Raw genomic sequence first — 113,311 nt, 5'->3', positions numbered from 1 at the left:
TGCACCCCACTTGCCCTTCCACTCCGGCTTGGCCAGGTCCAGCATGGACTTCGGCAGCTTGTCCTCGGAGATCTTGTTCTTGTCGTAGACCAGGACGGTGGAACGGGCGGCAATGCCGGTCCACTTGCCCGTGGACGGACGGAATTCTGCGGGGACCTGGGCGATGGTGGCCTTGTCCACGTCGGCGAAGAGTCCTGCGTTCTCCACCTGCGCCATTGCGGGGGAGTTTTCGGTGAGGAAGACGTCGGCCGGCGAAGCCGCGCCTTCCTGGATGATCTGGTTGGACATTTCGGTGTCCGAGCCCTGGCGGAGCGTCACCTTGATGCCGGTTTCGGTGGTGAACGCGTCCGCCCACTCCTTGGTGAGGCTTTCGTGCTGGGCATTGTAGACCGTGATCTCGCCCTTGGCGGGGTCAGCGGAGGGCGAGGCGGCGGGGGCCGTGTTGGAGCCGCAGGCCGACAGGCCAAGGGCTGCGGTGGCGGCGATCGCGATGCCGGCCAGGGCGTTGATGCGGATCTTCATGGGTGCTTCTTTCTGCAAAAAGTCAGGCGGGCGAGGCCCTGTGTGAGCTGGGGAAGTTAGGCATAGCTCACTCGAGAAACTGTAGGTTAGCCAAACCTAAGCAACCAAGCACGCGAGGGTTTAAGTGATGAGGATCACATCAATTACGACACTGTTGCCTGTCCTAATTGCCGTCTGCCCCCGGGTCCCCTTCGCTGCGCGGGGCCCTGGCTGCCGCTGCCACTCTTGCCGCTGACTCCAGTGCCATCCAGGCCTGGAGCTGGGTGGAAAGTTCGACGGCGGCGCCCGGCGGATAGGTCTCGCCCGCCGGCCGCCGTGGATCCGAAGAGAAGATAGGGCTGCCGGCCTGTGCGTGGCGGGCCAGCGGTTCGTCTGCCCCAACCGGCCGCCGGCCGGCCCAAAGGGCCCCTGCGGTGCCGGTGACCAGGCCGGCGGCAGTGGTCCGGACGTGCTGCGGCAGCCGCCGGTCGGTTGCGGCCTGGGCGAGGTAGCGCGTGAGGATGCCGGTGAAGAGCCCGCCGTCGCCGGTTCCGTCGCAGCGGAGGACCGTGCTGGTGGCGGAGCCGCTTGCGCCGCTTGTGCTTGTGCCGGCCGTGTCCGGGAGTGTCAGGTGCGCGGCCACGGCATACACCACGGTCGCCGCACGTTCCAGGTTGGAGGTGCCGCCCAGTTCCAGCAGGGCGCCGAGGACCGGCCCCTGGTTGTAGGTGTAAACCGCATCCTCCAGCACGGTCTCGCCGGTGCTGCGGATCCGGATGCCGTCCAGATAGAGTCCGCGGGTGCGGTCGAACAGCCGCGCATCCAGCCAGTCGAGCAGGGCCTGCGCCTTGGCGGGGCTGCCCGTGCGGGCGTAGTAGAGCGCCACCGGTGCCGTCGCCGGGGTGTTCTTGAAGTCCCGCTTGGTGCTCCAGAACGTGCCGCCGCCCAGGTCGTCCGTGGACGCCGAGTCGAACTGCAGGGTCAGGCTCTTGCGGATTTTCGCGTGCCGCCGGGGGCTGGGTCTGCGGCTCTCTTCGGCCAGCCGCTCCAGCCTGAGGGTGGACAATGCCAGCCAGGCCATGTCGTCGTAGTAATGGTTGACGTAGGTGAGGAAATTCCGCAGCCGGATGCCGGTGACCAGCCGCGAGGCGAGCTGCCCGGCACTGGGGCGGGCGGCGCCGTCGAACTTTTCCGGCGGCTGCCCCGCCCTGCCAAGTTCGCGAAAACCCGTGTCCACGAGGCAGTCCAGGTAGTGGGCCTGCCACCAGTAGTGCCACGGGCGGCGGAGGTTCCCGAAGCGGCCGGAGGGGCGCGCGGTGGCGGCGATGTGTGTCCCGGGCAGGAAGAACAGGCGCTGGCCGAATAGGTGCGTCACAGACCTTGCGGCCTGGTCGGCCCGCTCCGCCCAGGCGATGGCGGGCTGTTTGGCGGAAGGCTCGTAGGCGGTGTCCGGTGTGGCGTCAGCGTCTGGCTGGGTCATGGGGCCAGCCTAGCGAACGGCCGGGGGTGCACCGGCCGCAGGGTGCGCCCGCCGCGGGTTTCAGTTAACATTCACTAACTAACGTTCGCGGCGGCCGGAGACCCCGGATCCGCAGCGACCGGTTCCGCATCAAGGAGGATGTATGGAAATCGAGGGTTCCGTTGCGCTCATCACCGGCGGCGCGTCAGGTCTGGGCGCTGCCACCGCCCGGAGGCTGTTCGATGCCGGCGCTTCCGTGGTGCTCATGGACCTTGGTTCCTCGGCCGGCGCGGCCTATGCCGACGAGCTGAACGCGACCGGCCCCCGGAACCTGGCGGGCCGCACTTCAGGTGCCCCGAAGGCCGTCTTCGTTCCCGCGGACGTGACCAGCGAGGAGCAGGTGCAGGCCGCCGTCGACACCGCCGCCGGGCTCGGGCCGCTGCGCATCCTGGTGAACTGTGCCGGCGTCGCCACTCCGGGCAAGGTCCTCGGGCGCGAAGGTGTGCTGCCTCTGGCGACCTTCCAGCGCGTCATCCAGGTCAACCTGGTGGGGTCGTTCAACGTGGTCCGGCTGGCTGCTGCCGCGATGGCAACCACCAGGCCTGCCGCCACTGAACTCGGCGGAGAGGAGCGCGGCGTCATCATCAACACCGCCTCGGTGGCCGCGTTCGACGGGCAGATCGGCCAGCCTGCCTATGCCGCGTCCAAGGGCGGCGTGGCCGCCATGACGCTGCCGCTGGCCCGCGAACTCGCCCGATCGTTGATCCGGGTGGTCACGATTGCCCCCGGCATCTTCGAGACACCGATGATGGCCGGCCTGCCGCAGGAGGCGCAGGAGTCGCTGGGCAAGCAGGTGCCGCACCCGTCCCGCCTGGGCCGGCCCGCGGAGTACGCCAACCTCGCAGCGCACATTGTCGAGAACGCCATGCTCAATGGCGAAACCATCCGCCTCGACGGCGCCATCCGGATGGGGCCGAGGTGAGCGGGACTGAAGTGAGCAGGACTGAAGCGGGCGGGACCAACGTGGGCGGAACCGATGTGGGTGCCCCCGCGCAGGTGGGGCCCGCCGTCGACCTCCTGCCCACCGCCGATTTTTTCGCGTACGAATCACTGCTGAGCGCCTCCGAACAGCGCAAGCTGAACGAGCTCCGCGAGTTCCTGGCCGCCGAAATAGCGCCGCACGCCGGGGAGTGGTGGAACAAGGCTGAATTTCCGGCGCATATTCTCCCGAAGCTGGCCGCGCTGGAGTTGAGCACGCCGGCCCAGCGCGGTTACAGCCACCTTTTCGCCGGGCTGGTGATCGCGGAGATGACGCGGGTGGACACGTCGATCGCGACGTTTTTCCTGGTTCACCACGACCTCTTCGTCGAGTCGCTCTACCGGTTCGGCTCCGAGGATCAGCGCGGCCGGTACCTCGACGACGCCTCGAACCTCAGGACCACGGGCGCGTTTGCCCTGACCGAACCGGATCACGGCTCGGACGTGGCCGGCGGCATGGAGACGCGGGCGCGCCGGATATCCAGCCATACGGGGGAGGCCGACACCGCCGGGGACTGCTGGGTGCTGAACGGCGCCAAGCGGTGGATCGGCAACGGGACGTTCTGCGACTACATGCTGGTGTGGGCGCGGGATGAAGCCGGCGGTGCGGTACGCGGCTTCATTGTTGATGCCGGTCTGCCCGGCGTCAGCCGCAGCCGGATCGAGAACAAGATCGCGCTCCGCACGGTGCAGAACGCCGACATCGCGTTTGAGGACGTCCGGGTTGCCGAGGCCGACCGCTTTGCCGGCATCGGCAGTTTCGGGGACACCAACGAACTGCTCCGCGGTTCACGCATCATGGTCGCCTGGCAGGCGGTGGGGCAGCAGCTGGCGGCGTTCGACGTCGCCCGGCAGTACGCCGTCGAACGCCTGCAGTTCGGCCGCCCGCTGGCGAGGTTCCAGCTCATCCAGCAGCAGCTGGTGTCCATGCTGGGCAACGCCGTGGCGAGCATGGGCATGATGGCCCGGATCGCCCAGCTGCAGGAGCAGGATTCCCTGGAACATGGCGCCGGGATGGCGCAGGTGGCGCTGGCGAAGTCCTACACGTCCGCCAGGATGCGCGAAACCGTGGCGATGGGCAGGTCGATCCTAGGCGGGAACGGCATTGTCACGGATTACCGGATGGCCAAGATCTTTGCCGACGCCGAGGCCATCTACACCTACGAGGGCTCGTACGAGATCAACACACTGATCGTGGGCCGCGCTGTCACGGGGGTCTCCGCGATCACCTGACGGCCGGCACCGCCGTGAGCATAGCGCGAACGTACACTTGTGGCCCCGTTCAAAGCGTGAAATGGGGCCACAAGTGTACGTTCGCGCTCTTCGCACTCAGGAGTTCAGGAGGCCGGCTGCTTTTCGCCGGCCTCGATCCGGTAGTCCAGGCTGTTGTTCCGCACCGGCATGGGGCAGGTCCCGTAGGGCGTGAAGGCGCTGGGGTAGTTGATGGCGCGGTTGAAGTCCAGGACCACGGAGCCGTCCGGCCGGGGGCGCGCGGTGGACACCTTGCGCCACTCGTCCGTCTCGTTGCCGTTTGTCTCGTCGTGGAACGTGACGGTCAGGGCGCCGAGCTTCTCCTCCTCGGCCTGGAGCCGGTACTCGTGGTCCTTGCCGGGCAGCCGGAACACCAGTTCGCCGACGCTGCGGTGCACCCCGTCCACCAGGGGATTGGCCGTGGAAATGGGCACGTCCGCGGGCTCCGGATAGGCCTCGAATTTGGCGTCCACCACCAGGTCGGGCCGGTAACCGAAGGTGGGCACGCCGTCGAACCCCGTGAACACCGGTGACTCGGAATCCCGGGTGCGGATGGCGTATTTGTCGGCCCGCATCGCCAGCTCCACCACCACCTGCCGGCCGTCCGGGCCGCCGAACTGCACCCACATCAGCGACTCCTCATTCGCAAGCCGCGCAGTGACTGTCCCGTCCACCGGCTCCCCGGTCTCCACGAGCGTCAGCCCGTCCGACGCTGCAGCGGTGAGCGCCGCCGTCGTGCCGTCCGCTGACCACAGCCCGGGGACGAGGTCGACGGCGGCCGGCTGGCTTTCCAGCCATTGGAAGGACGTGAGGGTGAGCCAGCCGTGGTCGGCGGCGAGGGCGGTCTCGCGGCCTTTGCGGAAGCGGAGCCAGCGCTCCAGCTGGGCATCTGCTGCGGTGCTCATGTGTCCTCCAATATGTGTCCTTGCGCGGCCTCTGCGACAACCCCGCGTGGTGCCGATACATTCCGGCGTAGCCTTGATGAAGGGGCCCGATCCGGGTGGCCGTGTCCCGGTTGCATCCCTAATACAGCGAGCGGATGCTGGGTTCAAGGGCGCGACAGCATCTGAGACATATTCCCCGGCTGCGGCCTGCTGCGGGTAACATCCCATAGGAACAGTAATCCGGCTCACAGTATCCAGCGCAGTGTACGGGCCAAAGTCGAACACTCGAAAGATAGTTTCCATGGCTGACACTGCAATGAATTCCGAAACAGATCTCGCCGCCGAACTCCGCGCGGATGTACGCCGCGTCTCCACCCTGCTGGGCGAATCCCTGGTCCGGCAGCACGGGCCCGAGCTCCTCGACCTGGTGGAGCAGGTCCGCCTCCTGACGAAGGAATCCAAGGAGGCCGCCCGGGGCGGCGCGGACGCCACCGGCCCGTGGAGCGCGCACGACGTCGTTGCCCAGGTCCGCGAGCTGCTCGCCTCCCTGCCGCTTGAGCAGGCGACCGACCTGGTCCGCGCCTTCGCCTTCTACTTCCACCTTGCCAACGCCGCCGAGCAGGTCCACCGGGTCCGCGGCCTGCGCACCCGGCAGGAGAAGGACGGCTGGCTGGCCAAGGCCGTTGAGGACATCGCAGGCCAGGCCGGCCCGGCGGTGCTGCAGGAAGTGGTCAACGAACTGGATGTTCGCCCGATCTTCACCGCGCACCCCACCGAGGCGTCACGCCGTTCGGTGCTGGACAAGATCCGCAAGCTCTCCGACGTGCTGGCCCAGCCCACCGAGGAAGGCACCAGCGCCCGGCGCCGGCAGGACCGCCAGCTGTCCGAAATGATCGACCAGATGTGGCAGACGGACGAGCTGCGCCAGGTCCGGCCCACGCCCGTGGATGAGGCCCGCAACGCCATCTACTACCTCAACAGCATCCTGACGGACGCGCTGCCGGAGATGCTCACGGATTTCTCGGAGCTCCTCGGTGAGCACGGGGTTGCCCTGCCGGCCAAGAACGCGCCCATCCGGTTCGGCTCATGGATCGGCGGCGACCGCGACGGCAACCCGAACGTCACCGCGGCCGTGACCCACGACATCCTGCAGCTCCAGAACCAGAACGCGGTGCGGATCAGCATCGCCATGATCGACGAGCTCATCTCCGTCCTGTCCAACTCGACCGCGCTCGCCGGTGCCGACCAGGCGCTCCTGGACTCCATCGACGCAGACCTCGCGAAACTGCCCGGACTGGACCGCCGCATCCTGGAACTCAACGCCCAGGAGCCCTACCGGCTGAAGCTGACCTGCATCAAGGCCAAGCTCATCAACACCGGAAAGCGGGTCGCCGCCGGATCCAAGCACGAGGCGGGGCGGGACTACACCTCCACCGAGGAACTCATCGGCGAACTCGAGCTGCTGGAACTGTCCCTGCGCAACCACTCGGCGTCCCTCGCGGCGGATGGCGCGCTGGCACGTGTCCGCCGGGCCATCGCCTCCTTCGGCCTGCATCTGGCCACTCTCGACATCCGTGAGCATGCCGACCACCACCATGACGCCGTCGGGCAGCTCATGGACCGCCTTGGCGGGCCTGGGATCCGGTATGCCGAGCTGACCCGGGACGAGCGCCTCGAGGTCCTGAGCGCGGAGCTTGCCTCCCGCCGTCCGCTGTCCGGCCACCCGATCAGGCTCGACGGCGCTGCTGACGGCACGTACGACGTCTTCCGGGAGATCCGCCGCGCCCTGCGCACGTACGGTCCGGACGTCATCGAGACCTACATCATTTCCATGACCCGCGGCGCCGACGACGTCCTGGCTGCCGCTGTGCTGGCACGCGAGGCCGGCCTGGTCAGCCTGTTCGGCGACGCCCCGTACGCCAAGATCGGTTTTGCGCCGCTGCTGGAAACCGTCGAGGAACTGCGTGCGTCCGCGGAGATTGTTGACCGGCTGCTGTCCGACTCCTCCTACCGCGAGCTGGTCCGGCTGCGCGGGGACGTCCAGGAAGTCATGCTCGGCTACTCGGACTCCAACAAGGAATCCGGCGTGATGACCAGCCAGTGGGAAATCCACAAGACCCAGCGCAAGCTGCGCGACATCGCCACCAAGCACGGGGTCCGGGTGCGCCTGTTCCACGGCCGCGGCGGTTCCGTGGGCCGCGGCGGCGGGCCCACCTACGACGCCATCATGGCGCAGCCGAACGGTGTCCTCGAGGGTGAAATCAAGTTCACCGAACAGGGCGAGGTCATCTCGGACAAGTACTCCCTGCCGGAGCTGGCCCGGGAAAACCTGGAGCTTTCGCTCGCCGCCGTGCTGCAGGGCTCTGCGCTGCACCGCACGCCGCGCACTTCGGACGACCAGCGCGAGCGCTTCGGCCATGTCATGGAGACCATCTCCGACGCCGCCTTTGCCCGCTACCGCAGCCTCATCGACCACCCGGACCTGCCGGCATACTTCCTGGCCTCGACGCCGGTGGAGCAGCTCGGCTCTCTCAACATCGGCTCACGCCCGTCCAAGCGGCCGGACTCAGGTGCGGGGCTGGGCGGCCTGCGCGCCATTCCGTGGGTGTTCGGCTGGACGCAGTCGCGGCAGATCGTGCCGGGCTGGTTCGGCGTGGGGTCCGGGCTGAAGGCGGCACGCGAAGCCGGCAACTCCGCCCAGCTCGTGGAGATGATGCAGGGCTGGCATTTCTTCCGCTCGGTGCTGTCCAACGTGGAAATGACCCTCGCCAAGACGGACATGGAGATCGCGGGCTATTACGTAGACACCCTGGTCCCGGAGGAGCTGCACCACCTCTTCCGTGCCATCCGCGACGAATACGAGCTCACCGTCTCCGAGATCCAGAACCTCACCGGCGAGAACATGCTCCTGGACGCCCAGCCCACGCTGAAGCGCTCACTGGAAATCCGCGACCAGTACCTCGACCCGATCAGCTACCTGCAGGTGGAACTGCTCCGCCGCGTGCGGGCCGAGGGTGCCGGCATGTCCAAGGGCGAGATCGACGAGCGCCTCCAACGGGCCATGCTGATCACCGTCAACGGTGTGGCAGCAGGCCTCCGCAACACCGGGTAGCCCGGACGCGTCCTCACGTTTGGTCGGGTTTTCCCGGACGCGTCCTCACTCAACGGCCTGTCCCGCAGCCGGCTGCAACTGTGGGGCACCCTGTGCCGGAGTAACCGGCGGCTCCGGCTGCCCCGCAGTCGTGACCACCGGGAGGGCCTGGACCGGGGTCATCTCCGCCGGAGTCGGCGGCTGCGGGACGACCGGCAGCGGCGCGGCCGGCACGGATTCGGCGGGCACGGCCACGGACAGCACCCCGTGGCGGACCAGCAGCGGAAGCGGCTCCAGATGCAGGCCCTTGTCGTCCAGGCACACCCCGGCGCGGTGCAGATCGAAGTGGCCGCGGCAGGTGGGGCAGCAGAGGACTGCGCCGCGACCCGGTTCGGCCGATGGCCGCTGCAGCGTAGCCCCCGTCATGGAGCCTGTGCACCGCGGGCAATAATCGTGACACGCGAAGATGTCCTGGCCCAGGCGGCACGCCAGCACCGGGTATCCGCGGACCAGGAAGCCCGCCACCTCGCCCGGTTCGAGCCCCGCGATTTCCGGTACAGGTTCCCAGGTGCCGCCCGGCATGTCGTGCCACGATGCCACCGGCGTCCCTGCCGACGGAGTGTTCTCCCGAATCACCAGCGAGTCCACCGAAATGGGCCCGGAAGGTCCTGCCGGTTTTTCTCCTTCGACGACGTCGATGGCTGTGATTTCCGGTGCCGCTTCTCCAATGGCCCCCTCTACAGCGGACCTGAGTGAGGCAGTCGAAGCGAGTCCCTCCTGGCTGATGAACAGCTTCAGTCGCACCACGCCGTCCGGGCTGATGCCTTCCAACTCCACGTCACCGCCGTGTGTGCCAAGGTAGGGCCGCATGCTGTCCAGTGCGCCGGCAACCCGTGCCTCCAAGGAATGGGGATGCAGGCCGTGGACCAGCAGAAGGTCCGATACCAGTTCGTCAGCTGCCAGCGCATCCAGCGTGGCGTCGTCGAGCTTTCCTTGGTTCTGCAGGATTTGCATGATGCGCCGAAGCGCAGTGCCATAGCGCTCCGTCACCTGCCGGACCAGGTCCTCCTCTTCGTTGCCGGATATCACTCCCTTAACGCCACCGGCACTGAGGAGCGCGCCAACCTGGTCGCTGTTCGGCAGCGGCCGGTCTTCACCGAGCATGGCCTACACCCCCGTCGGAGTGGGGCAGGACGGATGGCCTGAACTGAATCCGGGACTGATCCCGGGCAAGTGGGTGAGGGCTTCTTCCGCCTTTTGGGCAGTTTCAGTAGGCATCATTGCCTCTTTCGTCCCTGTGGGGGCTGGTGTGCTTCTGTCGTCATCCGGCCACCTTGCCGGATGGTTGTGTGCTGCGTCCCCCCAGATATGAATGCGGATGCCGGCCTCGTTGTCGTGCCGCCTGTCTTGGCCACTGTTCTATAGTGCCTCCAGGGGGACACAGACTGGCAGAAGGCTGGACGGCATTGAACAGCCGCTCGCTTGCCGGGTCAGGAACGGCGTCAGCGAGGCACGGGTGACAGAGAGATCATGCATGGTCACGCCCCTTTGCTGCCAAGATAGGCCCGCCTCAAACAAAACGCAACAGCCCGGGTAGCGGCCCGCCGCGTCCAGCGCGAACGTACAGTTAAGGCCCTTGCGGAGCCGCATTTTGGGGCCTTAACTGCCCGTTCGCGCTGGGTCATTTGCGCCCGGCACTAGGGTGGGAGGATGCCGTCCTTCCAGACCAGACTCAAGATCACCGGGCTTAGGCCGGGCAACCCTCCCGAGGCCGTGATGGACACCGCTGTCAAGGCTTTGGGGTCGCGGCACCATGTGGAGTCACACCAGCTGGAACTGGCCGGCGGCGTGCCGCAGCTGAACCTGCGGTTCCTCGTGGAGCCCACCGAATACAACGGTGAGAACAGCACAGCCCGGGAATCGGCAGCTGTGATGCGCGACGCCGTCGAACGCGTTGCGCTGACAGGCTCGCTTTCGGTGCTCCGCCGCAGCCGCGGCCGCTGGGCCCCCGTTTAGTGCCTATGCCCCCTGCCCGGAAGGGCCGTCAGGCTCGTCGACGGGGGAGCGGTCGCCGCGCCGGCGCGTGACGATCAGTCCAACGACGGCGCCGATCACCAGGCCAACCGCCACGCCGATCAGTGAACTCGCCCAGAAGGGCAGCCGTGTGGCGGAGCCCGTGAAGTAGCCGAGGCCCACGAGCCAGGTCGCCCACAGCAGCGCCCCCAGTCCGGCGCACAGGCTGAAGCCCTGGGTGGAGACGTCTGCGATGCCGGCGGCCGCGGAGGTCGCGAGCCGGCCTCCGGGGATGAACCTGGCGCCGATGATGGTGCCGTAGGTGGAGGAACGGCCCGCTTTGGCGATGGCATCGTGGATGCCGTGGTGGACTTTGCGGCCCCACCTCCAGCGGTCCAGGATATGGCTCAGTCGGCGCTTGAACAGCTGGAAGACCACCACGTCGCCAAGCCAGGACGCGGTGGCGGATAGGACGCCCACCAGGAACAGGTTTGCCCGTCCTTCGGCAGAGAGGGCACCGCCGGTGATCAGGACCATCTCGGACGGGATGGGCGGAAAAATGGCATCGCCGAGCACGGCCGGAATGATCCAGAAATAGATCGCGGTGCTCCAGGTGTCCGGGTTGCCGAAGTCCATCTGCACAAGGTACCGCACCCGGAACGGCGACGCGCCGGGAAATCCGTGCGCCGGTGTACCCCTACGTTTGGCCTGGTGGCAGTGCCAGACTGGCTGCATGCGTATAGAGATCGTTGAGGGCGACATCACCGGACGTCCCGTGGACGCGGTGGTGAATGCAGCCAATTCCTCCCTGCTGGGCGGCGGTGGCGTGGACGGCGCGATCCACCGGGCAGCGGGGCCGGAACTGCTGGCGGCCTGCCGCGAGCTGAGAGCGACGACGCTCCAGCACGGGCTGCCGGTTGGCGCTGCCGTGGCCACCCCCGGGTTCGGGCTGCAGGCGCGATGGGTCATCCACACCGTCGGACCCAACCGGCACGCGGGGCAGACCAATCCGGCACTGCTTGCGTCCTGCTTCAGCGAGAGCCTGCGAATCGCCGAGGACCTGGGCGTGCGCTCGCTGGCCTTCCCTGCGGTGAGTGCCGGGGTCTACGGCTGGGACGCCCGGCAGGTGGCGCAGATAGCCCTCGACGCCGTCCGGTCCCATGCTGCCCGCACTGGTGTAGGCGGCGTGGAACTGGTGGAGTTCGTGCTCTTCAGCCCGGAAACCGTGGCGGTCTTCCGGAGTGTCTTTGAAGGTGCTTCCGAGTAACCGATCCGGCTAGCGGACCTCGCTCAGCTGGAGGCGGCTGCGGTACTCCACCGGCTTCTTTGAAATGGGGTCCACGAACCGGATGCCCCGTGCCAGCAGCTGGAGGGGCTTGGTGTAGTCGTCCGGCGCCTTGTCCAGGAGCTCGGGGTAGAACGCGTCGTTCAGGATGCCCAGGCCCAGCGAGGCCATGTGCACGCGCAGCTGGTGGGTTTTCCCCGAATGCGGCTCGAGCCGGTAAAGCCCAAGGCGTCCGGCGGCGACGCTGCCAGGGTGGGTGCCGCCGTCGAACGTCCGGAGCAGGTCGATGCGCGTCTCCGCATTCGGTTCGCCGTCGATGACCTCCGCCAGCAGGTAGCTCCGCGACTTCGTCATCCGGTTGCGGACCACTACCGGGAAGTCGACGGCAGGGTGCCCGGCCGCCGGCTCGGCGGCCGAGACGCACTCATATTCCTTCTGGACCTGGCGCTTCTCGAAGAGCACCTGGTATTTGCCGCGGGTCCCGGGGTTCGTTGAGAGCAGGAGGATGCCCGCCGTCATGCGGTCCAGGCGGTGCATGGGGATCAGGTCCGGAAGATCCAGCTGGTTCCGCAGGCGCACCAGCGCCGATTCCTGGATGTACGTGCCGCCGGGGGTGGTGGGCAAAAAATGCGGCTTGTCCACGACGAGGATGTGCTCGTCCTGGTGCAGGATGTTCAGCTCCACGGGCAGCCGGGTTTCCGGCGGCAGCGTGCGGTAGTACCAGATGAAGGTGTGGTCCTCGAGCTTTGTGCCGCGGTGCAGGGGGATCCCGCCCTCGCCGACGATCTCGCCGGCGTCGAACCGGTCCTCGATGCCCTGCGGGTCGATGTGCCCCCAGCGGTGCATCATGTAGTCCATCGCGGTGTCCCAGGGCCCCTCGTCCGGAAGGCGCAGGCGGGTCGCGTTTACGCCGTCGCGCACGGGAAGAGGGGATTGCATCACCGGTCCATTCTACGTTGGGCCCGACCTGCCCTCGTCCTGTCGCCGTCCCCGCACTTGGCGCCGTCCCTGCCCCGTCCGCCGTCGAAACCGCTGGAAAACTGCCGCCCCGCCGGAACTCTACGGCGGCCCCGCACTGTTCCCGCGATCTCGCCGGCACGGACGAGAAAAAAGTTCTTGACAAAAAAATTCGTCGGTACGGATACTTGGACCATGCTGGACATCGAAGTGATCGAGGACCCGGCGGCGGCTGAGGCCTCGCTGGATCCCATCCGGACCCGGATCCTCCAGGAGTTGGCGGAGCCGGGCTCGGCAACGCAGCTTGCGGCGAAGGTGGGCCTGCCCCGGCAGAAGGTGAACTACCACCTCAAGGCGCTGGAGCGGCACGGCCTCGTCGAACTGGTCGAGGAACGCCGCAAGGGCAACGTCACCGAGCGCGTGCTGCGGGCGACGGCGGCGTCCTACCTCATTTCCCCGGTGGCCCTGCAGGCGGTGGCACCGGATCCGCGCCGTTTTGCGGACCGTTTCTCGGCCTTCTGGCTGCTGGCGCTCGCCGGCCGCATAGTCCAGGAAATGGGGAAGCTCATCACCGGAGCTGCCGCCGCACGGCAGAAACTCGCCACCTTCGCCATCGACGGCGAGATCACCTTCCGCACCGCCGCGGACCGCGCTGCATTCGCCGAAGACCTCGGCGTGGCGGTCACCCGGCTCGTGGACAAGTACCACCACGGCGGCGCCGGCGGACGGAAGCACCGGCTCGTCGTCGCACTCCACCCCGCACTCAAGCCGCAAAACACAGACCCAACCAACGCCATCACAGCTAAGGAGCAGGACAATGACTGACGACCGGAACTTCGAGATCGTTTTCGACACCGAGCTGCCCGGTACGCCGGAGCGGGTCTGGGAAGCCGTCACCAAGGGCACCCCGGGCTGGATGTTCCCCACGGACCAGTGGCCGGACGTGAAGACGGTGGAGGAGTATCCGCACCACCTCGTGTCCCGCATGGACGGCCCGGACGGCTGGTTCAACCAGCTCGAGCATGTCCTGGAACCGCTCGACGGCGGCCGGGCCAGGCTCCACTACGTCCACAGCGGCATCTTCGCGGACAACTGGGACCAGCAGTACGACGGCGCCAGCAAGCACACGGAGTTCTACCTGCACACCCTGGGCCAGTATCTGCAGCACTTCGACGGCCGGCCTGTGGTCTTCACCGATGTCCAGGCGCCTGCCGAATCGCAGACGCCTGACGGTTTCGTGCAGCTCAAGAAGGCACTCGGCGTGGACAGCGTATCGCAAGGCGACAGTTTCGATGTGGAGGTCGACGGCGTCGGACGGCTTACGGGGCAGGTGGACTTCTCCAACGAGAACTTCCTGGGTCTGCGCACCGGGGACGCGCTTTACCGGTTCTTTGGCCGGAACGCTTTCGGGGCGTCGGTGGGCATGACCGTCCACGACTTCAGCGGCAGCGGCGATTCCGAAACGACTGCCGGTGCCTGGGGCGCGTTCCTGGGGAAGGTCTACGGGTAGTCCGTCCGGATTCCTGCGACGCGCAATCTGACCGATGACGCGCAAATCGCCTGGCGATACCTGAATTCCCGCGTCGCCAGGGGAAATGCGCGTCGTGGGAGCGAACTCGTGTCGCGGGGTCGGATGTGCATCAGGCTATGGCGGCGGCCGGCGAATCCCTGAGGGTCCGGCGCAGCTGCGGGGCGGCGTCGAGCCTGTCCTGGGCTGCCCGCAGGGCGAGGACGGCTGTCTCAAGCTGGTCCGGCGGCAGGGTGAACGGAATGCGGAGGTAGTTTTCAAACACCCCGCCCACACCGAAGCGCGGGCCGGCGGCAAGGCGAATGCCGAGTTCCGGGGCGATGACGGTCAAGGCCGTGCTGTGCGGTGACGGCAGCCGGCACCAGGCGGCCAGCCCGCCGTCGGGCCTTTCCGCCTCCCACCGCGGCAGGTGGAGCTTAAGCAGCTCCAGCAGCGCGGAACGGTTCTCCCGGAGCGCCGCCAGGCGGGCCGGAAGGGGATCGGCCAGGTTCCGCACCAGGTGGGCCGCCGCAAGCTGCTCCACCACGGGGCCGCCCAGGTCCATCGTTGACCGCACGGCCGCGAACCGCTGAATCAGGCTCTCCGAGGCACGGATCCAGCCCGTGCGCATGCCCGCCCAGTGGGACTTGCTCAGCGACCCGATGGACACCACGGCCGGGCTGAAGGAAGCCAGCGGGGCCGTTGTGCCGCCGTCGAGGTTCACTGCACGGAGTGTCTCGTCCACCACCAGGACAGTGCCTGCCGCCGCGGCGGCGCGGACCAGGCGGAGGCGCTGGGCGTCGGGCATCAGCCGGCCGGTGGGGTTGTGGAAATCCGGGACCGTGTAGGCCATCCGGGGCCGCTGCTGCATCAGGGCGGCTTCGGTCGAGTCCAGGTCCCAGCCCCGCTCCGGCGCAGGCGGAAGGGGCACCGGCACCATTCGGCAGCCGGTGGCGCGGATGGCGTCCAGTGCGTTCGGGTACGTCGGCTGTTCCACGAGGACCTTGTCCTGCTTTCCGACGAGCGCCCGCAGCACAATGTTGAGCGCATGCTGCGCGCCGGACGTCACCATGATCTGCCCGGCCGTGGTGGGTACGCCGGCGTCGGCATAGTGGCCGGCAATCGCCTCCCGAAGGGCAGGCACCCCCAGGGCGTCGTATCCGAAGCCGGGCAGTAGGGCGGGCAATTCAGTGAGGGCGGCGGCGAAGGCCTGGTGGACCGCTTCGCCGCTGGCGGGGAGCGACGCGTACGCGAGGTCGATGACGCCGTCGGGAACGGCCAGGCCCGGCGCGCCGGACAGGGCCGCCCGCGAGTCCCGCTCCTGTCCGGCCGTGTAGGCCGTCCGCGGCAGGCACGTGCGGCCGCGTGTGCCCTGGCCGCTGCTCATGAATCCCTGTTCGCGCAGGCTGGCATACGCGGCGGTCACCGTGGTGCGGCTGACGGCGAGGGTGGCGGACAGGGTCCGTTCGCTGGGCAGGGCGGTGCCCAGCGGGATGCGTCCGTCCAGTACCAAAAGACGCACGACGTCGGCCAGCTCGCGGTAGGCGGGGGCGCTGCCCCTTTGCCACTGGCCCAGGAGACGGGCGAGGGCGGTGGGCGTGAGGGATCCGGACATGAGGCCAGTATTTCAAACTGGCCATGGAAAACAAGGCCAGTTTTCCCGGAGGATGGTTCAATGATGATCCGCAGACTTATACAGCTCTTCACCGGCCTCGCCATGTACGGCATTTCTCTGGCCCTGTTCATCCGGGCGGGGCTTGGGCTGGACCCCTGGGACGTGTTCCACCAGGGGGTTGCCGGCAAGACCGGCCTGAGCATTGGCGCCGTGGTCATCATCGTCAGCTTCCTGGTGCTCCTGCTGTGGATCCCGCTGCGCCAGCGGCCGGGCTTCGGTACTCTCTGCAATGCCATCCTGGTGGGCGTCTTTGCCGACGTCGGGCTTGCCCTGATCCCCGCGTTCTCCCACCTTGGAGCCCAGATCGCGCTGCTCGGCGGCGCTGTGATGCTCAATGGCATCGCCTCCGCGTGCTACATCGGTGCCCGCTTTGGCCCCGGGGCCCGCGATGGGCTGATGACAGGCCTGGCCCGGCGCACCGGCTGGTCCGTGCGCCTGTCCCGGACACTGATCGAAGTGGTGGTGCTCGCCGCCGGCTGGCTCCTTGGCGGCTCGGTCGGCGTGGGAACCGTGGTTTACGCGCTGGCGATCGGGCCGCTGGTCCAGCTGCTGCTGCCGTACTTCATGGTCCCTGCCCGGATCCCTGCCACCAGCGGAGGCGCCGGAGAAGCGGCCGGTTCAGCCTCCGGGGACCGCGAGGGCGAATCCGAGGCGCCGGTGGCCGCCTCCTGACGCGCATCTTCGTGTCCGGCGTCCGGGCTGTCAGGCTTCGGGGGCACCCAGCAGCGGCTGGCACTTGGGGCAGAAGTAGATGTCGCGTTCCTCGGTGACTGCCCCCGCTGCACCTGCCCCTGCAACACCGCCCCGGGTGCTGTTACCGGGCCTGCTGCTGTCAGGCGCGCTTTTGCCCAGCACGCCGTGGCGGATGGGGGTCCGGCAGCGCAGGCACGGCTGGTGCTCGCGCCGGTACACCCAGTATCCCGGCCGGCCGGCTGCCCGGCCCACCGGGGTTCCGCGGGCGTTGAGCAGGGTTGTCCGGCGGCCCGGCCCCAGGTTTGCCTCCAGGAGCTGCTTGGCGTCGGCAAACATGCTGGGCCAGTCCTTCACTGCGGCAACGGGCGACGCCGGGTGGATGCCGGCCAGGAAGCACACCTCGCAGCGGTAGATGTTCCCGATGCCCGCGAGGTTGCTCTGGTCCAGCAGCGCCACCCCGACCGGCACGTCGGGTTTCGCCGCCACGCGGCGCTCGGCCTCGGCCGGGTCCCAGTCCGGGCCTAGCAGGTCGGGGCCGAGGAACCCGACTGCCTTGTCCTCCTCGCTGGTCTTGATCACCTCAAGCAGGCCCAGGGAAAACCCGACGGCGTCGGCTGCGGCCGTGCGGAGCACGCACCGGGCCGTGAATCCCGGCTTCCGCCACCTGCCGCCCGGCGGGTAGATCTGCCAGCTGCCCTCCATTTTCAGGTGTGAGTGGATGGTCAGCCGTTCCTGGGCCGGGCCCACCAGCCGCATGAGCAGGTGCTTGCCGCGGGGGAGCACCTCCTCCATGGTCCAGCCGGCAAGGTTCAGCGTGGCGAAGCGGGGCACCCGGAAGTCGGACGCAAGAACTTTCTGGCCGGCGAGGGCAGCGTGCAGCTGGCTGGCGGCGCGCCAGACGGAGTCGCCCTCAGGCACGGATCCTCAGCCCCTTCGGCGTGGAATAGGCGCCGGCGGCGGTCAGCGCCGACGCGGCGGGGGTGTCCAGGATGTCATGGCCGTTGACTTTTTCCATGACGAGCTTGTCCACGGCGCCCCGTTTCACGACGTCCACGAGGGCACCGGCCGCGGCGGCGAGGACGGATTCGTCTTCCGTGAAGACCAGCAGCGTCTTGCCGCCGCGTTCGACGTACAGCACCAGTGCGCCGTCGACCAGCACCACCAGAGCACCGGCCTTCCGCCCCGGACGGTGGCCCGTACCGGCGTCGGCCTCGGTGGCGGGCCATGCCAGGGCGGCGCCGTAGGGGTTGGCCGGATCTGTTGCCGCCAGAGCCAGTGCCACCGGTTCCGGCTTGGCCAGCTGGGCGTCCTCTGTGTAGGAGCGCAGCCGGTCGACGGTCGCCGGCACTGCGAACTGGGCGGCACCCAGATGCTCGATGAAGTAACCCCGCCGGCACCGTCCGGCCTCCTCCAGCCGGGCCAGGACCTTGTACATGAGGCCGAATCCGCCCAGGATGTTCTCGGCCATGACGGATCCGCGGGTGACCACGCCGTACCTGTCCAGCAGCAGCTCCGCGGTGGCGCGGGCGTGGATGGTCGGATCGAGCTCGGGCGTCGGGAGCGCGGACCAGCGCCCCGCGGCAAGGGGCGGGGTGGGCACTGCGCCGCTGCCTGACCCGTAACGTCCGCCGGACAGGCCCGGCGAACCGAGCAGGCCCGTGCCATGGGACCGTCCGAGCCGGCTGAGGCGCGGCGCCCTGGCCCGGGGGGCCCGCGCCACCTGCCGGTGGGCTGTGTGGCCGCCGGCGATGAGGGCCCGGACCGGGGCGAACGTGTCCCCGGTGACCCGGCCGGCCCAGGCCAGGTCCCAGATCGCGGACACGACGTCCTGGTCGCCCAGCACCGCGTCCATGCCGCCGGCAATGTCCGTCAGCTGCCGGAAAAAGTAGCCGCCGCCGTTGGCCTGCAGGTGGTCCAGCAGCCGCCGCTGGGCATCACCCGGTTCAAAGTCAGGGGCCGGGTTCAGTGTCAGTTCCACCGAATCCGCCAGGTGCAGGCTGATCCAGCCGTCGTTGCCCGGAAGTGAGCCGGCCCCCGACCAGAGGACTTCCCCGGCGGCCATGAGCTCGTCCAGCATGGCGGGCTGGTAGTTGGACACCCTGCTGGCGAGCACCAGGGACTCCCAGGCGGAGGCCGGTATGGGCACGCCGGAGAGCTGGTCCACGGCGGTGACGATCCCGTCGAGTCCGCGCAGCGCCGGCTGACCCCGCCCGGCGCCGGGAGTGCGGACATGCTGCCAGGCCGGCAGGAACCTGCCATAGGCGGTGATGTCCACGGGCTCCACCTCGGCCCGCAGCGCGGCGAGCGAGCGGCGGCGGAGCTTGCGGAGCACTTCGGCGTCGCACCATTCGCTGCCGGCCATGGCCACTGATGCTGACGCGACGGCCGAGGCAGCGGCCGCTTCCGTGACGGGATCAAGACCTAAGCCGGAATCCCCGCTCGTGGCCGCGGAGCCTTCATCGGCTCCTGGCTCTGCGGCGGGGGATTCCGCATGGGGGCGGAACTCACCCTCCACCACGCGCCCGTCGGCCGCCAGCCGCTTGAGGGCAGTTCCGACGACGGCGGCACCAAGTCCCAGCCTGGCGGCGGCTTCGGTGGCGGTAAATGGGCCATGGGTGCGCGCATAGCGCGAGACGAGGTCGCCCAGCGGGTCTGCCACCGGCTCGATGAAGGCCAGGGGGACACCCATGGGCAGCGGCACGCCGATGGCGTCGCGCAGCCTGGCCGCGTCTTCCACCGCGGCAAAGCGTTCGACGCCGGCGATGGTCACCTTGATCGCCCGGTTCGCCCGCTGAAGGGCGGCGAGGTGGGCGGCGGCCTCGGTCATGGTGGCTTGGGACGGCGGGGTCTCGGCTTCGGCGGGCGAGGTGTCAGCAGGCTCAACCAGCGTCTCGTCGGCTTCGGCAGGCGGCGCACCGGATTCGACAGGCACAGCCAGCCGGTCTTCGGCTTCGGCCGGCGGGGCCAGCCTGGCAGCGACCTCGCCGGGGTCCAGGGGGCCGAGCAGCCGGAGCAGATCGGCCACGCCTTCGAGGCCGCGGACTTTCCGGTCGGGGGCAAGTCGCTGCAGCTCGCGTTCGGTGGCGTCGATGACCCGGGCGTCCAGGAGTTCGCGCAGTTCCACCCGGCCCAGGAGCTCATTCAGCAGCGTGGAGTCGAGCGCCAGCGCGGCCGCCCGGCGTTCGGCGAGGGGGGAGTCGCCCTCGTAGAGGAACTGCGCCACGTAGCCGAAGAGCAGGGACTTGGCGAACGGGGACGGTTGCTGGGTGGTGGTCTGGACAATCCTGAGCTCACGCCGTTCAACCGACGCGGCAATGTCCTTTAGGGCAGGGAGGTCGTACACATCCTGCAGGCATTCGCGGACGGTTTCCAGGACGATCGGGAATGACGGGTACTTCCGGGCGACGTCCAGCAGCTGCGCGGACCGCTGGCGCTGCTGCCACAGCGGCTGCCGCTTGCCGGGCGTTTGCCGCGGCAGCAGCAGGGCCCGCGCCGCGCACTCGCGGAAGCGGGACGCGAACAGGGCGCTGCCGCCGACTTCGGCCGTGACAATCTGCTCCAGCTCCTCGGGATCAAACAGGAACAGCTCGGCCCCGGGAGGCTCGTCCTCCATCATGGGCACCCGGAGCACGATGCCGTCGTCCGCGGCCATGGCCGACCCGTCCAGCCCGTAGCGCTGGTTCAGCCGCTGGCCCACGGCAAGGGCCCAGGGCGCATGGACCGGCATGCCGAACGGGCTGTGCAGGATGACCCGCCAGTCGCCGAGTTCGTCGTGGAAGCGTTCCACCACGAGGGTGGTGTCGCTGGGAACCACCTCGGTGGCCTGCTTCTGCTCGGACAGGTACTGCAGGAGGTTGTTGGCGGCGAAGTCGTCAAGTCCGCTGGCCCGGCAGCGTTCGGTGGCAGGGCCGACGTCGGACGCTGAGAGTTCGCGGACGAACGCGCCAAGGGCGCGGCCGAGGTCCACGGGACGTCCCAGCGAATCACCCTTCCAGAAAGGCAGCTTGCCGGGCTGGCCGAAGGCCGGCGAGACGAGCACGCGGTCGTGCGTGATGTCCTCGATCTTCCAGCTGGTGGCGCCGAGGGCGAAGATGTCGCCGACGCGGGATTCGTAGACCATCTCCTCGTCGAGCTCACCGACGCGCCGGCCGCCCTTGGCCGGGGCCGTGCCGGAACCCTTGCCGTCACCCCCTCCTGCAGGTGAGGCTGACCCTTCCGTCTCCGTGCCGATGATGTAGACGCCGAACAGCCCGCGGTCCGGGATGGTGCCGCCGGAGGTGACGGCCAGCCGCTGGGAGCCGGGCCTGCCCTCGATGGTTCCGGCGTTGCGGTCCCAGACGATCCGGGGGCGGAGCTCGGCGAATTCGTCCGAGGGGTAACGCCCGGCCAGCAGGTCCAGCGTAGCCTCGAAGGCCGACCGGGGGAGCGTGGCGAAGGGGGCGGAGCGGCGGACAGTGGAAAACCATTCCTCAACGTCGATGCTGCCGAGCGCGGTAGCGGCAACTGTCTGCTGGGCCAGGATGTCCAACGGGTTGGCGGGCACGCTCAGGCGCTCGATCTTGCCGTCCAGCATGCGCTCAACGGTGATGGCGGTGTGCACGAGGTCCGCCCGGTGCTTCGGGAAAAGGTAGCCCTGGGAAATCTCGCCCACCTGGTGCCCGGCGCGGCCCACCCGCTGCAGGCCGCTGGCGACCGAGGGCGGGGACTCGACCTGCACTACGAGGTCCACGGCGCCCATGTCGATTCCAAGTTCCAGCGAGGACGTGGCCACGACGCAGCGGAGCCTGCCGGACTTGAGGTCGTCCTCGATCAGGGCACGCTGGTCCTTGGAGACGGAGCCGTGGTGGGCGCGGGCCAGCAGGGGTTCGGCCCCCGCGGTGCTGCCGGCCTGCGCCATCATGTGCGCAGGGGTGGCTGTCGACGCCGGAACGCTTCCCGGCACGGACGGAGCGGGATCGTCCCAGCCCCCGCCGACCGTCAGGAGCTGGCGTTCCGCGTGGATCTCGTTGAGCCGGGCGGTCAGGCGTTCAGCCAGCCGGCGCGAGTTGGCGAAGACGATGGTGGACTGGTTGGCCAGCACCAGGTCCACGATCTTTTCCTCCACGTGCGGCCAGATAGAGGCCTGCGGCTGCAGGCCGGAGGCAGGCCCGGAATCGAAGGCGCCGGCGGCGCCCTGGAGATCAGACATGTCCTCCACCGGGACTGACACCGTGAGATCCCAGTTCTTCCGGGAGGGCGGCGCCACGATCTCCACGGGTGCCGAACCGGCCAAAAACTGTGCCACGAGTTCCCGCGGTTCCACGGTGGCCGAGAGCCCGATCCGCTGGGCCGGGGCCGGCAGCAAGGCGTCCAGCCGCTCGAGCGAGACGGCCAGGTGCGCTCCGCGCTTGGTCCCGGCCACGGCATGGACCTCGTCCACGATGACCGTGTCCACCTCGCTGAGCGTTTCCCGCGCCCTGGAGGTGAGCATCAGGAAGAGGGACTCGGGCGTGGTGATCAGGATGTCCGGTGGGTTGCTGAGCAGCGCGCGGCGGTCCGAGGCGGGGGTATCGCCGGAGCGGACTCCGACGGTGATCAGCGGCGCGGGGAGGTCCAGCCGTTTGGCGGTCTGCGTGATGCCGATCAGGGGAGACCGGAGGTTGCGTTCGACGTCCACGCCAAGCGCCTTGAGCGGGGAGATGTACAGTACGCGGGTTTTCCGCTTGGGCTTCCGTGCCCGTGACGGCTTGGCCTTGGCCCCGGCTGGGGGTTCTTCGAGGCCCGGCAGCACCTCAGCCCCGGGTGAAGCCTGCGGTGCGGGGGCGGGTGCAGCCGGCCCGGATACCAGGAGCCGGTCCAGTGCCCAGAGGAACGCCGCGAGGGTTTTGCCTGAGCCGGTGGGTGCGACCACCAGGGCATGGGAGCCGGAGGAGATGGCGTTCCACGCGCCCTGCTGGGCGGGCGTGGGTTCGGAGAACGCACCGAGGAACCACTCCCGGGTGGGCCGGCTGAACTGGCCCATCGGGTTCCCTGATGGCGTGCCGGCGGACTCCTGTGACTGCATGCCGGCGGGCTCCTGCGACTGCATGCCTCCATCATGCCTCACGGCACTGACAGCCATGCCTGCATCAGGCACGCATGCCTTACTCAGCGGCGGGGAGGTCCCGGGTGGCTGGCCCCTCCAGCACGTGCCCGGTGCTGGTGAACCGGGAGCCATGCAGCGGACAGTCCCAGGACTTTTCGTTGTCGTTCCAGTGCAGGATTCCGCCCAGATGGGTGCACACTGCGGACAGGCTGCACGTGGTTCCGTCAACTGTGGAGGTGGCGACGGGCCTGCGTCCGCGCATCGCCACGGTGCCCGTGCCCTCTGCCGGTGCGGTGCCGTCCGACGGCGGCAGCTTTTGCACCCTGCCCCAGTCCCTTGCCAGCGTGGCGGCTACTCCGGCGTTGAGTGTAACGGCTGAGGCCGCGCCCGGAGGTGAAGTGACCCTGCGGTGGATGGTGTTGGCCCATGGCAGCTGGCCGCCCAGGATATCCGCAGTGATGCCCAGGGATGCGGCCACCGCGTTGGTCATGCCCCACTTGTTGTAGCCGGTGCCGAAGAAGATGCGTCCGCGGCCGCGGGGAAGCTTGCCGAAGAATGGCATGAGGTTGGTGGCCTGGTAGTCCTGCGCGGACCAGGTGTGGGTGACAGTGGCGCCGGGGAAGTGCTGCTGTGCCCATGACAGCACATTTTCCAGGTGTGCCTGCTCTGAACGCGCCTTGCCCACCGGGTGCCCGTTGCCGCCCACCAGCAGGAGATGCCGGCCGTCCGCCGGATAGTCCCGGATGGACCGCACGGGCTGCTCCACGGAAATGTACATGCCCTCGGGCGGCGTCGCGTTGCCGGCGAGCTCCAGTGCTGCGGCGTAGGAACGGTTTGGCTTCAGTTTGGCGAAGTAGAGGCCGCGGTTCAGGATGGGCGTACCGGTGGCCAGCACCACCGAGTCGGCCTGGACCGATCCCTGGCCCGCGTGGACTGTGGACGGCCCCGCCCCGGTGACGTTCCGCACCCTGACGCCGGTAACAATGCGGCCGCCGTGGCTCCGGACGTCCTCGGCAAGCGCGGTGAGCACGTCCATGGGGTTGATCTGGGCCTGGCCGGGAAGGCGCACGGCTCCCCGGATGGGAAACGGCAGCCCAGCGTCCCGGACGTAGTCCACCTCCAGATCGGCAGCGAGGGCGGCGGTGAGCTCCGCGCGGACCGCCTCCGTTCCCTGCTGCGTGGCGGCGTAGGTGTACGCGTCGCGCGTCTGGAACGGCACGCCGCGCTGCTCCAGGTACCGCAGCAGCCAGGCATGTCCCTCGCGGTTGCCGGCCACGTAAGCGTCCACCACCTTCTGCGGGTATTGCTGCCGCAGGGATGAGAGCACCGTGCCCTGCAGCAGGGTGACCTTCGCTGTTGTGTTGCCGGTGGTCACAGCGCCCAGGCCGCGTGCCTCCAGGACAAGAACGTTCTGTCCCGAGCGGGCCAGCAGCAGCGCCGTGACCAGGCCGGTCAGGCCGGCGCCGACCACCACGGTGTCGCAGGACTCGCCGGGGGTGAACTGGTCGCTGGTGAAGGTGTCGGTGCGGTCCAACCAGAGTGACGTCACGTGTCTCAACCTGCCTTTGGCCTGCGTCTTTGCCGCGGGGCGTTCCCGCGGCAGGCCCCGCGCTGCCAGCGGGATCCCGACGTAATCGTAAGTGTACTTACGAAGTTGGGGCCGGAATAGGGCCAGGCCAGGGCAGGTTGCCCGGCACAGCCGTGGCCTTAGCGTGCCTGGAAAGCGCCGATGCTCAGGAGCTCAATGGAGGCATTGCTGCAGGCATCCGACGGCCGGGCCACGAACAGCGACGCCGTGTCCTCCGGCGGATAGATCCGGAACCCGGCGGCCGCGGTCTTGGTGCAGTCCGGGTAGTTGCCCGCCTGCGTGTAGCGGAGCACCGCGGTGCCGGACTTCCCCGGAGCCAGCAGCACATCCTGGACTGCCACCGAGGTGTCGCGCCGCGCGGGGGCCCCGATCGGCTGCCCGTCCGGTCCGCTGGTCAGAGACACACCCGCGAAGCCCTTCAGGCGGCAGGACGCCTTGCCTGTGTTGGTGAGGATCAGTTCCATATAGACACTGCCGGCGGCGCCGCCGCCTGTGGCATCAGTGGTGGCTTTCAGTCCTGAGGCCTTGCACAGCTGGGTGCCGGCGGCGGTGGACTGCGGTGCCGCTGAGCCAGGAGCCGGCGCAGCCGGCTGCGACTGGGCAGGCGAAGAAGGGGACGACGGCGGGGCGGACGTTTCGGGGGCGGCCTGCGTGCTCGGGGTGGCTGAGCCGGTTGCCGGTTCAGTTGTCCCCTGCGTGGCGGGCTGGCTTGGTCCGCATGCGGTGAGCAGCAGCGCCAGTGCGGCAGCCGCCGTCGTGCCTGTCAGTCCTTTGTTGCCCTTATTCGTTCGCAGAAGCGTCATGGCTCTAACATTGCGGGCGTTACCGCCCGAGTCAACGAAGGCACGGCGCCAAACTGATTTGATGTCCGGATCGTGACATGCCCGCCGGAATCCCGGCCGTTCCGCACAAAGCGTTCCGCACTGACAATGATGCAACGATAAACCAATTTGGTAGTGCAAATTGGCCACTTTTCGGGAAAAAGTTGCGTTGATCTGCAGTTTTCGGTGTGCCAAAATGATCCTGATCTCGCTTGTCCGCACCTTGCAGGAATTGAAAGGCCGGCAAGGAAGTAACGCTCAGAGTCCGGCCGCGGTCCATTATCAGCCCCGTGGCCAGCAGTGTCCCCCGGCAAGGGGACGCGCAGGGTTGAAGGGGAGACAGCTCCGCACTCGTCCGCGGCAACGCCGCCGCGGGCGTTCCTGAAGAGGCGCATCAGTCATTGGCTTCCGGCAAGGCCGCCGAAGCTGATAACGATGGGGGCTGCCGTTATGACCGGTTGGCTTGTCCGCTGGAGTCTTAAGTTTCGTTTGATTGTTTTAGCCGCCGCGGCCGGCATCCTGGGGTACGGATTCACAGCCCTGCCCTCAATGCCAGTGGATAACCTTCCGGAATTCTCTCCGCCACATGTGGAAATCCAGACCGAGGCGCTGGGTCTGTCTGCCATTGAAGTCGAGCAGCTCATCACCTCTCCCATGGAGAAAGACCTGCTGAACGGGGTGGCCTGGCTCGACGAAATCCGTTCAAAGTCGGTGCCCGGCCTGTCAACCATCGAGATGGTTTTCGAGCCGGGCACCGATATCCTGCGGGCACGGCAGCTCGTTGCGGAACGCCTGACCCAGGCGCACGCTTTGCCCAACGTCTCCTCTCCTCCTGTGCTCATGCAGCCGCTCTCCTCCACAAGCCGCGTCATGATGGTGCAAATGAGCTCCGGGACCGTGTCCCCGATCGACATGTCCGTTCTGGCACGCTGGGACATTAAGCCGGCGCTGATGGGTGTCCCGGGCGTGGCTAACGTCTCCATCTACGGCCATCGCGAACAGCAGCTGCAGGTCCAGGTGGATCCGAAGCAGCTCCGCGCGAAGAACGTCACCCTCAAACAGGTGGTCGAAACCGCCGGCAACGCGGTCTGGGTGTCCCCGCTCAGCTTCCTGGAAGCCTCCACTCCGGGCACTGGCGGCTTCCTCGAATCCGCCAACCAGCGCATCGGCATCCAGCATGTGCTGCCGATCCGGACGCCGGCAGACCTTGGCAGGGTCAGCGTCGAAGGCGCAGCCGACAAGACGCTCACGCTGGCCGACGTCACCACGCTGAGCGAAGACCACCAGCCCCTGATCGGTGATGCTGTCACCGGCACATCGCCCGGCTTGCTGCTGGTCATCGAAAAGTTTCCGAACACGAGTGTTGCGGATGTGACACGGGGTATTGAGGCGGTGCTGGACGGTCTGCGTCCAGGTCTTTCCGGCATCACCATGGACTCCACCGTCTTCCGCCCGGCTTCATTCATTGAGTCCGCTGTTGGCAGCCTGGGCCTGGGCCTGCTGGTCAGCCTTCTCATGGTCACCGCGCTGATCGGCCTCGTGTTCCGCTCCTGGCGGTATGCCCTGTTGGCCCTGGTCTCCATTTCCGTGGCGGCCACGGCTGCGGCGCTGGTGCTGCAGTTCCAGGGAGCCGTTATGAACGTCATGGCGTTCGCGGGCCTGGTCCTTGCCCTCGTGGTTGTCATCGGCGATGTCATCATCGATCTCCACAGCTTCCGGCGGGAATTGGCCGATGAGCGGGTGTCGCGTGACGTCCTGCTCGCCCACGGGCTGCAGCGGTCCCGCATAGCTGTCCTGTTCGCCGGCCTCGCAGCCCTGCTGGCACTGGCACCGGCACTGTTTGTTCCCGGTGTTGAGGGGGCGTTCCTGAAGCCACTGGTGCTGTCCTACCTGCTGGCGACGGCGGTGGCGATGCTTATCGCCCTGACGGTCACTCCGGCCCTTGCGAGCCTGCTGGTGCGGGGCCACCACAGGCCTCCGCGGCGCACCCTGCCGCTGGTCCGCAGGGCCAGGCTCGGCTACGAGCGCTCGGCGCGGGCCTTCACGGGAACCGTTGCCACAGTGTTCGCCCTTACCGCGGCGGCGTTGGCTGTCACGGCACTTGTGATGATCCCGGGCACAACGAAGGACCTGCCGGTTGTGGCCGCTGTTCCTGACCGGACCCTGCTCATTGAATGGGAAGCCGCGGCAAGCACCGGGGCCGACGTGATGAACAGGGTTATGACTAACGCCAGCGAAGAGCTCAGCGGAATCCGCGGAGTTTCCTCCGTAGACGGCCATGTGGGACGTGCCGTTACCTCCGATTCTTCCTCCGACGTCAATGCCGGAGAGCTCTGGGTGACCATCGAGGACGGCATTAACATGAACCGCGTGCGCTGGGAGGTATGGGAAATCGTCGGGGGGTACCCGGGCCTGACGGCGACGGTGACCACCTACCCGGAGAAGCAGGTTGCGGCCGCCAGCGCGGTCGACAACCGCCAGTTCCGGGTGCGCGTATACGGCGCCGATCTGGATGTCCTCCGCCAGAAAGCTGACGAAGTCCGCGAGATCCTTGCCGGTACGCAGGGCGTGGTGGAGCCGCACGTGGACGTCACCGTAGAGCAGCCAGTTGCGGAAATCGAAGTCGACCTGGCGGCAGCGCAGAAGCAGGGCATCAAGCCCGGCGACGTCAGACGGGCGGCCGCCACCGTCCTGCAGGGCATCGAGGTGGGGTACCTGTTCGAGCAGCAAAAGGTCTTCCAGGTGGTCGTCAAGGGCACGGAAGCCACCCGCAGCAGCCTGACCAGCGTGGCCGACATGATGGTGGACAAGCCGGAGGGCGGGCAGGTGCGGCTGGGTGACGTGGCCAAGGTCTCGCTCCGCCCGAACCAGTCCGCGATCCACCACGACAACACCTCCAGGCGCCTGGACATCGTAGCGGACATCCAGGGCCGCAGCCTTGGCGACGTCAGCCGGGACGTCGAGGCGGCCATTCAGGGAATGCAGTTCCCGGTGGGGTACCACGCGGAGATTCCGTCCCAGTACGCCGAACGGCAGGCCGCGAGTGCGTTTATCTTGTGGCTCGCCCTGGTGGCGGCAGCCGGCATCCTGGTCCTGCTGCTGACGGTCCTCGGTAACTGGCGGCTCGCGGGGCTGGTCTTCCTGCTGCTTCCGGTTGCGCTGTCCGGCGGCATCCTGGCCGCTGAGCTGAGCGGCGGTTTCGGGTCCGTTTACGTGCTGGTGGCCTTGGCGGCGGTGCTCGCCGTGGCGATCCGGGACGTGGTCATGCTGATGGGTACCTACCAGTCGCTGCAGTCCCGTACTCCGGACGGGTCGCCGGCCCACCTCATGCGGAAGGCGGCCGGGGAACGGCTTCTGCCGACTGTACTGACCACAGTGATTACCGGGCTGGCGCTGGTTCCGCTGGTGCTCCTGGGTGGTCCGGTAGGCGCCGGAATGCTCCTTCCGCTGGCACTGGTTGTGTGGGGCGGGCTCATTACCTCGGCCCTGCTGACCCTCTTTGTTCTGCCGATCCTCTTCCTCCGGATCGGTCCGGGCAACAACACGGACTGGGGGAGTTCGTCTATGGTCCCGGCCACGCGCCAGACCGTGACGAAGGCATAGTCCCTGCTCTTGCTGCCCTTCGCCCTAATGTGTCGCCTGTCAGCGAAAAGATCTGCAACCATTCAGGCGCGTGCCGCCGCTCCGCCATAGACTGCTGGCGTAAGTCACCACCCCCAGATTGAGGAGTAGCGATGAACTACAGCGGAAGCCAGTATGAGAAGGCCGTGACGGCGGGGGAACTTGACCGCAGCCACATCGGCCAGACAGTGAGCTTTCAGCCGAACGATTTCACTGTGGTGTTCGGCAAGATCGCGGGAATCGCCCGCACTGACGCCCAGGTGTACCTGACCTTGGACGGGGTTGGCGGCGGCACGCACCTGAAGGATGAGTACGACCTGCCTGTGACGCATGAGGTGTACGTGCAGCTGGATCCGCTGAGCACCGCCGGGAAGACCATCTCGGATGCGGAACGGGTCATCAAGGAGAAGCTGGACGAGATCAGGAAGAACCTTCTGGACCGGGATCAGAAGTCCGGCACTGATCAGAAGTCCGGTTCAGAGCTGTAGTCCGGCTCCGGCTAACAGCCTTAGTCGAAGAGCCCCGCTGCACGTGTGCAGCGGGGCTCTTCTAGGCAACCGCTCCGCATATGGGGGAATACGGAGTGTTCCTGTCAAAACTAATGGACAGCTTGCTTAGGTTTCAAATCGGCGTCACTTTTTCCCAAGCCCCCGGCGGTACTATCCCCTCTACCGTCGCTGTAACGGGTCTCCACGATCTACGGCGTCGGTAGGCGGCCCGCTCTGCGAACCGGGGAATGAGCGGGCCGCCGCCCCTGGACAACACAGCCTGGCGTGACATGCAGGATCCCGGCTTTAGTCCCCGCCCGGCCGGTGGCGCCTCGCCGTCAATCGGAGCGTCCAGCGGACTATGAGCGTTACCGCGACAATCACGCCGACGGCGACGACCACCATCACCAGCAACAACATCACGTGCCAGCCTTCGATCCGCATATCTCCCCCAAATTCCGCAGCTTCGTGCTCTGACTCTACCGTCGCTGTAGGAGCTGACCGGCGGTGCTTCGGTCTCCCGCTATGTCCGTCCGATTGACCGCGGAGCCCCCAGGTGGCTAGGTTATCGATATTCGTTATTAACGGAATTCGATAATTGGGGGACCGATGAAACTGAAACGAACGTCCGCTGAGACCGGGCAAAAGAGGATTGTGTCGAGAGCTGACGCGGTCGCCCTGATGATTGCCTCCGCCTCCGCGGCACTCCTGACAACCGCAGCGACAGTGTCCGGCATTGTCGCCCTGTTTACGGGGCCGGTGACGCTGGTGCTCCCGGTCGCCACCTCCCATCAAGTGGCCAGGGGCCTTGCACTGGAAGCCACGGGCCATTTCACGTCAGTGGAGGCAACCATCCCGGTTCTGCCTTCCGGGCCTGCGGCAAGCCTGGCATGGGCCGGCGGGCTGAACCAGGTAGGCGTCCTGGCAGTCCTGGCACTGCTGTTCCTGCTTGCCTACCGGCTCCAGAGCCGGATCCTCTTCACGGCGAAGTCCGCCCATCTGGTCGGGGCAGCCGGGGTCATTCTTGCCCTTGCAGGTACCGTTGGCCAGGTGCTCGATGGGGTCGGCCGGAGCCGGCTTGCGGAAATGATCGGCGCCAATGCGCGCACCGCAGGGGAGGCCCAGGTGTTCTCGGCGGAGTTCAATATAGGGCCGCTGATGCTCGGCATGGTCCTGCTCCTGGTTGCGGGAGTCTTCGAATACGGCCGCCGGCTGCAGAAAGACACTGAAGGGCTGGTCTGATGCCTGCAGATGACTCCTCCGACATCCACTGCCGGCTCGACGAACTCTTGGAAGCCCGAGGCATGACACTCACGGAGCTGAGCAGGCAGGTCGGAGTGAGTCTGGTGAACCTGTCCGTACTCAAGAATGACCGGGCAAAGGCGATCCGTTTCTCTACCCTGACAGCGATCTGCGACGTCCTTGACTGCCAGGTGGGGGACCTTCTCGTGACCACCCGCTCCAAGACGTGACAGAACGGCAACCTTCGCCACAGCCGGCCCGTGGGATGCTTGGCCCATGAAGAGGCTGCACGGGATCGCGCTCGTCCTGATCCTCGCGTCCGGAACGGCAGGTTGCGCTACCCCCGGCGTCTGTCCGGCGATCGGCTGGAGCAACTCAGTCACAGTGATCCTGGACGGACGGGTCGACGCCGTGGCCGAGGTGCAGTTGTGTGCGGACGGGAAGTGTTCAATCAGGCCGCAGCCGACGACGGCCCCGAAGGTTACTGTCACCCCCAGTGCAGAAGCCGTGCCCGGCCGGGCAATCCCCGTTGCCCCTGCAACACGGGGAACGCCCGTCGGCGGAACCGAATACAGCCCGTACTTCGGCCGGAAAGTCGATGACCGCACCTGGCAGTTCAGCGCGCCTATGCGCGCCCCGAAGCGAGCCACAGTGCGGGCCCTGGATGCCGGGGGAGAGGTGCTCGCCCAGCGGGACGTGGAGCTGACATGGACGCGCGTTGGCGGCAGCGAACAGTGCGGCGGTCCCGCGACGGCAGGACCCGTCTCCCTGTCCCTTCCGTAACGCCCTAATGCAGGCAAAGCAAAAGACCCCGGGTTCCCTCTTTGGGAGGGAGCCGGGGTCTTGCTACGTGGCGGTGACGGTGGGATTTGAACCCACGTTGGCTGTTACACCAAACAACATTTCGAGTGTTGCACCTTCGGCCGCTCGGACACGTCACCAACCTGAATAGGGTACCGGAGCAAGGCCCGCATCCCCAAAACGGCATGCTATTCCCCCGCGCCACAGGCCTCAGCGGCAGGCGCGCCGGGACACATCTTCCCGGAAATCGGGGCCGGGCACTAGATTCGTAAGCAAGATGACTAACCAGCAGCAGAACGAAGCAACCGCATATTGGACCGTGGGCCCCGGCCGGGGTGAACTGCGCAGCGAGGCGCTGCACGTCCCCGGCCCGGAGGAGGCGCTGGTGCGCTCGCTGTATTCGGGCATCAGCAAGGGCACCGAACTTGTGGTCCACCACGCCGCCGTCCCGCCCTGCATCGCCGAGGAGATGCGCGCCCCGCACCAGGAAGGCTCCTTCCCGGCACCGGTGAAGTTCGGCTACCTGTCCGTGGGCGTCGTGGAGCAGGGCCCGGCGGACTGGGTGGGGCAAACGGTCTTCTGCCTGCATCCGCACCAGGACCGTTATGTGGTTCCGGTTTCCTCGCTCACCCGCGTTCCCGACGGCGTTCCTCCCCGCCGCGCCGTCCTCACCGGCACTGTGGAAACGGCCGTGAACGCGCTCTGGGAGGCAGGCCCCAGGCTGGGCGACCGTGTCGCCGTGATCGGCGCCGGGCTCGTGGGCGGCATGGTGGCCACACTGCTGCGGACGTTCCCCCTCGCGCGGCTTCAGCTGGTGGACCTGGACCCAGCCCGAAAGGACCTCGCCGACGCCTTGGGCGTGGACTTCGCGCACCCGGACAACGCCCTGCCGGACTGCGACATCGTGTTTCACTGCTCCGCGTCCCAAGGCGGGCTGGAACGCAGCCTGCAACTGGTGGGGGACGAAGGCGACATCATCGAAATGTCCTGGTACGCCGACCGGAAAATCACCATTCCGCTCGGCGAGGACTTCCATGCCCGCAGGCTCTCCATCCGTGCCAGCCAGGTCGGAGCCGTGGCACGCGCCCGCCGGCACCGGCGGACCAACGCCGACCGCCTGGAACTCGCTGTGTCCCTGCTGACGGACCCGGTGTTTGATGCCTTCCTCACGGGCGCCTCCGCCTTCGCCGAACTGCCGGGCGTGGTCCAGGACCTGGCCGACGGCCGGCTCGAAGCGCTCTGCCACGTGATCGAGTATCCGGCCGCCGATAAGCCCTCCATTCAAGACCAGATCCCAACGACCGAAAACGTGAGGTAACCATTGTTCAGCCTGACCGTACGCCGCCACTTCATGATCGCCCACAGCCTTCCCCGCGAAGCCTTCGGGCCCGCCCAGGGCCTGCACGGGGCAACCTTCGTGGCGGAGGTGACGTTCCGCCGTCGTACCCTCAACGATGACGCGATTGTGCTGGACATCGGCGCCGCCGGCGGGATGATCGAGGAGGTGCTGGCCGGGCTCAACTACCGCAACCTGGACGAGCACCCGGACTTCGCCGGGAAGCTGAGCACCACGGAGGCGCTGGCGCAGTACATTGCCGACGCCGCCGCGGAGCGCCTTCGGGAGGACGCAGACGGCCGTGAACTGGCCGGCATCGAGGTCACCCTGCGGGAAAACCCCGACGCCTGGGCTACCTACTCCCTCGAGTTCGGCCCCCGCTGAGGCCGCCATGCCGCCCACACCGCCGGCCATCCGGCTCCTGGTTCCCGCCAACATCCGCCACAACTCAGGCGGCAATGTTTACAACGCCGCGCTGGCGGAGGGCCTGGAGCAACTGGGAACCGAGGTAACCATCCAGCCGGTCAGCGGCGACTGGCCGGTGGCCAGCAAGGAAGAACGACGGCGGCTGGCCGGCTTGCTCACGTCCGGAACCGCGGCGCCCGCCGGGACCATCACGATCGTGGACGGCCTGGTGGCCTCCGGCGCCCCCGAAGCGATGGAGGCCGCCGCCGCCGGCGGCCAGGCGCCGTGGGTCCTGATGCACATGCCCCTGGATGACCACCCGGACCTCGAAGCCCGCTCGCTTCGGGCGGCGGCGGGCGTGATCTGCACCAGCGGTTCGGCCGCAGCCGAGATCACCCGGCGGCACGGCCTGTCCGGGGTCCGCGCCGCGCTGCCCGGAACCGAACGCGGCCCGCTGGCCCACGGTTCCGAGCCGCCGCACCTGCTGGCCGTGGCGGCTCTGCTGCCCAACAAGGACCAGCTGATACTCCTCGCCGCCTTGGCCCGGCTCAAGGACCTGGACTGGACCGCTGCCCTCGTCGGCTCGGCCACGGCGGACCCGGACTATGCCCGCCAGGTCGCAGCGGCGGTCGACCGGCACGGGCTGGGCGGCCGGGTGCAGCTCCCGGGCGAACTGACCGGCGATGCCCTCGAGCAGCAGTGGCTCGCCGCGGACCTGAGCCTGCTGGTTTCCAGGGTGGAGGCCTTCGGCATGGCCGTCACCGAGTCCATAGCCCGCGGGGTGCCCGTCATCGTCCGTGCCGGCACCGGGGCAGTGGAGGCGCTGGGCCAGGGGGCAGAACCGCAGCCAGGCCACGGGAATGGGGCGGAGCCCGCCCTGCCAGGTGCCGCCGTCGAACTGGGCAGTGCTCCGGCAGGTCCGGACACCACAGGCGGCGAAGCCAGCGAATCTGCCGAGGGGAACCCGGAACCGCTGGCCGCCCTGCTGCGCAGCTGGCTCACGGATCCCTCGGTGCGTGCCGAATGGCGCCGGCGGGCGTTGGCCGGCAGGGAACTCCTGCCCGGCTGGGATGCCACCGCACGGCGCGTGCTCGGCTATGTGGCGCCGGAAGCGGCGCCGGGCAGCCATTCCTCGCACCGGCCTGCTGATGGAGAATGAGGCCATGGCTACCCACGTTGTGCCCGCCCGCCCGCTGGAAACCGCGGCAACCCTCACTCCGGAACTGCTCCGCCCCTGGGCCTGGCACCGGCAGGGGCTGGACGGGTCACTCGAAGGCCGCTCCTCGCAGGAGGTGCTCGCCACCGCCGGCTGGGCCAGGTCAGTGGGCGGCGCCAATCCGTACCTGACGCTCTTCGCCCGCGCCGGAATCCGCCGCGGGCAGGTGGACCGTGACGTCCGCGAGCTCAAGATCCATGAGCTGCCCACCGCCCGCGGCTGCACCTACGTGCTGGGCCGGGAGGACTTCGACTGGGCGCTGAGCCTGGGCAAGAACGCTGAGGAGGCCTTCCGGGTGCTGGCCAGGCTCGGCGTGGACCGCGGCGAGATCACGCTGCTGGAGGAACAGATCCTCCACGTCCTCGCCGAAGCAGACGGTCCGCTGGACCCGCGGCAGCTCAAGGAGGAGCTCGGGGAGTCGGTGCGGAACCTGGGCGAGGAAGGCAAGAAAAAAGGTGCCGCCACGACGCTGCCCACCGCGCTGGGGCTGCTGCAGGCCGACGGCCGGATCCGCCGTGTTCCGCTCAACGGGCGGTTGGACCAGCAGCGCTACGCGTACACGCCGTGGGGCCTGCCGCCAAGCCGGCTCGGTCCCGAAGGTGCCCGCGAGGAACTGATGCGGCGCTACCTTGGTTGGACGGGCGGCGCCACCGTCAAGCAAACCCAGTGGTTCACCGGCTTCACCCTCACCGACAGCAAGGCGGCGCTCGCCGCCGTCGGAGCAGTGGAGGTTCCCACCGCCGCCGGCGACGTGCTCTGGATGCTGCCGGCCGACGTCGAACGCCTGGCGGACTTCAGCCCGCCGGAAGGGGAGCAGATTCAGCTGCTGGCCGGCACCGATTCGCTGGTGCTGCACCGGCGGAACGCGGCGGACCTGTTTGCCGGGGAGGACCGGGATCGGAAGCTCCTGAACGCCACCTTGGCGCTGCAGGCTGACCTGCCGGACCACCCCATCTTTGACCGGGGTAGGATCATCGGACTGTGGCAGTACGATCCGGGCAGGGAGAGGATCGCAGCCTGGCTCTTTGCCGGCAGGACGCCAGCCGTCGAACAGCGCATCGCCGAGGTTGAGGCATGGATCCGGGAGGACCTGGGCGACTTCCGCTCCTTCAGCCTGGATTCGCCGGCGTCGCGGCAGGCGCGGATCGACGCACTGGACGCCGCCGCCGGATAGCTGGCCCGGCGGGTCAGCTATCCGAGTGCCGAGCTGCCGGTGCGGTGCGTTGCGAAGAACTCCCGCAGGAGGCCGCCGCATTCCTCCTCCTGCACGCCGGCATAGACCTCCACCCAGTGGTTCAGGCGGCGCTCGCGCAGAATGTCGAACACGGAGCCCGCAGCCCCCGCCTTCTCGTCCCAGGCTCCGAACACCACGCGGTGGATCCTGGCCAGGACAATAGCCCCGGCGCACATGGCACACGGTTCCAGCGTCACCACCAGCGTGCAGTCCTCCAGCCGCCAGCCGTCGCCGCTGCTGCCATTGCGGGCAGCGCTTTGGCGCAGCCTCGCGGCGGCCTCCCGGATGGCCACCACCTCGGCATGCGCGGTGGGGTCGCCAAGGGCCTCGCGCTCATTGCGGCCGGTACCCAGGACAGTCCCGTCCGGACCGATGACGACGGCGCCGATCGGGACGTCCTCCGTGGCCAGGGCCCGCCGGGCTTCGTTGAGGGCAAGGCCCATCCATTCCAGGTGTTGCGGATCTGCGGAGGCCATGGGTCAATGATAGTTTCGAAGGGTACTTAGCATTGGACAACGCAAGCGCCGGGAGTAGTGATGAAGTCCCTGACTGAGAGGTACGGCAGGTGGCTCGGGCCCTACGCGGCCCTGTGGATCACCCTGATCGTCGGCGGTGTCCTGGTGGTTGCCCTGACGCTGCTCAGCGCCGAGGTATACAACAGCGTGGTGGACCAGGACGGCGTCTCGGGACTGGACAAACCCGCCCTCGAACTGGCCAAGGAATACCGGAACCCCGGACTCGATTCAGCCGTCACAGCCTTTACGAACGTCGGCGGCGGCGTCGGCATGCCCATCGTGGCGAGCATCCTCGTGGCATGGCTGATCTATGCCAGCCGCAGCTGGCGCCCGCTCATCCTGGTGGGCGGCGCGGCGGCAGTTTCCGTCACTGCCACCAGCGTGGGCAAGACGCTGATGGGCCGCATGCGCCCCGACCACGTTGACGCCGTCCCGCCGTTCGAGTTCTCGCCGTCGTTCCCCAGCGGGCACACGCTGAACACCACCGTGGTGATCGGCATCATCGTGTACCTGGTGTGCCTGCAGTTCCGGAAGACCTCGGCCCGGACGTGGGTGATCATCGCTGGCGCGGTGTTCATCATCGCCATGGGACTGAGCCGGGTGTTCCTGGGCCACCACTGGCTGACGGATGTGATGGCCGCCTGGCTGATCGGGGCCGCCTGGATGGGCGTCGTGATCCTGGCCCACCGGCTGTTCCATGTCATCCGACGTCGGGAACATGCCGGCCCCGCACCCACGTTCGAGCATCCGGCCCATATCAAGGGCAGCAAGGCCGACCGGGAGGAGCGCCTGCAGGGCACTCCCGATGCCGGGGGAGAGGCAGGCGCCAGGGGCGGGGAACCAGGCCCCGGGTGATAGTTTTGACCAATGCGCACACTCGTCGTGGACCATCCCCTGGTCGCCCACAAGCTCACCGTCCTGCGGGATAAGAACACCCCGTCGCCGGTCTTCCGCCAGCTCACCGAGGAACTGGTGACGCTCCTGGCCTATGAGGCCACACGTGATGTCCGCACCCAGCCGGTCACCATCGAAACGCCGGTTGCCACCACAGTCGGCACCGCGTTCACCAAGCCGACCCCGCTGGTGGTGCCCATCCTGCGCGCCGGGCTGGGCATGCTCGAAGGAATGACCAAGCTGGTCCCCACAGCCGAAGTGGGTTTCCTGGGCATGGCCCGCGACGAGGAAACCCTGGACATCATCACCTACGCGGAGCGCCTGCCGGACGACCTTTCGGGGCGCCAGATCTTCGTCCTCGACCCCATGCTCGCCACCGGCGGCACGCTGCGCGAGGCCATCAAGTTCCTGTTCAAGCGCGGTGCCGCCGAGGTCACCTGCATCTGCCTGCTGGCCGCCCCGGAGGGCCTGGCCAAGCTGGAGGAGGAACTCAAGGACGCCAACGTCACGATCGTCCTTGCCTCCATCGACGAGAAGCTGAACGAGAAGGCCTACATTGTGCCGGGCCTGGGCGACGCCGGTGACCGCCTTTACGGCATCGCCGGTTAGGCCCGCCCGCGCGGACCCGGAGTTAACACCTCCCGCACAGCTCTTCCGGCGCGCCGGGCGCCCCGGCTAGCCTGTGCAGCATGGACTGGAAACTTGAACTCGTCTTCGTCCCGGTGTCCGATGTGGACCGCGCCAAGGACTTCTACGTCAACAAGGTCGGCTTCAACGCCGACTACGACGAGCGGCCCATGGACGGCATCCGCTTCGTCCAGCTGACCCCGCCCGGTTCGGGCTGCTCGATTGCGATCGGGGAGGGTCTCAACGATGCTCCTCCGGGGACAGCGCCCAGCCTTCAGCTCGTGGTGAGCGACATCAATGCCGCGCACGACCAGCTCAAGGCGAACGGGGTGGATGTCAGCGACGTGGACATCCAGGACTGGGGCCACTTTGTTTACTTTGCCGATCCCGACGGGAACAAGTGGGCGGTGCAGTACATCCCCCACCGGCCGAACGGCTGAGTCACAAACGGCACGCTGCGATCCGGATGAGGCAGGATGGAAGCCATGAGCCTTCCCGCCGAGTCCGCCACCATCACGCTGACAGCCCGCGCGGTCCTGTTCGACATGGACGGCACCCTCGTGGATTCCACGGCCATCGTGGAGCGCGTGTGGACAGAGTTCGCCGGCCGCTACGGCCTTGATATCGCCGAAATCCTCCGCACATCCCACGGCGTCCAGGCTTTGGATACCGTCCGCCGCTTCGCTCCGGAGGGCGCCGACATCCACGCCCTGGCCGCCGAACTGGGCCAGATGGAGCTGACGGAAACCGACGGCATCATCGCCATTCCGGGTGCTTTACGGCTGCTCGAGTCCCTGCCGGCCGACGCCGTGGCACTGGTGACGTCGGCGTCCCGCGACCTCGCCACCGTCCGGATGGCGGCGGCCGGGGTGGAGCTGCCGGCAGCGATGGTCACCGCCGAGGACGTGTCCCGCGGCAAGCCGCACCCCGAGGGCTACCTGCTCGGCGCGTCCCTGCTGGGGGCTTCGCCGTCGGAGGCGGTGGTGTTCGAGGATGCCCCCGCCGGCATCGCCGCAGGAGTGGCCGCCGGCATCCGGACCGTTGGCGTTGGTCCGAACACCGGCGTCCTTCCCGACGGGGTGCTGCACATTCCGGACTACACCGCCGTCACCGCTTTGGTGGAAGCCGGCGAGGACGGGCGCCGGGTCATCTCCCTGCAGCTGTAGCCCTATTTGGTCAGCTTGTAGACGGTGGAGTTGCCGACCGTCTGAGCCTCGAAGTTGGCTGCGACCCAGGTGGCCACCTCGGAGTTTCCGCTGCGTCCGCCGCCTCCGCCCATTCCGCCGCCGGAAATGAAGTACCCGATCTCACCGTTGGCCACCATCTCCTGGAACTGCGCGAGCGTGGGATAGGGGTCCCCGCCGTTCCAGCCGCCCAGGGCAATCACGCTGCTACCGGAGGCGAGTTCCAGGCTGGCTGCCTGGCTTGCGCCGGAAACAATTCCGGACCATTTGGCGGTGCTTGCCTTCAGCAGCGCGGTGAGTTCGGAGTTCGCCGTGCCGGCGCCGTCGGAACCCATTGCGCCGCCGGGACCCATGGCACCGCCGCCGGGACCCATGGCGCCGGGAGCCATGCCGCCCTCGGGACCCGTTAGTCCGCCAAAGTTGCGTCCGCTTTGGCCCCCCGGTCCGCCCATCGCGGATGCGGCGGGGCCTGACGTCGGAATCGATCCGGAGTGGGGCTGGCCTGCCGTGGCAAAGGTCCACGCAGCGCTGCCCAGGGCGCCGGCCAGCAGCGAAACCACCACGACAATTGCCGTCGCCGTTTTACGGAGCCGGGCCGGAATGGCCTGGAACGAGTCGAGCCGGAACAGCAGCGCGACGGCAGCCAGCACGCCCAGAATCACCACGGCCACCTTGAGCCACGGCAGCCAGCCGGCGTCGCGTCCCAGAAGCACCGCGGACCAGACCGCGGCGGCCATGACCGTGACCGCCAGGGTAATGCGGGCGGGAAAATAGGCCCGGCCGCGCCACAGTTCCACGGAACCGATGCCCACCAGCGCGGCAATCGCCGGAGCCAGCGCCACAGCATAGTACGGGTGGACGGTGCCGCTCATGAAGCTCAGGATGCCGGCGGTCACCAGCAGCCAGCCGCCCCAGAGGACCAGGGCTGCGCGGGTACGGGAGGTGCGTGCCTCACGGCGGGTGAACCACAGGCCGGCACCGAGCAGGATCAGGGCCGACGGAAGCAGCCAGGACACCTCGCCGCCGAAGCTGGTCCCGAACATGCGGGTGATCCCCGCGGCACCACCGAAGCCGACATTTCCGCCCATGCCGCCACCGCCGGGAATCCCGCCTCCGCCGGGCATCCCGCCGCCCATGCCGCCTCCGGAGCCGATGATGCGGCCCAGGCCGTTGTAGCCGAAGGTCAGCTCCAGGAAGCTGTTGGTCTCGGACCCCGCCATGTAGGGCCGGTCGGACGCGGGCGTGAGCTGGAACAGTGCGATGTAGCTGCCAGCCACGAGCACAATGCCGCCTGCCGCCGCGAGCAGGTGCAGGAAACGCCGGCCGATGCTGGTGGGGGCAGCCCAGAGATACGCCAGGGCGAGGCCGGGAACGATCAGGAAGCCCTGGAGCATCTTGGTCAGGAAGGCCAGGCCGATCACTGCCCCGGCCGCGGCGAGCCATTTCCAGCCTGCCTGTTCGATGGCGCGGGTGGTCAGGTAGGCGGCCAGCACCAGGCAGAGGGTGAGCAGAGCGTCGGGGTTGTTGAACCGGAACATCAGCGCGGCCACGGGGGTCAGCGCCAGGGCGCCGCCGGCGAGCAGTCCGGCCGCCGGGCCGGATATGCGCTTGACGGTGAGGTAAAGGAGTCCGACGGCGGCCACACCCATAAGTGCCTGCGGCACCAGCATGCTCAGCGGCGAGAACCCGAAGATCCTGCCCACAAGGGCAGGAACCCACAGCGCCGCCGGCGGTTTGTCCACGGTGATCGCGTTGCCGGCGTCGAGGGAACCGAACAGCAGCGCCGTCCAGTCCTTCGTGCCCGCCTGGATGGCTGCGGCGTAGAACGAGTTGGCGTATCCCGTGGCTTCGAGGTTCCACAGGTACAGGATGGCGGTGAACGCCAGCAGTGCTGCCGCCGAGGGGCGGATCCAGCCGGGCTGGTTTCCCCGCAGGAACCGGGATGCCCTGCCGGTCCGGCGGGTTCGCTCCTGGACGGTCCGGCGGGGAACCTCGGGCGCGGCCGGGCTCTGTACCGCCGGGGCCATCGGCTCGTTTGCTGTCTGGTTTGGGGGAGTGGCGGTGGGGCTCATGACTGGGTCATTTCTGTGGTCGGGAGCGATGACTGCGGAAGGGATGCCTCGGAAACGGCAGGAGCTGCGGGAGCGTTGGTGGCGGAGGTGGCAGGAGCTGCGGGAGCGTTCGGAGGGGTCGGCCGGCGTCGGAAAACCCACAGCCGGAACAGCAGGAACTTCAGTGCAGTGGCCGCGAGGTTCGCGGCGGTGACGGTCGCCAGCTCAAGCCAGCGGTCCGGCGTCGTGCCTCCCGGCAGGGCGCCGCTGTGGACCAGGGCGAGCGCGCCGGAAGTGAGGGCCAGACCGATCCCGAAAACCAGCAGCCCCTCAAAGTGGTGACGGGCAACCTCGCTGTTGCCGGTGACGCCGAACGTGAAGCGCCGGTTCGCTGCGGTGTTGGCCACCGCCGTGGTGAGCAGCGTCAGCAGGTTGGCGAGCTGCGGGTCCATCAGGTTGCGGCAAAGGTAGAAGAGGACCAGGTAGGCGACGGTGGAGGCGACGCCAATGGCGCCGAACCGGACCAGCTGGCCGAACAGGCTCCCACCGGGGCTCTGTTCCTGGCTACGGGAAGCTGCCGGGAAGGGGCCGCGGGCCAGGGCTGCGCGGAGTTCGCCGACGGGGATGCGGCCGGTGACCATGTCCTTGCTGAGCCGGGCCATGCCGCGGACATCGGCGAGCGCCGTCTGGACGATGTCCACGCTGGAGTTGGGGTCGTCGGTCCAGTCCACCGGCACTTCATGGACGCGGAGGCCGCACCGTTCGGCGAGGACCAGGAGTTCGGTGTCGAAGAACCAGGCAGTGTCCACGGTGTGCGGGAGGATCTGCTGGGCGATGTCGGCGCGGATGGCCTTGAAACCGCACTGCGCATCGCTGAAGCGGGCACCCATCAGCGACTGGAGCAGGAAGTTGTAGCTGCGTGAGATAAATTCGCGTTTCGGCCCGCGGACCACCCGGGAGTTGCGGGTCAGTCGCGTGCCGATGGCCAGGTCCGAGTGGCCGGAGATCAGCGGTGCCAGGAGGGGGCCCAGCGCGGCAAGGTCGGTGGAGAGATCCACGTCCATGTAGGCCAGGACAGGTGACGGCGACGCGAGCCAGACTCTTCGCAGCGCGTTGCCGCGGCCCTTCTCCTCAAGGTGCACCACGTTGACCTCACGGAGTTCCCGGGCCACCCGCTCGGCAGTCTTGAGCGTTCCGTCGGTGCTCGCGTTGTCCGCAACCGTGATGCGGAAGGAGTGCGGGAACGCGCCGCTCAGATAAGCGTGCAGCCGGCGCAGGCATTCCTCCAGGTCGCGTTCCTCGTTGTAGACCGGTATGGTCACGTCCAGGACCGGTGCCGCGCTGGAGGTGTCGATGGGCTGCCGCCGCGGGTGGGGCTGGGTTCCGTAGGCCTGGTCGGTGATGGTCATGCATCAACAGTGGAGGCCGCTGTTATGAGGGCTTTAGGGCGAAGCTGTGCAGGGGCTGTGGAAGAGTTCCTGCACGATTCTCTGCACGAGGGCGGCCGCAGTTCTGCACCGCTTTGCCGGCCGCGGGGGAGCCGAAGACAGCGCAAAAGGGCCCCGGATCCTGGCGGATCCGGGGCCCTGGGCAACCATGCCGGTCACCCTAAAGCGGTGCAGAATTGTTCGCCGTCAGCCGGGCTGGCCGCGGGAACCGGTCAGTACCAGTTGTTGGCGAGGTGGAAGTTCAGCGCACCGCACGGGGAGCCGTAGCGCTCCTTGATGTAGCCAAGTCCCCAGTTGATCTGGGTGCGGTAGTTGGTGCGGTAGTCCGCGCCGGAGCTCGCCATCTTCTCGGCAGGCAGCGACTGCACGATGCCATAGGCGCCGCTGCTGGGGTTGGTGGCCGTGGTGCGCCATTCCGATTCCTTGGTCCAGAGCCGCTTCAGGCACTGCATCTGGTCCGCGGACCAGCCGTAGGAGCCGAGCTTGCTGGCGGCGTAGGCCTGCGCACCGGCGGGATCATTCACGGGAGCAGGGGCAGCAGCCTTGGCCTTCGCCTTGGCGGCAGCAGCCTTGGCAGCGGCGGCCTTTGCCTGGGCAGCAGCAGCCTGGGCAGCAGCAGCCTTGGCGGCAGCGGCATTCCTGGCAGCGGCAGCCTTGGCGGCGGCCGTTTTGGCGGCAGCGGCCTTCGCCGCGGCAGTCTTAGCAGCGGCAGTCTTAGCAGCGGCAGCCTTGGCGGCTGCAGCCTTAGCGGCGGCAGCCTTCGTAGCCTCGGTGGCCTTGGGGGCGGACTGCGGCGTGACGGACGCCGCGGACGGGGCCGGCAGGGCGGAGATGAGCGTCTTGTCGAAGCTCAGCGTCTGGCCGGCGTCGGCGGTGGCAGACGTCCCGGCGGCGGTGGGCGTTACCTGGTCAGCCGCCTGCCCTGCGGCGCCGACGCCCACGAGCACGGCGGCGGCAGTGGTCAGGACGGCAGCCCGGCGCCCGAAAGACGGAAGGCTTGCGGCGAAGCGGCCGAAGGCAGTGGTGGGACGGGCCGGTTCTGCACGGTGCCGGGAAACGCCGGTTCGTGACGTCGTGTGGCCAGACTCGTGCGAGGCGCGTTCAGGGCGCGCCTGATCCTTAAATTCAGACATGGTGGATTGCCTCTCAACACCTGCGGAGTTAGCTGTCGGGTTCGGATGAGGTCATCCGGCCGCACGGAAACTACACGTGTCGGCTTCACCCCAAGGGCTGATGCGGAAAGCCCGGGACTCTGGTTCCCCCGCCTCTGCCTGAAATAGCGGAATCCGGGAAGCGGCAGAGCTGGGCGTCAATCCGGACATGCGGCTCAAGTGGCGGCCGCACTCTATCGACCGTACAGGAGCCTTTTGATTAAGTCACATTTAGATAACGGACATCACGACGCCGGCGCGGCGCCTTGCGCGGGCAGTCGGACAGCGAATTCGGTCCGCCCTGGCCGGGATGTCACCTCCACCGTTCCGCCGTGTGCCTCGACGATGGACTGCACGATGGACAGGCCCAGGCCGCTGGTTCCCTCGGCCGAGGCCACGCCCGCTTCACCCTGCAGGACATCCGGTTTTCCCTGTGAATCCGGGGCATGCAGGGGTGCTCCCGCGCTGGCGGCGCCGGCGCCGGAACGGCTCGCCGTCGCCGATGCCGGAGCCAGGACCGGCTGCCCCGGCGTCGCACGTGATGCGTCTGCGCGGGCGAAGCGCGCGAAGACCCGGTCCACGAATTCCGGCGGGATGCCGGCGCCGTCATCCGTGACTGAAATCACAGCAGAGCCGTCGGCTGACCGCATCACGCCGGTGGTCACCGTGGTGCCGGGCGGGGTGTGCTTGCGTGCGTTGGAGAGCAGGTTGACCAGCACCTGGTGGAGCTGTGAGGCGTCGCCCCGGACCGATATGGGTTCCTCCGGAAGTTCGAGATGCCACGCCCGGTCCGGTGCCATGACTTTTTCGTCGCTGACGGTCTCAATCACGAGCTGCGTGAGGTCAACGTCCCCGAGTTTGAGCGGCTGGCCTTCATCGAGGCGGGCCAGCAGCAGGAGGTCCTCCACCAGGGCGGTCATGCGTTCCGACTGGCTCTGCACGCGGGCAAGCGAACGCTGGCCGTCCGGGGTGAAGTTTTCCGTCATGCGCATCAGCTCCGTGTAGCCGCGGATGGCCGTGAGCGGTGTGCGGAGCTCGTGGGAGGCGTCCGCCACGAACTGCCGCACCTTCATCTCGCTTTCCTGCCGCGCCTCCAGCGCGCTGGAGACGTTGTCCAGCATCAGGTTCAGGGCATGCCCCACGCTGCCCACTTCGGTTCCGGGATGGGCGTTCGACGGCGGCACGCGGACAGCGAGTGCCACCTCACCGGCGTCCAGCGGCAGGCGGGACACCTGGGTGGCCACCTCGGAGAGCTGCTCCAGCGGCTTCATGGTGCGCCGGATGAGCACCGTTCCGGCCAGGCCGATCAGCACGAGGCCGCCCAGCGACACGATGGTGATGGTCCAGACCAGCGACGTCAGCGTGTTCTGCTTGTCTGCCAGCGGGAGTCCGGTCACCATGACGTCGCCGTAGGGAGTCTGGGCGGCCACCAGGCGATATGTGCCCGAGGACAGAGTGCGTTCGACCGGCACGCCGTCGCGGCGGAGATTCAGAAGGGTCTGGTTGTCTGCAGCGGACAGCGACGCTCGGGTGGAATCTGTGGCGATGAATCCGCTGCCGCTGACGGTGCCGTTGGCGATCCTGGCGGTGAGCGTTCCGATCCGCTGGCCCCGCGCGTCCAACGGGTCAGGACGTGTACCCGGGTTGCCCAGCGGTGGCCGGCCAAATTCACTGGACCGCCGCGCGGCGTCCGTGAGCTGCTTGTCCAGCTGCTGAGTCAGGAAGGAGTCCATCGAGGCGTAGCTGAACAGGCCGACCGCACCGCAAATCGCCACCAGGAGCGCCATGGCCACCAGGACCAGACGGGTACGCAAATGCCAGGTGCCTGGTTTCAGCCAGCTTCGGCGCTGGGTGCGGGAGGCCCCGGAAAGGTTTGCCACAGCCTACTCTGCCGGCTTGATGACGTAGCCCGCACCGCGGACCGTGTGGATCATGGGCGGATGCACGGCATCAACCTTCTTGCGCAGGTAGGAGATGTACAGTTCCACGATGTTGGCCTGGCCGCCGAAGTCGTAGTTCCATACCCGGTCAAGGATCTGCGCCTTGCTGACCACGCGCTTGGGGTTCTCCATGAGGTAGCGCAGCAGCTCAAACTGGGTGGCTGTCAGTTGCAGCTCGTCGCCGGCGCGGGTGACTTCGCGGGTGTCGAGGTTCAGGACGAGGTCGCCCACCACGAGTTCAGCGGAATCCATGGCGGCGACACCGGAGCGCTGGACCAGGCGGTGCAGGCGGAGCAGGACTTCCTCCATGCTGAACGGCTTGGTGACATAGTCGTCGCCGCCCGCAGCCAGGCCCACGATGCGGTCCTGTACCGCGTCCTTGGCGGTGAGGAAGAGGGCCGGGACCTCCGGCGCGAAGGCGCGGATCCTGCCCAGGAGTTCGACGCCGTCGAACCCGGGAAGCATCACGTCCAGCACCAGCACGTCAGGGCGGAATTCCTTGGCGAGTTTCACAGCTTCGGGACCGTCGGCGGCTACCGCGACCGACCAGCCGGCCATGCGCAGGCCCATGCTCATGAGCTCGGAAAGGCTTGGCTCGTCGTCGACCACCAGGGCACGGATGGGGGAGCCGTCCGGGTGCGTCAGTTGGGGAAGGTTGTTGGTCATGGAGTGCGAAGTGGCCATGTGACAACTCTCCGTTCTGGTGTTTAGCCCGCGCTTTGGCAATCCTGTGCGCCGGCTGTGAATCCCAGCGTAGCGAGCTGAATGGCGCCGTGTACGCACCATGCTGCAGCTGACCACCCCGGAAGGTAGGGCAGCGGCCAGGGGAACCGGGCTGCCGGCATCGTCCTTGCGGATTTGACCACCAACCCCATCCGCGCCTCAGCGGATATACCCCGCATCAACCACGTCATAGCTGGACAATCGGGGAATCATGGCTGCGGGTTTCCGGCATTTCGAATGTCATTGAATATTCATCGCGTATTCATGAAAAAATCGAACACGATTCTGTAGGCGCAGCTTTCCGACCGTTTGTTCAGGAAAATGAATCAAGAAAATGCCCGCTGAGAAAACTGTGATTTACCACACAAAGGCGCCGTTTGTCTCAGTATGCGGACAGTTCCGTCCATTGTTACTTGCAAGTTTTCATTGTTACGTTGCACACTTTCAAATGTGAACAAGAACTCAACAGCACCTGCAGTCGCAGAATATTGGCCCAGCACACCCGCTGCTGCCGACATGCGCTGTTGTCGAATGCACGCCTAACTTTCACCACCCCATCGAAGTTTTTAGGCATTCGCCCCCAGCCCAGCGTAGGGCGCCCCTCCCCAGACATTGCGGGGATCCAAGCATTCGAGCCGCGATGACGGCCATTCACATTGAGGTAAGCAAACATGTCAGTTGCATCCGGATACGTCCACATCTCAGTCCGTAACGCCAACAAGGCAGGCCAGGCGCCGGGCCTGCGCCAGGGATTCGGCGCCCGCCCCGCCTTTGCTCAGGGCAGCCAGGCAAACAGCATTCCCGCCGCGCCGGGTTACGCACCGCAGGGCTACAACCCGAACTCGTACGGACAGCTCCGCGCCGTGCAGGCTGACGAAGCCGCACCGCTGACCGCGCCCACTCCGTTGGTGGCCCCTGCCGCCGCTGCGCCTGTCCGTCCTGTTCCCAACGAAAACGTAGCCCGCGGGTTCGTCCTGTACATGGGAATTGACGAGGAAACCGCGGCTGCCGCCGGCACCTCGATCGCCAAGCTTGCCCAGGAGATCCGGGCCTACGCCCAGTCCCTGGTTACCGGTGCCGAGAGCTACGCCGCCGTTGCTGTGGCGCCGGCCAGTGCGCCCGGTTCCGCGCTCGACGTCGTCCGTTCCACCTTCGGTGACCCCACCGTCAATGCCCGGCAGCGCACGGAAACCGCCCGCGTGCAGCCGGCCCAGGATCCGCGTCCCTCGGGCGTGCTGATCGACCTCGCCCGCCGCGAGGTCCACCTCGACGGCGAGTCCCTGAACCTGACGTTCAAGGAATTCGAACTGCTCAACTACCTCGTGGAGAACGGCACCCGTACCGTGGGCCGCGACGAACTGCTCGAGGGCCTGTGGCGGAACGCCGAGGAAGTGCCGAACGAGCGCACCATCGACGTCCACATCCGCCGGCTCCGCTCCAAGCTCGGCCGCCTCGCCAACACGGTTCGCACCGTCCGCGGCCAGGGCTACCGCTTCTATGAGCACCCCGAGGTTGTTGTCTGGGCCGCTCCGGAGTACTCGATCTAGCCTCCTCCGCCGCTTTGCGTGGCTGGTCCGGGTGGCGTACTGGCCTTCCGCGGCTGATAGTAGGGTGAGTCCATGAGTGCTCACCATAAGAAGCGGCTGGTTCTCATGCGCCACGCCAAAGCCGACTGGCCGGGCGGGGTGGCGGACCACGAGCGTCCCCTGGAGGAGCGCGGCCACCGCGAGGCCCCGCTTGCCGGCAAGTGGCTGCTCAAGCACAACATCGTCCCGGACTTCATCCTGTGCTCCAGTGCGCTGCGGACACGGCAGACCTGCACCTGGGTATGCAGCGAGCTTGGCGAGAAGGCCCCGACGCCGAAGCTTGAGGACGGGCTCTACGCCGCCTCTGCGCTGCGCATGCTGGCTGTCATCAACCATGTGCCGGACACCGTGACCACGCTGATGGTGATCTCCCACATGCCCGGCGTGCAGGACCTGGCCATGCATCTGGCATCCCGGGATTCGAACCACGACGCCTACATGGACGCCGCCACGCGCTTTCCCACCAGCGGACTGACCGTGCTGGAGACGGAGAAGCCCTGGGCTGAACTCGATGGCCAGGACGCCAAGCTCACCCACTTCAAGGTCCCGCGCGCCCACTAGCGGCACCCCCGCGCGGACACTTGCCCGGGCGAGTAAGCTTGTCCCCAGCGTCGTCTAGTGGGGAAGAGCCGCCATGCCGAATTCTGTAGCCGCCCGCTGGCGGGCCGGTGCCCGGCGGTTCACTGCCGCCGTCGTCGTTCTTCTGCTGCTTTCCGCGGGCGCACAGCCGGCCACGGCGGCACCCTCCGGTGAGGTCCTGTCCACGCAGGTGGTTTCGAACCCCAGCCACGAGTGGGTCCTGGTCAACAAGTCACGCCCGCTAAACCCGAGGCAGTTCGCGCCGGCGGACCTCGTCAGCTGGAATGGCACCGGCCACCTGCTGCGGCGCCAGGTCGCAGCTGCCCTGAGCCAACTGTCCACCGGGGCACGCACCGCCGGACATTCCCTGGAACTCCTCAGCGGTTACCGCTCCTACGCCACCCAGAGCAGCCTGTACAACTCCTATGTGCAGATGTACGGGCAGGCCTATGCCGACCAGATCTCTGCCAGGCCCGGCTACAGCGAACACCAGACCGGGTTGGCGGCGGACATCGGCAACGCAGGCGGCGGCTGCGGCCTCACGGCCTGCTTCGGGACCACGCCGGGCGGGCGCTGGGTGGCGGCGAATGCCCACCGCTACGGCTTCATTGTGCGCTACCCGCAGGGTTACTCCGGCACCACCGGCTACACCTACGAGCCATGGCACCTGAGATTCGTCGGTGTTCCGCTGGCCACTGACATGAAGAGCCGCGGCATCCCCACCATGGAGCACTACTTTTCAGCCCGACCCACCGTCAGGAGCGGGGCCGACGTGCTCGCCGCGGATTCCGCCGGCGTGCTGTGGTCCTATCCGGCCACTGGCCGGGGCGGGTTCGGCACAGCCGTCCGGATCGGAGCCGGCTGGTCGGACCTGAAGGCCGGCTTTGTCGCCGACTGGAATGCCGACGGCGTGAACGACATTGTGGCCCAGTGGAAGACCGGAAGCCTGTCTGTATACCGCGGCAAGCTCTCCGGCGGCTTCCTCAGCCCCGTCCGCGTGGGCGCTACGGGATGGCAGTCCATGAACGTCACCGTGGGCAAATGGCAGAGCGCCAACCGGTACCCGGGCGTGGTGGCTACGGCAGCCGATGGCGCCGTGTACTACTACCCGAACACCAGCGGCGGCGCGCTCAGCACGGCGCTGCGGATCGGGCAGGGATTCCAGGGCATGAAGCTGGCCATGGCGGACTTCGACAATGACCGCCGGCAGGACCTGCTGGTCACCAGGGGGTCCGGTGAGCTCCTGCTCTACAGGTCCGACGGCGCAGGAAAGTTCGTCACGGAACCCCGCCGCCGGGTGGGGGCGGGCTGGGGTGCCGTGGTCCAGTCCCATGCATCGTTCGGGTTCCAGGGGTCCGGAACGCGCGGGCTCACTGCGAAGACCACCGACGGTCGCCTCTTTTACTACGGCCTGGGCAACAACCAGTTCACCGGCTCCTGGCCCGTCGGGCTGGGCTGGCAGTCGTTCAACATCTTCCGGTAGCCGGTAGCCGGTAGCCGGTAGCCGGTAACCCACGACGCCGGGTGGTCGCCGTTTCGGGGCGCGCCCAGTCAGCGGCGGCGCCCCCCATCAGCGGCGGGGCGTCCTTGCGTCGGATCGCTGGGTGGGTGTGCGCGGGGCGGGCGTGCGCTGGGCGGGTTGCCTGGCACTTGCCGGAAGCCTCACCGCCGGACGCGACGGTGCCTGCGCCGGTGTTTGGGTCGCCCGGGCGGACGCAGCCGGTTTCCTGGTCGACCGGGCCGGGACTGGGCTCCCGGGCTTGGCCGTCCCTCCGCTCCGGGAACTGGCCTTGCCATTTGGCCTGGCCGCGGCGGAAGGCCTCACCGCGCCCGAAGCTCCTCCGCGTTCCTGCTGGCGCCGCCGGCGCGACGGCCAAACCGCTGCGCTGAACAGCACCAGCAGGGTCAGCGCCGCTGAAGCCGCCGCCAGGTAAAAGTAGATGTCGGAATCCCTGCTTGTTACAGCCTGGCCGAGGGCGGCTGCGTCCTCGTTGAAGGCCAGTCCCCACATGCGCAGGAAGGCTATGCTGCAGCCGACGAACAGGCTGGTCCCGGCCCCGCCCGCCAGCAGGGCAAGGTAGCGGCGCCTGGCGAAGGCTTCGGCCACGGACGCCACATACCCCACCGCCACGGCACCGAGGAATGCAACGAGCACCGCCTCCTCCAGGGTCATGGCGGTCAGCACCAGCAGTCCCGCTGCCGCGGCAAACGCGCCGATGGCTGTCTTACCGCTGTTACCCATGTGGCCCATGGGACTAATCATCCCTGAGGTTTGGATCCCCTCAGCGCGTCGCCGCGCATGATTGTCATGATGACTGCAACGCTTTGGTCACGGAGCATCAGAGGCCATACTTCTCGAGCAGCCGCAGCCAGACCTCGCTGACGGTGGGGTAGGAGGGCACTGCATGCCAGAGGCGGTTCAGCGGAACCTCCCCGACGACGGCGATTGTCGCGGCATGCAGGAGCTCGGCGACGTCTGGCCCGGCAAAGGTTGCGCCGAGAATCACCTTGCGGTCCTCGTCAACCACGAGCTGCGCCCAGCCTGCATAGTTCTCCGCGTGCAGGGAGGAACCCGCCACTTCGATGGGCAACTCCACGGACGACGCGTTGTAGCCATCCTTGCGGGCCTGCTCCAGCGACCGGCCGACGTTGGCCAGCTCGGGATCGGTGAACACCACGTTGGGAATGGCGTGTTCGTCGGCTGTCTGCGCATAGCGGCTCCACGGCGCGGGTTCACGCCGAAGCTCGCCCTTGGCCCGGGCTGCAATGGCAGCACCCGTGGCCCGGGCCTCGTACTTGCCCTGGTGGGTCAGCAGCACTTTGCCGGCGGCGTCCCCCACCGCATACAGCCAGGGAGTCTCTCCGTTGCCCGATGCGTCCGCCACCAGGCCGGTGCTGTCCGTGCGGATGGCCAGGGGCTTGCCGTTCCCGGCGGACAGCCCAACGCTCTCCAGGCCCAGCCCTTCCAGCGCGGGCCGCCGGCCCGTGGACACCAGCAGCTTGTCCACCGTCACGGTGTCGCCGCCGTCGAGCGTGAGCGTCAGGGAACCGTCGGAGTTCCGCCGGACGCTCCGGGTCCTGGTGTCGAGCCGGAGGTCCACTCCGTCGGCCCGCAGGCCCGCGGCCACCAGTTCGGCGGCTTCGGCGGGGAAGTTGCGCAGGAGGCCGCTGCGGGCCACCAGTGTGACCGTGGACCCGAGGCGGGCAAAGGCCTGGCCAAGCTCCGTCCCGGCAACGCCGCCGCCCAGCACGCCCAGCCTTTCGGGAACCTCTTTTGCCGAGGTCGCCTCCCGTGTACCCCAGTAGTCAACCTCGGACAGGCCTTCGATGGGTGGCTGGTTGGGTGTGGAACCGTTGGCAAGTACGACGGCGTGACGCGCCGTGAGCGCGTAGTCGTCACCGTCCAGCCCGGCTACTTTTACCGCCCGCTCGCCGGTGAGCTGTGCCCGGCCCCGGATCAGCTCGATCCCTGCGCCCTCCACCCATTCCACCTGGCTGGCATCCTGCCAGTGGGAAGTGAAGGAGTCGCGCCGCTTGAGGACGGCAGCCGCGTCGAGCGTCCCCGTCACGGCTTCGCTGGCGCCGGGAACTGCCTGGGCCCCGTGGAGTGCGGTGCCCGGGCGCAGCAGCGCCTTGGACGGCATGCAGGCCCAGTATGAACATTCGCCGCCCACCAGTTCGGCCTCCACGAGGACCGCTGTCAGGCCTCCCTGCACCACGCGGTCCGCGGCGTTCTCGCCCGCGGCGCCGGCGCCAATCACAATGACATCGAATTCCCGTTCAACAAGACGTGGCATGGCAACAGACTACGCCCGCCATTGCCGCGGATTTCGGCCCGCGGTGCCGTAACAATGAAGCGGGCCGTTCTGCGGACATGGGACATCCGTTACGGTGAGGAAAAGTACGGCCAGTGCAAAGGAGCCCTCCCATGCAGCCCTCCAACGTGGTTCCGCCCGCCCGCTTCAGTGCCCAGGCCCGCCTGCGGGCCCTGCAATCGGACATCATGGAGCTGATCCTGGAGCGTGAGCTGGAGCCCGGAGACGCCCTTCCCACCGAAAACGAGCTGTGCCTTGCCCTCGGCGTCGGCCGGAACACCCTGCGGGAGTCGCTGAAGGTCCTGCAGGCGCTGGGAGTGATAGAAATCCGCCACGGCTTTGGAATGTTCGTCGCCCCCAGCAATTTCGAGTCCCTCGCAGACGGGCTGATTTTCCGCGGGCGGCTCTCGCTGCGGCACCACGGACTGGAGGCGAAGCAGCTCGTGGACGTCCGGCAGGCGCTGGAGGCGGGTCTCATCGGCAGCGCAATGGATGAAATGACGGCGGAACAACTGGCCGCGGTCGAGGAGTGCGTGATCCGCATGGAGCAGAGTGCCGCCGCGGGGGACGCCTTTGTGGAAGCAGATGCCGAGTTCCACCGCCGGCTCTTCGAACCCCTTAACAATGAGCTCCTACTGAACCTCCTGGGCGTCTTCTGGAAGGTGTACCGGAACATCTACACCGAGGTCGGGCCCGGCGTCGAGGACCTGCCCGCGCTCGCGGCGCTCCACCGGAGCATCTTCTCGGCAGTGGCGGCCGGGGACAAAGCCGGGGCAGCCCGCGAGCTGGCCCGGCACTTCGAGGGGTTCCGCCAGCGGATACGTGAGGCGGTCGGCGAATAGGCGGCTGCGCCGGCCGAGGGCGAACAAGCAGCTAATGCCCTCAAATCCTGGATTTGCGGCCATTAGCTGCTTGTTCGCGCTCTATGGTCCGCGCTTAACGCAGAAGGTCCGCACCGGTTTCCCGGTGCGGACCTTCTATTTGTGCGCCCAAAGGGATTCGAACCCCTGACCTTCTGTTCCGTAGACAGACGCTCTATCCAGCTGAGCTATGGGCGCATCTTCCGGTTCTCAGTGAGCTTTTCTCGCTCACCCCCGAACCTCGAATAACTTTACGGGAGAACGGCCGCAGTTCCAAATCGAGAACCGTGTAATTTAGCCAACTAGACCGGTCTATGTGACCTTCATCACTAATTTCAACTTTTCTAAATTCAAAAACCGCGAGTTTCCGCGGAATTTGTCTCGAGCAAGCCGGGAGGTCCGATGTCTGACAGGGAATTGGTCCAGATCATCAGAAATAGCATTTAGCACACACCACCGAACCCGAGGAAGGGAACCGCAATGGCCCACTTGGCGCGACTGCCGCTGCTTGAGAAAGCACCCACTACCCATGCTGGCCTGCTGGCGTGGGTTGAAGAGGTCGCTGGGCTGACCCAGCCGGACCGCATTCACTGGGTTGACGGCTCTGAGGAAGAAAACACCCGCCTCACCGATGAACTCGTCGCTGCCGGCACGCTGAAGCGGCTGAACCAGGACCTGTTCCCCAACTCCTTCGCCGCCTTCTCGGATCCGGCCGACGTGGCCCGCGTCGAAGAGCAGACGTTCATCTGCTCTGAAAACAAGCACGACGCAGGCTTTACCAACAACTGGATGGCCCCGGCGGAGATGAAGGAGAAGCTGCGCGGGCTGTTCTCCGGCTCCATGCGCGGCCGGACCATGTACGTCATCCCGTTCGTGATGGGCCACCTCGACGCCGAGGACCCCAAGTTCGGTGTCGAGATCACCGACTCCGCCTACGTGGTTGCCTCGATGCGCATCATGGCCCGCATCGGTACGGACGTCCTGAACAAGATCACCGAGACCAACGCCTTCTTCGTGCCGGCCCTGCACTCCCTGGGTGCTCCGCTGGAGCCCGGCCAGGCGGACGTTTCCTGGCCCTGCAACCCGGACAAGTGGATTGTGCACTTCCCCGAAGAGCGCTCCATCTGGTCCTTCGGTTCGGGCTACGGCGGAAACGCGCTGCTCGGCAAGAAGTGCTACGCCCTGCGCATCGCCTCGGTCATGGCCCACGACGAGGGCTGGCTTGCTGAGCACATGCTCATCCTCAAGCTGACCTCGCCGGAAAACAAGACCTACTACGTCTCGGCAGCCTTTCCCTCCGCCTGCGGCAAGACCAACCTTGCCCTCCTCGACCCCACCATCGATGGCTGGAAGGTGGAGACCCTGGGTGACGACATCACCTGGATGCGGTTCGGCAAGGAAGGCGAGCTCCGTGCCGTCAACCCCGAGGCCGGCCTCTTCGGCGTGGCACCCGGTACCGGCTGGGGCACCAACCCCAACGCCATGCGCGCCATCGCCAAGGGCAACAGCATCTTCACCAACGTTGCGCTGACCGACGACGGCGGCGTCTGGTGGGAGGGCATGACGGAGGAAACCCCGGCACACCTCACCGACTGGCAGGGCAATTCCTGGACGCCCGAGTCCGGCAAGCCCGCGGCCCACCCGAACTCCCGCTTCTGCACGCCGATCGACCAGATCGACATGCTGGCCGAGGAGTACCACAGCCCGAACGGTGTGGAGCTGTCCGCCATCCTGTTCGGCGGCCGTCGCAAGACCACGATCCCGCTGGTCACCGAGGCCCGCGACTGGACCAACGGCATTTTCATGGGCTCCACCCTGTCGTCCGAGACCACCGCTGCTGCGGCCGGTGCCGTCGGCGTGGTTCGCCGCGACCCCATGGCCATGCTGCCGTTCATCGGCTACGACGCCGGCGACTACCTGAACCACTGGGTCAACCTCTCGGCCAAGGCCAACCCGGAGCGCCTGCCCAAGATCTTCCTGGTCAACTGGTTCCGACGCACGGCTGAGGGCGGCTTCGCCTGGCCGGGCTTCGGCGACAACGCCCGTGTCCTGAAGTGGGCCATCGAGCGCCTCGAAGGAAAGGCCGACGCCGTGGAGACTCCGATCGGTTTCGTCCCGACCGGCGACTCCATCGACCTCACCGGGCTGGACATGACCCCCGCGCAGGTGGAGGAAGCGGTCCACGTCGACCCCGACGAGTGGAAGACCGAGCTCGCCTCGATCGAGGAGTGGTACTCCAACTTCGGTGATTCCCTGCCGGCAGCGCTCCAGCAGGAGCTGGAAGGCCTGAAGGCCCGCCTGGCCTAGTCCCCACTGCCTCCCCAATCTCGCAAGCTCGATTGGGGCCCCTCGGCAGTGTGGGCCCAGCCTACGACGGCGGCCCCGCACCTTTTCGAAAGGTGCGGGGCCGCCGTCGTCCCTTAAGGAGTTCTGACTAGGAGGCCAGCCAGATGTCCGGGCCGAAGACCTCGTAGTGGATTTTCGTGGCCGGGATGCCGGCGTTGATGGCCTCGTTGCGGATGTTCTTCATGAACGGCAGCGGACCGCAGAGGTACAGCGAGGCGTTGGCCGGAAGGTCCACCTCGCGCAGGGACATGAAACCGGCCTTGGACCCGGCTTCCGGCTGCTCGAGCCAGAGGTGCAGATCGGCGCCGTCGAGCCGTTCGACGTCGTTGGTCATCTGGGAGCGCAGCGCCCAGCTGTCCAGGGTGCTTTCGGCGTGCAGGACCAGGACCTGGCGGTCCGAGCCGGTCTCGGCGAGGGAGCGCAGAATGGACGCGGTGGGGGTGCAGCCGATGCCGGCCGAGGCGAGGATCACCGGGCCGTCGCCGTCCTTGAGGGTAATTTCGCCGTAGGGGTTGGAGATCTCGATGATGTCGCCGACCTCCACGCTGTTGTGGAGCACGGGGGAGACCTCGCCGCCGTCGTCCAGCTTGGCGGTGAAGCTGCGGCTGGTGCCGGCGCCGCCGGAGAGGGAATACTGGCGCACCTGGCGAAGGCCGTCCGGCAAGGTGACCTTCACGCTGACGTACTGGCCGGGAAGCGCTTCGGTGACGGGCGTGTCATCGGCCGGTTCCAGGGTGAAGGTCATGGAGCCGGTGCCGGCGGGGGCCTTGGCGGCGACCTTCCACGGGGTCCACATCTTGCCGTTGGCCTGGGCGGCGTAGAGGCCCTTTTCCAGCTTGATCAGCGCGTCTGCCATGAGCCAGTAGACCTCGGTCCAGGCTTCGGCGATCTCAGGGGTGATGACCTCTGCCAGATCCTCGGCGATGGCGGCGAAGAGGTGTTCGTAAACCACTTGGTACTGCGGCTCGGTGATGCCGAGGGAAGCGTGGCGGTGGGCGATCCGGGACAGCACTGTCTCCGGCAGGGTGCCCGGGTTGTTTACAAGGTGGCTGGCAAAGGCGGCGATGCTCCCTGCCAGGGCCTGCTGCTGGGTGCCGTTGCGCTGGTTTGAACGGCTGAACAGCCCGTCCAGAAGTTCCGGGTGCGCGGCGAAGAGGCGGGCATAAAACTTGGGGGTGATTTCGCCGATTCGTGAGCCGACCAGGGGAAGGGTGGCTTCGATGACAGGGCGGGCTTTGTCCGAGAGCATTGACACTCCTGAGCTAGTGGTCCGGGGTCTTTGGCCGGACCGGAACTGGCTGATACTTGCATTTGAAATACGAGTTTCTGCTGGTTCTTTTCTACACCCTGTAGAAGTGTTTTTACAAATGTGGCCGGTTGCGTCCGGAGCGGAGCGGGGTGTCCGGGGGGGGGGCTGCCGGGATATCGTGTGCGGCGCTTAGGCGCCGGGGCGCAACCCGATCGCCTCAAAAACCGGCGTCATCTGACGTGAGGTGGGCAGATCAGCCACCACGACGTCGTCGAGCTCGCGGTAAAAAGCCTCGCGCGCCCTGGCGATGGCGCCCCGGAGCCGGCATTCACTGATGAGGGGGCAGCTGCCGGCGGGGCCGATGCACTCGGCGGCGTCCTCCCGGGTGTCCAGTTGGCGCAGGACTTGGCCCACCGTCACGCGGCGGCCGGCTGCGCTGAGACGGGAGCCACCGTTGCGGCCGCGCTCAACGTCGATCAGCCCCAGCATGCGCAGCTTCGCGACGGCCTTGCTGACGTGGTTGTAGGGGGTTCCGACCGCGTCCGCGACGTTCTGGGTGGTCAGCAAACCGCCCTCGGGGGCGGCAGCGAGCACCATCAGGGCGCGCAGGCTGACGTCCGCGAAGGCGTTGATTTTCATGCTTCTAGCTTAAGGGCCTGTGCAAATCGCCCGGTTGCCGCTTTAGTCGGCCCAAATCACCGGCTCGTTGGCGTCGGCCGCAACGTCGCCGAACTCCCACTCGCCGGCGTTCTCGGGCGGCGAGTAGGGCAGGACTGCTGCGAACACCGCGCCGTCCCGGTGCTCGGTGGCCACATGGATGGCGTCCGTGTCCTCCTCGACCAGGGTGATGTCGCAGACAATGGCTGCTGCGCGGAACTCGTCCCGGTGCTGGCGCAACAGTTCGGTGATGTCGCGGATCATCCCGTCGGCGTCGAACCCGGCGTCGCCGCCGGCCTCCGGATCTGCCGGCGAGACAGCCACAAGGCGGACGTCGCCGTCGTTCTCCACCACGAGGGCAAACGGCAGGAACCCGCCGCTGCGCTCGAGCTGCTCCTGGGCCGCCGCCAGTCCGGTGCCCATGAGGTTCTCCAGATCCGTGGCCGTGGCGTCCGGCACGGAGGCCCGCCAGGATGGCTGGGCCGGAGTGGAATCAGGCGCTGCCATGGTCTGCCCTAGCTGCGGACCAGGGCCAGCACACGGTCGCGGACGCGCTCCATGGTGGCGCGGTCCGTGGCTTCGGCGTTCAGCCGCAGGAACGGTTCGGTGTTGGAGGGGCGCAGATTGAACCAGAAGCTGCCGTCGGTGGCCGTGAAGGTGCTGCCGTCCAGGTGGTCGACGGCCACGTCCTCGGCCTCGAAATCCGCGCGGACACGCTCCACTGCGCCGGCCTTGTCCTCGATTTCGGAGTTGATCTCGCCGGAGGAAACGTACGGTTCATACTCCCGGCCGAGCTCGGAAAGCGGGCCGTCCTGTTCACCGAGGGCGGCCAGCACGTGCATGGCGGCAAGCATGCCGGTGTCTGCGTTCCAGAAGTCGCGGAAATAGAAGTGGGCGGAGTGTTCGCCGCCGAAGATGGCGCCCTCCTCGGCCATGACGGCCTTGATGAAGGAGTGGCCCACGCGGGTGCGCACTGCCCGTCCGCCGTCTTCGGCGATGAGTTCCGGCACGGCGCGGGAGGTCAGGAGGTTGTGGATGATGGTGGGCTGGGCCTCGCCCTGTGCCTTGGCACGGGCGATTTCCCGGCGGGCCACCATGCCGGTGATGGCCGACGGCGACACAGCGTCGCCTTTTTCGTCGATGACGAAGCAGCGGTCGGCGTCGCCGTCGAACGCCAGGCCGATGTCCGCGCCGTGTTCGACGACGGCGGCCTGCAGGTCACGCAGGTTTTCCGGCTCCAGGGGGTTGGCGGGGTGGTTCGGGAAGGAGCCGTCGAGTTCGAAGTAGAGCGGAACGATCTCGAAGGGCAGTTTCGGCAGCAGCGTGTCGCCCAGGACTGCCGGCGTGGTCAGCCCGGCCATGCCGTTGCCGGCGTCCACCACGACCTTGAGGGGGCGCGAGCCGGAGAGGTCAACGAGCGTGCGCAGGTACTCGGCGTAGTCCTTCAGCACGTCGCGGACGCCGATCTGACCCTGCGTTTCGGCGGCGGGGATCGAGCCGGTGTTCAGGTACTGCTCGGCGAGTGCCTGGATTTCCTTGAGGCCCGTTTCGGAGGAGATGGGGACGGCGCCGGCCTTGGCCATCTTGATGCCGTTGTATTCGGCGGGGTTGTGGCTTGCGGTGAACGTGGCGCCCGCGGCGTTCAGGGCTCCGCACGCGTAGTACAGCTCGTCCGTGGAGATCAGGTCCAGCAGTTGGACATTGGCTCCGCGGGTGGCGGCGCCGGTGGCGAACGCCTTGCTGAATTCGGGGGACGAGGGGCGCATGTCACCGCCGACCAGGACTGTCTGGCCCTCCAGGCCAAGCACGTCAACGAACGCTGCGCCTACGGCTTCGACGATTTCAGCGGTGATGGATTCACCGACGATGCCACGGACGTCATACGCCTTGAACGAGGCCGAAAGGTCATAAGTACGGGTCTGGTCGCTAGTCACGGCACTTATCTTACGGGCAAGCCTGCGGCAGGCCCGTGAAGGGCAAGTCACAGAAGTGTGCGCCGGCCGTTGTCCACATAGCCGGTGCCCGGGGTTTGGCGTGTCAGAGGCGGCTGGGATACTGAATCAATGGCAAATAACCAGCACGCCCCGGTCCTTTCCACTGCCACCGGCCCCTCTGGTGCCGGAAGCGAACGTGGAACAGCCACTGGTACCCGGAGCCAGGCTCTTTCGGTGCTGCGCGAGCTGGTCGGCCGGGCGGATGCCGACTTCCATGACGGCCAGTTTGAGGCCATCGAGGCGCTGGTCGACGGCGGCCGCCGGACGCTCGTGGTGCAGCGGACCGGCTGGGGAAAGTCAGCCGTTTACTTCGTGGCGTCCCTGCTGCTCCGGCGGCGCGGGGCCGGGCCCACGCTGATCGTTTCGCCGCTGCTGGCCCTGATGCGCGACCAGGTGGCAGCTGCGGCCCGGGCCGGTGTCCGGGCCGTGGCCATCAACTCCGCCAACCAGCTCGAGTGGGACGCGGTGCGGGAGCAGCTTGCAGCCGATCAGGTGGATGTTCTGCTGGTCTCCCCTGAGCGGCTCACCAACCCCTCCTTCCGGGAAAACCAGCTGCCCGAACTCATCCGGCGAACGGGACTGCTGGTTATCGACGAGGCCCACTGCATCTCGGACTGGGGCCACGACTTCCGGCCGGACTACCGCCGCATCGCGGACCTCATCGCCCAGCTGCCGGATACCGTGCCTGTACTGGCCACCACAGCCACTGCCAACTCCCGCGTGGTCCACGACATCGAGGAACAGCTCGGCGACGGCGTGCTGACCATCCGCGGCGCATTGGGCCGGGAGTCGCTGCGGCTCGGAGTCCTGGCGCTGCCGGACTCCCGCGAGCGTCTCGGCTGGCTGCTCACGCACCTGGGAGACCTGCAGGGCAGCGGGATCATCTACACCCTGACGGTTTCCGCCGCCGAAGACACTGCCCGGCTTCTCGCGGAGGCCGGCCATGAGGTGCTGGCATACACGGGACGCACCGACCCCGCGGACCGGGAGCGGGCGGAGCAGCTTCTCAAGGACAACCAGGTCAAGGCGCTCGTGGCCACGTCCGCGCTCGGGATGGGCTTCGACAAGCCGGATCTCGGTTTCGTGGTCCACCTCGGCGCCCCGTCCTCCCCGGTTGCCTACTACCAGCAGGTGGGCAGGGCCGGCCGTGGCGCCGCCAACGCCGATGTCCTGCTCCTGCCCGGGTCCGAGGACCGCGAAATCTGGCAGTACTTTGCCACAGCGTCCATGCCCTCCGAGGAGAAGGCCACCGCCGTGCTGACCGCGCTGGCGGAAGCAGGTTCGGCTGTGTCCACCGTGGCTCTGGAGGCCCGGGTGGACCTGCGCCGGACGCCGCTGGAGCTCCTGCTGAAGGTGCTCGCTGTGGACGGCGCGGTGGAACGGGTAGGCGGCGGCTGGCGGTCCACCGGCATGCCGTGGACCTACGACGCCGAACGGTACCAGCGGATCGCGGAAGCCCGGGTGGACGAGCAGGACTCCATGGTCATCTACCAGGACACGTCCGGATGCCGGATGGAGTACATCACCTCCGTCCTCGACGACGAGACCGCAGCTGCCTGCGGCCGCTGCGACAACTGCGCCGGCCGGTGGTTCCCGGCCGACGTCGCCGCCACGGCGACGGAGACGGCCGGGCAGACCCTGAGCCGGGCCGGCATCGTCCTGGAGTCCCGGCTGCAGTGGCCCAGCGGGATGGACCGCCTCGGCGTGCCGGTGAAGGGCAAGATCAAACCTGACGAGAACACAGCGGACGGCCGGGTCTTCGCCAGGCTGACGGATTTGGGCTGGGGCGGCGCGCTGAGGGAACTTTTCGCGGCCGGGGCTGCGGACCGGCCCGTCGATCCCGGCATGCTCCAGGCCTGTGTCCAGGTTCTGCGCGAATGGGGAGCCGGTGACTCCCGGATTCCGGGCTGGAGCGGCGCAGGCAGGCCGGCGGCCATTGTCAGCATGCCCTCCCGCAGCAGGCCCGAACTTGTGGACTCCCTCGCGCGGGGCATCTCGCAGATCGGCCGAATCCCGTATCTCGGTCAGCTGCAGCTCGAACACGGCGGGCCCACTGGCGGCCGCGGCGGCAACAGCGCCTACCGGCTGGCCGGGGTGTGGGACCGGCTCGTGGTGGGGGAGGCGCTGGCTGCCGAGCTCGCCGGACTGGGCGGCGGCAGCGTGATGCTTATCGATGACCTCGTGGACAGCCGGTGGACCGTCACCGTGGCAGGGCGCGCGCTCAGGCGGGCCGGGGCGGGCGCGGTGCTTCCGCTGGCGCTGGCCCAGGCCGGCTGACCTCGGCCCCTGCGTCGCGGTGCAGCAGGAGGCTGTCGACGGTGCTGAGGAGCATCAGCACCGCAATCGAGAGGAAGGCGCCACGGTAGGCGGCCACTCCGCCGCCGTCCGGTCCTGCTGACAGGATGCCCAGGCCGGACAGGAGCAGGGAATCCGACTCGAAGAGGCGCAGCAGGAGGGCGCCAACCGCGATGCCGGCCCCGGTGGCCAGCTGGACAACCGTGGCCGATACGGCGTTGGCGGACGTTAGCTGCCCGGGCAGGATATCGGCGTACTGGACCGAGGCGTAGGCGGAGAATCCGATGGAGCGGAACGCCCCGCTGCACACGAGCAGTGCGAATACCAGAGGCTCGGGTGTTTCCCGGGACAGCATCGCGCAGAGGACGAAGGTCGCAGCTGAGGCCAGGGACGCGAACACCAGCACCGGCTTGAACCCAAAGCGCCTGATAAGCGGCGTCGTGGCCGGTTTGATGCCGATGTTGCCGATAAACACGGCGGCCACCATGATGCCGGCATGCAGCGGGCTCCAGCCGAAGCCGTTCTGGAACATGAGCGGGAGCAGGAACGGCACGGCGCTGATGGTCAGCCGGTAGATGAAGCCGCCCGAGTTGGTGGCCCGGAAGGTGCGGGTGCCGAACACCGTCAGGTCGAACAGCGGGTGGGCTGCGCGGCGCATCCAAAGAACCGCTGCCGCAAGGGCGAGAACGCCGGCGAGGATGATCGGCCAGGTCAAGGAGCCGCCGAGATGGCCGCTGGCCAGTTCGAGGCCGGCCACCAAAGCGCCCACGCCGGCCGTCGTGAGGGCAAGCCCCAGCCAGTCCAGCCGGCGGTTCCGGTCCCCGGGAACTGCCGGAACCAGGCGCAGCGCGGCCAGGAGGGCTGCGGCGCCCAGCGGCAGGTTGATCAGGAAGATCCAGTGCCAGGACAGATAGGTGGTCAGTGCGCCGCCCACAAGTGGCGCCAGGACGGGAGCAAGCAGGCCAGGCCAGACGAGATAGGCAGTAGCCCGCAGCAGGTCCGACTTCGGCGTCCCGCGAAGCACCAGCAGGGTACCCACCGGCACCATCATGGCCCCGCCCAGGCCCTGCAGGACCCGGCTGACGGTCAGTATCGTGAGATCCTGGCTGGCCGCGCACAGCAGTGACGCCAGGGTAAAGACGGCGATGGCCAGGCAAAAAATCCGCCGCGCTCCCAGGCGCTCCGCCAGCCAGCCGCTCAGCGGGATGCCCATGGCCACCGTCATCAGGTACGCGGTCATGGTGATGTTGACGCTGGCCGACGCCACCCCGAAGTCCGCGGCGATGCTGGGGATGGCGGTGGTCAGCACCGTCCCGTCCAGGAATTCCATGAAGAACGTGGCCGCCACGAGCAGGGCCAGCCTGGGGCTCCAGGCCTGGTTGGCGGATAGTTTGTCCATACAATCATCCTGCCAGCGGAAGCGGTCCATCGCCTCGGGTGTCCGGCACGCGGACGGAGGCTGTGGCGGGGTGCGCGGAAGGACGGCTTGTGCGAAAGGACGGCTTGTGCGGAAGGATGGCGTCCGGTCTGTGCAGAAGAATCGGCGCCGGGAACGCAAAAGGCCCCGGTCGGAGGACCGGGGCCAAACGCGGAGACGGGGGGATTTGAACCCCCGGTCGAGTTTAACCCCGACCCTTCATTAGCAGTGAAGTCCATTCGGCCGCTCTGGCACGTCTCCAATTGCTATTACTAGCCCACCAAGGATACGCAGAACCGGGCAGTCAGTGCAAAACGGCCGGGTCGGCGGGTCAGGCCGTCCCTTCCGCCAGCGCCTTCCAGAGGAAATGCTGGCTCCTGCCCTGGAGCGCGGCGGCCTGCCGGTTGTCCGAGGCGCCGGCGTGCCCGCCCTCGAGCGCTTCGTGGAACCAGACGTTGGGGATGCCCATGGCCAGCATGCGCGCGGCCATCTTCCGGGCCTGAACCGGCCCCACCCGGTCATCGGAGGTGGCGGTCCAGATGAAGGTCTCCGGATACTCCACGCCGTCCTTCAGCTGGTGGTACGGGGAGAAGGTCTTCATGAACTCCCAGTGCTCGGGCACGTCGGGGTCGCCGTACTCGGCAATCCATGAATGGCCCGCCGAGAGCTTTGTGTACCGGCGCATGTCCAGCAGGGGCACCCCGCAGGACACAGCCCCGAACAGCTCGGGGTACCGGGTCAGCATGTTGCCCACGAGCAGCCCGCCGTTGGAGCCGCCGACGCAGCCGAGCCGCTCCCTGCTGGTGACGCCCCGTGAGATCAGGTCCCGGGCCACCGCGGCAAAGTCCTCATAGGCGCGGTGCCGCTTTTCCTGCAGCGCTGCCCGGTGCCACGAGGGGCCGTATTCCCCGCCACCGCGGATGTTGGCCACGACGTACACCCCGCCCCGGCTGTGTCCCTCCGCGCCGCCGTCGCCCTGCACCGCTGCCGTGCGCCGCTCCAGCCACGCCCGGCCGATGGTGCCGCTGTAGGACGGTGTGCGGGAGACCTCGAAGCCCCCGTAGCCCGAAAGCTGGGTCGGGTTCTGCCCGTCCAGCACCAGACCGCGCGCCGCCACCTGGAAGTACGGCACTTTCGTGCCGTCCGCGGAGACGGCAAAGTGCTGCTCCACCTCGTAGTCCGCTTCATTGAAGAACGACGGCGATGCCTTCACTACCGCATGGCTGCTCACCACGCCTGCCGCGGCAGTCCCGGCGGACTCCCCGTCTGCAAGAGAGTCACCGGAAGCACCGTCAGCAGCAGCGTCAGCCGCCCGGGACAGCGTCCCGCGGGTCAGGGTGCTTGGCGTTGTGAAGCCGGTGGCCACGAGCCAGAAGTCGTCCCCGGACCCGCCGTCGGCCTCATCCTCGTCGTCCACGGCGAAGGCGTTGACGTCGTGCAGCGGCGGGCAGGCGTCCAGCAGCGAAGACCGCCAGGAATCGGCAGGATCGAGCACGCGGATTTCCGAGGACACGTCCTTCAGCAGGTTCAGCAGGAGGAAGTTCCGGGTCCAGCTCCAGGACTGCAGCGAGGTGTGGGCGTCCGGGGCGAAGAGAACCCTGAGCTCGCGGCCGCCCCCGAGATACGCCTGGAAATCAGCAGCAAGCAGGGAACCGGCCGCGTACGTTGTGCCGTTCACGGTCCAGTCACGCTGTGGCCGGAACAGCAGCCATTCCCTGTGCGCGCCGGTGTTAACGTCGGTGGGCACGTCCACCGGCACCCAGTCGCCGTCCTGCAGCACGGAGGTGCGGCGGTTGAAGAAGTCGATCCAGTCCACCGCGAACGTCCGTTCGAAGCCGGGCGTGGAGTCATGGGCCACGATCGCCATCATGTGGTCCTCGGGGATCTCGAAGATGCGCGGCGCATCCACCAGGGCCTGGCCGCGGTGGAGCCGCACGGCGGTCCGGGCGTACGACGACGCCGTGCGCGGCAGATCCCCGGCGGTGCTGGCGACCAGCAGCGTGTCCGCATCGAGCCACGAGACGTTCCCCTTCGCCGTCGGGAGGTCAAAGCCTCCCGCGGCGGGATCAACGAAAGCCCGGGTCTCGACGTCGAACTCCCGGTAGCGGTTGGCGTCACCGCCGTCGGGGGAGAGCGCCACCATCGCGCGCCGGTACGGCTGCCCGGGCTCGGGCCGGAGCAGGTTGGCCCCGTGGAAGACCCACTCCACGCCGTCGGCGGCGGCCAGGGCATCAACATCGAGCAGCACCTCCCACTCCGGGGCATCGCTGCGGTAGCTGTCCCAGCTGGTCCGGCGCCACAGGCCCTTCGGGTTTTGCCGGTCCTTCCAGAAGTTGTAGTACCACTCGCCGTGCTTGCTCACCATGGCGATCTTGTCCGTCGAGTCCAGGACCTCGAGGATTTCGCCCTCCAGCCGGGCATACTCGGCGTCCTCCAGCAAGTCCTCCGTGCGGGCATTCTGCTCGCGCACCCAGGCCAGCTGTTCCTCGCCGTAGATGTCCTCCAGCCAGATGTTCTCGTCGGTCGGCGTGGGTGCGGTCCCGGCGGGGGCCGCACCGGACGCGGGGGCAGAATCAGCTGCAGTGGTGGTCATGCGCCCATCCAAACAACATCCCCGCTCAGCTAGCAAGTCACATGCCGATACTCTGGAAGGCGTGGTTATTTCGCAGAGCATCCGGACGGCGCTGATTGGCGCCGGTCCGCGGGGCACCAGTGTGCTGGAGCGGCTGCTCGCCAACTGGTCCGCCGCCCCCGCCGGAGCCCGCCTGCACATTGACCTGATTGATCCGTTTCCCGCCGGCCCGGGGCACGTTTGGCAGCCGGGGCAGTCACGCCTCTACCTGATGAACACGCAGTCGTTCTACCCCACGCTGGTTCCCGAGGACCCGGGGCTGGCTGCGCCCATCGCCGGCACCACCTTCGACCGCTGGCGGACAGCCCAGCAGCACAACCCGCTGCCGGAGCTCACCGACGACGAGCGGGCAGAGCTCGCCGTGCTGGGGTCCGGTGACTTTCCCAGCCGCGCCATCTATGGCCGCTACCTTCGGTCCACGTTCGAGGAACTGCTCGCCGCCCTGCCGGACGGCGTCACCATCGACGTGCACCGGGCCACGGCCACCGCCGCGCGGCGGCGGCAGGACGGAAGGTTCGACGTCGAACTGGACACCGGCGAAGTGAACGACGGCGCGACCCTCACCGTCGATTCCGTGGTCCTCGCGCTGGGACACCTCGCGTCCCGCCTCAGTCCGGAGCAGCGCGAACTGCAGGCAGCCGCCACCCAGTTCGGCCTGCGGTATCTGCCCCCGGCCGTTCCGGCCGACGTGGACTGGGGCGTGATCCCCGCGCAGGAGCCGGTCCTGGTCCGCGGGATGGGCCTGAACTTCTTCGACGTGATGGGCCAGCTCACGGAAGGCCGCGGCGGAAAATTCGTGGAGTCCGGGGATGGCCTCGAATACCTGCCCTCGGGGCAGGAGCCCTTCATTTTGGCCGCATCGCGGCGGGGAACACCGTACCGGTCCAAGGCCAACCTCGCTGGCTACTATCCGGCGTCGGTTAGGCTCCGCTACTTCACCGGGAAGGCCATCAGGAGGTTCGCCGCGGCGGGGATTGTTCCGGCCTTCGACCTCGACCTCTGGCCGCTGCTGCACCGGGACGCACTCTGGACCTACTACAGCACGCTGGTGCGCTCGCAGCCGGACGCCGTGCAGGACCATGACGCGTTCCTCAAGGAGCTGGACGAGGCACTGCACCCGCACGCCCACACGACGGGCCGGTGGGAGGAAGACTTCAACGCCGTCGTCGGCCGCCATGTCCACCCGGGCAGCCGGCTGGACCTGCGCGGCCTTGCCGCCCCGCTGTCCGGGCGGAGCTTTGCCTCGCGCGCCGAGCTGGATGCCGCCGTCGTGGATTACCTCGACGACGACGCGCGGCGCTCAGCGCTCGGCGAGGACGACCCCGTCAAGATGGCCATCGGCGCGCTGCACCGCGGCCGCGCCGTGCTGAAAACCGTGGTGGCCGACGGCGGGATCACCGATGAGTCGTGGGTCGCCGGGCTGCGGGGCTGGTTTGAGTCCCTCGTGGAAGGCCTGGCCAGCGGTCCTCCGGCGCTGCGTGCCGAGCAGCTGGCGGCTTTGGCGCGCGCCGGAATTGTCAGCTTCGTGGGCCCGGACCCCAAGTTTGGCGTGGACCGCGGAAAGCGAACCTTTACCGCCGCTTCGCCGTGGGTCCGGGGCGGTGCCGCCCAGGCACGCACGCTGGTGGAGGCGCTGGCGCCGGCCAACCGCGTGGCCCTCAACGAGTCGCCGCTGCTGGAACAGCTCCTCGCCGACGGGATCGTGCGGCCGCGGACCATGATGACCGTGGAAGGCACGCCGGTGCAGGCCTCCGGGCTCGACGTCCGCCCGCACCCCTACCGCCCGGTGGCAGCGAACGGCGAGGTCAACGACAGGCTGTACGTGCTGGGGCTTCAGCTCTCGGCCTCCCAGTGGGGAACGGCCATCGCCGCCGAGGCAGTCCAGAACGCGGGTCCCGTGTACCCGAGCGGCCAGCGCACCCTGCGCGACGCCGACGAGATCGCCCGCGCCATCCTCGGCCTGCCCCAGAACCCTTCCTCACCTCCTGCCGCTTGATCCCCAACGCGTCCTCAATCAGCCCAAAAAAATGCCGGCCGGCGGCTTCCCGGGGAAGCTGCCGGCCGGCATCTGCGATCGGTTACAGGGCGCCCTGTCCGCCAGTCCCGGCGTCGGCCGCGTTGCCCTGGCCCGTGTCGGCGATGAGCTTGAACCTTGCCCCGGTGGGGTCCGTCAGGGTGGCCAGCCGGCCGAAGGGGGTGTCATCCGGACCGTCGACGAGGGTCGCACCCAGGCTGACGGCCTTATCGATCGAGGCGTCTGCGTCCTCGACGGCGAAATAGACCACCCAGTTGGAGGGGACCCCGGCGGGAAGGTCGGAGGTGGCGTCGTAGATCCCTGCTTTGGCGTCCCGGCCGGACCCCAGCGTGGTGTAGTGGAATTCTGGGGTGTCGCTCATGACGTCGGTGTTCCAGCCGAACACGTCCTGATAGAACTTCACCGCGGCGGCGTAATCGTTGGTGTGGAGTTCGTGCCAGGCCGCCGCTCCGGGTTCGGCAACAAGGTCAAAGCCGCGCATCTCCTGCGGCTGCCAGGCGCCGACGGCGGCTCCGGAGGCGTCACCCAGGATGGCCATCTTGCCCTGTTCGGGAACGTCCATCGGTTCCATGTGGACCTGGCCGCCGCTGGCCGTGGCCGCCGCGGCTGTGGCGGCGACGTCGTCGGTGCGCAAGTATACGGACCAGGTATCAGGCATGGCTGCCTGGTCCTCCATCTTCTGCATGATGCCGGCGACGTTCTTGCCGTTTTTGGTGGCGGTGATGTACCCGCCGTACTTTTCCTGGTCACCGGTCTGGAAATCCCAGCCGAACAGTTCGCCATAGAACTGCTTTGCCTGGTTGCTGTCGGTGGTCATGAGGTCGATCCAGCAGGGTGCGCCGGGCGTGATTTCAGGTGTGGGCATAGTGTGCTCCTGGTGTGCTTTGCGGGAAGTCACCGCAGGTCATGGAGGTACTACGGACAGAGCCGAGACTATGCCGGGGGTGTGACAGTTTCAATGGGGGCAGGGCCTTCAATAAGGGGCAGGGCCCAAAACCGTCAGCGCTGCTCCGAGTAGGAAGTACCCGGCTCCTGGTCGTCGTCGGCCTCGACCCACTCGGTGAAGTCCTTCAGCGACATGCACCAGTAGTAGTCCGAATACCTCAGGCCCTGCTTCTCGGCCTTGCCCATGACCTCGACCCCCACATGCAACGGTGGATGCGGAAACTCCGTCCCACGATCGAGGGAAAGAGCGGTGCTGGTTACAGTGAACGCCTTCGGGCCCTTGCTGCGCATGAGTGGCGCGTACTCGAATTTTGCCGGGCAGGTACTCGGATTACCTGATTTTCGGGCCCACCGTCCGCACCCCTACCTGCCGCCGGTCAGGGCCACCACTTACCAGGGTAAAAAGGCCCTGCCGGCCCACGCAAAAGGCCGGCCGAACCAACCCTTCGGTTGGCCCGGACGGCCTTCTAATTGGCCGTCGCAGTGCTTTCTGCACGGCGGCGGTCCCTGCGCGGAAGGTAAGAGATTCGAACTCTTGGTACGGGGTTACCGCACACTGGTTTTCAAGACCAGCTCCTTCGGCCGCTCGGACAACCTTCCCTAACTAGTAGTGTTTCATAGGCAGTTGGCTCCAACAAAAACCGCCGCGTGGCAGTTGTTGCCGCTGCACAGTATTTTTGGGGCAGGAATCAGCTAGAAATCGGGAGTTCGCCATGAAAGCCGTCTTTATCTCGGAGCCCGGCGGGCCGGAAGTGCTGGAAATCCGCGAGGTGCCGGCTCCCGAGCCGGGCCAGGGCGAGGTCCTTATCGACGTTGTGGCGGCCGGCCTGAACCGCGCCGATGTCCAGCAGCGGAGGGGCTACTACCCGCCACCGCCGGGTGCCTCGGAGATCCCCGGCCTGGAGGTTTCCGGCAGGATCGCGGGTTTCGGGCCCGGCGTCACCAAGCCGTTTTCCATCGGGGACAAGGTGGTGGCGCTGCTGGCCGGCGGCGGCTATGCGCAGCAGGTCGCTGTGCCCTCGGAACAGGTTCTGAGGATCCCCGACGGCGTGGACCTGGTCACCGCTGCCGCCCTGCCTGAGGTGGCGGCCACCGTGTACTCGAACCTGGTCATGACCGCGCAGCTGCAGCCGGGGGAGACGGTCCTGATCCACGGTGCCACCGGAGGAATCGGCACCATGGCAATCCAGTTGGCCAAGGCCCTGGGCGCCACCGTGGCCACCACTGCGGGCACCGACGAAAAAGTCAGCACCGCCAAGGCATTCCTGGGTGCCGACATCGCCATCAACTATGCGGAGGAAGACTTCGCCGAGAGCCTCCGCGCCCAAAACGGGGGCAAGGGTGCCGACGTCATCCTGGACGTCGTGGGCGCCAAGTACCTGCAGAAGAACGTTGACGCACTGGCGGATTACGGCCGGCTCGTCGTCATCGGGCTGCAGGGCGGTGCCAAGGGGGAACTGGACCTAGGACAGCTGCTGCGCAAGCGTGCTGCCGTGGTGGCCACAGCGCTCCGCCCCCGCCCCGCTGCCGAAAAGGGCGTCATCATGACGGCGGTCAGGGACTCCGTGTGGCCCCTCGTCGCTGACGGGCGCATCCACCCGTTGGTGGCCAAGACCTTCCCGCTGGATCAGGCAAGGGCGGCGCACAGGTACTTCGACTCCGGCGAGCACGTGGGCAAGGTCCTGCTGGTGATGTGAGAGCCTGATGTCCATCCGCCATAGCCTCCTCGCCCTCCTGCAGGACCAGCCGCGTTACGGCTACCAACTCAGGGTCGAATTCGAAGACCGCACCGGATCCGCCTGGCCGCTGAACATCGGGCAGGTCTATACCACCCTGGACCGGCTGGAACGCGACGGCCTGGTCAGCAACGACGGCGGCGACGGCGAAGGCCACGTCGTCTACAGCATCACCGAAGCAGGTAAGGCGGAGGTGCAGGGCTGGTTTGAGGCGCCGGTGGAGCGCAGCAACCCGCCCCGGAACGAACTCGCCATCAAGCTGGCGCTCGCCGTCACCCTTCCGGGGGTGGACGTGGCAGCCATTATCCAGGCCCAGCGTGGAGCGTCCATGCGCGCTTTGCAGGACTACACGAAGTCCCGGCGGGACACCGCCGCAAACCAGCGGGCCGCTGATACGGCCTGGCTGCTGGTGCTGGATTCGCTGGTCTTCCAGACGGAGGCCGAGATCCGCTGGCTGGACCTCTGCGAGGCCAGGATGCTGCAGCTTGCGCAGGCCTCCGGGCCGCTCTGACATCCGGCAAGGACGGGCCCGGGCCGTCCGCTCACCGCGGCACCGGGACCGTTCGGCGATTCCTGCTGTAGGGCGCCCTGAATGGCCAAGCCTATTGTCCTACCCGCTGGTAGGGTGCCGGTGGCACACTCTGTGCCAGCTGGGACTCTCAAGGAGGAGACATGGGCACCACGCCTGAGGACGGGACCCGAACAGCGGCCGAGGACCCCAATCCCGCCGCCGACGCAGCGCTGCCGCCGGCGTCCGTTGATGATGCGGTCCGCGACGCGGAGGAGCGCCGATGGACCCCTGCAAAAATTGCCACCTGGGTGGCCATCGCCCTGCTGGGCGGCGTGGCCTGGTTCATGCTTGCCCTGATCAGGGGCGAAACCGTCAACGCCATCTGGTTCGTGTTTGCCTCGGTGTGCACCTATCTGATCGGCTACCGCTTCTATTCCAAGGTCATCGAGCGGTATCTGCTCAAGCCGGATGACCGCCGCGCCACGCCGGCAGAGTACAAGGCCGACGGCAAGGACTTTGTCCGGACGGACCGCAACGTCCTCTTCGGGCACCACTTCGCGGCCATTGCCGGGGCTGGCCCTCTCGTGGGCCCCGTCATCGCCGCCCAGATGGGGTACCTCCCCGGCACTATCTGGATCATCATCGGCGTTGTCCTGGCCGGCGCCGTCCAGGACTACATGGTCATGTTCTTCTCCATGCGCCGCGGCGGCCGTTCCCTCGGCCAGATGGCACGTGAGGAACTCGGCGTCATCGGCGGTACGGCCGCTCTCATCGCCACCCTGCTCATCATGGTGATCATCGTCGCGATCCTGGCGCTCGTCGTCGTCAACGCGCTGGGGGAGAGCCCCTGGGGCGTCTTCTCGGTAGGCATGACCATCCCGATCGCCCTGTTCATGGGCGTGTACCTGCGGTACCTGCGGCCGGGCAAGGTCATGGAGGTTTCGATCATCGGCTTCGTGCTGCTGATGGCTGCCATCATCGGCGGCGGCGCCGTGGCCGGCACCGAGTGGGGCGCCGCGTTCTTCCACCTGGACAAGGTCACCATCGCCTGGGGCCTGATCATCTACGGCTTCATCGCCGCCATCCTTCCGGTGTGGCTCCTGCTCGCACCGCGTGACTACCTTTCGACGTTCATGAAGATCGGCGTGATCGTGATGCTGGCCGTGGCCATCATCGTCGTGCGCCCCGAAATCGCCGTTCCCGCCTTCAGCGAGTTCGCGGGCCGCGAGAACGGGCCTGTCTTCTCCGGAGCACTGTTCCCGTTCCTGTTCGTCACCATCGCCTGCGGCGCGCTGTCCGGCTTCCACGCCCTGATCTCCTCCGGCACCACGCCCAAGCTCATCGAGAAGGAGCGGCAGACCCGCTTCATCGGCTACGGCGGCATGCTGATGGAGTCCTTCGTGGCCATCATGGCGCTCGTCGCAGCGATTTCCATCGACCGCGGCATCTACTTCGCCATGAATGCTCCCGCGGCGCTCACCGGAGGAACGGTGGAGACGGCGGCCCAGTGGGTCAACAGCCTCGGCCTGGCCGGCGTCAACATCACCCCTGACGTCCTGGCCCAGACAGCCGCAAACGTCGGCGAGGAGAGCATCGTCTCGCGTTCCGGCGGTGCGCCCACACTGGCGGTCGGCCTCGCCCACATCATGCAGCAGTTCATCGGCGGGCCCGGCATGATGGCCTTCTGGTACCACTTCGCCATCATGTTTGAGGCTCTGTTCATCCTCACAGCGGTCGACGCCGGAACGCGCGTTGCGCGGTTCATGCTGCAGGATTCGATCGGCAACTTTGCCCCCAGGTTCAAGGAAGCCTCCTGGCGGCCGGGCGCGTGGCTGTGCACAGCCGTCATGGTGGGCGCCTGGGGAGCCGTGCTGCTGATGGGCGTCACCGACCCGCTGGGCGGAATCAACACCCTGTTCCCGCTGTTCGGCATCGCCAACCAGCTGCTGGCCGCGATCGCCCTGGCGGTGTGCATGGCCATCGCCGCGAAGCGCGGCACGTTCAGGTACTTGTGGATTGTCGCCGTGCCGCTGGCCTTTACGGCGGTCGTCACCATCACGGCGAGCATCCACAAGATTTTCTCGTCCGTCCCGGCGGTGGGGTATTTCGCCAACAACGCCGCCTTCAGCAAGGCACTGGCTGAGGGGAAGACGTCCTTCGGCACGGCCAAGACCACGGCGGCCATGGAAGCCGTGGTCCGCAACACCATGATCCAGGGCTGGCTGTCCGTCATCTTCGTCGTCCTGAGCATCATCGTGATCGTCACGGCGGTGGCCGCCACCGTGAAGGCCTTCAGGAACACCGCGGCCGGCGTCCCCAACGTCAATAACGAGGACCGGCCGCACCCGTCGCGGGTATACGCACCCGCCGGGCTGGTTCCCTCCCCGGCCGAGCGCGAGCTCATGGCGGAGTGGAACAAGCTTCCCGCGGACCTGCGCACCGAACGGGCAGGCCACCACTGATGAGCTCCGGACCGGCCGGGCTGCTGCATCCGGTGGCAGGAGCCTTCCGCGGCATTGCCTGGTACCTGCAAGGGGTCATGGGTGCCGACGCCTACCGGAAGTACCTGGAGCACCATGCGGCGGCAGGCCACAGCACGCCTCCCATGGACGAGCGGACGTTCTGGCGGGACAGGACGGACCGCCAGGACACCAACCCGCAGGGCAGGTGCTGCTGACCGCGGCAGTCCCCGGACTGGCCATCCGCAGGATCGTGCCGGTGATTGCCGGCGCCTACCGCGCTGGCAGCCACGGGCAACCTCTTTGACGAAGATCCGGCCATTGCGCCGTCGGGGGATCTAACCCCCGACGGCGCCCGGAACGTCCCGGCCGGCCACTCGGTTCTCCTGTGGCTGGCTGATCTTTACGGCGGCTGCGGTTTCGCTAAGGACGAAGGCGAAATCCTGGTCAAGGAGCTTCATTGACGGACTCCGCGTTCCGGGCGCGTGAGAGTATGAACGCATGAGCGATCCCGAAGACACTCAACGCATCCAGACGGCGGATCCGCAGGCCGCCGTGCAGCCCGGCCAGCCGGGCAGGCAGCCCGCGTCGGAACCAGACGGGCAGCAGGCAGCAAAGCCTGCTGTGGCGGCGGAGGACGAGGAGCCGGTGGAAGGTACCACCCTGGACGCTGGCGCCGCTGACGGTCCGGTCGAAGCCGAAAAGCCCAAAGCCGCCAACCTGCAGGACCTTGTGGATGAACCCGCCAAGGTGATGCGGATCGGCACCATGATCCGGCAACTGCTGGAAGAGGTGAAGTCGGCGCCCTTGGATGACGCTGCCCGGGGCCGTCTGGCGGAAATCCATGAGCGCTCCATCAAGGAGCTTGAAGACGGGCTGGCGCCGGAACTGGTGCAGGAGCTGGAACGGATCAGCCTGCCTTTCCCGGACAACGCCACGCCCTCTGACGCCGAACTGCGGATCGCCCAGGCCCAGCTGGTGGGCTGGCTGGAAGGCCTGTTCCATGGCATCCAGACCGCCATTGCCGCCCAGCACGCAGCCCGGGAACACACCCTGGCCCAGATGCAGCTCCGGCAGCTGCCGCCCGGCACCGTCATCGCGCCCGGCGTCGTTATCGGTGAAAACGGCGAACCGCAGCGCGCCAGGGCGCCCCAGCCCGGTGCCGACCCGCTCCACCCGGGCCGGAAGGAAGACTCCGACCACGGCCCCGGCCAGTACCTGTAGGCCTCTTTGGGATTTTTCACGGCCGCCCGGCAGGGGCGGAAAGACGACGCAGAACTGGGCAAGGGCCTTTGGCGCCGCGCCCATGACCGGTTCCACCGCGGCCTGGACCGGTACCATCAGGTGCTTGAGGGCGTGGAGGACGAACAGCTGTACGCGGAGCTGGTCGAGATAGCCAACCAGCTGGCCGGCCTCTCCGGCCGGGTCAGGGAGATCTGCGTCGAGGCGCAGCGGCGCTCGCCCAGCGACGGCCTGGATATTCCGCACTCCCTGTCCGGCGTCCACCGTGCGCTGTCCAAGGCCGGCAATTCGCTGGCTGCCACCGCCGAGGCGGCCGCGATGCTCCGGCTTGCCGTGGGGCCGGTACCCGTTGGTGCGGCCTCCGTCTGGCGCCGTGCGGAAAGTGTGTTTGAGCAGGTGGCCGACGCCGAGCGGAAACTTTCCGAGTCCTGACACCGTGCGTTTAGCACGCCGCGGAAATATTCCCGGAGGCGGTCCGTTACGCGGCTAGCTTAGCTTCACCATATTCGGCGGGCTTCAAGTTCTGTTGTTGGCAGGATGGAGACATGACTTCTTCACCAACACTGACTTTCAATGACGGCAACACCATTCCCCAGCTGGGCTACGGGGTCTGGCAGGTTGAAGACGACGTGGCCGAGAAGGTTGTCTTCCAGGCGTTCCAGGCCGGGTTCCGCCACATCGATACCGCCATGATCTACGGCAACGAATCCGGTGTGGGCCGGGCGATCGCGAGCTCCGGGCTGTCGCCGGAGGAAATCTTCATCACCACCAAGCTGTGGAACTCCGACCAGGGTTACGACTCAACGCTTGCCGCGTTCGAGGAGTCCCTGGAGCGCCTGGGCCTTGAAACCCTGGACCTGTACCTGATCCACTGGCTCCAGCCCAAGCAGGACAAGTACGTGGACACGTGGAAGGCTCTGATCGAGCTTCAGAAGCGCGGCAAGGTCAAGTCCATCGGCGTCTCCAACTTCACCATCGAAGGCCTGCAGCGGATCATCGATGAAACCGGCGTGGTTCCCGCCATCAACCAGGTGGAACTGCACCCGTACTTCAACCAGTCGGAACTGCGCGAGTTCAATGCCTCCCGGGGCATCCTGACCCAGGCATGGTCTCCGCTGGGCCAGGGCGGCGAGCTGCTGGAGGATCCGGTTATTGCGGGTATCGCGCAGAAGCACGGCGCCACCCCGGCACAGGTGGTTATCGCCTGGCACCTGGCCATCGGGAACGTCGTCATTCCCAAGTCCGTCACCGAGTCAAGGATCCGCGAGAACTTTGACGCCCTGAACGTCACCCTGGATGCTGCCGACGTCGAGGCCATCAACGGGCTGGACCGCACCGCCGAAGGAAGCGGCAGGATCGGGCCTGACCCGGCTGTCTCCGACTTCGCTTAGCCTCTGGCCCCCGAGCAGCCCGCTGACCTCGCTTAGCCCGCCGGGGCTTCGCCCGGGTCCTCGGGCCCGGTAAGTCGCAGGCTGCCAGCTGAGAGGCCCCGCCACGTTCGCTCAAGCGACAGGCGGGGCCTCTCAGCGTTAAGGAGGCCTCGCTGGTCAGCCGGCGGGGGCCGGGTTAGTACAGCTAGGCGGCGAGCTGCTCCTGCTGGACCGCGACGGCGTCGATGATGGCCCAGCTGTCCTCGCCGGTGATGTTGCGGCTGGCGAAACGCTCTGCCGCCGCCACGGTGTCGAAGACCTCGCTGCGGATCCGGCCGCAGTCTGCGTCGAAGTACGTTACGTGGAATTCCTGATTATTTTCCATGGCTCCATGGTGCAACCGGGGTCTGACATTTTTGGCAGTTCAGTCCGGCGTGTTGCTGAGCCGGAGCACACGTTCCTTCGCCAGCAAGGCTGAACGCTCGCTTTTCTCCGCTGCCCGGGCGTACTGCTTCGCCTCTGCGGCAGCGGTCTCGCGTTCCTTGCGGGCGGCGTCGAGCGAGAGTTCCAGTGTCCGGAGCCGCTGCCGTGCCTCGTTGACTTCTGCGGTGAGCCGGACGAAGGCTGCCGCGGCTTCCTCCTGGGCCTGGGCGCGGCGTGCAGCCTCGGCGGCGGAATCGGCAGCAGCTTCCTCCGCCTCCGCCAGCGCTGCCTCGGCCTTCTCCAACAGGGACGGCGTGACGGGACGGGGAGAGGTGCGTACGGCGCGGAGGCGCGGCTTTTCGCGCTCTGGGGCTGCCGCGCCGGTATCCGTCCGGGCTGCGGCCTTCGTCGGCCGGGTCCGTGTGCGCTGAGTCGCCGGTGCTTCCGGGGCCGCCGGCTCTTCCCGGCGCCCTTTCGCTGCCCCGCCAGCCGGGCGCTGTGCCCCGCCAGCCGGGCGCTGTGCCCCGTCCGCCGGACGCCGTGCCGCACCCGGTACAGCCAGCGGGCGTGGCGGCGGCAGCTTGCCCAGCGCGGACGGAACGGCCACGGCGTTGCTCAGGTCAACCTGGTCCACGCCGTCGGCGGACAGCCCGTGGAGCAGCAGGCCGCTTTCGACGGCAGCGGCAGCGGCCAGATCGGCAGTGGCGGCGCGGAGTGTCTCTTCCACCTCCGTGGCCACGGGATCGCTGACCTTCCGGCCCTGCTCCTCAGCGGCGAGCCGGGCTTCACCCACGGCGGAACCGAGGAGCTTCCGCCGTTCCTTGGCGAGTTCCCTCAGTGCTGCGGCATTGAGCGAAGCCTGCGCCTCCTGCATGGTTTGTCCGAGAGTCCGCAGCTGCTGTACGGCGCCGGGGCGGTGATGGGCCAGCATGTTGACCGCCCATGCCGCCACGGAAGGCTTCGGCAGGCTCCGGATCGCCTGGGCAAGAGGTTTGTTGGATGTGGCGGCGTCCTTCGCGGCGGCCGTGCGGGCGGCGACAAACTCGTCAAAGGGAAGCGCGTACAGGGCCTGGGCGGCCCGCTCCAGTTCCTCCTCCATGACAGCCATCATATGTACCGGCGCGCAGGTCTCAGCACGCCCTCGCGTGGGGCGGGCGATATGGGGAGACGCCAGCGCCGGAGCGCTCTTCCGCCCTAGTGTGCGGTCAGCCTGCCGCGCGGGCGGTTCTGCCACCTGTCCAGAAGGTGGTGATACATCCTGAGGACAGCTTTATAGAGGCCAATGGCCACTGCATTGAGAAGCAGAACGATGACTTGCACGGCGCCGGCCACGAGCAGAAGAAGGCCCAGACTGGCGATCACCGGCAGGAACATAAGAAAAACGGCTATCGCAATTGCGATATAGCCGAACGCATAGTTGACGAGTGTCGCCTGATCCACTGGAATTCACCACAACAAGCTCAATGACTCCGGATGCTGCCGCTGCCCCTTTGCAGCTAGGGTGATGTGGTCCCCGGCTGCTCCTGCAACCGGGGACCACTTAGCGGGATTAGGATCCGCACGCTGATGATGCTGCACCTGCACAATTTGTGCTGTGGCGTTCTCTCTAAGCTCACCGCCCAATAAGCAGCTTGCGTTTACCGGTATCCCGTCCCGGTCCATGAGGCAATTGACTTCCTGCCGGGGATCCTCCTTGACCTGAGTTCCAATGCTGACTGATACCGATTTTTATAGCACCGCCGGCAAAGGCCTGACAAGAGAATTTTGACGTCACGGGCAACGGATGCTTGCCAGCTACTAAGCATGCTGATTAACTCATCTCTATAGCTGGTGCCACACCCGCGGTACCTGTCTGGTGGAAAGGAAAGTGCATCATGGGAATTCTTGGATTTCTCCTGCTCGGTCTGATTGCGGGGGCCATTGCAAAAGCCATTCTTCCCGGGAGGCAGGGCGGCGGTTGGATAGTCACCCTCGTCTTGGGTGTCGTCGGGGCCATCCTCGGCGGCTGGATCGGTTCGCTGATCTTCGGTGGTGGCTTGGGTGACTTCTTCGACCTGCGGACCTGGCTGCTGTCCATCCTTGGAGCTGTGATCGTGCTGCTGATCTACGGCGCCGTAACACGCAGAAGCCGGGTCTGACCTGACTTCACAGCATCGGGATCTGCAAGTGGGGCCGGCCAGGCAAGGGCCGGCCCCACTGGTTCCCCTGCGTCTCCACGGCAAGCGGGGCCGCCGGGAGCAACGATTTGCTCGAGAGAATAGTCTCGATCGAAAACAACAAACCGGGGGGAAGAGTTCGCGGCGGTACGGGAGGTGCCCATGACGCGCGCTGCTGAGGATCGGACAATGAGACGTCAGGTCATGGACGTCATCGTCGACGTTCTGTCTGAGGTTGCCACGGGTCCGGATGTGCGCATCAGCCTGCTGCGCCACCTTGAAGAAAACCCGGGCAGCCCGGAAAAGGCTCTGCTGGCCCACCTCAGGGACCGGAGCACCGCCGACGGCGTGGCGTAGCGGCGCCCGTCGAAGCTGCCGTTTCCCGGCTGAACAGGGAGGCTACCCCCGCGCCCGCAGTGCGCCGCGCAGCGCAAAGCCGACGGCACAGACCAGCGGGACCAAGCAAGCCGTCACCGACAGGGGGTTCGGGCGGAAGACCAGCCGGCCGCCGTCGTTTTGGACGTAGACGCCCAGAGGGAAAACGAATCCGCCGCCTCCGCCGCCGGAACCCGCCGCCTCCGGATCACCGCCTTCGGTGCCGCCGCCAAATCCGAAGGAAACGAGCGCAACGGGAACGATCTCCTTCCCGCCGAGCCGCACCGGGTCGCCGTAGGACCTGGCCACGCCCACATTCTTGAAAGTGTCAGTCAGGGACTGCATTGCATCTGCCATGGCCCCACTCTAGGGCTTCTGGATAAGGTAACCAGCACCTCCGGATTTCCCTGATCCAGTCATTTTTAGGGTCTGGACACAGGCGAGCGGCGGACCTACCTTTCAGGTGGCGGCTGTTGTTGGAGACGGCGGCAACTGCCGATGGCCCCTTTCGGGCCACCCCGTTATGACAGGAGGAAGCAGATGGAAACTGTTGAAGAGACCGTTGATGTCGCAGTTCCGGTCCATACGGCCTACAACCAGTGGACGCAGTTTGAATCATTTCCGCAGTTCATGTCTGGTGTGGAATCCGTAACCCAGCTGAGCAACACCACCAATCACTGGGTTACGAAGGTCGGCGGTGTGAAGCGGGAATTTGATACAGAAATTGTGGATCAGGAGCCTGATGACCGGATTGCCTGGCGGAGCACGGACGGCAAGTCCCACGCCGGCATCATTAGGTTTACGCCTCTGGACGCCAATCACTGCAAGGTAAAGGTCCACTTCGAATGGGCACCGGAAACCGTGACTGAGAAGGCAGGGGCTGCATTCAAGATCGACGAGATGCAGGTCAAGGCCGACATGCGGAAGTTCAAGGACTTCATCGAATCACGCGGCACCGAAACCGGCGGTTGGCGCGGCGAAGTCAAGGACACCGGTCCGACCGGCCAGTTCTAGAACCGCACAGCACTAAGACCAGGTAACACTGGAAGCACTGGCCGTGGACCTGTTGCATGAACGACAGGCCTGCGGCCCGTGCTCTGTTGTGCCCGGGACCCATGCGCGCAGGTCCCGTGCCCGCGGACATCACCCACGCCGGGGGCTCGTAGTCGTGGCCATCGCCTTGGCGGCGGCGATTGCTGCGCTGCCGGCCTGCACATCGCCGGAGCCCCCGGAACCCCGCGAGTCAGTTCAGCAACTGCCGATAACGGTGGAGGTGAACCAGTCACGAGACCAGTACGGAAAGCAGGCCATCCAGCTCCTTCTCACCAACGTGTCCGGCAGTTCCCTGACCGTGGCCGGTGCGCAGCTTGCGTCCCCGCTGTTCCAAGGGGACATGCTGGGGGAGCCAGCCGGCGGCAGCCTGGAACTGCCGCCCAACCAGCCGAAGAGCCTTCCGGTCCGGCTACCGTCCCCCGTATGCCAGGGCCAAACCGCAGGGCAGCAGCCAACCGCCCGCGTCAGGTATTCCGAGCCCGGGCAGGCGGGCCTGCGGGAGACGGAGCCGGTGGCCGCCGACCCCTTCAGGGTCCTTGAGCGGAACAACGCGGAACTGTGCCTGGCGTCGGACGCGGCCGCCGTCGCGGACATTCTCCTGGACCCCCGCCTTGAGGCTGCCGCGGACGGCAGCACCGCCGTCGTCCGCTTGGTCATCACGCCCAAGGGAACGAGCACGGCGAGCAATGACGCCGCGGGGCGGCCGCTGACCATCGGGAGCATCGACGGAACCACCCTGATTGCTGAGCCGGCGGAGGAGCCGTGGCCGCGGGATGTCCGGATCGTGCAGGGGGCGGGTCGCTCTGAGCTGCGCCTGCGGATCCGGCCTGCACGCTGCGATCCGCATGCCATTGCCGAGGACAAGGTGGGCACGCTGCTGCCCCTGCACGTGAGCGTGGGAGGACGCACGGGGCTGCTGAAGATCCCCGCCGGTACCACGTTGCGTGCGCAGATCTATGACTTTGTGGCCGCGGCATGTGCCCGGGGCTGAGGTGCTGGCAAGGGGCTTCGTCAGGACGGTGTGGTGTCCGGACTGGCATGGCAAACCAGGCGTGGGCGTCCCAGGAGGGCTCCCTGCAGTTCCGGCAAATGAACGTCGATTTCCCGCGCCGTGCCTGCGGCAGCTGTCAGGTCAGCGGCGACCAGGGCCTTCTCGAGTTTGGCGCACAGGTGGCTCATGCGCAGGGCACCTGCCATGGCCGACGCCGTTTGGAGGCTGAGTGCGGCATCCACCGCCTTCCCCCGGTCCCCGACGCCGATGGTCCGAATAATGCGGTCAACGCGCTGGCGGAGGAGGGCCCCGTAGTTGTCCGCGAAGGAGTCAGCCGCATCCGGCGAACACACTTCTGCCAGACGCCGGAGGTACTGCCCGTCCAGGGTAGGCTCAGATGCTTCAGCCATCAGCCGGTGATTTTGCACGGGCGTGCTGCCTTCCGATGGGCCCCCTCCGCCGCGGTTCTGGGGCCAGACGACGGAGGGGACGTTTTTGGGGTTGTTTGTCGGCGCATCACCGGCGTCCCTGCCGGCACCCAACACTATGCTTCACTTGACTCAAGGACCCCTCGGATGCCGCTCAATCTTGGCTCAAGAAAAGGCGCGCGGCTTTGGTGGAGGCCGTCGAGGTTTATAAATTCCTTGTACTAACCCTTGGTGGCGAGGCGGCAGGGGCGCGTAGTCTGATCCTCCAAGGCTGCACTTGGCCGTTCACGACGTGGTCTTCGGAGAAGAAAGCTCCTGCCCCTCCACCTGAGCGGCGAGATCTCATCCCGGCTGGATGCTGGGGAGGCCCTGGTCAGCTCGGCCAACATGTCGGCAATCCACGTCCTGGTCCTGGCTCTGGGACTTCTCCTGTGGTTTTGGCTCCGCAGGCTACTGCGCAGGACCGGCAACTGAGGCCGTAGGTGCACGGGCGCATTGGAGGTTAACCAGCAAAAAACCCCGTACCGCCATAAAACCAGCGACAATACGGGGTTCTTCCCGAGCTTCCTATCAGAATCGAACTGATGACCTTTTCATTACGAGTGAAACGCTCTACCGACTGAGCTAAGGAAGCACCGCACCAATCAGCCGGAAAACCGGCCGGTTCATGCAAGAGACAACTGTAATAGAGTCCCCGCGTCCGGGTCAAAATGAGCGTCCGCAGGCTGCGATTGACGTTGGCGGGACGTTCATTCCGCCGTCGGATTCGGTTCAGGCCTGCAACAGCAACGGCCGCGATGCTGGATCCCACAGTGTTGGCGCAGTACGCCTGCGCTCCAGCGGCAAAGGAGCTCGACCATGACACCAGACAGCGCAATCTCAACCGGCAGCGCACTGCACAGCGCGCTTCTGATGAACGCGGACGCGGCGGAGCACGGACAGCCCGTCCGGCTGGCCGTGCTGGCCATGGTGGGAACCACGGTGTACGACGGCGGCCTCATGGACCGGGCGTTGTCCCGCACGCTGGTGGAACAGGGAGTCCCGGCGGGCTCTGTCCGCTTCGAAGGGATGCTGCGCTACGCCCGGGAGCGCTCCGGCATCTCCCGGATGACGGTCTTCACCGAGCTGTTCGACGACCCGCTGGCAGCTGCCAGCGCCAACAAGAGGTTCGAGCTGAACTGTGACGAGCTCATCGCTGACGGCGGGGTCCGGGCCGTCCCCGGGGCGGAGGAAACCATCGGCTGGCTCCGGGACGCCGGCATCAAGGTCTGCCTGGCCACCGGCTTCGGGCGACACACCCAGAACATGGTGCTGGAGTCGCTCGGCTGGATGGGGCTGGCCGACCTCAGCCTGTGCCCTGCTGATGCCGGCCGGGGCAGGCCGTTCCCGGATATGGTCCTGACAGCAGTCCTGGCCCTCGACATCGACGATGTCCGGAAGGTCGCCGTCGTGGGGGATTCCACGGCGGACATCCATTCCGGCCTCTGCGCCGGCGCGTCGGTGGCGGCCGGGGTACTCACCGGATCGCATTCCGACGCTGCGCTTCGCGGCGCCGGTGCCACCGATGTTGTGCCTTCCATCAAGGATTTCCCGGCCCTTCTGGAGCGGCGGGCGTCCCGGCTCTGAGGCCGGCGCGGATCAGCAGACGGTGTTGTCCGCCGGCTCCTTGCCGTCCACGAGGTACTTGTCCACGGCGTCCCGGATGCAGCTGTTGGACCGTCCGTAGGCGGTGTGGCCCTCACCCTTGAACGTCAGCAGGGATGCGTTGCCCAGCTGCTTCCGCAGTTCGCTGGCCCATTCCACCGGCGTTGCCGGGTCTCCGGTGGTACCGACGACGACGATCGGTGCGGAACCGCTGTACTTGACGGCTGACGGGGTACGGACGCTCTTGTACGCCCAGTCGGCGCAGTTCGCACCACCGTAGGCGAAGAAGTAACCCAGGGTGGGGGAGGCCTCGCGGAGCCGCTGCTCTTCTGCGCGCATGGCAGCCGGATCGCTGCTCATGGGGTAGTCCAGGCAGTTGATCGCGCCGAAGGCCAATGCCGTGTTGGACGTGTACTTGCCGCTGGGGGAGCGGTCCGCGCCGAGGTCGGCCAGGCGGAGCATGGGGCTGACATCGCCCTTCATGGCGGCTTCCAGGGCCTGGGTCAGGGCCGGCCAGCTTTCGTTGCCGTACATCGGCACAATCAGGCCGCTGACAAAGAGGTTGCCGCCCACCTGCCTGCCGTCCTTGGCGCTGCGGGGAGTCTCGATCACAGAGTTGATGAGGTCGCGGATCTGCTGCACGCCGTCGTCGACCGTGCCGCTGAGGGGACAGCCTTCCTCCCCCAGGCAATGCTCAACGTAGGCACGCAGCGCCTTTTCGAAAGCCCGGGCTTGGCCCAGGGTCAGTTCCTCGGCGCTGAGCGTGGGGTCGATGGCGCCGTCGAGAACCATGCGGCCCACGTTGTCAGGGAACAACGATGCGTAGGTGGAGCCGAGGAAGGTCCCGTACGAAAAGCCCACGTAGTTCAGCTTGGAGTCGTTGAGCACGGCCCGCAGGACGTCCAGATCCTTGGCTGCGCTGACGGTGTCGATGTGCCCGAGGACGGGACCGGTCTGCTCCGCGCACTTGGCCGCGATGGCCTTGTTGTCCGCGAGGAGCGTGGCGAGCCCGGCGTCGGTGTCAGGCGTGTAGATCTTGGCCCGGACCTCGTCCCGCTCCTTGTCGGTGAGGCACGTGACCGGCGCGGAACGCTTGACGCCGCGCGGATCGAAGCCCACGAGGTCGTAGTTGGCGCGCACGCTCTCGGAGAAGTGGCTGTTGCCGGCGTCCCTGACGAAGTCGTAGCCGGACGCGCCCGGACCGCCCGGGTTGACCAGCAGGCTGCCCTTTTTGTCCCCGCTCGTGGAGATCTTCACGGCGGCCAGTTCGATGGTGTCGCCGGCAGGCTTCGCATAATCGACAGGCACCTTGACCTTGGCGCACTGCAGCTTGTCCTCGCAGGATTCCCAGATGATCTTCTGGGAGTAGAAGGCCTTGAGCTCCTCGGGGGCGGCCGCCGCTATGGAGGGGTCGGCCTGTCCGGTGGAGCTGTTCTGGGAGGAGTCGTCTTTGGACGTGCCCAGGGCACTGCACGATGCCAGCAGCACGGCCAGCGCCATGGCGCCGGCCGCCCGCATCCCGGCCGCGAGGGTCCGGGGTCGCGAGGACAGAGGCGGTGCAGACATCATGCGGTTTCTCCTTGTAGGCGGCGTCAGCTCGGTCAGGCAGATTGCGGGTGGTGGCGTGGCTACTGGATCAGGCTTGCGGCCATTGACTCAATGGCCAGCAGCGGAGCGACGTTGGTGGTGGTGATGCGCTTGCGGGCGTTGTTGATCGCGTCCATCCGGGCGAGGGTCACTTCCGGCCCGGACCTTTGGGCGAACTCTTCCAGCTCGCTCCTCAGCTCAACGTTCACCAGTTCCACTGCGTTCCCCAGCTGGATAATCAGGACATCCCGGTAGAACGAGAGGAGGTCGGTCAGGGTACGGTCCAGGGAATCGGTGATGGAGCGCTTCGCACGCCGCTTTTGATCGTCCTCGAGCTGCTTCACCTGGCTGCGCATGGCGGGCGGCAGCGTTCCGGTCTCCGGCGCGCCCAGGGTGGCCAGCAGGGCAGCCTTTTCGGCGGCGTCACGTTCCTCGTTGGAGCTCGTGGCCTCCTCGGTGGCGATTTTCACGAGCTTGTCAGCCATCATCACGGCGGCCGTGATGCCCCGCAGCCCCAGCGGGAACCGGACGGTTTCCAGCCGCCGCTCCCGGGCTTCGGCGTCGCGGGCCAGCCGCCGGGCGATGCCCACGTGGGACTGGGCCGCGCGTGCTGCACGCTCGGCAAGAGCCGGATCCACGCCGTCGCGCTTCACCAGCAGCGCCGCGACATCCGCGGCGGGCGGCAGCCGCAGGGCAACCGCCCGGCATCTGGACCGGATGGTCACCAGGACGTCGGCGGGGGAGGGGGCGCACAGCATCCAGATGGTGCGGGGAGTGGGCTCCTCGATGGCCTTGAGCAGCACGTTGGTGGTGCGCTCCTCCATGCGGTCGGCGTCTTCCACCACGATGATCCGCCACCGGGCCGAGGACGGCCGGTTGCCCGCGGTGGCGACGAGCTCGCGGGCCTCCTTGATGCTGATGGTCACCTTTTCGGTGCGGACAAAGGAGACGTCGGCGTGGGTCTCGCCCAGGATGGTCAGGCACGCCGGGCAGGTGCCGCAGCCGCGCATGGTGACGTCGTCCTGGTCGCAGTTGAGCGCAGCGGCGAAGGCCTTGGCGGCATTTGAACGGCCAGACCCCGGGGGCCCCGTGAACAGCCAGGCGTGGGTAAGCCCTTCACCCATGGCCGCCTGCCGCAGCTGGGCGACGACGGCGGTCTGCCCCTGCAGGTCATCCCAGACGGTCATGGCCGCCTGCCGGCTGCTGCAAGGAGCTCTTCGACCCGCCCCAGGATGAGTCCCGCGATTTCCTCGACGGGCAGGCCGGCCTCCAGTACCAGGTAGTTCTCCGGCCGGGCCGCGGCGAGGTCCAGGAATGCCTGCCGGATCCGCGCGTGAAACTCGTCGGCTTCGGACTCCATCCGGTCCTCGGCGGCGTCGCCGGCGGTGCGGCGGCTGCGTCCCTCGGCCGGGTGGACATCCAGGAGCACGGTCAGGTCCGGCCGCAGCCCCGACGTGGCCCATTCGTTGACGCTCAGCACAGCGTCCGCGCCGAGGCCACGGCCAGCGCCCTGGTAGGCCACGGAGGAGTCGATGTAGCGGTCCGTCAGTACCACCTCACCACGGGCCAGTGCGGGCCTGATGACCTGGCTGGCGTGGGCCGCCCGGGACGCGGCAAAGATCAGGGCTTCGGTGTGGGCATCGATATGGCCGTGGCCGTGGTCCAGCACCAGGGAACGGAGCTTCTCGCCGATCGGGGTTCCGCCGGGCTCCCGCGTCCGCAGCACGGTGAGGCCGCGGGATTCGAGCGACCCGGCCAGCCGGGCCGCCTGTGTTGACTTGCCGGCACCGTCACCGCCCTCGAAGGCGATGAAAAGTCCGGGGCTCTGCATATTCACTTATCCAGCCTACCGATATCCACCGACGAAAAAGCCCGCCGGGGGCGCGGGCAGGCGGTCAGAAGCGGCAGGCGGCAGCGCTTTTTTCAGCGGGCAGGCACCCAACGTACCCTTTGAACATGAGCCTTTCCGATCAGCACGCCGCCTCACTGTCTGCCGAAACGGTGGTTGTGGCCGCCGGCCGCCCGCCCCGTGAACACGATGCGCCGGTCAACCCGCCCATCGTGCTCTCCTCCACATATTTCGGCACCGGCGCGCTCGACGACGGCGACCGGGGCTACGGCCGCTACTCGAACCCGACGTGGGACCCGTTCGAGGAGGCCCTCGGCCAGCTCGAAGGTGCCTCGCTCCCGGGCCTGCTCTACTCCTCCGGCCTGGCCGCTGTCAGTTCCGCTCTGTCACTCATCCCCAACGGGGGTGTCCTGGTCATGCCGTCCCACAGCTATTCCGGTTCCCTGGTGATGGCCGCCGAACTGGCGGAAAAGGGCCTGCTCGAACTCCGCACCGTGGACATCGCGGACACCGATGCAGTCCGCGCCCAGATAGCGCCGCAGGGCGGCAAGCCTGCGGACATGCTGTGGCTGGAAAGCCCCACCAACCCGATGCTCGGCATCGCTGACATCCGTGCACTCACGCAGGCCGCCCACGACGCCGGCGCCATCGTCGTCACGGACAACACCTTCTCCACGCCACTGGTGCAGCAGCCGCTCAGCCTGGGGTCCGACGTCGTTCTTCACTCGGTGACCAAATACCTGGCCGGCCACTCCGACGTGGTGCTGGGCGCGCTGGTGACCGGGGATGCGAAACTGCGTGAAACCCTGCTGCATCACCGCATCATCCACGGCGGAATCGCCGGGCCCTTCGAGGCATGGCTGGCGCTGCGGGGCCTGCGGACCCTTGCCCTCCGGATTGAACGCTCCCAGGCGTCGGCCGCGGTGCTCGCCGAGAGGCTGAGCGCGCACCCCGCCCTGGAGAGCGTGCGGTATCCGGGCCTGGAGTCCGACCCGGGACACGATCTGGCCAAGTCCCAGATGACGGGTTTTGGTTCCATCCTCTGCGTCCAGGTTGCCGCTGCAGGCGGACTGAGCGCCGCCGAAACCGCGGACAGGCTGGTCCGTGGCCTGCACCTGTGGCTGCCGGCCACGTCCCTCGGCGGGGTTGAATCGCTCATCGAGCGCCGGCGACGGCATGCCGCGGAACCCGCCAGCGTCCCCGAGAACCTGGTCCGGCTGAGCGTCGGCATCGAAAACGTCGAGGACCTCTGGGCCGATTTGAAGCAGGCGTTGGACGCCCTGGACCGATAGGCTGGGCTGGTGGACGGACGACTACTGATTTTCTACGTTGAGAGCACGGTCTACTACATCCTGGGGCTGATAGCACTCGGCCTCGAGGTGTGGGCCTTCTTTGACTGCGTCCGCCACCGGGCCAACGCCTTCGAGGCCGTGGGCAAGCGCACCAAGACGTTCTGGCTGGCATTGACCGGCGGCAGCCTGGCTGTCGGCGCGCTGTCCGTGCTGGGCGGGGGATCCGGTGGTTTCCTCGGCCCGCTGGGCCTGTTCGGCCTCGCCGCCGTCGTCGCCGCTTCCGTCTACCTGGCCGATGTGCGGCCCGCTGTGAAGGACGCCGGCCGCGGCGGCAGCAGGAACATGGGCCCCTACGGCCCCTGGTAACCAGCGTCCGGCGCCACCGCCTCCCACCCGATGGTAAGTTCCCCGAGGCGCCAACGCGAGGGGCCATCGTGCACCGGCCACCCGCCGTCGAGCAGTGCCCTGCACATGGCCGTCCACCGCTGGCGGTTTCCAAAAGGTGCCAGCGGCGCGGCCTCGAGCCAGGCCCGGTCCATCGACTGCAGCAGCGTGTGGATGCGCTCGCCGGGAACATTGCGGTGGATGAGGGCTTTGGGCAGGCGCTCGGCGACCTCCGACGGCAGCCCGAAACTGCCGAACCGCACCGACACGGTGAGGCTGACCGGGCGCTCCGCATCAAGGGCAATCCAGGCGGAGCGGCGGCCGATCTCGTCGCACGTTCCGTCGATGAACAGGCCGTCCGGAGCCAGCCGGCCCTGGACCAGTTCCCAGATGCGGCGGACATCCCCTTCCTCGTACTGCCGCAGCACGTTGAAGGCGCGCACAAACACCGGATTCCCGGGCACCGGAAGTTCGAATCCCCCGTTGTGGAAACTCAGGCCCGGCCGTTCCAGGGGCTTCGCCGCACGCACGCGTTCGGGTTCGATCTCGATCCCGCAGACGCGCACATCCGGCCGTACCGCCTGAAGGCGTTCAAAGAGTTCGACGGCGGTGGCGGGCGAAGCGCCGTAACCCAGGTCCACCACCAGCGGGTCAGCCGCCCGCCGGAGCCGCCAGGCCTGCGGCCCGGCCAGCCACCGGTCCAGCCGGCGCATGCGGTTCGGGTTGGTGGTTCCGCGGGTCACGTTCCCCACCGGCTTTCCCCGGCTGGTCACCACCCGCTCTGCTTTCTGCACCACGGCCTTAGCCTATCGGGCCGCACTGCCGCGTGATGTAACTCTCGGCGCCCGCAGGCCGCGCTCGGCTAGGATGAAAATCATGACTTACAAGCTGATTCTGCTGCGCCACGGCCACAGCGAATGGAACGCCAAGAACCTGTTCACCGGCTGGGTGGACGTTGACCTGAACGACCAGGGCCGCGAGGAAGCAGCACGCGGTGGAGAGCTCCTGGTTGAGAACAACATTCTCCCGGACATCCTCTACACCTCGCTCCTGAAGCGTGCCATCAACACGGCCAACATCGCCCTGGACAAGGCTGACCGCGGCTGGATCCCGGTCAAGCGCGACTGGCGCCTGAACGAGCGCCACTACGGTGCGCTGCAGGGCAAGGACAAGGCCCAGACGCTGGCCGAATTCGGTGAGGACCAGTTCATGCTGTGGCGCCGTTCCTACGACACCCCGCCGCCGCCCCTGGACGACAGCAGCGAGTTCTCCCAGTCCCGCGATCCGCGCTACGCGGACCTCGGCGATGACCTGCCCCGCACCGAATGCCTCAAGGACGTCCTTATCCGCCTCCTCCCGTACTGGGAATCGGACATCAAAGAAGACCTGAAGGCAGGCAAGACCGTCCTGGTCACCGCGCACGGCAACTCCCTGCGCGCCCTGGTCAAGCACCTGGACGGCATCAGCGACGACGACATTGCCAGCCTGAACATCCCCACCGGCATCCCGCTGGTTTACGACCTGGACGAAAACTTCCAGCCGATCACCCGCGGGGGAACCTACCTCGACCCCGAGGCAGCAGCCGAGGCCATCCTGGCCGTGGCCAACCAGGGCAAGAAGTAGCCCGCCGGCCTCCGCTGGCTCTGACTAAACCAAAACGGACGACGCCGGCCGGTCACCCCAGGTGACCAGCCGGCGTCGTCCGTTTAAGTACAGGCGGGAATTATCAGCCGTGCTCGATGCTGTTCGGGTGCCATGCGCCGGTCACGAGGTAGGTGACCTTCTGCGCCACGGAAACACCGTGGTCAGCGAACCGCTCGAAGTAGCGGCTCGCGAGGGCCACGTCCACCGTGGTGGCGGGGGATTCCTGCCAGTCCGGGCGGGCGATCGCCTTGAAGACGCTGAGGTGGAGGTCGTTCACCGCGGAGTTGGCCTTGAGAATGTCCCGGGCAACCTCGAGGTCGCGGGTCTCCAGCAGCTGGGTGAGCTTGTTCGCGATCTCGATGTCCTGCTCCGCGAAGCTCTTGAAGGTCCCGCTCAGCGACTCCGGAATCACGTTGGCGGGGAAGCGCAGCCGGGCGAGCTGGGCGATGTGGCGGGCTAGATCGCCCATACGCTCCAGGGATGCGCTCATCCGCAGCGACCCGACGATCATGCGCAGGTCGCTGGCCACCGGCCCCTGCAGGGCAAGGATGTCGATGGCGCGCTCGTCGAGGCTGTTCTGCAGGAAGTCGATCCTGGCGTCCGCGGCGATGACGTCCTGGGCCAGATCGACGTCGGCACTCTCGAATGACGTGGTTGCCTTGCCGATCGCTTCGCTGACCAGCTTTGAAATCTCGATGAGGTCCTCGCCCACATGGGCCAGCTCCTCCTGAAAAACCTTGCGCACGTAGGCGTCCTTTCCTCGGAAACTCCGCCCCGCTGCGGCGGTCAGAATTTCGTGTCACCGTTCCGGCAGTCCAACCGCACACTCTTCCAGTGTTCGGTGAACTGTTACACATCCCAAGATGAACGTTAGCTGAATCCGTACCGCTTGGGCTGTTTATCGGATATCGGGGCTTGCCGGAAGCATAAGCTGGAGGCGTGGATCCAATGCTCTTAGGTGTCATCGCCGGCCTGCTGGGCCTGTCGTTCGGCGTCTTTGGCGTGCTCGCTTTCCGTGCCAGCGAGAAGCAGCGCGAGCTCGTGGAGATTGAGTACGACGAACCGGCGCTGCCCCAGGGCTCCGCGCAGGTCCTCGCCGTCGTCGGGCAGGCTTTCGTGGTGGTGGACGCAATCGACGGCGTCGTCCGGGCCAGCCCGGCGGCCTACGCATACGGCCTCGTGCGCGGGCACACGGTGGTGCACCGCGAGCTGCTGGACATGACGGCGAACGTCCGGCGTGACGGCGTGATCCTGGAGCGGCAGCTGGAACTGCCGCGGGGACCGCTCGGCCAGGGCACCATCATTGTGCAGGTCCGGGCAGCAATGCTCGGCGAGGAATACATTGTCCTGCTGGCCGACGACCGCACCGAGATCACCCGCACCGAGGAGATCCGCAACGACTTCGTGGCCAACGTCTCCCACGAACTGAAGACCCCGGTGGGCGCCATCTCACTGCTGGCCGAAGCGCTGGAATCGTCGGCGGACGACGAGGATGCCGTCCGCCGCTTCGCCAAGCGCATGCACAAGGAGTCTGCCCGCCTGGCTGCGCTGGTGCAGGACATCATCGAGCTCTCCCGGCTGCAGGGCGCGAACGTGGCGCAGCAGGGGCACCCTGTGGACATCAACGACGTCATTGCAGAAGCCGTGGACCGGTCGCAGCTGCCGGCCGAGAGCAAGAACATCCAGATCGTCATTGGCGGCCGCGCCCAGGCCAAGGTGTACGGTGACCGCGACCTGCTGGTTACGGCGCTGCGCAACCTGATCGACAACGCGATCCGGTACTCGCCGGAAAATACCCGCGTAGGCATCGGCGTGCGGTCCAAGGAGGGGCTGGTTTCCGTCTCGGTCACGGACCAGGGCGAAGGCCTCTCGCCCGAGGACCAGGAACGGGTCTTCGAGCGTTTCTACCGGGTGGATTCCGCCCGGTCCCGCCACACCGGCGGAACCGGCCTCGGCCTGAGCATCGTCAAGCACGTTGTTTCCAACCACGGCGGCGAAGTCACGCTCTGGTCCCAGCCAGGCCAGGGCTCGACGTTCACCCTGCGGTTGCCGGAGATGGAAGGGCAAGAGGACGAGTCTGCCCCCCAGTCCGATGGCGCCGCCCAGACCGATCGCGCAGCTGTCCAGGAAGCCAAGGCACAGGCCCCCGCCTCATCGCAGGGCCAGCCTGACCGGCCGCAACAGGCCAAGGAAGTACACGACGCCGCCGGCGTCCACGAACGAGGAGCTAACGCTTGAGCAGGATTCTTATTGTCGAGGATGAGGAGTCGTTCAGCGACCCCCTGTCCTATCTTCTGGGCAAGGAAGGGTTCGAAGTGGAGGTTGTGGACAACGGCCTCGACGCCATCACGGAATTCGACCGCAACGGGGCGGACCTCGTGCTGCTCGACCTCCAGCTGCCGGGACAGTCCGGCACCGAGGTCTGCCGGCAGCTGCGGCAGCGCTCCACCGTTCCGGTCATCATGCTGACCGCCAAGGACACCGAGATCGACAAGGTCGTCGGCCTGGAGCTGGGCGCGGACGACTACGTCACCAAGCCCTATTCCTCCCGCGAGCTGGTGGCCCGTGTCCGCGCGGTGCTGCGACGCCAGGGCGAACCGGAGGAACTCATCTCCTCCACCGTCCATGCCGGCCCCGTCCGGATGGACATTGAACGCCATGTGGTGAGTGTCGACGGCGAACAGGTGTCGCTGCCGCTGAAGGAGTTCGAACTGCTGGAGATGCTGCTGCGGAACTCCGGCCGCGTGCTGACCCGCGGCCAGCTGATCGACCGGGTCTGGGGCTCCGACTACGTGGGCGACACGAAAACGCTCGACGTCCACGTGAAGCGGCTGCGCAGCAAGATCGAGCCGGACCCGTCCCTGCCGCGCTACCTGGTCACCGTGCGCGGGCTGGGCTACAAGTTCGAACCGTAATAGCCAGCTGCCGGCGGGGGAGTGGTCCACGGGACCGCGCATACTGCAGGAAGCACTGACAACACGCAGAAGGAGGGGTTCCCGGCCGGGAACCCCTCCTTCTGCGTGTTGCAGCCCTAGTGGCCTTGCCCTATTAGTGGCCGCCTTCGGCAGGTGCGTGCGTGCCGCCCTCGCTCGGCGTGGCGGTCTGGGTCGGGGTGGCAGACTCGGTGGGCGCGCCGCCCGGCAGGTAGGCAGCGTATTCCGGCAGGGTGCCGTCCACCACAGGAATCTTGACGGTCTTGTTGACGTTGGTGCCGTCTTCGGTGACCTGGATGTCCACGAGGGATCCCGGGCGGCCGCCGGCCGAGCTCAGGATGGCTTCGTCGGCGGACTCGTTCAGGAGGGTGTAGGAGTTCTTCTTGACCGGAACTTCAGTCTGCGCGCCTTCGGCCCCCTTGAGGGTGACTTTGACGTCCTCCGAGGAGGAGTTGTAGACGGCGCCAATGACGCGGCCCGGCTGGTTCTCGTTCGCGGACACGATCAGCATGTTCCGGAGCTGGACCGGGCCGACGTCGGCACGCGTTCCGTCGGAGGCGGCGTACTGGTGAGAGGTCTGCTGGGCGTTGACGTAGCCACAGCCCGTCAGGCCCAGCAGCCCGATGCTCAGGGCGGCTGCCGCCATTGCCATCTTGCCGCTCTGGCCCCGGTTCATCGCAGTGAAACGCACGTCACGCACTCCTAGAAAAGTCTTTGAAACAGTTTTCAGGCATAGCCTATCGGCAAAGAGGGTCAAACAAGGATTCGGCCCCTCCACATGACTGGCCTCTGCGATGCCGGTTTGCGTGCCCCACAAGGCCTCCAGGAGGGTGCCCAACTACCCGCGCGTAGCGCTTGTGGGCGCGCATGCGATGCACTATTGTTCGCATTCGTCAAGGGGTCTGAGGGGCTGATTTCGGCCATTTTCCGCGGATTTACGGGGTTCCCGACCCGTATCCATGCCAGTCATATGCCTTAATCGTGATAAACTGGTCTGCGGGAAAGGGGAAAGTCCACATGGTTTTTGAGGTCGGCGAGACAGTAGTTTACCCTCACCACGGTGCAGCAAAAATTGAAGAGATCAAGATGCGCACTGTTAAGGGCGAAGAGAAGATGTATCTCAAGCTCAAGGTGGCTCAGGGTGATCTGACCATTGAAGTTCCAGCAGAAAACGTTGACCTCGTTGGGGTACGCGACGTAGTGGGCAAAGACGGTTTGGAGCACGTGTTTGATGTGCTTCGTGCCGAGTTCACTGAAGAGCCCACCAACTGGTCGCGTCGTTACAAGGCAAATCTGGAGAAGCTTGCTTCCGGTGACGTCATCAAGGTTGCAGAGGTCGTCCGCGACCTGTGGCGCCGCGATCACGACCGGGGCCTTTCCGCAGGCGAGAAGCGAATGCTGGCCAAGGCCCGGCAGATTCTGATCTCAGAATTGGCTTTGGCTGAAAAGACCGACGAAGAGAAGGCTGCCAGCGTTCTCGACGAGGTCCTGGCTTCCTAAGTAGCAGGAGCTTCCTGAGAAGAATTGAACCCCGGTGGCAAGGTGCCGCCGGGGTTTCTTCTTGCCCGAAAACGTCTGGCTCATCCCCACCTAGGCAATGGTTGGGGTGATGGAGGGGGATCCCGCAGGGACGTAGGCTAGAGCGTATGAACACTGCACCCAAGCGCCCCGTTACCGCCGTGATTCTCGTCGCCGCCGGTTCCGGGCAGAGGCTGGGTTACGGCATGCCGAAGGCGGCCGTGCCGCTGGGCGGTGAACCGATCCTGATGCATGCGCTTCGCGGCATCGTCGCGGCTGGCATCGCCAGCCAGGTGTGCATCGCGCTTCCGGCCGGCGACAAGGAGCTCCGCCGGCTCTGTGAGGACTTCCGCGTGGAGCTGGTGGACGGCGGGCCGCTCCTGACAATGGTCGACGGCGGTGCCTCCCGGGCGGATTCGGTGCGTTCCGCACTGGCCGCCGTGGAGGAGGGCACCGAGGCGGTTCTGGTTCATGACGCCGCCCGCGCCCTCACCCCGGAGCACGTCTTCCACCGCGTGGCCCAGGCCCTCGCCGCCGGCGCCGAAGCAGTGATTCCGGTGATTCCCGTGGTGGACACGGTCAAGACGGTCGCCGCGACCGAGGGGCAGGCCACGGATGTCGCGCCGGAACTCGTGACCGGAACCGCGCCCCGCGAGGAGCTCAGGGCAGTACAGACCCCGCAGGGCTTCCAGCTCCCCGTGCTGCGGCGGGCGCATGAGGCAGCCGAGGGCTTCGATGAGCGCCAGGCGGCCGCGGTCACCGACGACGCCATGCTGGTGGAGCTTCTCGGCGTGCCGGTGCACGCCGTCCGCGGCGCCAGCCAGTCCCTGAAAATCACCACGCCCCTTGACCTCATCATCGCTGAGGGCCTGCTCGAGGGACCCCTCGGCGCCCGCTGGGTGGAGGGCTGACACACCACATGACGGAAGGCTCGATGAACGGCACGAATCCGACCAACAACGCTTCGCGGACCCCGCTCCTGCCCCGGACAGGCATCGGCATCGATGTGCACGCCTTTGCTCCGGAGAGCGACCCGCAGCCCCTTTGGCTGGGCGGGCTTTTCTGGGAGGGGGAGCGGGGCCTCGCCGGCCATTCCGACGGCGATCCCGTCGCCCACGCAGCAGCGGACGCACTGTTCTCCGCCTGCGGCATCGGTGACCTGGGCACCCACTTCGGCATGGACCGCCCCGAATTCGCAGGTGCCTCCGGGGTTACGTTGCTGGCCGAAGCTGCCCGCATCGCGAGGGCAGCCGGCTTCGAGATCGGCAATATCGCCGTGCAGTTCGTCGGCAACCGGCCCAAGTTCGGCCCGCGCCGGGAAGAGTCCCAGCGTGTTCTCACCGAGGCCGCGGGCGCCCCCGTCAGCGTCAGCGCCACCACCAGCGACGGCCTCGGCTTCACCGGGCGCGGCGAAGGAATCTCCGCCGTGGCCACGGCCCTCGTCTACCCGGCCGGGTAGAGGCCTGCCGTCCAGTTGCCCGGCCGGCCAGCTGCCCCACATCGATGCTGCCCGTCCGGCAGCATCGCCTACGCTGGAATAAGCACCAGTACCGCAATCCCAGGAGACCCGCCGTGAAAAAGTTGCTTCCCGCCGTCGTGATCGCAGGGATGCTTCTGGCCGGCTGTGCCGGCAGCCCGCGCATGAGCGTCGAGGAAAGCTGCAAGTTCCTGCAGGGGGACACGTTCAAGCCCACGGGCAACCAGCAGCAGCAGGCCGACCAGATCGCCAAGCACTACCAGGAGGTCGCCGACAAGGTGGCCCAGGAAGTTGCGGACCCCATCCAGAAGATGGCCGACATCATGAAGCAGGTGGCAGGCACATCGCTGGGAACCAAGACCTCCGAGCAGACGGCGGAGCTTGCCAGGCAGAACAACAGGATCGGCGAGGTCTGCAAGTAAGCGGGAACATTGGCATCGGCTAATCTGGAGCGGTGACCCTGCGCTTTTACGACACTGCATCCGCCGAAGTCCGCGACTTCGTTCCCCTGGTACCGGGCAAGGTAAGCCTGTATTACTGCGGTGCCACGGTGCAGGGCATGCCGCACGTGGGGCACATCCGCTCCGCCATCGCCTTCGACCAGCTCACCCGCTGGCTGGAATACCGCGGCTTCCGCGTCACGGTGGTCAGGAACGTCACTGACATCGACGACAAGATCCTCGCCAAGTCCGAGGCCTCCTTCCACCCGGATTTCGAGCAGGAACCCGGTGCCGTGCCGGAGGAGGAATGGTGGGCGCTGGCCTACCGCTATGAGCAGGAGTTTCTCAAGGCCTACGACACCCTCGGTGTCTCCCGCCCCACCTACGAGCCGCGGGCCACGGGCCACATTCCGGAGATGCACGCGCTCATTCAGCTGCTGATTGACCGCGGCCACGCATACCCTGCCCTCGATGGCTCCGGTGACGTCTACTTCGACGTGCGCTCCTGGAATAAGTACGGTGCCCTGACGCGGCAGAAGATCGACGACATGCAGGGGGCCACGGACGTCGAACCTCAATTCAGCAACAGGAAGAAGGACCCCCGCGACTTTGCCCTGTGGAAGGGGCACAAGGAAGGCGAGCCGACGACGGCGAGCTGGGTTTCGCCGTGGGGCGCCGGCCGTCCGGGCTGGCACCTCGAATGCTCGGCGATGGTCACGAAGTACCTCGGCACCGAGTTCGACATCCACGGCGGCGGCCTGGACCTGCGCTTCCCGCACCATGAAAACGAAATGGCGCAGTCCCAGGCGGCCGGCCATGGCTTCGCCAACTTCTGGATGCACAACGGCATGGTCACCTACCAGGGCGAAAAAATGTCGAAGTCCGTCGGCAACACGGTCAGCCCGGCGGAGATGCTGGAGCTCGCGCCGCCCCGCGTGGTCCGTTACTACCTGGGCCAGGCGCAGTACCGTTCGGTGCTGGACTACCAGCCGACGTCGCTGCAGGAGGCCGCGGCCGCCGTCGAGCGCATTGACGGCTTCATTGCCCGCGCCCTCCGGGCGCTGTCTTCCGACGGTGCCCTGCTGTTTGGCAGCCACGGCACGGTACCGGACGCCTTCGCCGCGGCGATGGATGACGACCTTAACGTGCCGCAGGCCCTCGCCGTGCTGCACGACACCGTCCGCTCCGGTAACTCGGCGCTCACCGACGGCGACCTCGAGGCAACGCGGCAGGCGCTTGCAGGCGTGACCGAGATGCTGCGGGTCCTGGGCATCAGCGCTGCCGCGCAGCCGGCAGTTGACGACCAGGCCACCAGTGCTCTTGGGACGCTGATTGAGGCGCAGCTCGCCGCCCGCGCCGAAGCCCGCTCCAGGAAGGACTGGGCCGCCTCGGACGCCATCCGCGACACCCTTGCGGCGGCAGGCATCCTGGTGGAGGACAACGCCGACGGCGCCACCTGGAGCCTGCAGCGCGGCTAGCCTTCCCGGCCCCCGGCCCGCCATGCCGACGATTCAACGCCAGTCAGTAGACTGGAGTGCAGACTTACCCAATACAAACAAGGTGGAATCATGGCCAACAACGGTCGCCCGGGCGCAATCCGCAAGAACAAGAAGGGCCCCACCACCGGAACCGGTGGCCACGGCCGCAAGGCCCTCGAGGGCAAGGGGCCAACCCCCAAGGCCGAGGACCGCCCGTACCACAAGGCGTATAAGAACAAGCAGCTCGCCGAGCGTTCCGCAGCCAAGCGGTCAGGCAGCGGCACCCGCAGCGCCGGTGCCCGGTCGGGCCCGAAGGGGCGTGCCACCGAGGAAGTCGTCACCGGCCGCAACTCGGTCGTCGAGGCTCTCCGCGCCGGTATTCCGGCCAAGGCGCTGCACGTGGCCATCCGCATCGAGATGGACGACCGCGTCAAGGAATCGCTGAAGATCGCTGCCGAACGGGGCATCCCGCTGCTGGAAACCGGCAAGCCCGAGCTGGACCGGATGACCGACGACGCCGTGCACCAGGGCCTCGTGCTGCAGATCCCGCCTTACGAGTACCAGGATGCCTACGAGCTGGCCGAGGAGACAGTCACCGGCTGGAAGAAGGGCCACATCGCAAACGCGCCCCTCTTCGTTGCCCTCGACGGCATCACCGACCCCCGCAACCTCGGCGCGATCATCCGCTCGGTCTCGGCGTTCAGCGGCCACGGTGTCATCGTCCCCGAGCGCCGCTCCGTCGGTGTCACCGCCGCGGCCTGGAAGACCAGCGCCGGCGCTGCCGTCCGCGTCCCGGTGGCCCGGGCCTCCAACCTGAACAACGCCCTCAAGCAGTTCAAGGACATGGGCGTCTTCGTTTTGGGGCTCGACGGCGACGGCGACGTTTCGCTGCCGGACCTCACCCTCGCCACTGAACCGGTCTGCATCGTGGTCGGTTCCGAGGGCAAGGGCCTGAGCCGCCTCGTCCGGGAGAACTGCGACCAGATCGTTTCCATCCCGATCGACTCCGCGATGGAATCCCTGAACGCCTCCATGGCCGTCGGCATCTCCCTCTACGAAGTCTCCCGCCAGCGCGCCTCCAAGTAACCCCACGCGCCGGCGGCCGATCCCGCCGCGCCCCGCTGTCCAAAACGCTCCCTCAGCTTTCGCAGGAAAAAGCCCAACGCTCCATCAGCTTTCGCAGGAAAAAGCCCAACGCTCCATCAGCTTTCGCAGCCAAACGGCAATCGCTCCTTCACGTCGTGAGGGAGCGTTGTCGATCTAGCGGCAGGAGCTGATGGAGGGTTTGGGTTTGGGCGGCAGGATCTGATGGAGGGCTTGGGTGTGGGCGGCAGGATCTGAGGAAGGGTTCTCCCGGGTCTAGAACTCCCGGCGGTTGGCCAGGACCGGGAGCTTGGTGCGGGCTTCCTTGACCAGTGCGGGATCGAGGTCGGCGAACAGGAGGCCGGGGGCGCCGTCGAGCTCTTCGAGGACCGCGCCGAAAGGCGAGACAACCGCGCTGTGTCCGACGCCGGTGGGCGCTGCGCCGCGGGGCTCGACGCCCTGGGTGGCGGGGTCACCCTGGCCGCAGGCGAGGACATAGGTGGTGGTGTCCACCGCGCGGGCGCGGGCCAGCAACTGCCACTGGTCCACCTTGCCCGGACCGGCACCCCAGGAGGCGCAGACGATGTTCGCGACCGCTCCGCGCTCGGCGTTGGCCGTGAAGAGGGCCGGGAAGCGGATGTCGTAGCAGGTGGCCAGGCCGAAGGTGAGGCCGCCGGCGTCGAACGTCACGGGGCCGGTCCCGGCGTCCACGGTATCGGACTCCAGGAAGCCGAACGCGTCGAAGAGGTGCACCTTGTCGTAGCTGGCTTCCACGCCCGGCCCGGTCACCAGCAGCGTGTTGCGGACTTTCGTCTGTCCTTCAGGGGATGGTGAACCGGGGGTGAACATTCCGGCAACAATCACGATCCCGAGCTCGTCAGCTATCGAGCGGATACGGCTGGCCCAGGGGCCGTCTATGGGTTCGGCGATGTCCAGCAGGGAATTGCCGAACGCGCGCATCGTGGCCTCGGGGAAGACGACCATCTCAGCCCCGCCGTCCTTGGCGCGGCGCGCGTATTCCTCAACCACACTGAGGTTCCCGGCGATATCCCTTCCGGTGATGATCTGGGCCAATGCAATCTTCACGAAAACCTCCACGTCAGTGCGTCATTTAGCATTCAGCAGTGCCGTCACAGCCCTCTACGCGTAACATGCGGGACAAGATCAGCTATTTTGATGTGACGGCTAAGCTTTAATTGATGGTAATGCCCCTCTTAGACACAGCCCTGACGGTGGACGACTCCCAGGCCTTTCCCCTCGGGGTCCGCGAAGCGCGCCACGCTCCGGGGGGCAAATCCGGCAGCCGCGCAAGCGTCGCGGTCTATGCGCCCGGCATCACCACGCTCGAGGTGGCGTACCAGGCACCCGGGCAAAGCTGGCGCCTGCACGCCCTGTCCGCCCTCCCCAACGGTATCCACCACGGCGTGGCGGACGGATTTCCGGTGGGCACCCGGTACGGCTTCCGCGCGGCTCCGAAAGCCTCCCCGAAAGGCGATCAGGCCCTCCCGCTTGCGGTCCCCACGGTCGATTTTGACGCCGACGGCGGCCAGCCGCTGTTGCTCGACCCCTACGGCCGCGCCGTCGACGAACGCGACGGCTTCCTGACCAGCGTCAGGACTTCTTCCGACTTCGAGTGGGGCAGCGACCAGAAGCCGGACACCCCGTGGCGCAGCACCATCGTCTACGAGGCACATGTCCGCGGGCAGAGCATGCTGCATCCGGACATTCCGGAGGCGCTGCGCGGCACGTACGCCGGCATGGCCCATCCCGCCATGATCGAGCACCTCACGGGACTTGGCATTACCGCCCTGCAGCTGCTGCCGGTGCACTTCCACCTGGACGAGCCACACCTCCAGAACCTCGGCCTCACCAACTACTGGGGCTACAACACGGCCGCATTCTTTGCCCTGCACCCCGCGTACGCCACCAAGGCCGCCCAGGAAGCCGGGCCGCAGGCTGTCCAGGATGAGTTCAAGGACATGGTCAAGCTGCTCCATGCGGCCGGCATCGAGGTCATCCTTGATGTCGTCTACAACCACACCGCAGAAGGTGGTCCGGACGGTCCCACCCTGAGCTTCCGCGGGCTCGGCGAGCAGAAGTACTACCGCACCGACGGCCACGGCAAATACGTTGACACCACGGGCTGCGGCAATACACTCAACTTCGCCGAACCGCGCGTCATCCAAATGGTGGTGGACTCACTGAAGTACTGGGTGGACGAGTTCCACATTGATGGTTTCCGCTTTGACCTGGCCGTCACGCTCTGCCGGAACGCAGCCAACGAATTCGATCCCCACCACGACTTCCTCAAAGCTGTTGCCGGGGACCCCTCGCTCTCCAAGGTCAAGCTGTTCGCCGAACCGTGGGACATCGGATACGGCGGCTGGCAGACCGGACGCTTCCCCGTCGGCTGGGTGGACTGGAATGATCATTACCGCGACGCTGTGCGTTCCTTCTGGGTAGCCGACCGGGCCGCCCTCGACAACGGTGGCCGGGGCGGATCCGTGGCCCGGCTGGCCGATGCCCTGTCAGGTTCAGCCAGCCTGTTCGAACCGTCGGGCCGTACGCGCCTGGCCTCGCTGAACTACATCACCGCCCACGACGGCTTCACCATGACCGACCTCGTATCCTACGACCGCAAGCACAATGAGGCGAACGGTGAGCAGAACCGGGACGGGCACGGCGACAACCGCAGCTACAACCACGGTTTCGAAGGTCGCACCGAGGACGAGGACATCCTGGCCCGCCGGGCCCAAAGCAAGCGCAACCTCATGGCCACGCTCATGATTTCCCTCGGCGTCCCCATGATCACCGCGGGGGACGAGCTCGGCCGCACCCAGCAGGGCAACAACAACGCTTACTGCCAGGACAACCCGCTCACCTGGGTTGACTGGACCAGCACGCCGGAATCCCACGCCATGCTCCGCAGCACCAAGCGTGTCATCCGGCTGCGCGGGGAGTTCCTGGCCGCCCAGCCGCACGACTACCCGGTCCGCGACGCCCGCTCCTATCTGTACTGGTATGACCGGAACGGGCAGCCCATGTCCATGGACCGCTGGAACGACAACGGGAACCGGGTAGTTCAGCTGCTCCTCGGGTCTGACGACGGACCCGTGGCCGGACTCATCGTGGTCAACGGCGGCCCCGAGGACATCGAGGTCACCCTTCCACGGGTGGCCAACGACGACGGCACCGGCAAGCGGGTGTTCGACCTTCGCCTCACCACGTCCGAGCTTCACGACCGGCGCCAGGGCACCCTCGTCGCGTCCGGTGAGCCTGACGAGGTGCAGGCCTACACCATCAACATCTACCGCACATAGGCTTCGGGGAAACAGGCATGCGCAGGCGTTGGGCTCTCGGAACGCTGCTGCTGGGGCTCGCCGTCGCTGCCCTCGCAGTCTTCAACCTCTTCATCGCACCGGGCGGCGCACCCCCCGGCACGGGTGGGCAGAGCGCGGGACTGCAGGAAACCGCGACGCCGGCCCCCGCCTTTTCGACGCCGGCACCCACTTCCGCGACGTCGGCACCCGCCGCAGCACCGCCGTCGTCGTCCAAAGCCACCGGCGCACCTAACGCTGCCGGCCTCCCCGCCATCCGGGAGTCCCAGCTGCCCGCCGAAGGCCGGCGGACCCTCGCACTGATCCGGCAGGGCGGACCCTACCCGTACACGCGCGACGGCGTGACGTTCGGCAACTTCGAGCGCATCCTGCCCCGCAAGGTCAGCGGGTATTACAAGGAGTACACGGTTCCCACGCCCGGCGAATCGGACCGGGGAGCCCGCAGGATCGTGGCGGGACAGGCCGGCGACAAGTACTACACGGCAGACCACTACGAAACGTTCAAGTTCATAGCAGAAGGCAAATAGCACCATGAAGATCTACTCCGGCGACACCTGGACCCTCGAGGAACTGAAGGACCAGGTGGCGGACGCCGGCCGCCGCAGCCTGCTGGTTCCGGCTGCCGATTCGAAGAAATCCGTGCTTGCCGCCTTCGGCGAGGCCCTGGACTTTCCGGAACACTTCGGCGTGAACCTGGATGCGCTCAACGACTCACTCCACGACTTCGCTGACGCCATTTCCGACGACGGCGCGGAGCCACTGACGGTGATCTGGCAGGTGCCGCCGGCCTTCCGCAGCGACCGCTCCTTCGGCGTCATCTGCGAGATCCTCCAGGACGCCGAGAGCTACGCCGGCAAGGACCTGGCGGTCATAGCTGTGCTGCTGTAGCCCGCGGCGCAACTGCGCCGCGGGCTACATCAGGAGCGTCTAGGCGTTGACGATCAGGCCCAGCTCGGCCTTGGACGCGAGGGCGTCGTGCTTGGGCAGCACCCGAACGGTGTAGCCGAAGGAACCGGAGCGGTCGATCACGATGGACCCGGCGAAGAGGTAGCGGCCGTTGCCGAGTTCCTCCTTGGCTTCCAGTTCCACCAGCGTCACGTTGGCCAGTTCGTCGTTGTCGGCTGCCTGCCCGTATGCGACCTCGACGGCGACGTCCTGCGGCGAGAGGTTGTGCAGCCCGACGTAGGCGTTGACCTGGAGGGTGTCGCCGATCTGCGGGTCCTCCGAGACGCCCAGCGAGTCCACGTGCTCCACGTGCAGCTGGGGCCAGGCCGCGCGGACCTTGGCGATCCATGCTGCCAGCGCCTTGGACTGGGCGTAGGAACCCGCCACCGCCTCGCGGCCCGAAACCGCCGCCGGCCGGTACAGGACGTTGACGTAGTCCTGCAGCATCCGTTCCGCCGAGACGGCCGGGCCAAGGTGGGCCAGCGTGTGCTTGATCATGGAGACCCAGTGCGTGGGAATCTTCTCGTGGCTGGACTCCGACGGCCCGGCGGCGCCGGCCGCCTCGGAGACGGTGCTGCCGTAGAACCGCGGCGCCACCTGCGTCTCGAGCAGCTCGTACAGCGCCGCCGCCTCGATGTCGTCCCGCTCGTCGGCGGACGCGCCGTTGTTGGCCGTGGGGATCGCCCAGCCGTTCTCGCCGTCGTACATCTCATCCCACCAGCCGTCCAGGACGGACAGGTTCAGGGAACCGTTGATCGCGGCCTTCATGCCGGAGGTGCCGCAGGCTTCGAGCGGCCGCAGCGGGTTGTTCAGCCAGACGTCGCAGCCGGGGAACAGCGTGCGGGCCATGGCGATGTCGTAGTTCGGCAGGAAGACGATGCGGTGCCGGACCGCGGGATCGTCGGTGAAGCGGACCAGGTCCTGGATCATCTTCTTGCCGGCATCGTCCGCCGGGTGGGACTTGCCGGCGATGACCAGCTGGATGGGGTGTTCCTTGTGCAGCAGCAGGGCCTTCAGCCGCTCCGGGTCCCGCAGCATGAGGGTCAGCCGCTTGTAGGTGGGCACGCGGCGGGCGAACCCGATGGTCAGGACGTCCGGGTCCAGCACGGAATCGGTCCAGGCCAGCTCCGCATCGGCTGCGCCGCGCTTCTTCCACGCGGCCCGCAGCCGGCGCCGCACGTCCTCCACGAGGGAAACGCGCATCTCCCGCCGCAGCGCCCAGACCTCGGCATCGGACACGTTGTACGCCAGGTCCCAGCGGCCCGTCAGCTCGGTGTCGGGGCCGAACCGCTCCCGGGCGAGTTTCGAGATGCGCGGATCCACCCACGTGGGCACATGCACGCCGTTGGTGACGGAGGTGATCGGCACCTCCGAGTGGTCGAATCCCGGCCACAGTGCGGAGAACATGCCACGCGAGACTTCGCCGTGGAGCTTGGCCACGCCGTTGGCCCGCTGCGCGAGGCGCAGGCCCATCACGGCCATGTTGAAGACAAAGGGGTTGCCCTCGTGGAAGTTTTCGCGGCCCAGGTCGAGGATGCGTGAGGTGGGGACGTCCGGGGCCAGGCCGGCCTCGAAGAAGTGCTGGATCTGCGCGGCCTCGAAGCGGTCGATGCCGGCCGGAACCGGCGTGTGTGTCGTGAACACGGTGGACGAGCGTCCGGCGGCGAGGGCCTCGTCAAAGGTGAGCGCCTGCTCGCCTGACATCAGTTCCTGGATCCGTTCGATGCCCAGGAACCCGGCGTGGCCCTCGTTCGTGTGGAACACCTCCGGCGCGGGCGTGCCGGTGAGCTTCTGGTAGGCGCGCAGAGCCTTGACCCCGCCCATGCCGAGCAGCAGCTCCTGCTGCAGGCGGTGGTCGCCGCCGCCGCCGTACAGGCGGTCGGTGATGCTGCGGGCGGCGTCGTCGTTTCCGGGGACGTTGGAATCCAGCAGCAGCAGGGGGACGCGTCCGACGTCGGCACGCCAGATATGTGCGGCAAGGTGCCGTCCGTTGGGCAGCGGCAGGGAAATTTCCAGCGGCTTGCCGTTGCCGTCCGCGGCCGGTTCCCGCAGCAGCGTCAGGGGCAGGCCGTCGGGATCGATGACGGGGTAGGTCTCCTGCTGCCAGGCGTCACGGGAGAGCGACTGCTTGAAGTAGCCGGCCTGGTAGAGCAGCCCGACGCCGATCAGCGGCACGCCAAGGTCTGAGGCGGCCTTCAGGTGGTCGCCGGCGAGGATGCCGAGGCCGCCCGAATACTGCGGCAGCACTTCGGTGATGCCGAATTCGGGGGAGAAGTAGGCAATGGAGGCGGGGGCGTCGCTGCCCAGCCCCTGGTACCAGCGGGGTTCCGTCAGGTACCGGTCCAGGTCCGCGGCTGCCGCCTGGACCCTGGCCACCACGTCCTTGTCCGTCGCGAGCCGGTGCATCTCTTCGCGGCCCACCAGGCCAAGGAAGCTGACGGGGTCGTTGCCGCACTGGGCCCAGACCCGCGGGTTTAGGCTTTCGAAGAGTTCCCGGGTGGGCCGGTGCCAGGACCAGCGGAGGTTGGTTGCCAACCTTGCCAGCGGCCGGATCGGCTCGGGAAGTACGGTACGGACAGTAAATCTGCGGATTGCCTTCACCTGCGCCACACTAATGGACAAGGTGAACGGCAGGAACTGCATTCGATTACTTTCCGGTAAATGACGAATCGCCTCAATAATTAAGTTCGCAGGCTTAGCAATCCGCCCCATTTCTCGCTAACGTCGAGCTTGTGACGACAAACACGCGAACCAGTGCCCCAGCAAAGCAAACGCCGAAAGTTTCGATCACGGAAGGCCTCCGGTTTGGCCGCTTCCCCATCACGGACGTTCAGCCTGTTGTCGAAGGGGGGAAGTTCCCGGCCAAGGCGCTGCCTGGTGAAGGGATCGTGGTCAGCGCCAGGTCCTTCCGCGAGGGCCACGACCAGTTGGGCGTCAGCGCGGTCCTCCTGGATCCGAAGGGCAATGAACGCCAGCGGGTCCGGCTGCAGCCCCCGGCCGGTGACCGCGGGAAGGGCACCGACCTTTGGGAAGGCCTGATCACCCCGGATTCCACCGGAAAGTGGTCATTCGTCATCGAGGCGTGGCACGACCGCTACGGCACGTGGCACCACAACGCCGAGGTCAAGGTGGACGCGGGCATCGACGTCGAACTGATGCTGGCGGAAGGGGCCGCACTGCTGTCGGAGGCAGCCGAGGAGCCGGCCCGGAACGACTCTGACCGCCAGACGCTGCGCTCGGCGGCCACCGTCCTGTCCGACACCTCTCTGTCGCCCGAAGACCGCCTGGCCGCCGGCTTCAGCCGCGACGTCGCCGCCGTCGTTGACCGCGAGCCGATCCGCGAGCTCGTCACCGTCTCCGAACAGTTCCCCCTGCTGGTTGAGCGGGACCGCGCCGGCCGCGGATCCTGGTACGAATTCTTCCCGCGCTCCGAGGGCGCGGTGCGCAACCACGACACGGGCGAGTGGACGTCCGGCAACTTCCGGACCGCCGCCCAGCGGCTGGACGCCGTCGCCGGCATGGGCTTTGACGTCATCTACATGCCGCCGATCCACCCGATTGGCGTGCAGCACCGCAAAGGCCCCAACAACACCCTGATTGCCGGACCGAACGATCCGGGTTCGCCGTGGGCCATCGGCGCCAAGGAAGGCGGGCACGACGCCATCCACCCGGACCTCGGAACCTTTGAGGACTTCGACGCCTTCGTGGCGCGGGCCAATGAGCTCAACCTCGAGGTGGCGCTCGACCTGGCACTCCAGGCGGCACCGGACCACCCCTGGGTCACCGAGCACCCCGAGTGGTTCACCACGCGCGTGGACGGCAGCATCGCGTACGCCGAAAACCCGCCGAAGAAGTATCAGGACATCTACCCGCTCAACTTCGACAACGACCCCGAGGGCCTGTCCAAGGAAATCCTGCGGATCGTCCAGCTGTGGGTCAGCCACGGTGTGAAGATCTTCCGGGTGGACAACCCGCACACCAAGCCGGTGTGGTTCTGGGAGTGGCTCATCGCCAAGGTGAACAAGAAGGACCCCGACGTCGTCTTCCTGGCCGAAGCGTTCACCCGCCCCGCCATGATGCACGCCCTGGGCAGGGCCGGCTTCCAGCAGTCCTACACCTACTTCACGTGGCGCAACACCAAGAAGGAGCTGGAGGAGTACTTCCACCACGTCAGCCACGAGTCGGCTGCCTTTTTCCGGCCCAACTTCTTCGTCAACACTCCGGACATCCTCACCGAGTACCTGCAGTACGGCGGTCCGGCGGCGTTCAAGATCCGGGCTGCCCTCGCGTCAACCGCGAGCCCGCTGTGGGGCGTGTACGCCGGCTACGAGCTGTACGAGCACGTGGCCCGGCCCGGTGCCGAGGAGTACATCGACAACGAGAAGTTCGAGTACAAGGCCCGTGACTGGGACGCGGCGAACGCCTCCGGCCGGACGCTGGCGCCGTACCTGACCAAGCTCAACGAAATCCGCAGGGCCCACCCGGCGCTGGGGGACCTGCAGAACCTCACCCTGCACCAGTGCACGGACGACGCCACGGTGGTCTACTCCAAGCACAAGACCCTCCCGGACGGCACCAGGGACACCATCATCGTGGTGGTCAACGTGGACCCGCACAGCGCACGGGAAGGCATGGTGTCGCTGGACCTGGCTGCGCTGGGGCTTGACCCGAGCGAGCTCACCCCGAACGGCGGCTTCTGGGTGGACGACCTGATCACCGGCCAGTCGTGGGAATGGGGGGAGTACAACTACGTGAGGCTGGATGCGCATGTTGAACCTGCACACATCCTGAGCATCCGGAGGTAGCCGCCAGTGAGCTTCAGTCCGCAGAGCCCCACCCAGCACTTCACACCCAAGAGCACGTTCGAGCTCAATGCACCCGGTTTGCAGCATGACCCGCTGTGGTACCGGAAAGCGGTGTTTTACGAAGTGCTGGTCCGGGGCTTTGCGGACGCCAACGGCGACGGCTCGGGCGACTTCCACGGGCTGATCGAGAAGCTCGACTACCTGCAGTGGCTGGGCGTGGACTGCCTGTGGCTCCCGCCGTTCTTCCAGTCCCCCCTCCGGGACGGCGGCTATGACATCTCGGACTACAACTCCGTGCTGGACGAGTTCGGCACCATCAGCGACTTCAAGCGACTGGTGGCCGAGGCCCACGCGCGGGGCGTCCGGGTCATCATCGACCTTCCGCTGAACCACACCTCGGACCAGCACCCCTGGTTCCAGGAGTCCAGGAAGGATCCCGAGGGCCCGTTCGGCGACTTCTACGTCTGGAGCGACACGGACGAGAAATACCAGGATGCGCGCATCATCTTCGTGGACACGGAGGAATCCAACTGGACCTTCGACCCCATCCGGCGGCAGTTTTTCTGGCACCGGTTCTTCAGCCACCAGCCCGACCTGAACTTCGAAAACCCGAAGGTCATCGACGCCGTGTTCGACGTCGTGCGGTTCTGGCTGGACCAGGGGATCGACGGGTTCCGGGCGGACGCCATCCCGTACCTGTACGAGGAGGAGGGGACCAACTGCGAAAACCTCCCGGCAACGCACGAGTTCCTGCGCAGGCTGCGGAAGATGGTGGACGAAAGCTACCCCGGCCGGGTGATCATCGCCGAGGCCAACCAGCCGCCCAACGAGGTGGTGGAGTACTTCGGCACCGAGGAGGAACCGGAATGCCACATGGCGTTCCACTTTCCGATCATGCCGCGGCTCTACTATGCGCTGCGGGACCAGAAGGCCGCCCCCATCATCGAGACGATGCACGACACCCCGGACATTCCTGAGGGTGCCCAGTGGGGGACGTTCCTGCGCAACCACGATGAGCTGACGCTGGAAATGGTCACCGCCGATGAGCGTGCCGCCATGCTCGGCTGGTACGCCCCGGACCCGCGCATGCGGGCCAACATCGGCATCCGGCGCAGGCTGGCGCCGCTGCTGGACAACTCCAGGGCGGAAATCGAGCTCATCAACGCCCTGCTGCTGTCCCTGCCGGGCAGCCCCTTCCTGTATTACGGGGACGAAATCGGGATGGGCGACAACATCTGGCTCGAGGACCGCGACGCCGTCCGCACCCCGATGCAGTGGAACCCCGACCGCAACGCCGGGTTCTCCAACGCCGATCCCGGCAAGCTGTACCTCCCGGTGATCCAATCGCTGGTCTACAACTACGCCATGGCCAATGTCGAGGCCGAGGCCGCCCACTCCGGGTCGCTGCTGCGCTGGACCCGGCAGATCCTCAGCGTGCGGAAGAACCATCCGGCGTTCGGGCTCGGGGCGTTCAAGCACGTGGAGGCGGACCACGAGGTGGTGCTGGCCTACCTGCGCGAACTTCCGGAGGGCAACGCTGCCGGCGAACCGGCTGAAACCATCCTCTGCGTCTTCAATCTTTCGCAGCACCCGGTGTCCTCCACCCTGAGGCTTCCGGACTTTTCCGGACGGGGCCTGCGGGATGTCTTCGGGGGACAGCCGTTCCCCGGCATCGGCGACGACGGACACCTGACACTGACGCTGGGCAGCCACGACTTCTTCTGGCTGCGCCTGAGGTCCATGGCCTCCAACCCAGCTTCACCCTTTACGCAAGCGATGCCGATACTGTCGATTGAGGGATGAGATGACCCAAACCATGCTGACACCCACACTCGAACAACTGCTCCGCGACTGGCTCCCCGCCCAGAGATGGTTTCCGGTGAAGTCCCCGGACTTCACCCTGGCGCCGGTGGGCGGCCTGTTGCTGGAGGACGCCACCGGCAAGGCCGGCCTGGAGGTGTTCCTCGCCTCCATCGTCTCCACAACAGCCGACGGCGTTTCCCGCACCGATGTTGTGCAGATCCCGCTCAGCTACCGCAGCCAGCCGCTGCCCGGTGCTGAACGGGCACTGATCGGTGAAAGTGACGACGCGGAGCAGGGGCACCGCTGGGTTTACGACGCCGTCCACGACCCCGCGTTCATCGGCGCGTGGCTGGACCTGATCCGGTCACAAAAAACCGCCGGCACCGTCACCGGTCACCTCTCCGGAGCCGGCCAGCCGCTGCCGCGGGCCACCGGAACTGTCCGTGTCCTGTCCGGCGAACAGTCCAACACTTCAGTGATAGTGGACGACGGCGACTCCGCGGCCATTGTGAAGTTCTTCCGTGTGCTTTCGGCCGGTAAAAACCCCGAAGTGGAAGTCGGGGCCGCCCTGTCCGCGGCGCGAACCCCGGAGGTCCCGGCCACGCTGGGCTGGGTTACGGGCGAGTGGTACCCGCAGAGCCAGCTTCCCCAGGAAGGGGCCGCGGGCGGCGGCCCAGCCCAGGGCGAACTGGCGGTGGCCCACGAATTCCTGGCCGGGGGCCGGGACGCGTGGCGGCTCGCGGTCGACGCGGCGGCCGGGGGAGTGGACTTCACCGCCGAGGCGCATGCCCTCGGCCATGCCACGGCAACTGTCCACCGCAGGCTCGCCGAAACGCTGGGTGTCTCGGCCGAAGCGGTTCCTGGTGGGGATATTGCCCCCGGAGTAGCCCAGCGCATGCGTCAGATGTGGATGGAGGCCGGGCCCGCCGTCGGACCTTACCAGGAAGGGCTGGAACGCCTGCTCAGCGAGCTGGAAGGCACTCCCGCCGGTGCGCTGCAGCGCATCCACGGTGACCTTCACCTCGGCCAGATCCTCCAGGTGCCCGGCGCCGAAGGCGGCCGTGACCGCTGGGCCATCCTTGACTTCGAGGGGGAGCCGCTCCGGCCCATCTCCGAGCGCAATTTCCCCGACGCCCCGCTGAGGGACGTGACCGGCATGCTGCGCTCCTTCGACTATGCCGCGGGCGCTGCCGAGCGGGAACAGCCGGGTGTCCGCGTCCCCGGGTCCTGGGTGGACGACTGCACGGAGGCGTTCCTGGCAGGCTACGCTGAGGTCGCTCCCGGAACGGTGGACCGAAATTCGCCGCTGTTTGTGGCATTGTGGCTGGACAAGGCGCTCTACGAAGTCGTGTACGAGTTGCGCAACCGACCGGGCTGGCTGGCCATTCCGGTGAATGCGGCCAGGCGGCTCCTCAGCACTAAAGGCTCCGGCGAACCGGCCGGAGCAGCAGCGGAAGGTAAGAAGATGACAGGCTCTGCACATACCGACAGTCCCCACGCACCGTTGCACGTGGACGCGCACACGCTCTCACGCGTCGCGGCCGGTGAACACCATGCCCCGCACTCGGTGCTTGGTGCGCATTTGGACAACTACGGTCACGTGACCATCCGCACCGTCAAGCACCTCGCGGAAGCGGTCAACGTGGTGACGCAGGCCGGAACCGTGCCCATGACCCACGAGTCCGAAGGCGTCTGGGTGGCGGTCCTGGAACCGCTGCAGCACGGCCACGTGCCGGACTACCGCCTCGAGGTCACCTACGAAGGTGCCGAACCCATAACCGTGGATGATCCGTACCGTTACCTGCCTACCGTGGGCGAAGTGGACCTGCACCTGATCGGCGAGGGACGCCACGAGAAGCTGTGGACTGTGCTGGGCGCGCACGTGCAGCACTACAAGTCCTCGCTGGGCGACATCGACGGCGTGTCCTTTGCCGTGTGGGCGCCGAACGCGGAAGCGGTCCGGGTCAAGGGCGACTTCAACGCCTGGGACGGGCGGGAAAACTCGCTGCGCTCCCTCGGTTCCTCGGGCGTCTGGGAACTGTTCATCCCCGGGGTGCAGGCCGGCGCCTGCTACAAGTTCGAAATCAAGACCAAGGGCGGCTGGTGGGTGGAAAAGGCCGACCCCCTGGCCTTCGGCACCGAGGTGCCCCCGCTCACCGCCTCGAGGGTTGTCGAATCCCACTACCAGTTCCAGGACGCGGACTGGATGAAGGAACGCGCCGCACGGGACCCGCACAACTCGCCGATGAGCGTCTACGAGGTGCACCTCGGATCCTGGCGCCTTGGCCTCGGCTACCGCGAACTGGCCAAGGAACTCGTGGAATACGTGAAGTGGCTCGGCTTCAGCCACGTCGAGTTCATGCCCGTGGCCGAGCACCCCTTCGGCGGCTCCTGGGGCTACCAGGTCACCTCCTACTACGCGCCCACCTCGCGCTTCGGGCACCCCGATGAGTTCCGTTACCTCGTGGATTCCCTCCACCAGGCAGGCATCGGAGTCATCCTGGACTGGGTGCCTGCACACTTCCCGAAGGACAACTGGGCCCTGGCGCAGTTTGACGGACAGCCGCTGTACGAACACGCCGACCCGAACCTGGGCGAGCACCCGGACTGGGGCACCCTGATCTTCGACTTCGGGCGCACCGAAGTCCGGAACTTCCTGGTGGCCAACGCGCTCTACTGGCTCGACGAGTTCCACATCGACGGCCTGCGCGTGGACGCCGTCGCCTCCATGCTGTACCTGGACTACTCCCGGGAACACGGGCAGTGGCAACCCAACCGCTTTGGCGGCCGCGAGAACCTGGAGGCCATCTCGTTCCTCCAGGAGGCCAACGCCACGGTGTACAAAACCCACCCCGGCGCCGTGATGATCGCCGAGGAATCCACCGCTTTCCCCGGCGTCACGGCGCCGACAAGCCAGGGAGGCCTCGGCTTCGGGCTCAAGTGGAACATGGGCTGGATGCACGACTCCCTCAAGTACGCCTCCGAAGACCCGGTCAACCGCAAGTGGCACCACGGCACGGTGACGTTCTCCATGGTCTACGCCTTCACTGAGAACTTCCTGCTGCCGATCAGCCACGATGAGGTTGTCCACGGCAAGGGTTCCATGCTCCGCAAGATGCCGGGTGACCGCTGGCAGCAGCTGGCCAACCTCCGTGCCTTCCTCGGCTACCAGTGGGCGCACCCGGGCAAGCAGCTGATCTTCATGGGCACCGAATTCGGCCAGGAAGCCGAGTGGTCCGAACAGCATGGACTCGACTGGTGGCTCGCCGAGATTCCGGCACACCGCGGCGTTCAGCTGCTGCTGAAGGACCTGAACGAGCTCTACAGGTCGACGCCGGCGCTGTACTCCCGGGACAACGAGCCGGGCGGGTTCCAGTGGATCAACGGGGCAGACGCCGACCGCAACGTCCTGACCTTTGTCCGGTGGGACACCGAGGGCAACCCGCTGGTCTTCGCCGTGAACTTCTCCGGCGGCCCGCACAAGGAATACGCCCTTGGCGTGCCGTCCGCCGGAGCGTGGACCGAGGTCCTCAACACCGACTCGGAGGAGTACGGCGGATCGGGCGTCCTCAACGGCGGCACCCTGGTTGCAGAGGACGAGGGGATTGACGGCCAGCCTGCCACTCTGACGGTGACGCTGCCGCCCTTGGGTGCTGCGTACTTCCGGCCGGCTGACTCCGGTGTGATCACCACGTCGGCCGCGGCCCGGGCGAAAGCCAGTGAGGTTGGATCCGGTGTTGCCGCTTCCCCGACTGCCGGTCCGGGCGGTGCTGTGACCCGGGCTGCTGAGCCTAAGGGTGCTGAGGCTCCGGCTGTTGAACCGGACGGTGGTAAGCCGAAGGGTGACACCGGGAAGTCGGCTTTGCCGGGCGGTCCGCTCGTCTGATTCACTCTGGTTCCTCGGTCCACGACCAGGAGGAGGCCCCGGAATCCCTTGAGATTCCGGGGCCTCCCCGGCGTTGCTTCGGCCCACTTGGCATTCCGGGGAGGTAGTGGTAGAGTTTATTTCCGCGCCGCTCCATGGAGCGAATCGGCAGGGAGATCCGGAAGCCACAGGCTGGGCCGGACGGAAACCGCCGATTTGACTCGGACGAAGCGAGCGGGTAGGTTTGAAAAGTTGCTCCGGAGCGATCCTGAACGTTGGTTTGGGTGGTGCCGGGTGTGTCTGTTGTTTGAGAACTCAATAGTGTGCCAAGTTTATTGATACCGATTTTTTATTGATTGGTTGAATTGC

98 protein-coding genes, 5 tRNA genes and 1 riboswitch (1 of these 104 cut by a window edge) are annotated in these 113,311 nt (G+C 67.1%); of the genes, 58 read left to right on the top strand and 45 right to left on the bottom strand.

What is annotated here, in order from left to right; all coding sequences use genetic code 11:
• Both ACFTR6_RS14100 and ACFTR6_RS14095 read right to left on the bottom strand, forming a co-directional pair.
• Positions 1 to 522 carry the beginning of an iron ABC transporter substrate-binding protein gene (locus tag ACFTR6_RS14100; RefSeq protein ID WP_076798914.1) on the bottom strand. It extends 525 nt beyond the left edge of the window, so 522 of the gene's 1,047 nt are visible here — the first part of the coding sequence; it begins with the start codon at positions 520 to 522; its stop codon lies off the left edge, out of view.
• A gap of 163 nt (positions 523 to 685) precedes the next feature.
• Positions 686 to 1,981, bottom strand: a complete 1,296-nt coding sequence (locus tag ACFTR6_RS14095; protein WP_377958345.1) for a glycoside hydrolase family 76 protein — start codon at positions 1,979 to 1,981, stop codon at positions 686 to 688.
• A 142-nt stretch (positions 1,982 to 2,123) separates the two neighbouring features.
• On the opposite strand from ACFTR6_RS14095, the gene ACFTR6_RS14090 reads away from it, so the two are divergent.
• Together ACFTR6_RS14090 and ACFTR6_RS14085 are read left to right on the top strand one after the other, a co-directional pair.
• On the top strand, positions 2,124 to 2,942 hold the full coding sequence (locus ACFTR6_RS14090; RefSeq protein ID WP_377958344.1) for an SDR family NAD(P)-dependent oxidoreductase: 819 nt from the start codon (positions 2,124 to 2,126) through the stop codon (positions 2,940 to 2,942).
• Between the two features lie 56 nt (positions 2,943 to 2,998).
• A complete protein-coding gene (locus ACFTR6_RS14085) occupies positions 2,999 to 4,231 on the top strand; it encodes an acyl-CoA dehydrogenase family protein (RefSeq protein WP_377958381.1) in 1,233 nt (410 codons plus the stop codon).
• A gap of 104 nt (positions 4,232 to 4,335) precedes the next feature.
• Here ACFTR6_RS14085 and ACFTR6_RS14080 read toward each other — a convergent pair whose 3' ends face one another.
• Positions 4,336 to 5,154: a DUF1684 domain-containing protein gene (locus ACFTR6_RS14080; RefSeq protein ID WP_377958343.1), complete on the bottom strand. Its 819-nt coding sequence runs from the start codon at positions 5,152 to 5,154 to the stop codon at positions 4,336 to 4,338.
• A 280-nt stretch (positions 5,155 to 5,434) separates the two neighbouring features.
• On the opposite strand from ACFTR6_RS14080, the gene ppc reads away from it, so the two are divergent.
• Positions 5,435 to 8,245, top strand: a complete 2,811-nt coding sequence (gene ppc / locus ACFTR6_RS14075; RefSeq protein WP_087873777.1) for a phosphoenolpyruvate carboxylase — start codon at positions 5,435 to 5,437, stop codon at positions 8,243 to 8,245.
• A gap of 45 nt (positions 8,246 to 8,290) precedes the next feature.
• Here ppc and ACFTR6_RS14070 read toward each other — a convergent pair whose 3' ends face one another.
• A complete protein-coding gene (locus ACFTR6_RS14070) occupies positions 8,291 to 9,388 on the bottom strand; it encodes a NifU family protein (RefSeq protein WP_377958342.1) in 1,098 nt (365 codons plus the stop codon).
• A 546-nt stretch (positions 9,389 to 9,934) separates the two neighbouring features.
• Here ACFTR6_RS14070 and ACFTR6_RS14065 point away from each other — a divergent pair.
• A complete protein-coding gene (locus ACFTR6_RS14065; RefSeq protein WP_377958341.1) occupies positions 9,935 to 10,240 on the top strand; it encodes a hypothetical protein in 306 nt (101 codons plus the stop codon).
• 3 nt (positions 10,241 to 10,243) lie between these two features.
• Here the strand turns inward: ACFTR6_RS14065 and ACFTR6_RS14060 are convergent, their stop codons facing one another.
• Positions 10,244 to 10,873, bottom strand: coding sequence for a DedA family protein (locus ACFTR6_RS14060; protein ID WP_377958340.1), 630 nt, complete (start codon positions 10,871 to 10,873; stop codon positions 10,244 to 10,246).
• Between the two features lie 97 nt (positions 10,874 to 10,970).
• Here ACFTR6_RS14060 and ACFTR6_RS14055 point away from each other — a divergent pair, with 97 nt between their 5' ends.
• A complete protein-coding gene (locus ACFTR6_RS14055; RefSeq protein ID WP_377958339.1) occupies positions 10,971 to 11,504 on the top strand; it encodes an O-acetyl-ADP-ribose deacetylase in 534 nt (177 codons plus the stop codon).
• A 9-nt stretch (positions 11,505 to 11,513) separates the two neighbouring features.
• On the opposite strand, the gene ACFTR6_RS14050 is transcribed toward ACFTR6_RS14055, so the two are convergent.
• Entirely contained in the window at positions 11,514 to 12,461 is a 948-nt protein-coding gene (locus tag ACFTR6_RS14050) for an RluA family pseudouridine synthase (RefSeq protein WP_377958380.1), read from the bottom strand.
• A 213-nt stretch (positions 12,462 to 12,674) separates the two neighbouring features.
• On the opposite strand from ACFTR6_RS14050, the gene ACFTR6_RS14045 reads away from it, so the two are divergent.
• Together ACFTR6_RS14045 and ACFTR6_RS14040 are read left to right on the top strand one after the other, a co-directional pair.
• Positions 12,675 to 13,304 (top strand): helix-turn-helix domain-containing protein, encoded by a 630-nt coding sequence (locus ACFTR6_RS14045; protein ID WP_377958338.1) that lies wholly within the window; start codon positions 12,675 to 12,677, stop codon positions 13,302 to 13,304.
• Complete coding sequence (locus ACFTR6_RS14040; RefSeq protein ID WP_377958337.1) at positions 13,297 to 13,989, top strand: SRPBCC domain-containing protein; 693 nt, start codon at positions 13,297 to 13,299, stop codon at positions 13,987 to 13,989. The genes ACFTR6_RS14045 and ACFTR6_RS14040 overlap by 8 nt, the downstream gene beginning before the upstream one ends.
• 130 nt (positions 13,990 to 14,119) lie before the next feature.
• On the opposite strand, the gene ACFTR6_RS14035 is transcribed toward ACFTR6_RS14040, so the two are convergent.
• Positions 14,120 to 15,601, bottom strand: a complete 1,482-nt coding sequence (locus ACFTR6_RS14035) for a PLP-dependent aminotransferase family protein (RefSeq protein WP_377958336.1) — start codon at positions 15,599 to 15,601, stop codon at positions 14,120 to 14,122.
• A gap of 60 nt (positions 15,602 to 15,661) precedes the next feature.
• Between ACFTR6_RS14035 and ACFTR6_RS14030 the strand changes: the two genes are divergently transcribed.
• Entirely contained in the window at positions 15,662 to 16,333 is a 672-nt protein-coding gene (locus ACFTR6_RS14030; RefSeq protein WP_377958335.1) for a YitT family protein, read from the top strand.
• Between the two features lie 30 nt (positions 16,334 to 16,363).
• On the opposite strand, the gene ACFTR6_RS14025 is transcribed toward ACFTR6_RS14030, so the two are convergent.
• The 4 genes from ACFTR6_RS14025 to ACFTR6_RS14010 form a co-directional block, all read right to left on the bottom strand.
• On the bottom strand, positions 16,364 to 17,272 hold the full coding sequence (locus ACFTR6_RS14025; RefSeq protein WP_377958334.1) for an Fpg/Nei family DNA glycosylase: 909 nt from the start codon (positions 17,270 to 17,272) through the stop codon (positions 16,364 to 16,366).
• Positions 17,265 to 22,397 carry a DEAD/DEAH box helicase gene (locus ACFTR6_RS14020; protein ID WP_377958379.1) on the bottom strand — a complete coding sequence of 1,711 codons (5,133 nt, stop codon included), beginning with the start codon at positions 22,395 to 22,397 and terminating at the stop codon, positions 17,265 to 17,267. Before ACFTR6_RS14020 ends, ACFTR6_RS14025 begins: the two co-directional genes overlap by 8 nt.
• 79 nt (positions 22,398 to 22,476) lie before the next feature.
• Positions 22,477 to 23,967: an FAD-dependent oxidoreductase gene (locus ACFTR6_RS14015; RefSeq protein ID WP_377958333.1), complete on the bottom strand. Its 1,491-nt coding sequence runs from the start codon at positions 23,965 to 23,967 to the stop codon at positions 22,477 to 22,479.
• 158 nt (positions 23,968 to 24,125) lie between these two features.
• The gene (locus ACFTR6_RS14010; RefSeq protein ID WP_377958332.1) at positions 24,126 to 24,809 is read right to left on the bottom strand and encodes a DUF4232 domain-containing protein; all 684 of its coding nucleotides are present in this window, start codon (positions 24,807 to 24,809) and stop codon (positions 24,126 to 24,128) included.
• 453 nt (positions 24,810 to 25,262) lie between these two features.
• Here ACFTR6_RS14010 and ACFTR6_RS14005 point away from each other — a divergent pair, with 453 nt between their 5' ends.
• The 5 genes from ACFTR6_RS14005 (at position 25,263) to ACFTR6_RS13985 (ending at position 30,961) form a co-directional block, all read left to right on the top strand.
• Positions 25,263 to 28,430, top strand: coding sequence for an efflux RND transporter permease subunit (locus ACFTR6_RS14005; RefSeq protein WP_377958331.1), 3,168 nt, complete (start codon positions 25,263 to 25,265; stop codon positions 28,428 to 28,430).
• A gap of 131 nt (positions 28,431 to 28,561) precedes the next feature.
• Positions 28,562 to 28,936, top strand: a complete 375-nt coding sequence (locus tag ACFTR6_RS14000; protein WP_377958330.1) for a hypothetical protein — start codon at positions 28,562 to 28,564, stop codon at positions 28,934 to 28,936.
• Positions 28,937 to 29,590: 654 nt separating this feature from the next.
• Positions 29,591 to 30,178 (top strand): hypothetical protein, encoded by a 588-nt coding sequence (locus ACFTR6_RS13995; protein ID WP_236783138.1) that lies wholly within the window; start codon positions 29,591 to 29,593, stop codon positions 30,176 to 30,178.
• Positions 30,178 to 30,408 (top strand): helix-turn-helix transcriptional regulator, encoded by a 231-nt coding sequence (locus ACFTR6_RS13990; RefSeq protein ID WP_172411550.1) that lies wholly within the window; start codon positions 30,178 to 30,180, stop codon positions 30,406 to 30,408. Before ACFTR6_RS13995 ends, ACFTR6_RS13990 begins: the two co-directional genes overlap by 1 nt.
• A 46-nt stretch (positions 30,409 to 30,454) precedes the next feature.
• Positions 30,455 to 30,961, top strand: a complete 507-nt coding sequence (locus ACFTR6_RS13985) for a hypothetical protein (protein ID WP_076798895.1) — start codon at positions 30,455 to 30,457, stop codon at positions 30,959 to 30,961.
• A 68-nt stretch (positions 30,962 to 31,029) separates the two neighbouring features.
• Here the strand turns inward: ACFTR6_RS13985 and ACFTR6_RS13980 are convergent.
• Positions 31,030 to 31,119, bottom strand: a tRNA-Ser gene (locus tag ACFTR6_RS13980).
• Positions 31,120 to 31,256: 137 nt separating this feature from the next.
• On the opposite strand from ACFTR6_RS13980, the gene ACFTR6_RS13975 reads away from it, so the two are divergent.
• From ACFTR6_RS13975 to ACFTR6_RS13960, 4 genes are read left to right on the top strand one after another with little or no spacing between them, the layout of a single operon-like run.
• Positions 31,257 to 32,297 (top strand): zinc-binding alcohol dehydrogenase, encoded by a 1,041-nt coding sequence (locus ACFTR6_RS13975; RefSeq protein ID WP_076798894.1) that lies wholly within the window; start codon positions 31,257 to 31,259, stop codon positions 32,295 to 32,297.
• Positions 32,298 to 32,300: 3 nt separating this feature from the next.
• Positions 32,301 to 32,699: a 6-carboxytetrahydropterin synthase gene (locus ACFTR6_RS13970; protein WP_076798893.1), complete on the top strand. Its 399-nt coding sequence runs from the start codon at positions 32,301 to 32,303 to the stop codon at positions 32,697 to 32,699.
• Positions 32,700 to 32,706: 7 nt separating this feature from the next.
• Positions 32,707 to 33,879 (top strand): glycosyltransferase, encoded by a 1,173-nt coding sequence (locus ACFTR6_RS13965; protein WP_377958329.1) that lies wholly within the window; start codon positions 32,707 to 32,709, stop codon positions 33,877 to 33,879.
• A gap of 4 nt (positions 33,880 to 33,883) precedes the next feature.
• Positions 33,884 to 35,110 carry a DNA glycosylase AlkZ-like family protein gene (locus ACFTR6_RS13960; protein ID WP_377958328.1) on the top strand — a complete coding sequence of 409 codons (1,227 nt, stop codon included), beginning with the start codon at positions 33,884 to 33,886 and terminating at the stop codon, positions 35,108 to 35,110.
• Positions 35,111 to 35,127: 17 nt separating this feature from the next.
• Here the strand turns inward: ACFTR6_RS13960 and ACFTR6_RS13955 are convergent, their stop codons facing one another.
• Positions 35,128 to 35,646 carry a nucleoside deaminase gene (locus ACFTR6_RS13955; RefSeq protein WP_377958327.1) on the bottom strand — a complete coding sequence of 173 codons (519 nt, stop codon included), beginning with the start codon at positions 35,644 to 35,646 and terminating at the stop codon, positions 35,128 to 35,130.
• A gap of 60 nt (positions 35,647 to 35,706) precedes the next feature.
• Here ACFTR6_RS13955 and ACFTR6_RS13950 point away from each other — a divergent pair, with 60 nt between their 5' ends.
• From ACFTR6_RS13950 to ACFTR6_RS13935, 4 genes are all read left to right on the top strand, one after another.
• Positions 35,707 to 36,540: a phosphatase PAP2 family protein gene (locus tag ACFTR6_RS13950; RefSeq protein WP_377958326.1), complete on the top strand. Its 834-nt coding sequence runs from the start codon at positions 35,707 to 35,709 to the stop codon at positions 36,538 to 36,540.
• A gap of 12 nt (positions 36,541 to 36,552) precedes the next feature.
• Positions 36,553 to 37,188 carry a uracil phosphoribosyltransferase gene (upp, locus tag ACFTR6_RS13945; protein WP_076798888.1) on the top strand — a complete coding sequence of 212 codons (636 nt, stop codon included), beginning with the start codon at positions 36,553 to 36,555 and terminating at the stop codon, positions 37,186 to 37,188.
• A gap of 80 nt (positions 37,189 to 37,268) precedes the next feature.
• The gene (locus ACFTR6_RS13940) at positions 37,269 to 37,646 is read left to right on the top strand and encodes a VOC family protein (RefSeq protein ID WP_076798887.1); all 378 of its coding nucleotides are present in this window, start codon (positions 37,269 to 37,271) and stop codon (positions 37,644 to 37,646) included.
• 45 nt (positions 37,647 to 37,691) lie between these two features.
• Positions 37,692 to 38,372 carry an HAD-IA family hydrolase gene (locus ACFTR6_RS13935; protein ID WP_377958325.1) on the top strand — a complete coding sequence of 227 codons (681 nt, stop codon included), beginning with the start codon at positions 37,692 to 37,694 and terminating at the stop codon, positions 38,370 to 38,372.
• 2 nt (positions 38,373 to 38,374) lie between these two features.
• Here ACFTR6_RS13935 and ACFTR6_RS13930 read toward each other — a convergent pair whose 3' ends face one another.
• From ACFTR6_RS13930 to ACFTR6_RS13910, 5 genes are all read right to left on the bottom strand, one after another.
• Positions 38,375 to 40,462, bottom strand: coding sequence for a glycosyltransferase family 39 protein (locus ACFTR6_RS13930; protein ID WP_377958324.1), 2,088 nt, complete (start codon positions 40,460 to 40,462; stop codon positions 38,375 to 38,377).
• Entirely contained in the window at positions 40,459 to 41,850 is a 1,392-nt protein-coding gene (locus ACFTR6_RS13925) for a glycosyltransferase (RefSeq protein ID WP_377958323.1), read from the bottom strand. The genes ACFTR6_RS13930 and ACFTR6_RS13925 overlap by 4 nt, the downstream gene beginning before the upstream one ends.
• Positions 41,851 to 42,101: 251 nt before the next feature.
• Positions 42,102 to 43,022: a hypothetical protein gene (locus ACFTR6_RS13920; protein ID WP_377958322.1), complete on the bottom strand. Its 921-nt coding sequence runs from the start codon at positions 43,020 to 43,022 to the stop codon at positions 42,102 to 42,104.
• Positions 43,023 to 43,027: 5 nt separating this feature from the next.
• Positions 43,028 to 43,181, bottom strand: a riboswitch (cyclic di-AMP (ydaO/yuaA leader).
• A gap of 104 nt (positions 43,182 to 43,285) precedes the next feature.
• Positions 43,286 to 44,920, bottom strand: a complete 1,635-nt coding sequence (locus tag ACFTR6_RS13915) for an ATP-binding protein (protein ID WP_377958321.1) — start codon at positions 44,918 to 44,920, stop codon at positions 43,286 to 43,288.
• Positions 44,921 to 44,923: 3 nt separating this feature from the next.
• The gene (locus ACFTR6_RS13910) at positions 44,924 to 45,664 is read right to left on the bottom strand and encodes a response regulator transcription factor (protein WP_003801275.1); all 741 of its coding nucleotides are present in this window, start codon (positions 45,662 to 45,664) and stop codon (positions 44,924 to 44,926) included.
• A gap of 710 nt (positions 45,665 to 46,374) precedes the next feature.
• Between ACFTR6_RS13910 and ACFTR6_RS13905 the strand changes: the two genes are divergently transcribed.
• The 3 genes from ACFTR6_RS13905 (at position 46,375) to ACFTR6_RS13895 (ending at position 49,351) form a co-directional block, all read left to right on the top strand.
• Positions 46,375 to 47,250: a winged helix-turn-helix domain-containing protein gene (locus tag ACFTR6_RS13905; RefSeq protein WP_377958320.1), complete on the top strand. Its 876-nt coding sequence runs from the start codon at positions 46,375 to 46,377 to the stop codon at positions 47,248 to 47,250.
• 72 nt (positions 47,251 to 47,322) lie between these two features.
• On the top strand, positions 47,323 to 47,850 hold the full coding sequence (locus tag ACFTR6_RS13900) for a histidine phosphatase family protein (RefSeq protein ID WP_076798881.1): 528 nt from the start codon (positions 47,323 to 47,325) through the stop codon (positions 47,848 to 47,850).
• A gap of 73 nt (positions 47,851 to 47,923) precedes the next feature.
• A complete protein-coding gene (locus ACFTR6_RS13895) occupies positions 47,924 to 49,351 on the top strand; it encodes a D-alanyl-D-alanine carboxypeptidase family protein (protein WP_076798880.1) in 1,428 nt (475 codons plus the stop codon).
• Between the two features lie 87 nt (positions 49,352 to 49,438).
• Here ACFTR6_RS13895 and ACFTR6_RS13890 read toward each other — a convergent pair whose 3' ends face one another.
• Complete coding sequence (locus tag ACFTR6_RS13890; RefSeq protein ID WP_236783137.1) at positions 49,439 to 50,110, bottom strand: hypothetical protein; 672 nt, start codon at positions 50,108 to 50,110, stop codon at positions 49,439 to 49,441.
• Between the two features lie 97 nt (positions 50,111 to 50,207).
• Entirely contained in the window at positions 50,208 to 51,665 is a 1,458-nt protein-coding gene (locus tag ACFTR6_RS13885; protein ID WP_377958319.1) for a dihydrolipoyl dehydrogenase family protein, read from the bottom strand.
• A 131-nt stretch (positions 51,666 to 51,796) separates the two neighbouring features.
• Between ACFTR6_RS13885 and ACFTR6_RS13880 the strand changes: the two genes are divergently transcribed.
• Positions 51,797 to 52,525, top strand: a complete 729-nt coding sequence (locus ACFTR6_RS13880) for a FadR/GntR family transcriptional regulator (protein WP_377958318.1) — start codon at positions 51,797 to 51,799, stop codon at positions 52,523 to 52,525.
• A 142-nt stretch (positions 52,526 to 52,667) separates the two neighbouring features.
• Here ACFTR6_RS13880 and ACFTR6_RS13875 read toward each other — a convergent pair.
• Positions 52,668 to 52,741 (bottom strand) — tRNA-Arg (locus ACFTR6_RS13875).
• 282 nt (positions 52,742 to 53,023) lie between these two features.
• Here ACFTR6_RS13875 and ACFTR6_RS13870 point away from each other — a divergent pair.
• Positions 53,024 to 54,850: a phosphoenolpyruvate carboxykinase (GTP) gene (locus tag ACFTR6_RS13870; protein ID WP_076798876.1), complete on the top strand. Its 1,827-nt coding sequence runs from the start codon at positions 53,024 to 53,026 to the stop codon at positions 54,848 to 54,850.
• Between the two features lie 127 nt (positions 54,851 to 54,977).
• Here ACFTR6_RS13870 and ACFTR6_RS13865 read toward each other — a convergent pair whose 3' ends face one another.
• From ACFTR6_RS13865 to ACFTR6_RS13850, 4 genes are all read right to left on the bottom strand, one after another.
• A complete protein-coding gene (locus tag ACFTR6_RS13865; RefSeq protein ID WP_076798875.1) occupies positions 54,978 to 56,138 on the bottom strand; it encodes a globin domain-containing protein in 1,161 nt (386 codons plus the stop codon).
• A 189-nt stretch (positions 56,139 to 56,327) separates the two neighbouring features.
• Positions 56,328 to 56,777, bottom strand: coding sequence for an Rrf2 family transcriptional regulator (locus ACFTR6_RS13860; RefSeq protein ID WP_076798874.1), 450 nt, complete (start codon positions 56,775 to 56,777; stop codon positions 56,328 to 56,330).
• A gap of 42 nt (positions 56,778 to 56,819) precedes the next feature.
• Entirely contained in the window at positions 56,820 to 57,302 is a 483-nt protein-coding gene (locus ACFTR6_RS13855; protein ID WP_076798873.1) for a hypothetical protein, read from the bottom strand.
• Positions 57,303 to 57,310: 8 nt separating this feature from the next.
• Positions 57,311 to 58,729 (bottom strand): phosphomannomutase/phosphoglucomutase, encoded by a 1,419-nt coding sequence (locus tag ACFTR6_RS13850; protein ID WP_076798872.1) that lies wholly within the window; start codon positions 58,727 to 58,729, stop codon positions 57,311 to 57,313.
• Between the two features lie 129 nt (positions 58,730 to 58,858).
• On the opposite strand from ACFTR6_RS13850, the gene ACFTR6_RS13845 reads away from it, so the two are divergent.
• Positions 58,859 to 61,066, top strand: coding sequence for a RecQ family ATP-dependent DNA helicase (locus tag ACFTR6_RS13845; protein ID WP_377958317.1), 2,208 nt, complete (start codon positions 58,859 to 58,861; stop codon positions 61,064 to 61,066).
• On the opposite strand, the gene ACFTR6_RS13840 is transcribed toward ACFTR6_RS13845, so the two are convergent.
• From ACFTR6_RS13840 to ACFTR6_RS13830, 3 genes are all read right to left on the bottom strand, one after another.
• Positions 61,011 to 62,483 carry an MFS transporter gene (locus ACFTR6_RS13840; protein WP_377958316.1) on the bottom strand — a complete coding sequence of 491 codons (1,473 nt, stop codon included), beginning with the start codon at positions 62,481 to 62,483 and terminating at the stop codon, positions 61,011 to 61,013. The two genes, ACFTR6_RS13845 and ACFTR6_RS13840, sit on opposite strands and share 56 nt — an antisense overlap.
• A 190-nt stretch (positions 62,484 to 62,673) precedes the next feature.
• A tRNA-Ser gene (locus tag ACFTR6_RS13835) sits at positions 62,674 to 62,762 on the bottom strand.
• 70 nt (positions 62,763 to 62,832) lie between these two features.
• Positions 62,833 to 65,094, bottom strand: coding sequence for a prolyl oligopeptidase family protein (locus ACFTR6_RS13830; RefSeq protein ID WP_377958315.1), 2,262 nt, complete (start codon positions 65,092 to 65,094; stop codon positions 62,833 to 62,835).
• A 61-nt stretch (positions 65,095 to 65,155) separates the two neighbouring features.
• On the opposite strand from ACFTR6_RS13830, the gene ACFTR6_RS13825 reads away from it, so the two are divergent.
• Positions 65,156 to 67,129, top strand: coding sequence for an FAD/NAD(P)-binding protein (locus ACFTR6_RS13825; protein WP_377958314.1), 1,974 nt, complete (start codon positions 65,156 to 65,158; stop codon positions 67,127 to 67,129).
• Positions 67,130 to 67,211: 82 nt separating this feature from the next.
• On the opposite strand, the gene ACFTR6_RS13820 is transcribed toward ACFTR6_RS13825, so the two are convergent.
• The 3 genes from ACFTR6_RS13820 to ACFTR6_RS13810 all read right to left on the bottom strand — a co-directional run bounded on the left by ACFTR6_RS13820 (position 67,212) and on the right by ACFTR6_RS13810 (position 68,713).
• A complete protein-coding gene (locus ACFTR6_RS13820) occupies positions 67,212 to 68,033 on the bottom strand; it encodes a VOC family protein (protein WP_076798867.1) in 822 nt (273 codons plus the stop codon).
• A gap of 134 nt (positions 68,034 to 68,167) precedes the next feature.
• The gene (locus tag ACFTR6_RS13815) at positions 68,168 to 68,314 is read right to left on the bottom strand and encodes a hypothetical protein (RefSeq protein ID WP_377958313.1); all 147 of its coding nucleotides are present in this window, start codon (positions 68,312 to 68,314) and stop codon (positions 68,168 to 68,170) included.
• Between the two features lie 311 nt (positions 68,315 to 68,625).
• Positions 68,626 to 68,713: transfer RNA gene (locus ACFTR6_RS13810), tRNA-Ser, on the bottom strand.
• Between the two features lie 113 nt (positions 68,714 to 68,826).
• Here ACFTR6_RS13810 and ACFTR6_RS13805 point away from each other — a divergent pair.
• The 8 genes from ACFTR6_RS13805 (at position 68,827) to ACFTR6_RS13770 (ending at position 75,452) form a co-directional block, all read left to right on the top strand.
• On the top strand, positions 68,827 to 69,810 hold the full coding sequence (locus ACFTR6_RS13805) for an NAD(P)H-quinone oxidoreductase (RefSeq protein ID WP_076798866.1): 984 nt from the start codon (positions 68,827 to 68,829) through the stop codon (positions 69,808 to 69,810).
• A 7-nt stretch (positions 69,811 to 69,817) separates the two neighbouring features.
• Complete coding sequence (locus tag ACFTR6_RS13800) at positions 69,818 to 70,360, top strand: PadR family transcriptional regulator (RefSeq protein WP_076798865.1); 543 nt, start codon at positions 69,818 to 69,820, stop codon at positions 70,358 to 70,360.
• A 161-nt stretch (positions 70,361 to 70,521) separates the two neighbouring features.
• Entirely contained in the window at positions 70,522 to 72,822 is a 2,301-nt protein-coding gene (locus tag ACFTR6_RS13795) for a carbon starvation CstA family protein (RefSeq protein ID WP_236783136.1), read from the top strand.
• On the top strand, positions 72,822 to 73,037 hold the full coding sequence (locus ACFTR6_RS13790; RefSeq protein ID WP_377958312.1) for a YbdD/YjiX family protein: 216 nt from the start codon (positions 72,822 to 72,824) through the stop codon (positions 73,035 to 73,037). Before ACFTR6_RS13795 ends, ACFTR6_RS13790 begins: the two co-directional genes overlap by 1 nt.
• A 45-nt stretch (positions 73,038 to 73,082) precedes the next feature.
• Positions 73,083 to 73,283: a hypothetical protein gene (locus ACFTR6_RS13785; protein ID WP_076798863.1), complete on the top strand. Its 201-nt coding sequence runs from the start codon at positions 73,083 to 73,085 to the stop codon at positions 73,281 to 73,283.
• A 37-nt stretch (positions 73,284 to 73,320) separates the two neighbouring features.
• Positions 73,321 to 74,043, top strand: a complete 723-nt coding sequence (locus ACFTR6_RS13780) for a bacterial proteasome activator family protein (RefSeq protein WP_083706238.1) — start codon at positions 73,321 to 73,323, stop codon at positions 74,041 to 74,043.
• 6 nt (positions 74,044 to 74,049) lie between these two features.
• Entirely contained in the window at positions 74,050 to 74,493 is a 444-nt protein-coding gene (locus ACFTR6_RS13775; RefSeq protein WP_076798862.1) for a hypothetical protein, read from the top strand.
• 113 nt (positions 74,494 to 74,606) lie between these two features.
• On the top strand, positions 74,607 to 75,452 hold the full coding sequence (locus ACFTR6_RS13770) for an aldo/keto reductase (protein WP_076798861.1): 846 nt from the start codon (positions 74,607 to 74,609) through the stop codon (positions 75,450 to 75,452).
• A 184-nt stretch (positions 75,453 to 75,636) separates the two neighbouring features.
• Here the strand turns inward: ACFTR6_RS13770 and ACFTR6_RS13765 are convergent, their stop codons facing one another.
• The 3 genes from ACFTR6_RS13765 to ACFTR6_RS13755 all read right to left on the bottom strand — a co-directional run bounded on the left by ACFTR6_RS13765 (position 75,637) and on the right by ACFTR6_RS13755 (position 77,294).
• Entirely contained in the window at positions 75,637 to 75,816 is a 180-nt protein-coding gene (locus tag ACFTR6_RS13765) for a hypothetical protein (protein ID WP_087873723.1), read from the bottom strand.
• A 39-nt stretch (positions 75,817 to 75,855) separates the two neighbouring features.
• The gene (locus ACFTR6_RS13760) at positions 75,856 to 76,953 is read right to left on the bottom strand and encodes a hypothetical protein (protein ID WP_377958311.1); all 1,098 of its coding nucleotides are present in this window, start codon (positions 76,951 to 76,953) and stop codon (positions 75,856 to 75,858) included.
• Between the two features lie 95 nt (positions 76,954 to 77,048).
• Positions 77,049 to 77,294 (bottom strand): hypothetical protein, encoded by a 246-nt coding sequence (locus ACFTR6_RS13755; RefSeq protein WP_076798858.1) that lies wholly within the window; start codon positions 77,292 to 77,294, stop codon positions 77,049 to 77,051.
• Positions 77,295 to 77,728: 434 nt separating this feature from the next.
• On the opposite strand from ACFTR6_RS13755, the gene ACFTR6_RS13750 reads away from it, so the two are divergent.
• Positions 77,729 to 77,992 (top strand): GlsB/YeaQ/YmgE family stress response membrane protein, encoded by a 264-nt coding sequence (locus ACFTR6_RS13750; RefSeq protein ID WP_003801204.1) that lies wholly within the window; start codon positions 77,729 to 77,731, stop codon positions 77,990 to 77,992.
• Positions 77,993 to 78,199: 207 nt separating this feature from the next.
• A complete protein-coding gene (locus ACFTR6_RS13745) occupies positions 78,200 to 78,367 on the top strand; it encodes a hypothetical protein (protein ID WP_157365119.1) in 168 nt (55 codons plus the stop codon).
• Between the two features lie 42 nt (positions 78,368 to 78,409).
• On the opposite strand, the gene ACFTR6_RS13740 is transcribed toward ACFTR6_RS13745, so the two are convergent.
• Positions 78,410 to 78,742 (bottom strand): spore germination protein GerW family protein, encoded by a 333-nt coding sequence (locus ACFTR6_RS13740; RefSeq protein ID WP_076798857.1) that lies wholly within the window; start codon positions 78,740 to 78,742, stop codon positions 78,410 to 78,412.
• Positions 78,743 to 78,925: 183 nt separating this feature from the next.
• Here ACFTR6_RS13740 and ACFTR6_RS13735 point away from each other — a divergent pair, with 183 nt between their 5' ends.
• Together ACFTR6_RS13735 and ACFTR6_RS13730 are read left to right on the top strand one after the other, a co-directional pair.
• A complete protein-coding gene (locus tag ACFTR6_RS13735; RefSeq protein WP_076798856.1) occupies positions 78,926 to 79,399 on the top strand; it encodes an SRPBCC family protein in 474 nt (157 codons plus the stop codon).
• Between the two features lie 259 nt (positions 79,400 to 79,658).
• Entirely contained in the window at positions 79,659 to 80,429 is a 771-nt protein-coding gene (locus tag ACFTR6_RS13730; RefSeq protein WP_236783135.1) for a hypothetical protein, read from the top strand.
• Between the two features lie 20 nt (positions 80,430 to 80,449).
• On the opposite strand, the gene ACFTR6_RS13725 is transcribed toward ACFTR6_RS13730, so the two are convergent.
• A complete protein-coding gene (locus ACFTR6_RS13725; protein WP_076798854.1) occupies positions 80,450 to 80,839 on the bottom strand; it encodes an Hpt domain-containing protein in 390 nt (129 codons plus the stop codon).
• Between the two features lie 579 nt (positions 80,840 to 81,418).
• Positions 81,419 to 81,491, bottom strand: a tRNA-Thr gene (locus tag ACFTR6_RS13720).
• A 224-nt stretch (positions 81,492 to 81,715) separates the two neighbouring features.
• On the opposite strand from ACFTR6_RS13720, the gene ACFTR6_RS13715 reads away from it, so the two are divergent.
• A complete protein-coding gene (locus ACFTR6_RS13715) occupies positions 81,716 to 82,483 on the top strand; it encodes an HAD family hydrolase (RefSeq protein WP_377958310.1) in 768 nt (255 codons plus the stop codon).
• Between the two features lie 12 nt (positions 82,484 to 82,495).
• Here the strand turns inward: ACFTR6_RS13715 and ACFTR6_RS13710 are convergent, their stop codons facing one another.
• From ACFTR6_RS13710 to tmk, 3 genes are all read right to left on the bottom strand, one after another.
• On the bottom strand, positions 82,496 to 84,067 hold the full coding sequence (locus ACFTR6_RS13710) for an alpha/beta hydrolase (protein WP_377958378.1): 1,572 nt from the start codon (positions 84,065 to 84,067) through the stop codon (positions 82,496 to 82,498).
• Between the two features lie 62 nt (positions 84,068 to 84,129).
• Positions 84,130 to 85,275: a DNA polymerase III subunit delta' gene (locus ACFTR6_RS13705; RefSeq protein WP_377958309.1), complete on the bottom strand. Its 1,146-nt coding sequence runs from the start codon at positions 85,273 to 85,275 to the stop codon at positions 84,130 to 84,132.
• Complete coding sequence (gene tmk, locus ACFTR6_RS13700; RefSeq protein WP_377958377.1) at positions 85,272 to 85,919, bottom strand: dTMP kinase; 648 nt, start codon at positions 85,917 to 85,919, stop codon at positions 85,272 to 85,274. Before tmk ends, ACFTR6_RS13705 begins: the two co-directional genes overlap by 4 nt.
• A gap of 125 nt (positions 85,920 to 86,044) precedes the next feature.
• Between tmk and ACFTR6_RS13695 the strand changes: the two genes are divergently transcribed.
• The gene (locus ACFTR6_RS13695; RefSeq protein WP_076798851.1) at positions 86,045 to 87,229 is read left to right on the top strand and encodes a PLP-dependent aspartate aminotransferase family protein; all 1,185 of its coding nucleotides are present in this window, start codon (positions 86,045 to 86,047) and stop codon (positions 87,227 to 87,229) included.
• A gap of 9 nt (positions 87,230 to 87,238) precedes the next feature.
• Positions 87,239 to 87,595 (top strand): DUF2516 family protein, encoded by a 357-nt coding sequence (locus ACFTR6_RS13690; protein WP_377958308.1) that lies wholly within the window; start codon positions 87,239 to 87,241, stop codon positions 87,593 to 87,595.
• On the opposite strand, the gene ACFTR6_RS13685 is transcribed toward ACFTR6_RS13690, so the two are convergent.
• Positions 87,580 to 88,410 (bottom strand): class I SAM-dependent methyltransferase, encoded by an 831-nt coding sequence (locus ACFTR6_RS13685; protein ID WP_377958307.1) that lies wholly within the window; start codon positions 88,408 to 88,410, stop codon positions 87,580 to 87,582. The two genes, ACFTR6_RS13690 and ACFTR6_RS13685, sit on opposite strands and share 16 nt — an antisense overlap.
• 79 nt (positions 88,411 to 88,489) lie before the next feature.
• Between ACFTR6_RS13685 and ACFTR6_RS13680 the strand changes: the two genes are divergently transcribed.
• Positions 88,490 to 89,236 carry a phosphoglyceromutase gene (locus ACFTR6_RS13680; protein WP_076798849.1) on the top strand — a complete coding sequence of 249 codons (747 nt, stop codon included), beginning with the start codon at positions 88,490 to 88,492 and terminating at the stop codon, positions 89,234 to 89,236.
• Positions 89,237 to 89,339: 103 nt separating this feature from the next.
• Here ACFTR6_RS13680 and phoU read toward each other — a convergent pair whose 3' ends face one another.
• On the bottom strand, positions 89,340 to 90,002 hold the full coding sequence (gene phoU / locus ACFTR6_RS13675; protein WP_076798848.1) for a phosphate signaling complex protein PhoU: 663 nt from the start codon (positions 90,000 to 90,002) through the stop codon (positions 89,340 to 89,342).
• Positions 90,003 to 90,205: 203 nt separating this feature from the next.
• On the opposite strand from phoU, the gene ACFTR6_RS13670 reads away from it, so the two are divergent.
• Positions 90,206 to 91,495: a cell wall metabolism sensor histidine kinase WalK gene (locus ACFTR6_RS13670; protein ID WP_076798847.1), complete on the top strand. Its 1,290-nt coding sequence runs from the start codon at positions 90,206 to 90,208 to the stop codon at positions 91,493 to 91,495.
• On the top strand, positions 91,492 to 92,172 hold the full coding sequence (locus ACFTR6_RS13665) for a response regulator transcription factor (protein WP_003801167.1): 681 nt from the start codon (positions 91,492 to 91,494) through the stop codon (positions 92,170 to 92,172). Before ACFTR6_RS13670 ends, ACFTR6_RS13665 begins: the two co-directional genes overlap by 4 nt.
• A 133-nt stretch (positions 92,173 to 92,305) precedes the next feature.
• On the opposite strand, the gene ACFTR6_RS13660 is transcribed toward ACFTR6_RS13665, so the two are convergent.
• Positions 92,306 to 92,866, bottom strand: coding sequence for a hypothetical protein (locus tag ACFTR6_RS13660; protein ID WP_076798846.1), 561 nt, complete (start codon positions 92,864 to 92,866; stop codon positions 92,306 to 92,308).
• A 341-nt stretch (positions 92,867 to 93,207) separates the two neighbouring features.
• Here ACFTR6_RS13660 and ACFTR6_RS13655 point away from each other — a divergent pair, with 341 nt between their 5' ends.
• From ACFTR6_RS13655 to rlmB, 6 genes are all read left to right on the top strand, one after another.
• Positions 93,208 to 93,690 (top strand): CarD family transcriptional regulator, encoded by a 483-nt coding sequence (locus tag ACFTR6_RS13655; protein WP_003801164.1) that lies wholly within the window; start codon positions 93,208 to 93,210, stop codon positions 93,688 to 93,690.
• A 146-nt stretch (positions 93,691 to 93,836) separates the two neighbouring features.
• A complete protein-coding gene (gene ispD / locus ACFTR6_RS13650) occupies positions 93,837 to 94,619 on the top strand; it encodes a 2-C-methyl-D-erythritol 4-phosphate cytidylyltransferase (protein ID WP_377958306.1) in 783 nt (260 codons plus the stop codon).
• A 23-nt stretch (positions 94,620 to 94,642) separates the two neighbouring features.
• On the top strand, positions 94,643 to 95,167 hold the full coding sequence (ispF, locus tag ACFTR6_RS13645; RefSeq protein ID WP_377958305.1) for a 2-C-methyl-D-erythritol 2,4-cyclodiphosphate synthase: 525 nt from the start codon (positions 94,643 to 94,645) through the stop codon (positions 95,165 to 95,167).
• A 113-nt stretch (positions 95,168 to 95,280) separates the two neighbouring features.
• Positions 95,281 to 95,607, top strand: a complete 327-nt coding sequence (locus tag ACFTR6_RS13640; RefSeq protein WP_076798843.1) for a hypothetical protein — start codon at positions 95,281 to 95,283, stop codon at positions 95,605 to 95,607.
• Between the two features lie 32 nt (positions 95,608 to 95,639).
• Positions 95,640 to 97,103: a cysteine--tRNA ligase gene (cysS, locus tag ACFTR6_RS13635; RefSeq protein WP_377958304.1), complete on the top strand. Its 1,464-nt coding sequence runs from the start codon at positions 95,640 to 95,642 to the stop codon at positions 97,101 to 97,103.
• 90 nt (positions 97,104 to 97,193) lie between these two features.
• Entirely contained in the window at positions 97,194 to 98,189 is a 996-nt protein-coding gene (gene rlmB / locus ACFTR6_RS13630; protein WP_076798841.1) for a 23S rRNA (guanosine(2251)-2'-O)-methyltransferase RlmB, read from the top strand.
• 273 nt (positions 98,190 to 98,462) lie between these two features.
• On the opposite strand, the gene ACFTR6_RS13625 is transcribed toward rlmB, so the two are convergent.
• On the bottom strand, positions 98,463 to 99,272 hold the full coding sequence (locus ACFTR6_RS13625) for a carbon-nitrogen hydrolase family protein (protein ID WP_087871716.1): 810 nt from the start codon (positions 99,270 to 99,272) through the stop codon (positions 98,463 to 98,465).
• A gap of 113 nt (positions 99,273 to 99,385) precedes the next feature.
• Here ACFTR6_RS13625 and glgX point away from each other — a divergent pair, with 113 nt between their 5' ends.
• Genes glgX through ACFTR6_RS13610 form a run of 3 tightly spaced genes read left to right on the top strand, consistent with a single transcriptional unit; the run spans position 99,386 to position 102,412 of the window.
• Positions 99,386 to 101,506: a glycogen debranching protein GlgX gene (glgX, locus tag ACFTR6_RS13620; RefSeq protein ID WP_377958303.1), complete on the top strand. Its 2,121-nt coding sequence runs from the start codon at positions 99,386 to 99,388 to the stop codon at positions 101,504 to 101,506.
• 17 nt (positions 101,507 to 101,523) lie between these two features.
• Positions 101,524 to 102,051 (top strand): ribonuclease domain-containing protein, encoded by a 528-nt coding sequence (locus ACFTR6_RS13615; RefSeq protein ID WP_377958302.1) that lies wholly within the window; start codon positions 101,524 to 101,526, stop codon positions 102,049 to 102,051.
• Between the two features lie 4 nt (positions 102,052 to 102,055).
• Entirely contained in the window at positions 102,056 to 102,412 is a 357-nt protein-coding gene (locus tag ACFTR6_RS13610; protein WP_377958301.1) for a barstar family protein, read from the top strand.
• Between the two features lie 39 nt (positions 102,413 to 102,451).
• Here ACFTR6_RS13610 and glgP read toward each other — a convergent pair whose 3' ends face one another.
• Entirely contained in the window at positions 102,452 to 105,070 is a 2,619-nt protein-coding gene (gene glgP / locus ACFTR6_RS13605) for an alpha-glucan family phosphorylase (RefSeq protein WP_377958376.1), read from the bottom strand.
• Positions 105,071 to 105,201: 131 nt separating this feature from the next.
• On the opposite strand from glgP, the gene ACFTR6_RS13600 reads away from it, so the two are divergent.
• Genes ACFTR6_RS13600 through ACFTR6_RS13590 form a run of 3 tightly spaced genes read left to right on the top strand, consistent with a single transcriptional unit; the run spans position 105,202 to position 112,963 of the window.
• The gene (locus ACFTR6_RS13600; protein WP_377958300.1) at positions 105,202 to 107,274 is read left to right on the top strand and encodes an alpha-1,4-glucan--maltose-1-phosphate maltosyltransferase; all 2,073 of its coding nucleotides are present in this window, start codon (positions 105,202 to 105,204) and stop codon (positions 107,272 to 107,274) included.
• A gap of 6 nt (positions 107,275 to 107,280) precedes the next feature.
• Positions 107,281 to 109,077 (top strand): maltose alpha-D-glucosyltransferase, encoded by a 1,797-nt coding sequence (gene treS / locus ACFTR6_RS13595; RefSeq protein WP_076798836.1) that lies wholly within the window; start codon positions 107,281 to 107,283, stop codon positions 109,075 to 109,077.
• 1 nt (position 109,078) lies between these two features.
• Positions 109,079 to 112,963 (top strand): 1,4-alpha-glucan branching enzyme, encoded by a 3,885-nt coding sequence (locus ACFTR6_RS13590; protein WP_377958299.1) that lies wholly within the window; start codon positions 109,079 to 109,081, stop codon positions 112,961 to 112,963.
• Positions 112,964 to 113,311 lie beyond the last annotated feature (348 nt).

The sequence above is a fragment of the Arthrobacter sp. NPDC057009 genome (assembly GCF_042673905.1).
GTDB lineage: Bacteria > Actinomycetota > Actinomycetes > Actinomycetales > Micrococcaceae > Arthrobacter.
This window is presented reverse-complemented; position numbering and strand designations above follow the sequence as displayed.

Coding starts and splice junctions, on each gene's coding strand:
- ACFTR6_RS13780 (WP_083706238.1), top strand. CDS start 73,321: ATGAGCGATCCCGAAGACACTCAACGCATCCAGACGGCGGATCCGCAG.
- ACFTR6_RS13890 (WP_236783137.1), bottom strand. CDS start 50,110: ATGGGTAACAGCGGTAAGACAGCCATCGGCGCGTTTGCCGCGGCAGCG.
- ACFTR6_RS13845 (WP_377958317.1), top strand. CDS start 58,859: ATGGCAAATAACCAGCACGCCCCGGTCCTTTCCACTGCCACCGGCCCC.
- ispD (WP_377958306.1), top strand. CDS start 93,837: ATGAACACTGCACCCAAGCGCCCCGTTACCGCCGTGATTCTCGTCGCC.
- ACFTR6_RS13895 (WP_076798880.1), top strand. CDS start 47,924: ATGCCGAATTCTGTAGCCGCCCGCTGGCGGGCCGGTGCCCGGCGGTTC.
- ACFTR6_RS13590 (WP_377958299.1), top strand. CDS start 109,079: ATGACCCAAACCATGCTGACACCCACACTCGAACAACTGCTCCGCGAC.
- ACFTR6_RS14050 (WP_377958380.1), bottom strand. CDS start 12,461: ATGCAATCCCCTCTTCCCGTGCGCGACGGCGTAAACGCGACCCGCCTG.
- ACFTR6_RS13965 (WP_377958329.1), top strand. CDS start 32,707: ATGCCGCCCACACCGCCGGCCATCCGGCTCCTGGTTCCCGCCAACATC.
- ACFTR6_RS13750 (WP_003801204.1), top strand. CDS start 77,729: ATGGGAATTCTTGGATTTCTCCTGCTCGGTCTGATTGCGGGGGCCATT.
- ACFTR6_RS13660 (WP_076798846.1), bottom strand. CDS start 92,866: ATGAACCGGGGCCAGAGCGGCAAGATGGCAATGGCGGCAGCCGCCCTG.
- ACFTR6_RS13840 (WP_377958316.1), bottom strand. CDS start 62,483: ATGGACAAACTATCCGCCAACCAGGCCTGGAGCCCCAGGCTGGCCCTG.
- ACFTR6_RS13985 (WP_076798895.1), top strand. CDS start 30,455: ATGAAGAGGCTGCACGGGATCGCGCTCGTCCTGATCCTCGCGTCCGGA.
- ACFTR6_RS13940 (WP_076798887.1), top strand. CDS start 37,269: ATGGACTGGAAACTTGAACTCGTCTTCGTCCCGGTGTCCGATGTGGAC.
- ACFTR6_RS13975 (WP_076798894.1), top strand. CDS start 31,257: ATGACTAACCAGCAGCAGAACGAAGCAACCGCATATTGGACCGTGGGC.
- ACFTR6_RS13760 (WP_377958311.1), bottom strand. CDS start 76,953: ATGGAGGAGGAACTGGAGCGGGCCGCCCAGGCCCTGTACGCGCTTCCC.
- ACFTR6_RS13800 (WP_076798865.1), top strand. CDS start 69,818: ATGTCCATCCGCCATAGCCTCCTCGCCCTCCTGCAGGACCAGCCGCGT.
- ACFTR6_RS13865 (WP_076798875.1), bottom strand. CDS start 56,138: ATGCTCTCGGACAAAGCCCGCCCTGTCATCGAAGCCACCCTTCCCCTG.
- ACFTR6_RS14090 (WP_377958344.1), top strand. CDS start 2,124: ATGGAAATCGAGGGTTCCGTTGCGCTCATCACCGGCGGCGCGTCAGGT.
- ACFTR6_RS13955 (WP_377958327.1), bottom strand. CDS start 35,646: ATGGCCTCCGCAGATCCGCAACACCTGGAATGGATGGGCCTTGCCCTC.
- ACFTR6_RS14005 (WP_377958331.1), top strand. CDS start 25,263: ATGGGGGCTGCCGTTATGACCGGTTGGCTTGTCCGCTGGAGTCTTAAG.
- ACFTR6_RS13855 (WP_076798873.1), bottom strand. CDS start 57,302: ATGGCAGCGCCTGATTCCACTCCGGCCCAGCCATCCTGGCGGGCCTCC.
- ACFTR6_RS14030 (WP_377958335.1), top strand. CDS start 15,662: ATGATGATCCGCAGACTTATACAGCTCTTCACCGGCCTCGCCATGTAC.
- ACFTR6_RS14070 (WP_377958342.1), bottom strand. CDS start 9,388: ATGCTCGGTGAAGACCGGCCGCTGCCGAACAGCGACCAGGTTGGCGCG.
- rlmB (WP_076798841.1), top strand. CDS start 97,194: ATGGCCAACAACGGTCGCCCGGGCGCAATCCGCAAGAACAAGAAGGGC.
- ACFTR6_RS13615 (WP_377958302.1), top strand. CDS start 101,524: ATGCGCAGGCGTTGGGCTCTCGGAACGCTGCTGCTGGGGCTCGCCGTC.
- ACFTR6_RS13870 (WP_076798876.1), top strand. CDS start 53,024: ATGGCCCACTTGGCGCGACTGCCGCTGCTTGAGAAAGCACCCACTACC.
- ACFTR6_RS13740 (WP_076798857.1), bottom strand. CDS start 78,742: ATGGCAGATGCAATGCAGTCCCTGACTGACACTTTCAAGAATGTGGGC.
- ACFTR6_RS13710 (WP_377958378.1), bottom strand. CDS start 84,067: ATGTCTGCACCGCCTCTGTCCTCGCGACCCCGGACCCTCGCGGCCGGG.
- ACFTR6_RS14000 (WP_377958330.1), top strand. CDS start 28,562: ATGAACTACAGCGGAAGCCAGTATGAGAAGGCCGTGACGGCGGGGGAA.
- ACFTR6_RS13725 (WP_076798854.1), bottom strand. CDS start 80,839: ATGGCTGAAGCATCTGAGCCTACCCTGGACGGGCAGTACCTCCGGCGT.
- ACFTR6_RS13745 (WP_157365119.1), top strand. CDS start 78,200: ATGAGACGTCAGGTCATGGACGTCATCGTCGACGTTCTGTCTGAGGTT.
- ACFTR6_RS13960 (WP_377958328.1), top strand. CDS start 33,884: ATGGCTACCCACGTTGTGCCCGCCCGCCCGCTGGAAACCGCGGCAACC.
- ACFTR6_RS13695 (WP_076798851.1), top strand. CDS start 86,045: ATGAGCCTTTCCGATCAGCACGCCGCCTCACTGTCTGCCGAAACGGTG.
- ACFTR6_RS13930 (WP_377958324.1), bottom strand. CDS start 40,462: ATGAGCCCCACCGCCACTCCCCCAAACCAGACAGCAAACGAGCCGATG.
- ACFTR6_RS13655 (WP_003801164.1), top strand. CDS start 93,208: ATGGTTTTTGAGGTCGGCGAGACAGTAGTTTACCCTCACCACGGTGCA.
- ACFTR6_RS13860 (WP_076798874.1), bottom strand. CDS start 56,777: ATGAAAATCAACGCCTTCGCGGACGTCAGCCTGCGCGCCCTGATGGTG.
- ACFTR6_RS13905 (WP_377958320.1), top strand. CDS start 46,375: ATGTCAGTTGCATCCGGATACGTCCACATCTCAGTCCGTAACGCCAAC.
- ACFTR6_RS13925 (WP_377958323.1), bottom strand. CDS start 41,850: ATGACCATCACCGACCAGGCCTACGGAACCCAGCCCCACCCGCGGCGG.
- ACFTR6_RS13820 (WP_076798867.1), bottom strand. CDS start 68,033: ATGCCCACACCTGAAATCACGCCCGGCGCACCCTGCTGGATCGACCTC.
- ACFTR6_RS13880 (WP_377958318.1), top strand. CDS start 51,797: ATGCAGCCCTCCAACGTGGTTCCGCCCGCCCGCTTCAGTGCCCAGGCC.
- ACFTR6_RS14035 (WP_377958336.1), bottom strand. CDS start 15,601: ATGTCCGGATCCCTCACGCCCACCGCCCTCGCCCGTCTCCTGGGCCAG.
- ACFTR6_RS13900 (WP_076798881.1), top strand. CDS start 47,323: ATGAGTGCTCACCATAAGAAGCGGCTGGTTCTCATGCGCCACGCCAAA.
- ACFTR6_RS13680 (WP_076798849.1), top strand. CDS start 88,490: ATGACTTACAAGCTGATTCTGCTGCGCCACGGCCACAGCGAATGGAAC.
- ACFTR6_RS13830 (WP_377958315.1), bottom strand. CDS start 65,094: ATGACCACCACTGCAGCTGATTCTGCCCCCGCGTCCGGTGCGGCCCCC.
- ACFTR6_RS13790 (WP_377958312.1), top strand. CDS start 72,822: ATGAGCTCCGGACCGGCCGGGCTGCTGCATCCGGTGGCAGGAGCCTTC.
- ACFTR6_RS14065 (WP_377958341.1), top strand. CDS start 9,935: ATGCCGTCCTTCCAGACCAGACTCAAGATCACCGGGCTTAGGCCGGGC.
- ACFTR6_RS14055 (WP_377958339.1), top strand. CDS start 10,971: ATGCGTATAGAGATCGTTGAGGGCGACATCACCGGACGTCCCGTGGAC.
- ACFTR6_RS13935 (WP_377958325.1), top strand. CDS start 37,692: ATGAGCCTTCCCGCCGAGTCCGCCACCATCACGCTGACAGCCCGCGCG.
- ACFTR6_RS13610 (WP_377958301.1), top strand. CDS start 102,056: ATGAAGATCTACTCCGGCGACACCTGGACCCTCGAGGAACTGAAGGAC.
- ACFTR6_RS14080 (WP_377958343.1), bottom strand. CDS start 5,154: ATGAGCACCGCAGCAGATGCCCAGCTGGAGCGCTGGCTCCGCTTCCGC.
- ACFTR6_RS13670 (WP_076798847.1), top strand. CDS start 90,206: ATGCTCTTAGGTGTCATCGCCGGCCTGCTGGGCCTGTCGTTCGGCGTC.
- ACFTR6_RS13705 (WP_377958309.1), bottom strand. CDS start 85,275: ATGACCGTCTGGGATGACCTGCAGGGGCAGACCGCCGTCGTCGCCCAG.
- ACFTR6_RS13920 (WP_377958322.1), bottom strand. CDS start 43,022: ATGTCTGAATTTAAGGATCAGGCGCGCCCTGAACGCGCCTCGCACGAG.
- ACFTR6_RS14045 (WP_377958338.1), top strand. CDS start 12,675: ATGCTGGACATCGAAGTGATCGAGGACCCGGCGGCGGCTGAGGCCTCG.
- ACFTR6_RS14040 (WP_377958337.1), top strand. CDS start 13,297: ATGACTGACGACCGGAACTTCGAGATCGTTTTCGACACCGAGCTGCCC.
- ACFTR6_RS13735 (WP_076798856.1), top strand. CDS start 78,926: ATGGAAACTGTTGAAGAGACCGTTGATGTCGCAGTTCCGGTCCATACG.
- upp (WP_076798888.1), top strand. CDS start 36,553: ATGCGCACACTCGTCGTGGACCATCCCCTGGTCGCCCACAAGCTCACC.
- ACFTR6_RS13805 (WP_076798866.1), top strand. CDS start 68,827: ATGAAAGCCGTCTTTATCTCGGAGCCCGGCGGGCCGGAAGTGCTGGAA.
- ACFTR6_RS13715 (WP_377958310.1), top strand. CDS start 81,716: ATGACACCAGACAGCGCAATCTCAACCGGCAGCGCACTGCACAGCGCG.
- ppc (WP_087873777.1), top strand. CDS start 5,435: ATGGCTGACACTGCAATGAATTCCGAAACAGATCTCGCCGCCGAACTC.
- ACFTR6_RS13990 (WP_172411550.1), top strand. CDS start 30,178: ATGCCTGCAGATGACTCCTCCGACATCCACTGCCGGCTCGACGAACTC.
- ACFTR6_RS13765 (WP_087873723.1), bottom strand. CDS start 75,816: ATGGAAAATAATCAGGAATTCCACGTAACGTACTTCGACGCAGACTGC.
- ACFTR6_RS13950 (WP_377958326.1), top strand. CDS start 35,707: ATGAAGTCCCTGACTGAGAGGTACGGCAGGTGGCTCGGGCCCTACGCG.
- ACFTR6_RS14020 (WP_377958379.1), bottom strand. CDS start 22,397: ATGCAGTCACAGGAGTCCGCCGGCACGCCATCAGGGAACCCGATGGGC.
- ACFTR6_RS14095 (WP_377958345.1), bottom strand. CDS start 1,981: ATGACCCAGCCAGACGCTGACGCCACACCGGACACCGCCTACGAGCCT.
- ACFTR6_RS13770 (WP_076798861.1), top strand. CDS start 74,607: ATGACTTCTTCACCAACACTGACTTTCAATGACGGCAACACCATTCCC.
- ACFTR6_RS14010 (WP_377958332.1), bottom strand. CDS start 24,809: ATGACGCTTCTGCGAACGAATAAGGGCAACAAAGGACTGACAGGCACG.
- ispF (WP_377958305.1), top strand. CDS start 94,643: ATGAACGGCACGAATCCGACCAACAACGCTTCGCGGACCCCGCTCCTG.
- ACFTR6_RS13885 (WP_377958319.1), bottom strand. CDS start 51,665: ATGCCACGTCTTGTTGAACGGGAATTCGATGTCATTGTGATTGGCGCC.
- tmk (WP_377958377.1), bottom strand. CDS start 85,919: ATGCAGAGCCCCGGACTTTTCATCGCCTTCGAGGGCGGTGACGGTGCC.
- ACFTR6_RS13795 (WP_236783136.1), top strand. CDS start 70,522: ATGGGCACCACGCCTGAGGACGGGACCCGAACAGCGGCCGAGGACCCC.
- ACFTR6_RS14060 (WP_377958340.1), bottom strand. CDS start 10,873: ATGGACTTCGGCAACCCGGACACCTGGAGCACCGCGATCTATTTCTGG.
- ACFTR6_RS13910 (WP_003801275.1), bottom strand. CDS start 45,664: ATGGCCACTTCGCACTCCATGACCAACAACCTTCCCCAACTGACGCAC.
- glgX (WP_377958303.1), top strand. CDS start 99,386: ATGGTAATGCCCCTCTTAGACACAGCCCTGACGGTGGACGACTCCCAG.